At 72.6% G+C, this 113769-nt stretch carries 111 protein-coding genes, 1 pseudogene and 1 riboswitch (2 of these 113 running past the window's edge); of the genes and pseudogenes, 47 read left to right on the plus strand and 65 right to left on the minus strand.

What is annotated here, in order from left to right; genetic code table 11:
- The 3 genes in view from CFP66_RS14605 to CFP66_RS14615 are tightly spaced (at most 1 nt apart) and all read right to left on the minus strand, a layout consistent with a single transcriptional unit that may run on beyond the window.
- Positions 1-586, minus strand: partial view of an ABC transporter permease gene (locus CFP66_RS14605; protein ID WP_233159433.1) — the 5' portion only. Its footprint begins 239 nt before the window's first position; the window shows 586 of its 825 coding nt (coding positions 1-586); its start codon is at positions 584-586; the stop codon falls past the left edge of the window.
- Positions 583-1350: an ABC transporter permease gene (locus CFP66_RS14610; protein ID WP_094924152.1), complete on the minus strand. Its 768-nt coding sequence runs from the start codon at positions 1348-1350 to the stop codon at positions 583-585. Before CFP66_RS14610 ends, CFP66_RS14605 begins: the two co-directional genes overlap by 4 nt.
- A 1-nt stretch (position 1351) precedes the next feature.
- Positions 1352-2335, minus strand: a complete 984-nt coding sequence (locus CFP66_RS14615) for an ABC transporter substrate-binding protein (protein ID WP_094924154.1) — start codon at positions 2333-2335, stop codon at positions 1352-1354.
- A gap of 194 nt (positions 2336-2529) precedes the next feature.
- Positions 2530-2606, plus strand: a riboswitch (S-adenosyl-L-homocysteine riboswitch).
- 20 nt (positions 2607-2626) lie between these two features.
- Between CFP66_RS14615 and metH the strand changes: the two genes are divergently transcribed.
- Positions 2627-6232, plus strand: coding sequence for a methionine synthase (gene metH, locus CFP66_RS14620; RefSeq protein ID WP_094924157.1), 3606 nt, complete (start codon positions 2627-2629; stop codon positions 6230-6232).
- A gap of 19 nt (positions 6233-6251) precedes the next feature.
- Here the strand turns inward: metH and CFP66_RS14625 are convergent, their stop codons facing one another.
- The gene (locus CFP66_RS14625) at positions 6252-6497 is read right to left on the minus strand and encodes a hypothetical protein (RefSeq protein WP_143517264.1); all 246 of its coding nucleotides are present in this window, start codon (positions 6495-6497) and stop codon (positions 6252-6254) included.
- A 173-nt stretch (positions 6498-6670) separates the two neighbouring features.
- Here CFP66_RS14625 and CFP66_RS14630 point away from each other — a divergent pair, with 173 nt between their 5' ends.
- Genes CFP66_RS14630 through yjfF form a run of 4 tightly spaced genes read left to right on the plus strand, consistent with a single transcriptional unit; the run spans position 6671 to position 11271 of the window.
- Positions 6671-7672 carry an ABC transporter substrate-binding protein gene (locus tag CFP66_RS14630; protein WP_233159434.1) on the plus strand — a complete coding sequence of 334 codons (1002 nt, stop codon included), beginning with the start codon at positions 6671-6673 and terminating at the stop codon, positions 7670-7672.
- A complete protein-coding gene (locus CFP66_RS14635; protein ID WP_233159435.1) occupies positions 7672-9192 on the plus strand; it encodes a sugar ABC transporter ATP-binding protein in 1521 nt (506 codons plus the stop codon). Before CFP66_RS14630 ends, CFP66_RS14635 begins: the two co-directional genes overlap by 1 nt.
- Positions 9185-10273: an ABC transporter permease gene (locus CFP66_RS14640; RefSeq protein WP_094924162.1), complete on the plus strand. Its 1089-nt coding sequence runs from the start codon at positions 9185-9187 to the stop codon at positions 10271-10273. The genes CFP66_RS14635 and CFP66_RS14640 overlap by 8 nt, the downstream gene beginning before the upstream one ends.
- Positions 10270-11271: a galactofuranose ABC transporter, permease protein YjfF gene (yjfF, locus tag CFP66_RS14645; protein ID WP_233159436.1), complete on the plus strand. Its 1002-nt coding sequence runs from the start codon at positions 10270-10272 to the stop codon at positions 11269-11271. Before CFP66_RS14640 ends, yjfF begins: the two co-directional genes overlap by 4 nt.
- 9 nt (positions 11272-11280) lie before the next feature.
- Here yjfF and CFP66_RS14650 read toward each other — a convergent pair whose 3' ends face one another.
- Genes CFP66_RS14650 through CFP66_RS14660 form a run of 3 tightly spaced genes read right to left on the minus strand, consistent with a single transcriptional unit; the run spans position 11281 to position 13130 of the window.
- A complete protein-coding gene (locus tag CFP66_RS14650) occupies positions 11281-11733 on the minus strand; it encodes a nuclear transport factor 2 family protein (RefSeq protein ID WP_094924165.1) in 453 nt (150 codons plus the stop codon).
- The gene (locus CFP66_RS14655) at positions 11730-12659 is read right to left on the minus strand and encodes a pyridoxamine 5'-phosphate oxidase family protein (RefSeq protein WP_094924167.1); all 930 of its coding nucleotides are present in this window, start codon (positions 12657-12659) and stop codon (positions 11730-11732) included. Before CFP66_RS14655 ends, CFP66_RS14650 begins: the two co-directional genes overlap by 4 nt.
- A 27-nt stretch (positions 12660-12686) precedes the next feature.
- Entirely contained in the window at positions 12687-13130 is a 444-nt protein-coding gene (locus CFP66_RS14660) for a VOC family protein (RefSeq protein ID WP_094924170.1), read from the minus strand.
- A 107-nt stretch (positions 13131-13237) separates the two neighbouring features.
- Between CFP66_RS14660 and CFP66_RS14665 the strand changes: the two genes are divergently transcribed.
- Together CFP66_RS14665 and CFP66_RS14670 are read left to right on the plus strand one after the other, a co-directional pair.
- Positions 13238-13849: an ABATE domain-containing protein gene (locus CFP66_RS14665; RefSeq protein ID WP_233159437.1), complete on the plus strand. Its 612-nt coding sequence runs from the start codon at positions 13238-13240 to the stop codon at positions 13847-13849.
- Positions 13850-13892: 43 nt separating this feature from the next.
- Complete coding sequence (locus CFP66_RS14670; protein ID WP_094924172.1) at positions 13893-15290, plus strand: MFS transporter; 1398 nt, start codon at positions 13893-13895, stop codon at positions 15288-15290.
- A gap of 21 nt (positions 15291-15311) precedes the next feature.
- Here the strand turns inward: CFP66_RS14670 and CFP66_RS14675 are convergent, their stop codons facing one another.
- Complete coding sequence (locus tag CFP66_RS14675; RefSeq protein WP_094924174.1) at positions 15312-16307, minus strand: inorganic phosphate transporter; 996 nt, start codon at positions 16305-16307, stop codon at positions 15312-15314.
- A gap of 3 nt (positions 16308-16310) precedes the next feature.
- Positions 16311-16946: a DUF47 domain-containing protein gene (locus CFP66_RS14680; RefSeq protein WP_094924176.1), complete on the minus strand. Its 636-nt coding sequence runs from the start codon at positions 16944-16946 to the stop codon at positions 16311-16313.
- Between the two features lie 245 nt (positions 16947-17191).
- Here CFP66_RS14680 and CFP66_RS14685 point away from each other — a divergent pair, with 245 nt between their 5' ends.
- The 3 genes from CFP66_RS14685 (at position 17192) to CFP66_RS14695 (ending at position 19886) form a co-directional block, all read left to right on the plus strand.
- On the plus strand, positions 17192-17644 hold the full coding sequence (locus CFP66_RS14685) for a hypothetical protein (RefSeq protein ID WP_094924178.1): 453 nt from the start codon (positions 17192-17194) through the stop codon (positions 17642-17644).
- 135 nt (positions 17645-17779) lie between these two features.
- The gene (locus CFP66_RS14690) at positions 17780-19255 is read left to right on the plus strand and encodes a DHA2 family efflux MFS transporter permease subunit (protein WP_094924180.1); all 1476 of its coding nucleotides are present in this window, start codon (positions 17780-17782) and stop codon (positions 19253-19255) included.
- Positions 19256-19292: 37 nt separating this feature from the next.
- Positions 19293-19886 (plus strand): gamma carbonic anhydrase family protein, encoded by a 594-nt coding sequence (locus CFP66_RS14695; RefSeq protein ID WP_094924182.1) that lies wholly within the window; start codon positions 19293-19295, stop codon positions 19884-19886.
- Positions 19887-19890: 4 nt separating this feature from the next.
- Here the strand turns inward: CFP66_RS14695 and CFP66_RS14700 are convergent, their stop codons facing one another.
- The 4 genes from CFP66_RS14700 to CFP66_RS14715 form a co-directional block, all read right to left on the minus strand.
- The gene (locus CFP66_RS14700; protein ID WP_198961452.1) at positions 19891-21114 is read right to left on the minus strand and encodes an MFS transporter; all 1224 of its coding nucleotides are present in this window, start codon (positions 21112-21114) and stop codon (positions 19891-19893) included.
- A gap of 115 nt (positions 21115-21229) precedes the next feature.
- Complete coding sequence (locus CFP66_RS14705) at positions 21230-21895, minus strand: thioredoxin domain-containing protein (protein WP_094924186.1); 666 nt, start codon at positions 21893-21895, stop codon at positions 21230-21232.
- Positions 21895-22407: a MauE/DoxX family redox-associated membrane protein gene (locus CFP66_RS14710; protein WP_094924748.1), complete on the minus strand. Its 513-nt coding sequence runs from the start codon at positions 22405-22407 to the stop codon at positions 21895-21897. The genes CFP66_RS14705 and CFP66_RS14710 overlap by 1 nt, the downstream gene beginning before the upstream one ends.
- Before the next feature lie 52 nt (positions 22408-22459).
- Positions 22460-23221 carry a zf-HC2 domain-containing protein gene (locus tag CFP66_RS14715; RefSeq protein WP_094924188.1) on the minus strand — a complete coding sequence of 254 codons (762 nt, stop codon included), beginning with the start codon at positions 23219-23221 and terminating at the stop codon, positions 22460-22462.
- 63 nt (positions 23222-23284) lie between these two features.
- Between CFP66_RS14715 and CFP66_RS14720 the strand changes: the two genes are divergently transcribed.
- From CFP66_RS14720 to CFP66_RS14730, 3 genes are all read left to right on the plus strand, one after another.
- Positions 23285-23854 (plus strand): sigma-70 family RNA polymerase sigma factor, encoded by a 570-nt coding sequence (locus CFP66_RS14720; RefSeq protein WP_304528770.1) that lies wholly within the window; start codon positions 23285-23287, stop codon positions 23852-23854.
- 67 nt (positions 23855-23921) lie between these two features.
- Positions 23922-24743, plus strand: coding sequence for an isocitrate lyase/phosphoenolpyruvate mutase family protein (locus tag CFP66_RS14725; RefSeq protein ID WP_233159439.1), 822 nt, complete (start codon positions 23922-23924; stop codon positions 24741-24743).
- A 166-nt stretch (positions 24744-24909) separates the two neighbouring features.
- A complete protein-coding gene (locus tag CFP66_RS14730) occupies positions 24910-25932 on the plus strand; it encodes an arabinan endo-1,5-alpha-L-arabinosidase (protein ID WP_198961453.1) in 1023 nt (340 codons plus the stop codon).
- A 21-nt stretch (positions 25933-25953) separates the two neighbouring features.
- Here the strand turns inward: CFP66_RS14730 and CFP66_RS14735 are convergent, their stop codons facing one another.
- The 3 genes from CFP66_RS14735 to CFP66_RS14745 all read right to left on the minus strand — a co-directional run bounded on the left by CFP66_RS14735 (position 25954) and on the right by CFP66_RS14745 (position 28378).
- The gene (locus tag CFP66_RS14735; protein ID WP_198961454.1) at positions 25954-27060 is read right to left on the minus strand and encodes a PIN domain-containing protein; all 1107 of its coding nucleotides are present in this window, start codon (positions 27058-27060) and stop codon (positions 25954-25956) included.
- Between the two features lie 31 nt (positions 27061-27091).
- A complete protein-coding gene (locus CFP66_RS14740) occupies positions 27092-28066 on the minus strand; it encodes a diacylglycerol kinase family protein (protein WP_233159440.1) in 975 nt (324 codons plus the stop codon).
- A gap of 108 nt (positions 28067-28174) precedes the next feature.
- Positions 28175-28378, minus strand: coding sequence for a cold-shock protein (locus CFP66_RS14745; RefSeq protein WP_094924195.1), 204 nt, complete (start codon positions 28376-28378; stop codon positions 28175-28177).
- 396 nt (positions 28379-28774) lie between these two features.
- Here CFP66_RS14745 and CFP66_RS14750 point away from each other — a divergent pair, with 396 nt between their 5' ends.
- Positions 28775-29647 carry a MurR/RpiR family transcriptional regulator gene (locus CFP66_RS14750; RefSeq protein WP_094924201.1) on the plus strand — a complete coding sequence of 291 codons (873 nt, stop codon included), beginning with the start codon at positions 28775-28777 and terminating at the stop codon, positions 29645-29647.
- 9 nt (positions 29648-29656) lie between these two features.
- Here CFP66_RS14750 and CFP66_RS14755 read toward each other — a convergent pair whose 3' ends face one another.
- Positions 29657-30310 (minus strand): universal stress protein, encoded by a 654-nt coding sequence (locus CFP66_RS14755; protein WP_094924205.1) that lies wholly within the window; start codon positions 30308-30310, stop codon positions 29657-29659.
- Positions 30311-30500: 190 nt separating this feature from the next.
- A complete protein-coding gene (locus tag CFP66_RS14760) occupies positions 30501-31343 on the minus strand; it encodes a sugar phosphate isomerase/epimerase (RefSeq protein ID WP_094924756.1) in 843 nt (280 codons plus the stop codon).
- Between the two features lie 362 nt (positions 31344-31705).
- Between CFP66_RS14760 and CFP66_RS14765 the strand changes: the two genes are divergently transcribed.
- Complete coding sequence (locus CFP66_RS14765) at positions 31706-31885, plus strand: hypothetical protein (RefSeq protein WP_094924207.1); 180 nt, start codon at positions 31706-31708, stop codon at positions 31883-31885.
- Positions 31886-31893: 8 nt separating this feature from the next.
- Here CFP66_RS14765 and CFP66_RS14770 read toward each other — a convergent pair whose 3' ends face one another.
- Complete coding sequence (locus CFP66_RS14770) at positions 31894-32097, minus strand: hypothetical protein (protein ID WP_094924209.1); 204 nt, start codon at positions 32095-32097, stop codon at positions 31894-31896.
- Between the two features lie 344 nt (positions 32098-32441).
- On the opposite strand from CFP66_RS14770, the gene CFP66_RS14775 reads away from it, so the two are divergent.
- The 3 genes from CFP66_RS14775 (at position 32442) to CFP66_RS14785 (ending at position 36777) form a co-directional block, all read left to right on the plus strand.
- On the plus strand, positions 32442-34148 hold the full coding sequence (locus tag CFP66_RS14775) for a choline dehydrogenase (protein WP_094924758.1): 1707 nt from the start codon (positions 32442-32444) through the stop codon (positions 34146-34148).
- Between the two features lie 113 nt (positions 34149-34261).
- On the plus strand, positions 34262-35299 hold the full coding sequence (locus tag CFP66_RS14780) for a LacI family DNA-binding transcriptional regulator (RefSeq protein ID WP_094924212.1): 1038 nt from the start codon (positions 34262-34264) through the stop codon (positions 35297-35299).
- Between the two features lie 5 nt (positions 35300-35304).
- On the plus strand, positions 35305-36777 hold the full coding sequence (locus CFP66_RS14785; protein ID WP_094924760.1) for a mannitol dehydrogenase family protein: 1473 nt from the start codon (positions 35305-35307) through the stop codon (positions 36775-36777).
- Between the two features lie 78 nt (positions 36778-36855).
- On the opposite strand, the gene CFP66_RS14790 is transcribed toward CFP66_RS14785, so the two are convergent.
- The 3 genes from CFP66_RS14790 to CFP66_RS14800 all read right to left on the minus strand — a co-directional run bounded on the left by CFP66_RS14790 (position 36856) and on the right by CFP66_RS14800 (position 40703).
- Positions 36856-37776 (minus strand): type IV toxin-antitoxin system AbiEi family antitoxin domain-containing protein, encoded by a 921-nt coding sequence (locus CFP66_RS14790; protein WP_158228107.1) that lies wholly within the window; start codon positions 37774-37776, stop codon positions 36856-36858.
- 133 nt (positions 37777-37909) lie between these two features.
- Positions 37910-39337, minus strand: coding sequence for a glucuronate isomerase (uxaC, locus tag CFP66_RS14795; RefSeq protein WP_094924216.1), 1428 nt, complete (start codon positions 39335-39337; stop codon positions 37910-37912).
- A gap of 1 nt (position 39338) precedes the next feature.
- On the minus strand, positions 39339-40703 hold the full coding sequence (locus tag CFP66_RS14800) for a Gfo/Idh/MocA family oxidoreductase (RefSeq protein ID WP_094924218.1): 1365 nt from the start codon (positions 40701-40703) through the stop codon (positions 39339-39341).
- 246 nt (positions 40704-40949) lie between these two features.
- Here CFP66_RS14800 and CFP66_RS14805 point away from each other — a divergent pair, with 246 nt between their 5' ends.
- Genes CFP66_RS14805 through CFP66_RS14820 form a run of 4 tightly spaced genes read left to right on the plus strand, consistent with a single transcriptional unit; the run spans position 40950 to position 44768 of the window.
- Positions 40950-42284, plus strand: a complete 1335-nt coding sequence (locus tag CFP66_RS14805) for an ABC transporter substrate-binding protein (RefSeq protein ID WP_094924220.1) — start codon at positions 40950-40952, stop codon at positions 42282-42284.
- 32 nt (positions 42285-42316) lie between these two features.
- Positions 42317-43279 (plus strand): carbohydrate ABC transporter permease, encoded by a 963-nt coding sequence (locus tag CFP66_RS14810; RefSeq protein WP_094924222.1) that lies wholly within the window; start codon positions 42317-42319, stop codon positions 43277-43279.
- Positions 43279-44181, plus strand: a complete 903-nt coding sequence (locus CFP66_RS14815) for a carbohydrate ABC transporter permease (RefSeq protein WP_094924224.1) — start codon at positions 43279-43281, stop codon at positions 44179-44181. The genes CFP66_RS14810 and CFP66_RS14815 overlap by 1 nt, the downstream gene beginning before the upstream one ends.
- Positions 44178-44768, plus strand: coding sequence for a hypothetical protein (locus tag CFP66_RS14820; RefSeq protein WP_094924225.1), 591 nt, complete (start codon positions 44178-44180; stop codon positions 44766-44768). The genes CFP66_RS14815 and CFP66_RS14820 overlap by 4 nt, the downstream gene beginning before the upstream one ends.
- A gap of 73 nt (positions 44769-44841) precedes the next feature.
- On the opposite strand, the gene CFP66_RS14825 is transcribed toward CFP66_RS14820, so the two are convergent.
- Entirely contained in the window at positions 44842-46923 is a 2082-nt protein-coding gene (locus tag CFP66_RS14825) for an ATP-dependent Clp protease ATP-binding subunit (protein ID WP_233159441.1), read from the minus strand.
- Between the two features lie 118 nt (positions 46924-47041).
- Here CFP66_RS14825 and CFP66_RS14830 point away from each other — a divergent pair, with 118 nt between their 5' ends.
- Positions 47042-47791 (plus strand): enoyl-CoA hydratase, encoded by a 750-nt coding sequence (locus CFP66_RS14830; RefSeq protein WP_233159442.1) that lies wholly within the window; start codon positions 47042-47044, stop codon positions 47789-47791.
- A 71-nt stretch (positions 47792-47862) separates the two neighbouring features.
- Here CFP66_RS14830 and CFP66_RS14835 read toward each other — a convergent pair whose 3' ends face one another.
- From CFP66_RS14835 to CFP66_RS14845, 3 genes are all read right to left on the minus strand, one after another.
- Entirely contained in the window at positions 47863-48381 is a 519-nt protein-coding gene (locus CFP66_RS14835) for a flavin reductase family protein (protein ID WP_094924227.1), read from the minus strand.
- Positions 48382-48386: 5 nt separating this feature from the next.
- Positions 48387-48986: a superoxide dismutase gene (locus tag CFP66_RS14840; RefSeq protein WP_094924229.1), complete on the minus strand. Its 600-nt coding sequence runs from the start codon at positions 48984-48986 to the stop codon at positions 48387-48389.
- 61 nt (positions 48987-49047) lie between these two features.
- Complete coding sequence (locus CFP66_RS14845) at positions 49048-49920, minus strand: LysR family transcriptional regulator (protein WP_094924231.1); 873 nt, start codon at positions 49918-49920, stop codon at positions 49048-49050.
- Between the two features lie 135 nt (positions 49921-50055).
- Here CFP66_RS14845 and CFP66_RS14850 point away from each other — a divergent pair, with 135 nt between their 5' ends.
- Positions 50056-51339 carry an MFS transporter gene (locus CFP66_RS14850; protein ID WP_198961455.1) on the plus strand — a complete coding sequence of 428 codons (1284 nt, stop codon included), beginning with the start codon at positions 50056-50058 and terminating at the stop codon, positions 51337-51339.
- Between the two features lie 42 nt (positions 51340-51381).
- Here the strand turns inward: CFP66_RS14850 and CFP66_RS14855 are convergent, their stop codons facing one another.
- From CFP66_RS14855 to tcuA, 4 genes and pseudogenes are all read right to left on the minus strand, one after another.
- Positions 51382-52365 carry an acetylxylan esterase gene (locus CFP66_RS14855; protein WP_094924233.1) on the minus strand — a complete coding sequence of 328 codons (984 nt, stop codon included), beginning with the start codon at positions 52363-52365 and terminating at the stop codon, positions 51382-51384.
- 115 nt (positions 52366-52480) lie between these two features.
- Complete coding sequence (locus CFP66_RS14860) at positions 52481-52915, minus strand: STAS domain-containing protein (protein WP_094924236.1); 435 nt, start codon at positions 52913-52915, stop codon at positions 52481-52483.
- A gap of 404 nt (positions 52916-53319) precedes the next feature.
- Positions 53320-53748, minus strand: a pseudogene (locus CFP66_RS14865) (hypothetical protein); the annotation flags it as partial.
- 80 nt (positions 53749-53828) lie between these two features.
- Entirely contained in the window at positions 53829-55286 is a 1458-nt protein-coding gene (gene tcuA, locus CFP66_RS14870) for an FAD-dependent tricarballylate dehydrogenase TcuA (protein WP_094924238.1), read from the minus strand.
- Positions 55287-55371: 85 nt separating this feature from the next.
- Between tcuA and CFP66_RS14875 the strand changes: the two genes are divergently transcribed.
- Genes CFP66_RS14875 through CFP66_RS14885 form a run of 3 tightly spaced genes read left to right on the plus strand, consistent with a single transcriptional unit; the run spans position 55372 to position 58422 of the window.
- Complete coding sequence (locus CFP66_RS14875) at positions 55372-56409, plus strand: tripartite tricarboxylate transporter substrate binding protein (protein WP_094924240.1); 1038 nt, start codon at positions 55372-55374, stop codon at positions 56407-56409.
- 4 nt (positions 56410-56413) lie between these two features.
- Positions 56414-56920 carry a tripartite tricarboxylate transporter TctB family protein gene (locus CFP66_RS14880; RefSeq protein ID WP_094924243.1) on the plus strand — a complete coding sequence of 169 codons (507 nt, stop codon included), beginning with the start codon at positions 56414-56416 and terminating at the stop codon, positions 56918-56920.
- Entirely contained in the window at positions 56920-58422 is a 1503-nt protein-coding gene (locus tag CFP66_RS14885) for a tripartite tricarboxylate transporter permease (protein WP_094924244.1), read from the plus strand. The genes CFP66_RS14880 and CFP66_RS14885 overlap by 1 nt, the downstream gene beginning before the upstream one ends.
- Before the next feature lie 122 nt (positions 58423-58544).
- Here the strand turns inward: CFP66_RS14885 and CFP66_RS14890 are convergent, their stop codons facing one another.
- Positions 58545-59675: an MFS transporter gene (locus CFP66_RS14890; protein WP_233159443.1), complete on the minus strand. Its 1131-nt coding sequence runs from the start codon at positions 59673-59675 to the stop codon at positions 58545-58547.
- A 241-nt stretch (positions 59676-59916) separates the two neighbouring features.
- On the opposite strand from CFP66_RS14890, the gene CFP66_RS14895 reads away from it, so the two are divergent.
- Positions 59917-60807 carry a LysR family transcriptional regulator gene (locus CFP66_RS14895; RefSeq protein WP_094924246.1) on the plus strand — a complete coding sequence of 297 codons (891 nt, stop codon included), beginning with the start codon at positions 59917-59919 and terminating at the stop codon, positions 60805-60807.
- 130 nt (positions 60808-60937) lie between these two features.
- Here the strand turns inward: CFP66_RS14895 and CFP66_RS14900 are convergent, their stop codons facing one another.
- The 19 genes from CFP66_RS14900 to nikB all read right to left on the minus strand — a co-directional run bounded on the left by CFP66_RS14900 (position 60938) and on the right by nikB (position 80685).
- On the minus strand, positions 60938-61576 hold the full coding sequence (locus CFP66_RS14900) for a DUF1707 domain-containing protein (RefSeq protein WP_233159444.1): 639 nt from the start codon (positions 61574-61576) through the stop codon (positions 60938-60940).
- A 41-nt stretch (positions 61577-61617) separates the two neighbouring features.
- Positions 61618-62604, minus strand: a complete 987-nt coding sequence (locus CFP66_RS14905; protein ID WP_094924248.1) for a patatin-like phospholipase family protein — start codon at positions 62602-62604, stop codon at positions 61618-61620.
- Between the two features lie 41 nt (positions 62605-62645).
- Positions 62646-63683: an iron chelate uptake ABC transporter family permease subunit gene (locus tag CFP66_RS14910; protein WP_094924251.1), complete on the minus strand. Its 1038-nt coding sequence runs from the start codon at positions 63681-63683 to the stop codon at positions 62646-62648.
- Positions 63680-64747, minus strand: coding sequence for an iron ABC transporter permease (locus CFP66_RS14915; protein WP_094924254.1), 1068 nt, complete (start codon positions 64745-64747; stop codon positions 63680-63682). Before CFP66_RS14915 ends, CFP66_RS14910 begins: the two co-directional genes overlap by 4 nt.
- Positions 64744-65769, minus strand: a complete 1026-nt coding sequence (locus tag CFP66_RS14920; RefSeq protein ID WP_233159445.1) for an ABC transporter substrate-binding protein — start codon at positions 65767-65769, stop codon at positions 64744-64746. Before CFP66_RS14920 ends, CFP66_RS14915 begins: the two co-directional genes overlap by 4 nt.
- Before the next feature lie 18 nt (positions 65770-65787).
- Complete coding sequence (locus CFP66_RS14925) at positions 65788-66597, minus strand: methyltransferase domain-containing protein (protein ID WP_094924257.1); 810 nt, start codon at positions 66595-66597, stop codon at positions 65788-65790.
- A gap of 233 nt (positions 66598-66830) precedes the next feature.
- Positions 66831-67394 carry an isochorismatase family protein gene (locus tag CFP66_RS14930; protein ID WP_094924260.1) on the minus strand — a complete coding sequence of 188 codons (564 nt, stop codon included), beginning with the start codon at positions 67392-67394 and terminating at the stop codon, positions 66831-66833.
- Complete coding sequence (locus CFP66_RS14935) at positions 67391-68572, minus strand: M20 family metallopeptidase (protein WP_094924263.1); 1182 nt, start codon at positions 68570-68572, stop codon at positions 67391-67393. Before CFP66_RS14935 ends, CFP66_RS14930 begins: the two co-directional genes overlap by 4 nt.
- Positions 68569-70482, minus strand: coding sequence for an ABC transporter ATP-binding protein (locus CFP66_RS14940; RefSeq protein WP_198961456.1), 1914 nt, complete (start codon positions 70480-70482; stop codon positions 68569-68571). Before CFP66_RS14940 ends, CFP66_RS14935 begins: the two co-directional genes overlap by 4 nt.
- Positions 70479-71294, minus strand: a complete 816-nt coding sequence (locus tag CFP66_RS14945) for an ABC transporter permease (protein ID WP_094924266.1) — start codon at positions 71292-71294, stop codon at positions 70479-70481. The genes CFP66_RS14940 and CFP66_RS14945 overlap by 4 nt, the downstream gene beginning before the upstream one ends.
- Entirely contained in the window at positions 71291-72235 is a 945-nt protein-coding gene (locus tag CFP66_RS14950) for an ABC transporter permease (protein ID WP_369805070.1), read from the minus strand. Before CFP66_RS14950 ends, CFP66_RS14945 begins: the two co-directional genes overlap by 4 nt.
- Before the next feature lie 5 nt (positions 72236-72240).
- On the minus strand, positions 72241-73761 hold the full coding sequence (locus CFP66_RS14955) for an ABC transporter substrate-binding protein (RefSeq protein WP_233159446.1): 1521 nt from the start codon (positions 73759-73761) through the stop codon (positions 72241-72243).
- A gap of 64 nt (positions 73762-73825) precedes the next feature.
- Complete coding sequence (locus CFP66_RS14960; RefSeq protein WP_094924272.1) at positions 73826-75352, minus strand: ABC transporter substrate-binding protein; 1527 nt, start codon at positions 75350-75352, stop codon at positions 73826-73828.
- Positions 75349-76134 carry an endonuclease/exonuclease/phosphatase family protein gene (locus CFP66_RS14965; RefSeq protein WP_094924275.1) on the minus strand — a complete coding sequence of 262 codons (786 nt, stop codon included), beginning with the start codon at positions 76132-76134 and terminating at the stop codon, positions 75349-75351. Before CFP66_RS14965 ends, CFP66_RS14960 begins: the two co-directional genes overlap by 4 nt.
- Positions 76113-76838 (minus strand): histidine phosphatase family protein, encoded by a 726-nt coding sequence (locus CFP66_RS14970; RefSeq protein WP_158228108.1) that lies wholly within the window; start codon positions 76836-76838, stop codon positions 76113-76115. Before CFP66_RS14970 ends, CFP66_RS14965 begins: the two co-directional genes overlap by 22 nt.
- Entirely contained in the window at positions 76835-77830 is a 996-nt protein-coding gene (locus CFP66_RS14975; protein WP_094924281.1) for an ABC transporter ATP-binding protein, read from the minus strand. The genes CFP66_RS14970 and CFP66_RS14975 overlap by 4 nt, the downstream gene beginning before the upstream one ends.
- Entirely contained in the window at positions 77823-78860 is a 1038-nt protein-coding gene (locus tag CFP66_RS14980; protein WP_094924284.1) for an ABC transporter ATP-binding protein, read from the minus strand. The genes CFP66_RS14975 and CFP66_RS14980 overlap by 8 nt, the downstream gene beginning before the upstream one ends.
- The gene (locus CFP66_RS14985) at positions 78857-79759 is read right to left on the minus strand and encodes an ABC transporter permease (RefSeq protein WP_094924287.1); all 903 of its coding nucleotides are present in this window, start codon (positions 79757-79759) and stop codon (positions 78857-78859) included. Before CFP66_RS14985 ends, CFP66_RS14980 begins: the two co-directional genes overlap by 4 nt.
- Positions 79756-80685: a nickel ABC transporter permease gene (nikB, locus tag CFP66_RS14990; RefSeq protein WP_094924290.1), complete on the minus strand. Its 930-nt coding sequence runs from the start codon at positions 80683-80685 to the stop codon at positions 79756-79758. The genes CFP66_RS14985 and nikB overlap by 4 nt, the downstream gene beginning before the upstream one ends.
- A 195-nt stretch (positions 80686-80880) precedes the next feature.
- Between nikB and CFP66_RS14995 the strand changes: the two genes are divergently transcribed.
- The 3 genes from CFP66_RS14995 to CFP66_RS15005 are packed head-to-tail and all read left to right on the plus strand — an operon-like array spanning position 80881 to position 83277.
- The gene (locus CFP66_RS14995) at positions 80881-81861 is read left to right on the plus strand and encodes a DUF6772 family protein (protein ID WP_198961457.1); all 981 of its coding nucleotides are present in this window, start codon (positions 80881-80883) and stop codon (positions 81859-81861) included.
- A 17-nt stretch (positions 81862-81878) separates the two neighbouring features.
- Positions 81879-82214, plus strand: coding sequence for a DUF6385 domain-containing protein (locus tag CFP66_RS15000; protein ID WP_094924775.1), 336 nt, complete (start codon positions 81879-81881; stop codon positions 82212-82214).
- 4 nt (positions 82215-82218) lie between these two features.
- Positions 82219-83277 carry a LacI family DNA-binding transcriptional regulator gene (locus tag CFP66_RS15005; protein ID WP_094924293.1) on the plus strand — a complete coding sequence of 353 codons (1059 nt, stop codon included), beginning with the start codon at positions 82219-82221 and terminating at the stop codon, positions 83275-83277.
- On the opposite strand, the gene CFP66_RS15010 is transcribed toward CFP66_RS15005, so the two are convergent.
- The 5 genes from CFP66_RS15010 to CFP66_RS15025 all read right to left on the minus strand — a co-directional run bounded on the left by CFP66_RS15010 (position 83274) and on the right by CFP66_RS15025 (position 86240).
- On the minus strand, positions 83274-83687 hold the full coding sequence (locus tag CFP66_RS15010) for a hypothetical protein (RefSeq protein WP_094924296.1): 414 nt from the start codon (positions 83685-83687) through the stop codon (positions 83274-83276). The two genes, CFP66_RS15005 and CFP66_RS15010, sit on opposite strands and share 4 nt — an antisense overlap.
- 79 nt (positions 83688-83766) lie before the next feature.
- A complete protein-coding gene (locus CFP66_RS15015; protein ID WP_094924299.1) occupies positions 83767-84690 on the minus strand; it encodes an LLM class F420-dependent oxidoreductase in 924 nt (307 codons plus the stop codon).
- An 80-nt stretch (positions 84691-84770) separates the two neighbouring features.
- The gene (locus tag CFP66_RS15020; RefSeq protein WP_094924301.1) at positions 84771-85436 is read right to left on the minus strand and encodes a spermidine synthase; all 666 of its coding nucleotides are present in this window, start codon (positions 85434-85436) and stop codon (positions 84771-84773) included.
- The gene (locus tag CFP66_RS49930) at positions 85433-85561 is read right to left on the minus strand and encodes a hypothetical protein (RefSeq protein ID WP_255413865.1); all 129 of its coding nucleotides are present in this window, start codon (positions 85559-85561) and stop codon (positions 85433-85435) included. Before CFP66_RS49930 ends, CFP66_RS15020 begins: the two co-directional genes overlap by 4 nt.
- 58 nt (positions 85562-85619) lie before the next feature.
- A complete protein-coding gene (locus CFP66_RS15025; RefSeq protein ID WP_094924304.1) occupies positions 85620-86240 on the minus strand; it encodes a GyrI-like domain-containing protein in 621 nt (206 codons plus the stop codon).
- Positions 86241-86372: 132 nt separating this feature from the next.
- On the opposite strand from CFP66_RS15025, the gene CFP66_RS15030 reads away from it, so the two are divergent.
- From CFP66_RS15030 to CFP66_RS15060, 7 genes are all read left to right on the plus strand, one after another.
- Positions 86373-86978 (plus strand): dihydrofolate reductase family protein, encoded by a 606-nt coding sequence (locus tag CFP66_RS15030; protein ID WP_094924305.1) that lies wholly within the window; start codon positions 86373-86375, stop codon positions 86976-86978.
- A gap of 77 nt (positions 86979-87055) precedes the next feature.
- The gene (locus CFP66_RS15035; protein WP_094924307.1) at positions 87056-88315 is read left to right on the plus strand and encodes an ABC transporter substrate-binding protein; all 1260 of its coding nucleotides are present in this window, start codon (positions 87056-87058) and stop codon (positions 88313-88315) included.
- Positions 88312-89262 carry a carbohydrate ABC transporter permease gene (locus CFP66_RS15040; protein WP_094924309.1) on the plus strand — a complete coding sequence of 317 codons (951 nt, stop codon included), beginning with the start codon at positions 88312-88314 and terminating at the stop codon, positions 89260-89262. Before CFP66_RS15035 ends, CFP66_RS15040 begins: the two co-directional genes overlap by 4 nt.
- The gene (locus tag CFP66_RS15045) at positions 89259-90110 is read left to right on the plus strand and encodes a carbohydrate ABC transporter permease (protein WP_094924311.1); all 852 of its coding nucleotides are present in this window, start codon (positions 89259-89261) and stop codon (positions 90108-90110) included. The genes CFP66_RS15040 and CFP66_RS15045 overlap by 4 nt, the downstream gene beginning before the upstream one ends.
- Before the next feature lie 16 nt (positions 90111-90126).
- Complete coding sequence (locus CFP66_RS15050) at positions 90127-91026, plus strand: dihydrodipicolinate synthase family protein (RefSeq protein WP_094924313.1); 900 nt, start codon at positions 90127-90129, stop codon at positions 91024-91026.
- On the plus strand, positions 91019-91744 hold the full coding sequence (locus CFP66_RS15055; protein ID WP_094924315.1) for a FadR/GntR family transcriptional regulator: 726 nt from the start codon (positions 91019-91021) through the stop codon (positions 91742-91744). Before CFP66_RS15050 ends, CFP66_RS15055 begins: the two co-directional genes overlap by 8 nt.
- A complete protein-coding gene (locus CFP66_RS15060) occupies positions 91741-92673 on the plus strand; it encodes a dihydrodipicolinate synthase family protein (protein ID WP_094924317.1) in 933 nt (310 codons plus the stop codon). Before CFP66_RS15055 ends, CFP66_RS15060 begins: the two co-directional genes overlap by 4 nt.
- 1221 nt (positions 92674-93894) lie before the next feature.
- Here the strand turns inward: CFP66_RS15060 and CFP66_RS15065 are convergent.
- Complete coding sequence (locus CFP66_RS15065; protein WP_198961458.1) at positions 93895-94374, minus strand: hypothetical protein; 480 nt, start codon at positions 94372-94374, stop codon at positions 93895-93897.
- 2 nt (positions 94375-94376) lie between these two features.
- Positions 94377-95789 (minus strand): hypothetical protein, encoded by a 1413-nt coding sequence (locus tag CFP66_RS15070; protein WP_143517265.1) that lies wholly within the window; start codon positions 95787-95789, stop codon positions 94377-94379.
- A 429-nt stretch (positions 95790-96218) separates the two neighbouring features.
- Between CFP66_RS15070 and tgmA the strand changes: the two genes are divergently transcribed.
- The 3 genes from tgmA to CFP66_RS15080 are packed head-to-tail and all read left to right on the plus strand — an operon-like array spanning position 96219 to position 98660.
- Positions 96219-96539, plus strand: coding sequence for a putative ATP-grasp-modified RiPP (gene tgmA / locus CFP66_RS47220; RefSeq protein ID WP_143517266.1), 321 nt, complete (start codon positions 96219-96221; stop codon positions 96537-96539).
- A 2-nt stretch (positions 96540-96541) separates the two neighbouring features.
- On the plus strand, positions 96542-97558 hold the full coding sequence (tgmB, locus tag CFP66_RS15075) for an ATP-grasp ribosomal peptide maturase (RefSeq protein WP_094924325.1): 1017 nt from the start codon (positions 96542-96544) through the stop codon (positions 97556-97558).
- 7 nt (positions 97559-97565) lie between these two features.
- Complete coding sequence (locus CFP66_RS15080; protein ID WP_233159447.1) at positions 97566-98660, plus strand: methyltransferase domain-containing protein; 1095 nt, start codon at positions 97566-97568, stop codon at positions 98658-98660.
- A gap of 270 nt (positions 98661-98930) precedes the next feature.
- On the opposite strand, the gene CFP66_RS15085 is transcribed toward CFP66_RS15080, so the two are convergent.
- A complete protein-coding gene (locus CFP66_RS15085; protein ID WP_094924331.1) occupies positions 98931-99488 on the minus strand; it encodes a CGNR zinc finger domain-containing protein in 558 nt (185 codons plus the stop codon).
- 30 nt (positions 99489-99518) lie between these two features.
- Between CFP66_RS15085 and CFP66_RS15090 the strand changes: the two genes are divergently transcribed.
- Complete coding sequence (locus CFP66_RS15090) at positions 99519-100694, plus strand: MFS transporter (protein WP_094924333.1); 1176 nt, start codon at positions 99519-99521, stop codon at positions 100692-100694.
- A 1630-nt stretch (positions 100695-102324) separates the two neighbouring features.
- On the opposite strand, the gene CFP66_RS15095 is transcribed toward CFP66_RS15090, so the two are convergent.
- Entirely contained in the window at positions 102325-102894 is a 570-nt protein-coding gene (locus tag CFP66_RS15095; protein ID WP_094924336.1) for a dTDP-4-dehydrorhamnose 3,5-epimerase family protein, read from the minus strand.
- Between the two features lie 128 nt (positions 102895-103022).
- Between CFP66_RS15095 and CFP66_RS15100 the strand changes: the two genes are divergently transcribed.
- A complete protein-coding gene (locus tag CFP66_RS15100) occupies positions 103023-104162 on the plus strand; it encodes a methyltransferase domain-containing protein (RefSeq protein ID WP_094924339.1) in 1140 nt (379 codons plus the stop codon).
- Between the two features lie 15 nt (positions 104163-104177).
- On the opposite strand, the gene CFP66_RS15105 is transcribed toward CFP66_RS15100, so the two are convergent.
- Together CFP66_RS15105 and CFP66_RS15110 are read right to left on the minus strand one after the other, a co-directional pair.
- Positions 104178-105254 carry an acyltransferase gene (locus tag CFP66_RS15105; protein WP_094924342.1) on the minus strand — a complete coding sequence of 359 codons (1077 nt, stop codon included), beginning with the start codon at positions 105252-105254 and terminating at the stop codon, positions 104178-104180.
- 224 nt (positions 105255-105478) lie between these two features.
- Complete coding sequence (locus CFP66_RS15110) at positions 105479-106921, minus strand: Nramp family divalent metal transporter (RefSeq protein ID WP_094924345.1); 1443 nt, start codon at positions 106919-106921, stop codon at positions 105479-105481.
- A 171-nt stretch (positions 106922-107092) separates the two neighbouring features.
- Between CFP66_RS15110 and CFP66_RS15115 the strand changes: the two genes are divergently transcribed.
- Positions 107093-107881 carry an alpha/beta hydrolase family protein gene (locus CFP66_RS15115; protein WP_094924348.1) on the plus strand — a complete coding sequence of 263 codons (789 nt, stop codon included), beginning with the start codon at positions 107093-107095 and terminating at the stop codon, positions 107879-107881.
- Here the strand turns inward: CFP66_RS15115 and CFP66_RS15120 are convergent.
- Genes CFP66_RS15120 through CFP66_RS15130 form a run of 3 tightly spaced genes read right to left on the minus strand, consistent with a single transcriptional unit; the run spans position 107870 to position 110057 of the window.
- Entirely contained in the window at positions 107870-108820 is a 951-nt protein-coding gene (locus CFP66_RS15120; protein ID WP_094924350.1) for a PDR/VanB family oxidoreductase, read from the minus strand. The genes CFP66_RS15115 and CFP66_RS15120 overlap by 12 nt on opposite strands.
- Positions 108817-109008 carry a hypothetical protein gene (locus CFP66_RS15125; protein ID WP_094924353.1) on the minus strand — a complete coding sequence of 64 codons (192 nt, stop codon included), beginning with the start codon at positions 109006-109008 and terminating at the stop codon, positions 108817-108819. Before CFP66_RS15125 ends, CFP66_RS15120 begins: the two co-directional genes overlap by 4 nt.
- Positions 109005-110057: an aromatic ring-hydroxylating dioxygenase subunit alpha gene (locus CFP66_RS15130; protein WP_094924356.1), complete on the minus strand. Its 1053-nt coding sequence runs from the start codon at positions 110055-110057 to the stop codon at positions 109005-109007. The genes CFP66_RS15125 and CFP66_RS15130 overlap by 4 nt, the downstream gene beginning before the upstream one ends.
- A 158-nt stretch (positions 110058-110215) precedes the next feature.
- On the opposite strand from CFP66_RS15130, the gene mftD reads away from it, so the two are divergent.
- Positions 110216-111391, plus strand: a complete 1176-nt coding sequence (gene mftD, locus CFP66_RS15135) for a pre-mycofactocin synthase MftD (protein WP_094924359.1) — start codon at positions 110216-110218, stop codon at positions 111389-111391.
- Positions 111392-111518: 127 nt separating this feature from the next.
- Positions 111519-111905, plus strand: a complete 387-nt coding sequence (locus CFP66_RS15140) for a MerR family transcriptional regulator (protein WP_094924362.1) — start codon at positions 111519-111521, stop codon at positions 111903-111905.
- 14 nt (positions 111906-111919) lie between these two features.
- Here the strand turns inward: CFP66_RS15140 and CFP66_RS15145 are convergent, their stop codons facing one another.
- Complete coding sequence (locus tag CFP66_RS15145; RefSeq protein WP_233159448.1) at positions 111920-113050, minus strand: DegT/DnrJ/EryC1/StrS aminotransferase family protein; 1131 nt, start codon at positions 113048-113050, stop codon at positions 111920-111922.
- Between the two features lie 63 nt (positions 113051-113113).
- Between CFP66_RS15145 and CFP66_RS15150 the strand changes: the two genes are divergently transcribed.
- Positions 113114-113769: the 5' end (the start) of a GMC oxidoreductase gene (locus CFP66_RS15150; protein ID WP_094924366.1), read on the plus strand. The gene runs 1006 nt beyond the window's last position; 656 of the gene's 1662 nt are visible here — the first part of the coding sequence; the start codon lies at positions 113114-113116; the stop codon falls past the right edge of the window.

Below are 113769 nucleotides of genomic sequence, written 5' to 3' on the forward strand. Positions count from 1 at the left end.
CCATGAGGATCACGGCGAGCGACAGGCTCAGCCGCAGCCCGGCGAAGATCTTCGGTAGTGCGGCGGGCAGCACGACCATGCCGAGCCACCACGCGCGCGGCGTCCGCAGCGACCGTGCCGTGTCCACCTGGACGCGGTCGAGCGAGCGCACCCCGTCGACGGTGTTGAGCAGGATCGGCCAGACGGTGGCGAAGACGATCGTGGCCAGCTGCATGCGCGTGCCGATGCCGAACAGCACCAGGAAGACCGGGATCAGCGTCGGCGGCGGGATCGCGCGGGCGAACGCGAACAACGGTCCGACGTAGTCCAGCGCGGTGCGGGAGCGGCCGAGCAGGACGCCGCACGCCACGCCGAGCACGGCGGCGATCCCCCAACCTCCGAGCGCCCGCGCCAGGCTCGGGAGCACGTCGTCGAACACCGGGTCGGCGAGGAAGGCGCGGGTCGGCGGACCGGTCAGCCAGAGCTGCGCGGCGGTCCCGAGCACGGTGCTCGGCGGCGGGAAGAACGGGTGAGCGGCCACGCGCGTGCCGAGCTCGCCCAGTACGAGCGCGGCCACCACCACCGGCCAGCCGTGCAGCGGCCTCACACCGCATCCGTTCCGACGGTGCTCCAGCCGAACAGCCGCTCGCCGAGCCGCTCCAGCGCCTGGTTGATCAGGATGCCGACGGTGCCGGCGACGAGCGTGGCCGCGAGGACGAGGTCGACGCGGCCGGCGCCGCTGCTGGTGGTGAGCACGACGTTGCCGATACCGCGGCTCGCCCCGGCGAGGAACTCGGTGCTCACCACCACGATCAACGCGATCGCGGCGGCCATCCGCACGCCGGTGAAGACGAACGGCGCCGCGTGCGGCAGCGCCACGCCCAGCATCGTGGCGACCGGGCCCGCGCCGCACGTGCGGGCGGTGTCGCGCAGGACGGGGTCCATCGCGCCCACGGCGTAGATCGTGTTGTAGAGGATCGGCCACGCGGCGGCGTAGACAGCCAAGGTGATCTTGGCTTCGGGGCCGCCACCGACCAGCAGCACGACCAGCGGGATCAGGGCGACCGACGGGATGGGGCGCAGGAACTCGACGAGGACGCGGCTCGCCGCCCGCACTCCCGGGAGGGTGCCCAGCACCAGCCCCGCGGGCACCGCAACGGCGACGGCCAGCCCCAACGCGATCGCCCACGCCAGCACCGTGGCGACGACGTCACGGAGGAACGCCTCGCGGGTGAACAGCTCCACGACCCCGGCAAGCACGACGCTCGGCGGGGGGAGGAACCGCGCCGGCAGCAGCCCGACGGCCACCGCGACCTCCCAGATCAGCCCGAACGCCAGCAGCCCGAGAAGGCCGCGGACCGCCCGCGGCACGTCAGGACGGCGCCGGCGCGACCATCGCGGCGACGTCCACCCGCTGCGTGGTCACGCCGTTGTCGGCCAGCAGGTCCGCCACCCGCTGCAGCTGCGCGGGGTCGATCGCGGAGTGGAAGGTGAGCAGTGCCGTGGTCGACGCGACCTCGGCGTCGATGCCCGAGTGCTGCACGAGCAGCGGCTCCACCAGGCTGCGGTCGCGTGCCTCGGCCGTGGCCCGCTCCAGGGCGCGCTGGAACGATGCGACCGTCTCCGGGTTCGTGGTCGTGAACTCCTCGAGCGCGGCGTACCCGGCGGTGGGCAGGTCCGCGGCGACGCCGGTGGCCGTGTCGACGATCGGCACCGCGCCCACGTCGCGCGCCGCCAGCGTGATGAACGGTTCGGTGAGGAACGCGGCGTCCACGTCGCCGCGCTCCAGGGCGGCCGCCGTGTCCGGGAACGGGATGCTGATCCACTCGACCCCGCCCGGGTCGACGCCGTTCTGCCGCATGGCCGTCTTGACGAGCACGTCGGAGATCGTGTTCGTGGCGGTCACCGCGATCCGCTTGCCCGCGAGATCGGCCACGCCGCGCACCGCGGAGCCCGGCATCGCCACGATCATCGTGGTCTGCGGGGCGGCGGACGATGCCGCGGCGACGAACCGCAGATCGGCGGCCTTCTTGTCCTGCGCCACGAAGAACGGGGTGTAGCTGCTGTAGGCGATGTCGACGTCCCCGCCGATCAGCGTGGACAGCGAGGCCTGCCCGCTCGGGGCGGTGACCGTCTCGACCTGCAGCCCCTCGGCCGCGAAGTAGCCGTTCTGCACCGCCAGGTGGAACGGGGCGAGATCGGTGGTCGGCATGATCGAGACGGTGATGGCTGCCGGCGCGGGCGCCCCGTCCGCGCCCGGTTCCGGCGCCTGCTCGCCCCCCAGCGCTCCGCAACCGGCGATGACGACCAGGGCGGTGGGAACGGCGGCCGCACGCAGCCACGAACGAATGGTCATTTCCGGCACCCGCCGGAATCGGCGGCCCCTGGGCAACCACACAGAATTGCGGACATCAGCAGCCTTCCCCCACGTCGACACTGCTGGCCGTGGCGCAGACCGTACACGAGAAGGCCGCTCGACGTGAACCCGGTCACACCGACGCCCCAGCGGCGTGTGTCCCGTCCTCATCGCCACCCGGTACGCTCCGGGGGCGGGTCGAGAGGCGCTGCGACGGACGATGTCCGCCACGCTCGACCCGGCTGATCTGCACCAAGGGCGCCTCCGATTCCGGAGGGCGGGTGCAGAGATATGTCAGGACATCGTGCGGAGGCGCTTGCGCAGCTGTTCGACCAGCGCATCGCCGTGCTCGACGGCGCGTGGGGCACGATGCTGCAGGACGCCGGGCTCACACCCGCCGACTACCGGAGCGAGCGGTTCGCCGACCACTCCCACGACCTCACCGGCGACCCGGACCTGCTCAACCTGACCCGCCCCGACATCGTGCTCGACGGGCACCGGCGCTACTTCGCCGCCGGCGCGGACATCACCACCACGAACACCTTCACGGCCACCTCGATCGGCCAGGCCGACTACGGCATGCAGGCCGCGGTGCGCGAGATGAACGTGCGAGGCGCGCAGCTGGCCCGCCAAGCCGCCGACGAGGCCGGCGGCCGGTTCGTGGCTGGGTCGGTCGGGCCGCTCAACGTCACGCTCTCGCTCTCGCCGCAGGTGAACGACCCGGCCTACCGGGCCGTGTCCTTCGACGACGTGCGCGCGAGCTACGCCGAGCAGATCGCCGGGCTCGCCGAGGGCGGTGTCGACCTGCTGCTCATCGAGACGATCTTCGACACGCTCAACGCGAAGGCCGCCGTCGCGGCGGCCCAGGAGGTCGCGCCGCACCTGCCGCTGTGGATCTCGGTGACCATCGTCGACCTGTCCGGCCGCACGTTGTCCGGGCAGACCGTCGAAGCGTTCTGGAGCTCCGTCCGCCACGCCGCGCCGCTCGTCGTCGGCGTGAACTGCTCCCTCGGTGCTGCGGAGATGCGCCCCCACGTCGCGGAGCTGGCCCGTTTCGCCGACACCTACGTGGCCTGCCACCCCAACGCCGGCCTGCCCAACGCGTTCGGCGGCTACGACCAGACCCCCGAGCAGACCGCGGAGCTGCTTCGCGAGTTCGCCGACTCCGGCCTGGTCAACGTCGTGGGCGGGTGCTGCGGCACCGGTCCCGACCACATCGCGCGGCTCGCCTCCGCGGTCTCCGGGCTGGCCCCGCGCGAGGTCGCGGCGCCGCCCAGGACGTCCCGGTTCAGCGGCCTCGAGCCGTTGACCCTCGGCGCGGACACCGGGTTCCTGATGATCGGCGAGCGCACCAACGTCACCGGCTCCAAGCGGTTCCGACGGCTCATCGAGTCGGGCGACCACCAGGCCGCCGTGGACGTCGCGCTGGAGCAGGTCCGCGGTGGGGCCAACGTCATCGACGTCAACATGGACGCCGACCTGCTCGAGAGCGAGCAGGAGATGACCACGTTCCTCAACCTGATCGCCACCGAGCCGGAGGTCGCCCGGGTACCGATCATGATCGACAGCTCGCGGTGGAGTGTGCTCCAGGCCGGGCTGAAGTGCGTGCAGGGCAAGGGGATCGTCAACTCGATCAGCCTCAAGGAGGGCGAACAGCCCTTCCTCGACCAGGCCCGGCACATCCGCGGCTACGGGGCAGGCGTCGTCGTCATGGCGTTCGACGAGAAGGGGCAGGCCGACACCGCCGAGCGCAAGGTCGCGATCTGCACCCGCGCGTACCGCCTGCTCACCGAAGAGATCGGGTTCCCGCCCGAGGACATCGTCTTCGACCCCAACGTGCTCGCGGTCGCCACCGGCATGTCCGAGCACAACGGCTACGCGAAAGCCTTCCTCGACGCGCTGCCGCTGATCAAGCAGAACTGCCCGGGCGTGCACGTCTCGGGTGGCATCTCCAACCTGTCGTTCGCCTTCCGCGGCAACGACGTCGTGCGCGAAGCGATCCACTCGGCGTTCCTGTTCCACGCCATCAAGGTCGGCCTGGACATGGGCATCGTCAACGCGGGGCAGCTCGCCGTCTACGAGGACATCCCCGCCGAGCTGCTGGAACTCGTCGAGGACGTGCTCTTCGACCGGCGCGAGGACGCCACCGACCGGCTGGTCACGTTCGCAGGCACGGTGTCCGGTTCCGGGACGCAGCGCGTCGTCGACCTGTCCTGGCGCGACGCGCCGGTCGAGCAGCGGTTGTCGCACGCGCTGGTGCACGGCATCGTCGACTTCGTCGAGGCCGACACCGAGGAGGCGCGCGCGCAGGCAGCCCGGCCGCTCGACGTGATCGAGGGTCCCCTGATGGACGGGATGAAGGTGGTCGGCGACCTGTTCGGCGCCGGCAAGATGTTCCTTCCGCAGGTGGTGAAGAGCGCGCGGGTGATGAAGCGCTCGGTGGCCTACCTGGAGCCGTACATGGAGGCGGAGAAGGAGCAGGCCCGGCTCGAGGGGCGCGTGGAGGAGGACCGCGGCCAGGGCAAGGTCGTGCTGGCCACCGTCAAGGGCGACGTGCACGACATCGGCAAGAACATCGTCGGGGTCGTGCTCGCCTGCAACAACTACGAGGTGGTCGACCTCGGGGTGATGGTGCCGGCCAACGTCGTGCTGGACACCGCCGTGGCCGAGGGCGCCGACGTCGTCGGGCTCTCCGGGCTGATCACCCCGTCGCTCGACGAGATGGTGGCGGTGGCGCAGGAGATGCAGCGCCGCGGGCTGAAGCTGCCGCTGCTGATCGGCGGGGCCACCACGTCGCGCCAGCACACCGCGGTCCGGATCGCGCCCGCCTACGACGCCTCCACCGTGCACGTGCTGGACGCGTCCCGGGTCACCGGGGTGGTCGCACAGCTGCTGGACCCCGAACGCGCCGAGTTGCTGGACGTCGGCAACCGCGAGGAGCAGGAGCGGCTGCGCGTGCAGCACGCCGGCCGCCAGCAGCGCCCGTTGCTGTCGCTCGCCGCGGCCCGCGCCAACCGCGAGCCGGTGGCGTTCGACGACCTGCCGGTGCCCGCGTTCACCGGCACCCGCACCGTCGCGCCGAGCCTCGACGAGCTGCGGCCGCTCATCGACTGGCAGTTCTTCTTCCTGGCGTGGGAGCTCAAGGGCAAGTACCCGGCGATCCTCGACCAGCCGGTGGCCCGTGAGCTGTTCGACGACGGGAACCGGCTGCTCGACGAGATCGTGGCCGCCGGCTCGCTCACCGCCCGCGGGACCTACGGGTTCTGGCCCGCGCACAGCGACGGCGAGGACATCATCCTCGCGACCGGTGACGGGGTTCGCTTCCCCATGCTGCGCCAGCAGACCGTCAAGCCGGAGGGCCGGGCCAACCGCAGCCTCGCCGACTACGTCGCGCCCGCAGGCGATCACCTGGGCGGGTTCGCGGTGTCGGTGCACGGGGCCGACGAGCTCGCCGCGCGGTACGAGGCCGAGCACGACGACTACCGGGCGATCATGGTGAAGGCGCTCGCGGACCGGCTCGCCGAGGCGTTCGCCGAGTACATCCACCTGGAGGCCCGGCGTGCCTGGTTCGAGCCGGGTGCCGAGCCGGCGCTCGAGGACCTGCACGCCGAGCGGTTCCGGGGGATCCGGCCCGCGCTCGGCTACCCGGCGAGCCCGGACCACAGCCTCAAGCGCGAGCTGTTCGAACTGCTCGACGCCGAGAGCATCGGCATGGGCCTGACGTCGTCCTACGCCATGACGCCGCCCGCCAGTGTCAGCGGCGTGATCTTCGCCAACCCGGCGTCGCGCTACTTCACGGTCGGGCGGATCGGCGATGACCAGGCGCGGGACTACGCGGAGCGCAGGGGCCTCCCGCTCGCCGAGGTCGAGAACTGGCTCCGGCCCAACCTGAGCTAGCTCGTAGCCGCGTCCGACGTCAGTCGAGCAGCTGCCGGTGCAGTGGGCAGTCCGGGGCGATGAGCAGGCCCAGGCCTGCGCGGGGGTCGTTGGGCAGCATCGGGCACAGGCACCCGCGGTCGGCGGCCGAGGCGCTCCCGGGGCCGCCGGAGTCCCAGAGACCGGGCTCGAGGTCGTCCAGTGGCGCGGGCGCCGCTGTCCAGCCCTCGGTACCGACCGGGAGTCGACCGGTCGGCTCGTCGTCCTCGGCGGGGTTATGCCGCACGAGTGCATTCAACCGGATGGCGTACACGCTCTGCCATCGAGCCGCCCTCCGCGTGCCGGCGAGCGTTATCGGCTTGATGCCGAAGTCCCTTGACGCCGGGCCATGTTAGCGCTCACAGTGTCCGCCGGTGGGACGTGCATCACATCGTCCCGCAATCGAACACGGGAGGCGCTGTGCGCACAACGAAGACGTTGCCCGCACTCCGGAAGCTGATCGCCGCGGGCGCGGTGGCGCTCGTGCTGGCCGCCTGTGGCGGCGGGGGCGGCGACGGCGGCGAGGCACCCGCCGGGGGCGGGGAGCCGCTCACGATGGGCTTCGCCCAGGTCGGGGCGGAGAGCGGCTGGCGGACGGCGAACACGACCTCCGTGCAGGAGTCCGCGGCGGCCGCCGGCGTCGAACTGCAGTTCTCCGACGCCCAGCAGAAGCAGGAGAACCAGATCAAGGCGATCCGGTCCTTCATCCAGCAGCGCGTCGACGTGATCGCGTTCAGCCCGGTGGTCGAGTCCGGCTGGGACACCGTGCTGATGGAGGCCAAACGCGCGAACATCCCGGTGATCCTCACCGACCGGGCCGTCGACTCGACCGACACGACGCTGTACAAGACCTTCCTCGGGTCGGACTTCATCGAGGAGGGCCGCAAGGCCGGCCAGTGGCTGCTCGAGGAGTCCGCGGGCGCCACCGAGCCGGTCAACATCGTCGAGCTGCAGGGCACCACCGGCTCCGCGCCGGCCATCGACCGTCAGGAGGGCTTCGCGGAGACGATCGCGCAGGACCCGAACCTGACGGTGATCGCATCGCAGACTGGCGACTTCACCCGCTCCGGCGGCCGCCAGGTGATGGAGGCCTTCCTGAAGTCCCACCCGGACATCGACGTCCTGTACGCCCACAACGACGACATGGGTCTGGGTGCCATCGAGGCGATCGAGGCGGCCGGCAAGGTGCCCGGCACGGACATCAAGATCATCACGGTCGACGCCGTCAAGGACGGAATGCAGGCGCTGGCCGACGGGAAGATCAACTTCATCGTGGAGTGCAACCCGCTGCTCGGCCCGCAGCTGATGGACCTCGCGAAGAAGGTCGCCGCGGGCGAGGAGGTGCCGGCGCGGGTCGTCACCGAGGAGACGACGTTCGACGGCGAGTCGGCCAAGGCCGCACTCCCGACCCGCCAGTACTGATGGACCGCACACCCCTGGTGGAGATGTCCGGGATCTCCGTGGCGTTCGGGCCGGTGCAGGCCCTGGCGTCGGTGGACCTGCGGTTGCACCCCGGCGAGGTGCACGCCCTGATGGGCGAGAACGGCGCCGGCAAGTCCACGCTGATCAAGGCACTCACGGGGGTGCACACCGTCGACGCGGGGGAGATCCGGGTGCACGGCGAGCCCGCCGCCTTCGGCGGGCCCGCCGCCGCGCAGGCGGCCGGCATCAGCACCGTCTACCAGGAGGTCAACCTCTGCCCCAACCTCACCGTGGCGGAGAACCTGCTCCTGGGCCGGGAGCCGCGCCGGATGGGCCGCATCGACTGGCGCGGCATGCGCAGGCGGGCGGTCGAGGTGCTGGGCACGTTGCACCTCGACCTCGACCCGTCCTCGGCACTGGGTGCGCACCCGATCGCCATGCAGCAGCTGGTGGCGATCGCCAGGGCCGTCGAGGTGGACGCGCGGGTGCTGGTGCTCGACGAGCCGACGTCCAGCCTGGACGCGGACGAGGTGGCGGAGCTGTTCCGGGTGATCCGCCGGCTGCGCGACTCGGGCGTCGCGATCCTGTTCGTCTCGCACTTCATCGAGCAGGTCTTCGAGATCTCCGACCGGATGACGGTGCTGCGCAACGGTCGGCTGGTCGGGGAGTACCGCACGGCGGAGCTGTCGCGGATGCAGCTGGTGTCGGCGATGGTCGGGCGCGAGCTGGAGGTGCTCGAGCGGCTGGACCGCGCGCCTGCCGAACCCGCCGCCGACGACCAGCCCGCGGTGCTCGCGGCGTCCGGGCTCGGCCGTCGCGGCGCCGTGGAGCCGGTGGACCTCGCGGTGCGGGCGGGCGAGGTCGTCGGTCTGGCCGGGCTGCTCGGCTCCGGGCGCACCGAGCTCGCCCGGCTGCTGTTCGGGGCCGACCACGCCGACAGCGGGGAGATCACCGTGGCCGGCCGGAGCGTGCGGATCCGGAGCCCGCGGGCGGCGATCGACGCGGGCATCGCGTTCAGTTCCGAGGACCGCAAGGCCGAAGGGGTGGTCGGGGACCTGTCGGTGCGGGCCAACATCGTGCTGGCGATGCAGGCGTCGCGGGGCTGGATGCGCCGGATCCCCCGGCGGCGCCAGTACGAGCTCGCCCGGCGCTGGATCGAGCTGCTCGACATCCGCCCCGCCGACCCGGACGCCCTGCTGGGCAACCTCTCGGGCGGCAACCAGCAGAAGGTGCTGCTGGCCCGCTGGCTGATCATGCAGCCACGCCTGCTGATCCTCGACGAGCCCACCCGCGGCATCGACGTCGGCGCCAAGGCGCAGATCCAGTCCCTGGTGGCCGAGCAGGCGCGCCAGGGTACGGCGGTCGTCTTCATCTCCGCCGAGCTGGACGAGGTGGTGCGCCTGTCGGACCGCGTCCTGGTGCTGCGCGACCGCAGGGCGGTGGCCGAGCTCGCCGGGGAGGACGTGGCGGTGGACCGGGTCATGGAGCTGATCGCGACCGGCGGGGGCACCCGTGCGTGAACTCCTGCGCAAGCCGATCTGGCCGCTCGTCGCCCTGCTGCTGCTCAACCTGGCCGTCACGCCGAGCTTCTTCGCCGTGCGACTGCAGGACGGCAGGCTCTACGGCAGCGTGATCGACATCCTGCACAACGGCGCCCCGCTGGCGCTGGTGGCGCTCGGCATGACCCTGGTGATCGCCACCCGCGGCATCGACCTGTCCGTCGGGGCGGTCGTGGCCATCTCCGGGGCGGTGACCTGCACGTGGATCGCGAGCAGCGCCGACCCGGCGAGCCCGGCGACCGCGCTCACCGGGATCGGCCTCGCCCTCGGGCTGGCCGTGGCGCTCGGGGCGTGGAACGGGTTCCTCGTCGCGCACCTGGGCATCCAGCCGATCATCGCGACGCTCGTGCTGATGACGGCGGGCCGCGGGCTCGGCCAGCTCGTCACGGACGGGCAGATCATCACCGTCAACAACGCGTTCTTCTCCGGCATCAGCGGCAGCTCCCTGCTCGCGGTGCCGCTGACCGTGATCATGGCGGCCGCGGTGTACGCGCTGGTGGCGCTCGTGACCCGGCGCACCGCGCTGGGCACGCTCGTCGAGGCGGTGGGCATCAACCCCGAGGCCGGCAGGCTCGCCGGGATCCGGTCGCGCAGCATCGTGTGGACGGTCTACGTGTTCGCCGCGCTCTGCGCCGCCGTGGCCGGGCTGATGATCAGCTCGAACGTGAACGCCGCCGACGCCAACAACGCGGGGCTCTGGCTGGAACTGGACGCGATCCTCGCCGTCGTCATCGGCGGCACGTCGCTGGCCGGCGGGCGCTACTCGATCGCCGGCACCCTGCTCGGCGCGCTCACCATCCAGACGCTGACCACCACCATCTACTCGGTCGGCATCCCGCCGGAGGTCTCGCTGGTGTTCAAGGCGGCGGTCGTGATCCTCGTGTTCCTGGCGCAGGCCCCGAAGGTGCAGGCGCTGCTGCAGCGGCGGCGCCGCCGTCCCGGGGACGTCGGGCCGCCCGCCGTGCCCGCCGACCCGGCCCGGACAGCCGACCCGGCTGCCGACCCGCCCCATACCTCCCAGACAACCGGGAGTGGCCGGTGACCGCGCTCGTCGAACGCGTCCGCTCCGCGGCCGCCGGGAGCCGCGTGCCGACGCGGTTCCTGCCGGTGGTCGTGACGTTCGCGCTGTTCGTGCTGATGTTCGCCGGGGGAGGGCTGCGCTACGAGTCCTTCGCCTCCGGGCAGGTGCTGCTCAACCTGCTGATCGACAACTCCTTCCTGGTGGTGCTGGCCGTCGGGATGACGTTCGTGATCCTGACCGGCGGCATCGACCTGTCCGTCGGCTCGGTCGTGGCGTTGTCGACGATGGTGGCCGCGGCGCTGCTGCGCGCCGGCTTGGGCCCGTTCGTCGTGATGCTGCTGGTGCTGGCTGGCGGTGCGGTCTTCGGCCTCGCGATGGGCGCGGTGATCCACTACCTCGAGATCCAGCCGTTCATCGTCACGCTCGCCGGGATGTTCCTGGCCCGCGGCCTGTGCTACGTGATCGACCTCGAGTCGATCCCGATCGACGACCCGCTGTTCCGCACGGTCGCGCAGACCGCCATACCGCTGGGCGACGAGCTGTTCGTGAGCCCGAGCGTCCTCGTCGCGCTGGCCGTGGTGGCGGCAGCGGTGTACGTCCTGCACCTGACCCGGTTCGGGCGCACGGTGTACGCCGTCGGCGGCAGCGCGGGGTCGGCGATGCTGATGGGGCTGCGGGTGGCGCAGGCCAGGGTGGGCGTCTACGTGATCAGCGGAGCGTGCTCGGCGCTCGCCGGGCTGCTGTTCACCTTCTACATGCTCTCGGGCTACAGCCTGCACGCCGTGGGCATGGAGCTCGACGCCATCGCCGCCGTCGTCATCGGGGGCACCCTGCTCACCGGCGGCTCCGGGTTCGTGCTCGGCTCCGTGCTCGGCGTGCTCGTCCTCGGCACGATCCAGACGATCCTGTCGTTCGAGGGCACGCTCAGCTCGTGGTGGTCGAGGATCGTGATCGGCCTGCTGCTGCTGGTGTTCGTGGTGCTGCAGCGGGTGCTGGCACGACGAGGGCCGGCCGCCTGAGCGCGCGGATCATGCGAGGGGGAGCGCCGCGTCCTCGCCCGGTGCGCGCGCCCCGTGGATGCGCCGTTCGGTGACCTCGATCGGCACGTCGTTGATGCTCGCCTCCCGGCGGCGCATGAGCCCGTCGGGGGCGAACTCCCACTGCTCGTTGCCGTAGCTGCGCCACCACCGGCCCCCGGCGTCGTGCCACTCGTACTGGAAGCGCACCGCGATGCGGTCCTCGGTGAACGCCCAGAGGTCCTTGCGCAGCGCGTACTCCAGCTCCCGTGCCCACTTGCGCTCGAGGAAGGCGACGACCTCGGCGCGGCCGGTGAGGAAGACGTCGCGGTTGCGCCACTGCGTATCGGGTGTGTAGGCGAGCGCCACGCGCTGTGGGTCGCGGGTGTTCCAGGCGTCCTCGGCGGCGCGGACCTTGCGCAGCGCGGTCTCGGCGGTGAACGGCGGGACGGGTGGGCGGGTCATGCGGATTCCTCCTGCTGGTCGTTCGGGCCGGGGTTGAACCGGGAGTATTCGGGTGGCGTCCAGCGCAGCGGCACGGCGCCGTCGATCTGCACGACCCGGTCGACCTCGAAGTCGACGAGGCGCTGCGCGCCGGGCACGCCTGCGGCGCGCTGCGGGTCCCAGTCGACGGACGCGCGGCCGGTGAGCTGCAGGGACCGGCCGCGCTGCCAGTCGAGGAACAGCAGCCCGGCGTGCGGGTCGAGCTCGAGGTTGCCGAGTGTCATGTACATGGAGTTGCCGAGGTAGTCGGGCCAGGTGAGGCGCCCCTCGCCGGTGACGGTCACGAACCCGGGGCTCCCGCCACGGTGCGAGGCGTCGGCGCCCATGCCCGGAGCACGGGTGGCGACGAAGAACGTGTCCGCCGCGGCGATCCAGGCGCGCTGGTCGGGCGAGAGTGCGCCGGACTCCGCGGCCGCGCCGGCGCCCCCGCCGGCCGGGTCGGGCTCGACGTCGCGCGCCTGGATGTACCGCGCCTGGATGTACTTCGGGCAGTTGGCGTACACCTGCTCGGTGCGTACGACCAGCCGGTCGGCCACCTGGCGCGCGCGCCCGTTGATCCGCATCCGGCGCCGGCTCGCAGGCTCGATCGCGATCATGCCGATGTCGTGCTCGTCCTCGAACACCCCCGCCAGCGGGTCGCCGGGCCTCGGGGACCACCGCACCGCGACCGTCCGCTCGTCGAGGACGGTGGCGAACCCCTGGTCGCCGGTCACCGGTCCGGCCCAGACCGCCCCGTCCGGGGTCGCGGCGCCGATCACGACCAGCCGCTGCCGGTCCAGGAAGTCGGCGGCGACCCGAGGCACGGTGGCGTCGACGCGGGCCGATCCCCACGGCCGGTCCGGGAAACCGGTCCGCCGCTGCACGGACCGTTCACCTTGGTGCTCCATGACGTCCTCCTCGTCCTCGTCGGCTGATCAGAAGAATCCGCAGGTCGGAGCACCCGGAGTGGGTGCGGGCGCGACGTCGGCGCCGGTCGGCGCGTAGATCTCGAGCCGGATGCCGTCGGGGTCGGCGAAGAACACGCCGCCGGAGGAGGCGCCCTCGCCGTGCGGGACGATCCCGTCGTAGGCGAACTCCACGTCCAGGCCGCGCAGGATCGTCTCCGCGCGGCGCACGGCGTCGATGTCGGCCACCTCGAACGACAGGTGGTGCAGGCCGGGGAGGTCGGCGGCGAAGCTGCCCGCGCTCTGCTCCCAGAGGGCGACCACGAGAACGCCGTCCCGGCCGAGCAGCGCGAACCGGCGGTCCCCGTCCGCGCGTTCGGCGAGGACGTCGAACGCGAAGACCGTGCGGTAGAAGGCGGTCGAGCGGGACAGATCGGTGACGTTGAGGGCGACGTGTCCGGTCTTCAGGGTCATGGCTGCCTCCGTGCTGCATCTAATGTTTGAACGGCGCCTTGCCGTTAGATGCATGTGATCACGGCGTGCCTAATGCTGTCAAGTTCTCTTCGCATTAGACTGGTGCGGTGTCCGACGAGATCGCCGACCTGGTGCCGGCCGAACCGCTGCCGGTCCGGCTCATGAACACGGTCTGGGCCGACCGGCACGGCGTCCACGACGACCTGACGAGCGTGGACCGGCTGCGGCAGTGGCTCGAACGGACCGGGCTCGACCGGACCGGGCTCGAACGGACCGGGCTCGACGGGGCGTCCCAGCTCGGGCCACAGGACCTCGCCGCGTTCCGGCGGCTGCGCGCCGCGGCGCGGCGCATCGCGGCACACGTCACGGCCGACGACCGGCCGGCCGCGACGGCAGGCGGTGCCGACCTCGCCGCCGCTATGGCCGACCTGAACGCGGACACGACGGCGTGCGCACCGACGCTCGTGCTCGACGGCGGCGACCTCGCGCTCCGGTGGCGCCCCGGCGCCCGGCCCGCCGACCGGGCCCGCTCGGAGCTCGCCCTCGAGACGGCCCAGCTGCTGACCGGGGAGCCGGGAGGGCTGCTACGGGCGTGCCACGCGCCCGGGTGCGTGCTCTACTTCGTGAAGGACCACCCTCGACGCGAGTGGTGCTCGGCGGGTTGCGGCAACCGGGCCCGGGTCGCACGCCACTACGAGAAGCACCGGCCCCGGGACTGATCGGGCACCGATGAGTTCTCCGGCCACGGGCGGTCTCATCGGCATGACCAGCGCCCCGACGGCACTTCAGCCTCCCGCACCCCGGCGCGTCTTCCACCTCGTGCTCGCCAACAGCCTCGTGGCGTCGGTCGTGAACTTCACGGTGTGGTTCGCGGTGACGTTCTTCGTCTACCTCGAGACGCACTCGGTGTTCGCCACCGGCATCATCGGCGGTATCTTCCTCGCGCTCACCGCGGGCTCGGGGATCTGGTTCGGCAGCCTCGTCGACCACCACCGCAAGCGTGACATCATGCTGGCCTCCAGCGCCGCGTCACTGACGCTGTACGGCGCGAGCCTCGCGGTCTACCTCGCCGCCGGGCGGGAGACATTCCGCGATCCCACGAGCCCTGTGCTGTGGGCGTTCGTGCTGTTGCTGATGAGCGGCGTGATCGTCGGCAACATCCGCGGGATCGCGATGTCCACCGTTGTCACGCTGCTGGTTCCGGCGGCCGACCGGGACCGGGCCAACGGCCTCGTCGGCTCCGCGTCCGGCGTGTCCTTCCTCGTGACGTCGGTGATCAGCGGCTTGCTGATCGGGCTGTCCGGGATGCTCGCCGTGCTGTTGCTGGCCGTCGTGGCCACCGCGGGCGCGATCGTGCACCTGGCGAGCCTGTCGATCCCCGAGGAGCGGGCCGAGCGCACCGGTGACGAGCCGAACCGGGTCGACCTGCGCGGCACGATCGCCCTGGTCACGGCCATGCCGGGCCTGCTGGCGCTGATCGTGTTCTCGACGATCAACAACTTCCTCGGCGGCGTGTTCATGGCCCTGATGGACCCCTACGGGCTGTCGCTGGTGTCGGTCGAGACGTGGGGTCTGCTGTGGGGCGTGCTGAGCACCGGCTTCATCGTGGGCGGGCTCGTCATCAGCAAGCGCGGCCTGGGCCGCAACCCGCTGCGGGCCCTGCTGCTGGCGAACGTCGCGATGTGGGCGATCTGCAGCGTCTTCGCCGTGCGCTCGTCGGTCGTCCTGCTCGCCGTCGGGATGCTCGTCTACATGTGCCTCATCCCCGTCGCCGAGGCCTCCGAGCAGACCGTCCTGCAGAAGGTGGTGCCGTTCGAGCGGCAGGGCCGCGTGTTCGGCTTCGCGCAGAGCATGGAGCAGGCCGCGTCGCCGCTCACCGCGTTCCTCATCAGCCCGGTCGCCCAGTTCGTGTTCATCCCGTTCATGACCACCGGCTCGGGCGCCGAGCTGCTCGGTCCCTGGTTCGGCACCGGGCCCGAACGGGGCCTCGCCCTGCTGTTCACCATCGCGGGTGTGCTCGGCCTGCTGCTCACGCTCGCGGCGTTCGGCACCCGCCACTACCGGCGGCTCTCGCGGCACTACCGGGACGCCGGCGTCGCCGTGCCTGCCGACTCCACCACCGGATCCACCGGCGAGCCCGAGCCGGCGATGGCGGCGTGACCGCGCCGGCACAGGTCGAGCTCAGGCGACCAGCGGGTGCAGTGCCCAGAACGCGAGTGCCGCGGCGAGGGCCGCCATCGGGATGGTGAGCACCCAGGCCACCAGGATGTTGCCCGCCACACCCCAGCGCACCGCGGAGAGCCGTTTGGTGGCCCCGACGCCGAGGATCGAGGAAGTGATCGTCTGCGTCGTCGAGATCGGGGCGGCGAACGCGAACGCGGTGGTGTAGAGCACCGCCGAGGCGGTGACCTCGGCGGCGAAGCCGTGCGGCGGGTCCAGATCGATGATCCGCCGGCCTAGCGTGCGCATGATCCGCCAACCTCCGGCGTAGGTTCCGGCCGAGAGCGCGCCGGCCGAGATCAGCACGACCCACCAGGGTATGTCGAAGCCCTCGTGGTACCCACCGACGACGAGCGCCAGCACGATCACGCCCATCGTCTTCTGGGCGTCCTGCAGGCCGTGTCCGAGCGCCATGGCCGCGGCCGAGACCGTCTGCGCGTGCCGGAACCCGGCGGTGAGCCGGCGCGGCCGACCGTTGCGGAAGATCCACAGCAACGCCAGCATCACGAGCGCGGCCAGCGTGAACCCGACGATGGGGGAGAGCACCATCGGGATGACGACCTTCGCCACCACGCCGTTCCACTGCACACCGCCGGACGCGGCGAGCGCGGCGCCGACGAGGCCGCCGATGAGCGCGTGCGACGACGACGAGGGCAGGCCGAACCACCACGTGATCAGGTTCCAGACGATGGCGCCGATGAGGGCGGAGAGCACGACGATCAGCCCGGGCATGCCCTGCGGGGCGTCGATGATGCCGCTGCCGACCGTGGAGGCGACCTCGGTGCCGAGGAACGCGCCGATCAGGTTCATGACCGCGGCCATGGCGAGCGCGGTGCGCGGGGAGAGGGCGCGGGTCGCGACGGAGGTGGCGATCGCGTTGGCGGCATCGTGGAAGCCGTTGGTGTAGTCGAAGACGAGCGCGACCGCGATCACCACGACGATCGTGGTCAACAGCACCGGTCAGGACTCCTTCACGGCGATGCTCTCGACCGTGTTCGCCACGTGTTCGAAGGCGTCGGCGGCCTCCTCGAGCACCTCGACCACCTCCTTGAGCTTGAGGATGGTGAGGACGTCGAGCGCGGGTGCGTCCTCCGCGGGGGCGAGCAGGTCGCCCAGCAGCGCGCGGTAGGCCACGTCGCCCTCGTCCTCCAGCGAGTTGACGTGCACCCAGTACTCGCGCAGCTCCGCCATCGTGGCCAGGCGCGGCATCGCCTCGGCGGTGGCGGCGGCCGCCCGGCGCAGCACGTCGACCTGCGTGGTCATCCCGGGCGGGAGCTCCTGGAGGCGGTAGAGCACGATCCGGTCGGCGGCCTCCTCCATCGCGTCGACCACGTCGTCGAGCGAGGAGGTGAGCCGGTAGATGTCCTCGCGGTCGAACGGCGTCACGAACGTCTGGTTGAGCTTCACGAGGATCTCGTGGGTCACCTCGTCGCCCGCGTTCTCCGCGTCCTTGACGCGTTCCGCGAGCGGGCCCCGGTCCTCGGGTGCCGCGGCGATCAGCAGCGCGAGGTCGTCCGCAGCCCGGACGATGTTCTCCGCCGCCCGCGTGAACAGCGGGTAGAAGCCGCGTTCGTGTGGCGTCAACCTGAAGGCCATCCGCAGGTTGTACCGCAACCTTCCGCAGCGACCCCGCAGCCGACCCGGGGTGTCGGCCGGCCCTTCACGGGCACAGTGATCATCTCCGGCCGGTGCGTCGGCGGGGTCGGCCGGATCGCCTGATCCTGCGCACACGGCCGCTCGAGCGCGGGCACGGACTTCGTGGAACGGCCCCGCGCCGGGTGCGGCGGGGCTAGCGTTCGTGTCCGGACGCCGTTGCGCCCCACGTCGAGGAGCTGGGCACCATGGCCGCTGCGCTGGTCACCGTCATCGCGGGTCTCGCCGTCGGGTCCGCCGTGCTCGGCGGCCCCGCCCCGGTGCCGGTCGCGCCGCCCGAGACGTGCGAGCAGGCCGCGCGGTGGGAGGGCGACGCGCAGGCCCTCGCCGACGAGCTCGCCGGCGTCGCGGGCACCGACGAGGAGGCTCTGCAGCAGGAGCTGGCGGACGCGGGTTTCGTGCCGGGCGGCACGCCCGAGGCGGCCGCACCCGAGGCGGCCGCACCCGAGGCGGCCGCACCCGGCGTGCCCGGGCCAGGGGCGGACCTGGTGGCCGCGCTGGTCGCCGCGCTCGTCGCCGCGCTGGACACCGACGGCGACGGCGAGGTCGGGGTCACCGTCCTCGGCCCGGACCCGGCCGTGCCCGACGAGGGCGGAACCGACCGCTCAGCGCCGGATCGGACGTGCACCGGCCCCCGGTGAGGCGCCGCGGGCGTGACGGGCGACTCATCGCGGCGAGGGATTAATCCTGCGCGTTCTGTCGGTCCTAGTCCCTAGATTCGCCATCTGTGGTCGAGGCCCACCGGCCGACCACGACCGAAGATCCCTGGGGGACCCGTGAACGACCAGTCCGACGTGCTCGACCGCGCGTCGCGCAGGCCCGATGCCTCCGGGCAGCTCAGCGCCCGCGATCGCCTGGTGATCGCGGTCCTGCTGGTGTCCTCGTTCGTCGTCATCCTGAACGAGACGATCATGAGTGTCGCACTGCCGGTCCTCATGGTCGACCTGCAGGTGGACGCCGCCGTCGGCCAGTGGCTCACCGCGGGCTTCCTGCTCACGATGTCGGTGGTCATCCCGATCACCGGCTTCCTGATCCGCCGGGTCCCCACACGCACCCTGTTCGGGGCGGCGATGACGCTGTTCAGCGCGGGCACGTTGGTCGCCGCGGTCGCGCCCGGCTTCCCCGTCCTGCTCGCCGGCCGCGTCATCCAGGCCGGCGGCACGGCGATCATGCTGCCGCTGCTGATGACCACCGTCATGACGCTCGTGCCCCCCGCCCGCCGCGGTGCGGTGATGGGCAACATCTCGATCGTCATCTCGGTCGCGCCCGCGATCGGGCCCACCGTGTCCGGCGTCGTGCTGAGCATGTTCGGGTGGCGGTACATGTTCTGGCTGGTCCTGCCGATCGCGCTGGCGGCGCTGCTGCTGGGCATGCGGCGGATCTCGAACGTCGGCGATTCCACCTCCGCCCGGATCGACGTCCCGTCGGTCGTGCTCGCGGCGCTGGGCTTCGGCGGGCTGGTGTACGGCCTGAGCAGCGTGGGCCACTCGGCGGAGGGGGCGTCCCCCGTCGTGCTGTGGGCCGCGTTCGTCATCGGGATCGCCGGGCTGGTGGCGTTCGTCGCCCGGCAGCTGGTGCTGCAGCGCACCGACCGGGCGCTTCTCGACCTGCGCACGTTCCGGGCCCGGACGTTCACCGTGGCCAGCGCGATGATGATGCTGATGATGGCCACGCTGCTGGGCACCGTGGTGCTGCTCCCGATCTACCTGCAGAACGTGCTGATGCTCCCGCCGCTCACCACCGGCCTGCTGCTCCTGCCGGGTGGCCTGCTCATGGGGGTGCTCGGCCCGGTCGTCGGGCGCCTGTACGACCGGTTCGGCGCGCGGGCGTTGCTGGTGCCCGGCACGATCGCCACGAGCGCGGCGCTGTGGTCCACCACGCTGTTCACCTCGGGCAGCTCGATGCTGCAGGTCCTGGGCTTCCACCTGCTGCTGAGCACCGGGCTGGCCTTCGTCTTCACCCCGCTGTTCACCGCGGGGCTCGGCGCGGTGCCGCCGCACCTGTACTCCTACGGCAGCGCGATCTTCGGCACCACGCAGCAGCTGGCCGGGGCGGCCGGGGTGGCGCTGCTGGTGAGCATCCTGAGCGTCCGCTCGTCGGCGCTCGCCGCCGAGGGCCTGCCCCTGGTCGAGCAGACCGCGGGCGGCGTCCACGCCGCGTTCCTGGTGGCCGCGTCGCTGTCGATGCTCGCGATCGTGGGCGCGTTCCTGATCCGCGGCTCGGCCTCCTCGGACGAGCCCGCGGTGCACTGACCGCTCGCGCAGCCGTTCGCCGTTACCCTCCACCCCCATGTTGCTCGAACACCGCGGCCGGCGCCCGGTCGTGCCGGAGTCGGCCTACGTCGCGCCGTCGGCCGTGGTGTGCGGCGCGGTGGCGCTGGGCGAGCGGGCGCGCGTGCTGCACGGCGCCGTGCTCACGGCCGAGGACGGAGAGGTCCGCGTCGGCGAGGACGTCGTCGTGATGGAGAACGCCCTCGTCCGCGGACGCGCCGCACACCCCGCCGTGCTCGGCGACGCGGTGCTGGTGGGCCCGCACGCCCACGTGAACGGCGCCACCGTCGAGGACGAGGTGTTCGTCGCCACCGGTGCGGCGCTGTTCCCCGGCGCCCTGGCCGGGGCGGGCAGCGAGCTGCGGATCCACAGCGTCCTGCACGTCCGGTCCCGGCTCGCGCCCGGCACCGTCGTGCCGATCGGGTGGATCGCCGCGGGCGACCCGGCGCAGCTGTTCCCGCCGGACCGGCACGACGAGCTGTGGGAGGTGCAGCGGGAGCTCGACTTCCCGGGCACCGTCTACGGGGTGCGCCGTGGCACCGGCATGCGCACCGTGATGGCCGGGCAGACCGCGTTCTACGGCGCGCACCGCGACGACCGGGAGGTCACTTGAACGCTCACCGCACCGAGCGGATCCGGTAGACCAGCAGCGCACCGGTCACCTCGATGCCTGCTGCCACCAGGTAGAGCGCGGTGTACCCGCCGAGCCCGGTGACGATCGGTGCGGCGATCGCGGGGGCGAGCACCTGGGGCAGCGAGCTGGCGACGTTGAGCACCCCGAGGTCCTTGCCCCGGTCCCGCGCGGAGGGCAGCAGCTGGGTGAGCAGGGCGAAGTCCACCGAGCTGTACGTGCCGAACCCGACGCCCAGCACCACCGCGGCCACCAGGGCACCCGCCCAGGTCGCCCAGACCGCGATCAGCACGGCCGCCGCCGCCATGAGCACCCCTCCCGCGGAGACGAAGACCCGTCGCCGTCCCACGCGGTCCGACAGGACGCCCACCACGACGACGGAGGCGAGCACCGCCACCGAGTAGACGGCGGTGAGGACCAGCACGCCGGCGGCGGGATCGGCCACGCCGACGACGTCGGAGAGGAAGAAGAACAGGTAGAGCAGCACCACGGCGTTGCCGAGGTTGATCAGGAACCGGGTGAGCCACCCCCACCCGAAGTCGGGATGGCGGACCGGGTCGATCCAGAAGCCGCGCAGGAAGACGCCCCACCGCCACGGCTCGGCGGCGGGCACCTGGTCGGAGCGTCCTCCCAGGAGATAGGGCAGGCAGCTGACCAGGGCGAACCCTGCGCACAGGAGATATCCCGCGGTGGTGGCCCCGCCGAGCACCGCGAGGCCCGCGCCGCAGCCGACGCCCATGACGAAGGCGAGCCCGAGGTAGCCCGCGGCGGTGCCCCGTTGGGCGGCGGGCACCTGGTCGGGCACCGCGGCGGACAGGGCGGCGAACGGCGCGTTGAGCAGGGTCTGCACGCCGCACCACCCCAGCACGACCAGCGCGATGGTAGGTGCCGCGGAGAGCAACGCGATCGCCGTGGCGCCGCCCGCGAAACCGATCGCGATCCAGGGCCTGCGACGGCCCCAGCGCGAGCGCGTGCGGTCCGACAGCGCACCGAACAGCGGGTTCGCCACCAGCGAGCACGCGGCGCCGGCCGCGAGGACCAGCGCGAGCGCGGCCTCCTTGGCCTCGGGTGCGAGCGCCTCGACCTGCTGGGGCAGCAGGATCTGCAGCGGGCCGAACAGGCCCGCGTACAACCCGATCCAGGCCAGCGCGAAGCGGGCGATCCACCCGCGCGAGACGCGCCGCGTCGGTTCGACGAGCCCGCCGGTCACCGCCCCGCCCCGTTGCGGCACCTCGTCGACATGCCGCCTCCCACACCGGCCGGGAGCGTCCCGGCGGGCCCAGGATAGGCGCGGGCCCGCGACGAGGAGGGGCCAGGACGAGGGGTCAGCCGACCGCGGTGCGCAGCGCCTCGACCGAGCGGTCGATCTCCTGCCCGTCGACCAGCACGGTGGGCGTCTGGTTGATGCCGGCGCGGGACGCGGCCTCGGTGAGCGAACGGGTCCAGCCCGCGTAGCGCGCCTCCTGGACGCACGGCGCGAAGTCCGCGCCCGCACCGGCTTCTTGTCCCAGGGCCACGAGCTGGTCGTCGGGGAGGCCGTCGCCGCCTTCGGGGGGCTGGTGGGCGTAGAGCAGCTCAGCGAACCGCGGCAGCACGCCGGCGTCGGCCGCGCACCCGGCGGCGGCCGAGGAACGGCTGGAGTAGCGGGTGCTGGAGAAGCGGTCGAGGTAGGCCACCGGGTGGTAGACCACGCGCGCTCGCCCGGACGCGACCAGCTCGTCGAGCGTGGCGCCCGTGGCCTGCTCGTACTGAGCGCAGGCAGGGCACTGGAAGTCGAGGTACAGGTCGATCGTGACGGGCGCGTCCGCCCGCCCGACCACCGCACCGGCCGCGTCCGCTCCGGCGGGGAGGCCGGCGTCGTCTGCGTCGGACTGCGCGCGGTAGACGCCGAACCCGACGGCGGCGGCGAAGAGCACCAGCACCAGGACCGCGACGACGGTTCCGGTCGCGGGCCCGCGCCTGCGCGTGAGGGTGGAGCGACGAGAGGGCATCAGAGGATCTCCTTCCGGCGGGTGTCCAGCAGCCGGTCGATCGCGAGCCGTCCGGTGGGCCACCGGACGAGGACGAGGGCGAGCACGGTGAGCGCGGCGTCGCGGGCGAGCTCGAGCCCGTAGGTGGGGTCCTGCCCGGCGGGCAGCTCACCGCCGCTGCCGAAGCATCCGCAGTCGATGCGCAGCCCGCGGGCCCACGCCGCGGCGATGCCGACCACGAACGCCAGCATGAGCACCGCCGAGACCGCGGCCGCCGCACGGACACCCGCGCCCGCCACCAGCAGGACGGCGAGCAGGATCTCCACGACGGGCAGCCCGGCGCCGACGACCTGGGCCGCCGTCTCGGGCAGGAGCCGGTAGGCGCGCACCGCCCGCACGGAGGCGTCGAGGTCGGTGATCTTCGCGGCCCCGGCGACGAGCCAGACCGCGCCCAGCACGAGGCGGGCGGCGGTGCCCAGCCAGGGCAGGACCCGGGCGCGGACGGCGGGTGGGGGAGAGGCGGTGTGCGGCATCACCGGAGTGGTCGTCGCGCACGGGGCTCCGGTTCCCGCCGGAGCCGACGCGTCAGGCGGCGCGGTGGCGTGCGGTCGGCTCGAGGCCGCCGTCGGCGTGCCCGGCGCCGGGCCGGTCGTCGTGCCGGTCGTCGTCGGCGACGGTCGGTGCCGGCGTGTCGGACGTGCTCGTGGTGCCGCCGCCACCGCGGCCGAGCCGGGCGTGCACCAGCAGCAGGATCAGGCCCGCGACCACCGGCGCGTGTCCTGCCAGCCGGCCCGGTTCGACGTGGCCCGCCACCAGGTCGAGCACGCTGAGCGTCACCAGGAGCCCGACGAACGCGCCGATCACCGGGACGAGCCCGCTCACGCGCCGCGCCGCGCCGCTCGCGGCCCAGAGGAAGGCCACACCGAGCGCGAGGTTCCAGGCGGCGCTCTCGTGGGAGAAGTGGGTGATGCTCGCGCCGGCGAGGCGGTGCGCGCCGCCGGACGTGCCCGCGGCGGCGATCACGCCGGAGAGCGCGAGGGCCAGCTGGCCGACCCCGAGGACGGCCAGCGCGACCCGGACCCCGTCCCGGACGACGCAGCGCCACCCGCGCGGCGGGGTTGGTCGTGCGGCGCCCGCGTCGAGCGCGACGAGCAGGCCTGGCAGGACGTCGTGATCGGGCTCGGCCGGGCGGATCCGGGTGAGCCGCGTGACGCGCGCCGCCCGGTCGGCGAACCCGCGGCACCGCGCGCACCCGGCGAGGTGCCGCTCGATCGCATCGCCGTCGACGCCGGCGTCCTCGCCGTCCATCCGGGCGGAGATCGCGTCCCGGCACTCCTCACACCGCATGTGCCTATGGTCGCAACGAGGGCCGTCCGAGTTCCCGGCCCGGGGAACCGTAGGGTTCCGCACGTGGCCGAGCGACCGGACGACGAGCGGATCACGGCCTGGGCGCTGGCGGCCGGCCGCGGTGACCGGGACGCGCTCGCGGCGTTCGTCCGCGCCACCCAGCGCGACGTGCTGCGCTTCGTCACCCATCTCGCCGACCCGGGCCACGCCGAGGACCTCGCGCAGGAGACGTACCTGCGGGCGGTCGGGGCCCTCCCGCGGTTCGAGGGTGCGTCGTCGGCGCGCACCTGGCTGCTGTCGATCGCCCGGCGGGCCGCGGCCGACGCCGTGCGCACGGCCGCGCGCCGACCCCGCACCAGCGCGGTCGAGGACTGGGACGTCGTCGCGGCCCGCAGTGGCGTGGTGCGCGGGGCCGCGGACGAGGCCGTCCTGCTCGGGGAGCTCGTCGGGGCGCTCGACCCGGACCGGCGCGAAGCGTTCGTGCTCACCCAGGTGCTCGACCTCAGCTACGCCGACACCGCGCGGGTGTGCGGGTGTCCCGTCGGCACGATCCGGTCCCGGGTCGCCCGGGCCCGCGAGGACCTGGTGGCCGCCCTGGACGGGGCGCCCCGGGCACGCCGCCGGGAGGCGTGAGAACCCCCGCGGCGCGCAGCGCAAAACCCAGCGGCGCGCGGCGCGGTTGCCGGTAGCGTCCCCGGGCGTGACGTACGCCCCCGCCGACATGACCGCCCGGTTCCGCGCGCTGCACGTCCCCGGCACGCCGCTGGTGATGCCCAACCCCTACGACGAGGGCACGGCGAAGGTGTTCGCCACGCTCGGGTTCGCGGCGCTGGCCACCACCAGCAGCGGTTTCGCGGCCACCCTCGGCGCCGCCGACGGAGGGGTGCACGCCGCGGACGCCCTCCAGCACGCGGCGGCGATCGCGGGGTGCGTCGACGTCCCCGTCTCGGCCGACCTCGAGGACGGCTACGGCGACGATCCCGAGAGGGTGGCGGCCACGGTGTCCGACGCCCTGGCGGCCGGGTTGGCGGGCTGCTCGATCGAGGACTACAGCGCAGGCCTCGACCCGGAGATCCACCCCATCGGCCCGGCGGCGGAGCGGGTGGCGGCCGCGGCCGAGGCCGCGCAGGAGGGGCGCGGCCTGGTGCTCACCGCGCGGGCCGAGAACTTCATCCGCGGCAACCCCGACCTCGCCGACACGATCACGCGGCTGCAGGCCTACCAGGAGGCGGGTGCGGAGGTCCTCTACGCCCCGGGCCTGATCGACATCGCCGACATCCGCAGCGTGGTGTCGTCGGTGGATCGTCCGGTCAACGTGCTCCTGCTCCCCGGAATGGCACCGGTGGCGGAGCTGGCGGAGGCCGGCGTCGCCCGGGTCTCGGTGGGCGGGGCGTTCAGCGGGATCGCGTTCGGGGCGGTCAGCCGCGCGGCCCGCGAGCTGCTCGAGCACGGCACGACCGGATTCCTCGATCATGCGGGGGAGGCGCGCGAGCTCACGACCAGGGCTTTCCGGCTGCACTGAGTGGATCAGTGGCACGCGGTCGAGTGATGCGGATCACTCTCGGGTGGTTGATCGTTGCCAGACCGTTGCCGATCTCGGCGGCGCGCCTACGCTGATCACCGTCTGGACGATCATCCCCAGCGGATCGTCCCGGTGTCCGGCCCCTCTCCCAGATCGGATGACGCCCGTGCGACTCGCACCGCTCCTGGCCACCGTCGCCGCCGTGCTGGTCGGGACCGCGGTGCTCGCGGCGCCTCCGGCCGCCGCCACCGTGCCCGCGCAGGCCGAGGAGCCGTGGCGGCTGACCGGCGACCTCGCCGCCCACGACCCCGCGCTCGTCGCAGGCGGGAGCGGGGAGGACTGGTACGTCTTCGCCACCGGGGAGGCCAGCATGGGCGGTGGCACGATCCAGATCCGCTCCTCGCCCGACGGCAAGGACTGGACCTACGAGGGCACGATCTGGGACACGATCCCCGCGTGGCTCGGCGAGGCGGTGCCGGGCGTGCACAACCTGTGGGCGCCCGAGGTCTTCGAGTACGACGGCACCTACTACATGTATTACGCGGCCTCGACCTTCGGTCACAACACCTCGGTCATCGGGCTCGCGACCAACACCACGCTCGACCCCTCCGATCCCGACTACGAGTGGGTGGACGAGGGCGAGGTCGTCAGCTCGACGTCGGACGACAACTACAACGCGATCGACCCGGGCATCGTCGAGGACTCCGACGGCACGCCGTGGATGGCCTTCGGCTCGTACTGGAGCGGGATCCGCATGGTGGAGCTGGACTGGCCGTCCGGGAAGCCCGCGGATCCCGGCGAGGAGTCGCTGCACATCGCGGACCGGAAAGCGGCGCCCAACGCCATCGAGGCGCCCTACATCGTCGAGAACGACGGCTGGTACTACCTGTTCACGTCATGGGGCCAGTGCTGCGCCGGCGTCGACAGCGACTACAAGATCATGGTGGGCCGCTCGCAGGACGTCACCGGGCCCTACGTCGACCGCGACGGGCGTTCCCTGCTCGACGGCGGCGGCACCACGCTGCTCGAGGCTGCGGGCAACCGGGTCGGGCCGGGCGGCCAGTCGGTCTCCGAGGAGATCATCGCCTACCACTACTACGACGCCTCGGCCGACGGGGCGCCGCGGCTCGCGCTGCAGCCGGTGGTCTGGGGCGACGACGGCTGGCCGGTGCTGCGCAACAGCGCCTGACCGGGCGCTCCCGGGGTCGCGTCAGTCGGGGATGTGGAGCAGGTAGTCGCTCTCGTCCTCGTCCCAGTCCATCGCGACGACGTTGCGGGCACGGGCGGCCTTGGCGAAGGACAGGAACGTGTTGAAGCCGTAGCGCTTCTCGCTGAAGTCCGGCCGCCGCTTGCGCAGCTGGTCCTTCAAGCCGCTGAGCTGGGGCCGGGACCCGGTGGCCTGCAGCTCGAGCACGACTTCGGCGAGCAGCCGGAAGGCGGTGCCGTCCGCCGACTCGTCCTCGGGGAAGGTCACCTCGGGGTCACCCTGGGCGGATCCGCTGCGCAGCGCGACGACGTGCTGCTGCTCGAGGTGGCGCAGCAGCTCGCCGAACCCCCGGAACCCGTGGTCTGCCTCGTCGAAGGTGGGGTCCTTGCGCAGCATCGCGCGCTTGAGGCGGGACGCGAGCACCGGGCCGTCCGCGTGGCGCTGCAGCCCCGCGAGGGTGCGGGCCACCAGCGGCCCGACGTCGCGGTCCTCGGTGGTGGCCGCCGCCTCGTCGGCGCGCGGCGGGTCCTCGACCGGTTCGGCCGGGTCGGGGGCAACCGGGGCGGGCTCGGGAGCGGCCGCCGGGTAGGGGCGCGGGCGGCGCCTGCCACCGCGCGGCTGCTGGGTCGGCTCCACACCGGGCAGGCGGTCGTAGAAGAGGAACTCGTCGCAGGCCGGCGGCAGCAGCGCCGAGGTCGAGGACTGGACACCGATACCGATCACGCGCTTGTCGAGCTCGCGCAGCTTGTGCACCAGCGGGGTGAAGTCGGAGTCGCCGGTGCCGATGGCGAAGGTGGTGATGAAGCCCCGCTCGAACGCGAGCTGGATGGCGTCGACGGCCATCTTGATGTCGGCGGCGTTCTTGCGCGAGGCGCCCAGCCGCTGCGGGATCTCGATCAGCTCGACCTGGGCCCTGGCGAGCAGCCTGCGGTCGTCGTCGAACGCGGACCAGTCGGCGTAGGCCCGCCGGGCCACGACCCGGCCGCGTTCGGCGAGCGCGTCGGCGACGGGTCCGAAGTCGAAGGGCACGACCCCCAGCCCGTCACGCGCGCCGATCGCCAGGTTCTCGTAGTCGAGGAACAGGGCGATGCGTTCGTCGTCGTTGATCACAGAGGCTCCAGGATCGGGAGGTCGCGGGCATTCAGCCCACGGTCGCCAGGGCGTGTGGGGCGATGTCGACGCGCACGGGCACGCCGGCGTCGAGCGTCACCAGCTCGCCGTCCAGCTGCAGGGGGAGGGGCTTCAGCGTGCGGAACGCGTAGTGCGCCGCGGTGGGTTGCGGCCCCAGGCCGCGCGTCGCCGCCCGGATCGCGACGCCGAGGATCCGCCACTTCGCCGTGTGCGGCAGGGTGATCACCTCGAACCGCCCGTCGTCGGGACGTCCGGACTCGCTGAGGGTGGCGTACTTGGCCATCTCGGAGATGTTGGCGAACAGCAGGCTGTCGAAGCGGTTCCGGCTCCCGTCCTCGAGCGTGATCGTGAACGGCCGGAACCGGGCGAAGGTCCGCACGACCGAGACGATCTCGCGGAGCGACCCCTTGCCGCCCTTCTCGAGATCGATGGCGACCACCGGGGTCAGCCCCATCCCGATGTAGGAGTGGGCGTAGCGGCTGTGCGCCTCGTCGCCCTCGCCGACCGTGAGCCGGAGCAGGTCGATGCGGCGGACCTCGCCGGCGACGATGGCGTCGACGAGCGGGCGCTCGGCCGTCACCCGGCGGTGGTCGTTGGCGTTGCCCGCGGCCTTCACCGCGCAGACCGCGTTCTCGCTGCCCGACTGCGCGACCCCGTCGACGACCTCGTTGTAGCCGCCGTCCCCGCTCACCGACACGATGAGCGGACTTCCGTGGCGCGCCGCGTCCGCCGCCAGCTCGCGTGCGTGCCCGGCGTGTTCGGTGGGCCGCATCTGCACGGGGACCTCAGGGAGTCGTTGCGCCAGCTCGTCGCGCAGCTCCTCGGCCGCACGGGGCGCATCTCCGGTGCTCTGCGGGTTGAAGATCACCACAACCCGGTCGAACGGACTTTCCCGCGCCGCTGCTCCCGACACCGCGCCCCCCTGCTCTCGACCCGGTCGTGCTGCCTGCACGTCACGCACCGGGATGGTCATGCGGTTGGTCATGGCATCTACTACCCCGGTGCACCACGCGTGATACCGCGTGGATCATCACACACGAACGCCAGGAGCCCGCCCCGCAGTGCGGGACGGGCTCCTGATCGGGCAGTTCGCTCAGATGATGCGAACGCCGGTGGCCTGGGGACCCTTGGCGCCCTGGCCGATGGTGAAGTCCACGCGCTGGCCCTCGTCGAGGCTCCGGAAGCCGGAGGCGTCGATCTCGGAGTAGTGCACGAAGACGTCAGCGCCGCCGTCGTCCTGGCTGATGAAGCCGAAGCCCTTCTCGCCGTTGAACCACTTGACGGTTCCCTGTGCCATGAATCTGCTCCTCGCAGGTCTTGAAGCCCCGCACCGTGCGGGACCGGTCGGCCACGGTGGGCCTCCGCGAGCGTCGAACTGACGCCCGCGGAGGTGACCACCTACTGTTCCTGCGGGCGTGCAAAACACGAGCACCGAAACTGTACGACCTGATAGCTACAACTCCCCAGGTGGCGGATGTGTTCCGGTCTCGGCGAGATTTTCTCGATCGAGTCCGTCGATCGGGTCCCAGCCTGGTCTCCAGGTCGCCACCGCGGCGAGCGCGAGGCGCATCGCCGCAGGTGAGAGGGTCGGAAGTCGGGAGGTTCACCGTGCTCCTGCTCGAGTGTGATCGCGCTCACAACGCCGCCGTCGAGCGCGCAACGGCGTGCCACGGCCGGTCGATACGCTGCGGCGGTGAGCTCCGATCCGGCCCGCGGCGTCCTGGTGCGGATCCGTGCCGTGCTGCCGTCGCTGCGGCCGGCGCAGCGCCGGGTCGCCGAGGCCGTGCTGCACGACCCGGCCGGATCCGCGCAGCTGCCGATCGGCCGGCTCGCGCAGCAGTGCGCGACCTCCGCGGCCACGGTGATGAGGTTCTGCCGGTCGGCCGGCTTCCGCGGCTACCCGGAGCTGCGGCTCGCGCTCGCCCGGGAGACCGGGCGTGAGGACGCGGGCGACGGCGCCGCGCTGTCGCCGGACATCGACCCCGGCGACTCGCTCGCCGAGATCGTCGCCAAGATCGCGTTCACCGACGCCGCCGCGGTGCAGGACACCGCCGCCACGCTGGACCTCGATGCGCTCGCCGCCGCGGTGTCCGCGGTCGGCGCCGCCCGGCGGGTGGACGTCTACGGGCTCGGCGCGAGCGGGTTCGTCGGGCAGGACCTGCAGCAGAAGCTGCACCGCATCGGCCTGCTCGCGTTCGCGTGGCCCGATCCGCACGCCGCGCTGACCTCCGCGGCCCTGCTGGACGCCGAGTCGGTGGCCATCGCGATCTCGCACACCGGCACCACCACCGACACCGTCGACGCGCTGCGCGTCGCTCGCGAGTCGGGCGCCACGACGATCGCCGTCACGAACTTCGCGCCCTCGCCGCTGACCGCCTGCGCCGACCTGGTGCTGGCCACCGCTGCGCGCGAGACGACCTTCCGGTCCGGCGCGATGGCCAGCCGGATCGCCCAGCTCGCGGTGATCGACTGCCTGTTCGTCGGGGTCGCCCAGCGCTCCTACGACCGCACGATCGACCGGCTCACCCGCACGCACCGCGCGGTGCAGTCCCGCAGGGGAGGTTGACCGGCGGCGTCAGCCGGGCCGGGCGGCGAGCAGGACCGGGCACGGGGCGTGCTGGACGGCACTGCAGCCGACCAGCCCGACACGGGCCGGGATACCTGGGCGCGGCCCGCCGAGGACGAGCAGGTCGGCGTCGAGCTCCTCGCCGACCAGCTCGTGCGGGCGCGCGCGGAGCAGGCGGGGAAGGACGGTGACGCCCGGGACGTCGGCGCCGAGCCGTTCCGCAGCCGCGTCCAGCACGCGGTGCCCGCGGGCGAGCGCCTCGGTCAACCCGACGCTGCGCTCGCCGAAGGAGAGCGGAACGCCGTGCAGCGGCACGATCACGGCGTCGAGCGCGACCGCCGCGGCGGCGGCCTCCGCGAGCACCGTGGCGTCGGAGGGGAGGTCGCGGACCGCGGCCACCACCCGTGCCGTGCCCGTCCGGGGTCGCGCGTCGTGGTGGCTCGCGACGAGGACGCTGCGGCCGGCCAGCGACGCGACGAGGCCGATGCGGTCCTCGACCGGACCGGGGACCGGCTCGATCCGGACGCCCCGCCCGGAGTGCTCGCACGTCCGGACCACCCACGAGGGGACGTCCGGGTCCTGCGCGACCACGATCATCGTGTCGTCGTCGCGAGGTCGGCGGGGGGTGGGGAACGGGGCGAGCGCGGTGCTGCGCTGGCTCATCCAGGCACTCCCTCTCAGCGGCGGGTTCGCTCGCGAAGCGACGGTGCTCCTCGGGTTCCCGCTGGAGAAGGGTACTGGCCGGTCATCACCCGGAAAGGGCAGGCGGTACGATCTCGGGGCCACCCTCGTCGCGCAGCGTCAACGGGTTGGTGGTGCCCCGTTCGGCCGTTGCGGCGCCCGGCCGGGGTCACTACGAGCTCCTGGCCGCCAGGTCGCGAACGTAGGCGAGGTCGTCGCGCATCCGCTCGCGCAGCGGCACCGCCGTGGAGAAGTCCTCCAGCGACAGCCAGCCGTCGTAACCCGCCCCGGCGAGGGCGTCGACGAGCCGGTCGAGCGCGGCGGCGCCCGTACGCATCGGCGCCCACTCCCAGGTCCAGGGCGGGGACGCACCCGGCGCGGGCCGCAGCACGACGTTCTTCACGTGCACGTGCGCGAGGTACTCGCCGAGGATGTCCAGGCACCACGGGTCGTGCTCGTAACCCTCGCGCAGCATGTTGCCGACATCGTGGATCACTCCGACGGCCCGCGGGTCGAGGCCGTCGAGGAACCGCACAGCGGCCGAGGCGCTCGCGACCAGGCTCTGGTGGTGCAGCTCGAGCAGCGCCTGCACCCCGTGGCGAAGCGCCAGCTCGGCGACCGCCCGGTACTCCTCGCGGCGCCGGGCGAACGTCTCGCGGTACCCCTGCGGCCCGGGCGCCCCGACCTGCACCCGCATCCGCGGTACGCCGAGCGCGGCGGCCCCGCGCATCAGCCGGTCCACGGCCTCGAGGTCGTCGCAACGCGCGTAGGGGCCGATCGCGGGCATCTCGAGACCGGCGGCCCGGGTGAGCTCGGCGATCCGCGGGACGTCGCGCTCGAAGCTCGCCGCGGGCCAGGTGCACCGGTTGCCGCGCCAGAACCCCGGGGGGTCCTCGGTGGGCGGGTCATCGGCCACGCGCCACTCGATCCCGTCGAACCCGAGGGCCGCGAGTTCGGTGACGGCCTGCTCGGGCGTCCACTCGGGCAGGCTCACCGTGCAGACGGAGACCTTCACCGCGCTGTCCTCCCGGCCCCGTCGCATCCCACGATCACGCACCGCACGCGCGTGATCCTGCCATCGGGAACGCCCCGCCGGGCATCGTCGAGAGATCGATCTCACCCGGTCGGATCGCGATCTTCACCAGCGCGGACACGCCTCTCGTCCGGCCGGGTGGCGCAGCGTCGGCTCCCTTGCGGCCGCCACACCTGGGAGCGATCATCGGGAGCACCGATCGGAGGCAGGTGGTCGCACAGCGTCATGAGGGAGACGTCATCGGCAAGACGACGTCAAGTGCCGGTCAGCAGCGTCCCGGGCCGACGAGGCCGGGTAGTCACGTCTGGTGGGCCGTGTAGCGGCCCGCCGAAGGGGGAGGCGTCATGTCGATCGACCAGGAGTACTCCGGCGACTACGGGTACGACCTCGCGCACGAGGTATCCGCCGGTGCCGACGGTCCGTCCGTCCGGCCGCGGTGCCTCTCCGTCGTCGCGCTGAGCGGTACGCCGTTCGAGGTGGATCCGCACGGCGACCTCGGCTACGACTGCGCTCACGGCGGCTGAGCCGCTGACTACCCCGAACCCGCGCGGCCCCAGCCGTCGGCGGCCAGCTGGTAGCGCAGCTGCTGCTCGCTGGAGTCCTCGAACTCCTGGGGCGTGAGGTAGATCGAGCGCGTGCCGTCGCTGACCCGGACGATGTCGCCCGGCGCACCGTCGGGCGCGGGATGGCCGAGCGGGTTCTGCAGGAGCCGGGTCACCGTGAGCCGCGCGCTCACCGTCGGACCGCACGAGGTTGCGGGTCAGTGAACACCACATGGACATTCTGCACCGCACCGGCGAACGACGGGTCGATGCCCGCCTTCCGTGTGCCGTGACGGGAACGGTGCCGACCGGACATGTCCCGGCGCTGAGGCGAATTGTCCGCATTCGTCCGTTGTGGGGACCGCCGGTGACCGCGGGGTGGCGCGCCTCCCCCCGCTGCGCTCCGTTCTGCACCGATCCGGCTAACGTCGATCAGGTCGTGGTCGATAGCCGGATGCACGCGTTCACCGTCCGTGTCGGCGGGCGGGCGAGTCCGAACGTGCCGGTGGGGTGCGCCGGCGAGGGGGAGAGAGTCGAGATGTCTGAGACCGGGTTCGACGTCGTCATCGTGGGCGGGGGCCCTGCCGGGTGCATCCTGGCCAACCGTTTGAGCGCCGATTCCTCGGTGCGCGTGCTGGTGCTCGAGGCCGGCGGCCCCGACCACTGGTGGGATCTGCGCATCCAGCTGCCGCTCGCGATGGGGTTCCCGGTGGGCCACCGCACCTTCGACTGGCGCTACGAGTCGGAGCCGGAGGGCGGCCTCGAATCGCGGCGGCTGCACCATCCTCGCGGCAAGGTTCTGGGCGGCTCGAGCAGCATCAACGGGATGATCTACCAGCGCGGGCACCGGGCGGACTACGACCGGTGGGGCGCGGAGTCCGGGTCCGACGCCTGGGACTACGCGCACTGCGAGCCCTACTTCCGCCGGCTGGAAGGCAGCGTGGGCGAGCCCCGCGGCACCGGCCGTGGCCGCAGCGGGCCGCAGGCCCTGCAGCGTGGCCCGGCGGAGGGCCCGATCTTCGACGCCTTCTTCGAGGCGGCGGAGCAGGCGGGGTACGCGGTCGTGCCCGACATCAACGACAACGCCCAGGAGGGCTTCTCGCCCCTGGACCAGGCGGTTCGCAACGGGAAGCGCAACTCGGCGGCCGCCGCCTACCTCCACCCGGTGCAGGACCGGCCCAACCTCGAGGTCCGCTGCCACGCCTCGGTGAGCAAGGTCCTGTTCAACGGCACACGCGCGGTGGGCGTGCGCTACCGCGACAAGAACGGCGAGGCCCACGACGTCCACAGCGGCGAGGTCATCCTCAGCGGCGGGGCGATCGGCACGCCGCAGTTGCTGCAGCTCTCGGGCGTCGGCAACGCCGAACACCTGCGAAGCCTCGGCGTCCCGGTGGTGCACGACCTGCCGGGTGTGGGGGAGTCGCTGCAGGACCACCTCGCGGTGCACGTGCAGCACACGTGCATCCAGCCGGTCTCGATGTCCAACATCCGCAACAAGGCCAGGTGGCCGGGAGTCGTCCTGGACGCGCTGGTCTTCGGCAAGGGGCCCGGAACGCGCAACCCGATGCAGGCGGGCGGCTTCGTGCGCAGCGACTTCGCCGACGGCGAGCCGGACCTGATGTTCCTGCTGGCGCCGCTCGCGATGCACAGCGCCGACGACTCGGTCGAGGTCTCGGCGCACGGCTACCAGATGCACGTCGGCGTCATGCAGTCCGCGGCACGGGGCTCGGTCAGGATCGCGTCGCCCATCCCCGCGGTGCACCCGAAGATCGTGCTCAACTTCCTGTCCGACCAGACCGACCAGGACCGTTGGGTCAACGGCATCCAGCGGGCGCGCGACCTGCTCGGCCAGCCCGCGTTCCGGAGCCTGGACGGCGGCGAGACGCTGCCCGGCCCGGGTGTGGCCACCGACGAGCAGATCCTCGCCTGGGTGCGTCGCACCGCGCGCGCCGGCCTGCACGTCGCGTGCAGCGCGCCGATGGGACGGGGTGAGCTCGCGGTGGTGGATCCCGACACGATGCGGGTCCACGGCGTCGAGGGGCTGCGCGTCGTCGACGCGTCGGTCATGCCGTCGCTGACGAACGCCAACACGCTCGCGCCCACGATGATGATCGCTGAGAAGGCGGCCGACATCATCACCGGCAAGGCTCCGCTCGCTCCGAAGGGGCCCGCGCGGCCGCAGGTCGTGCCGGCGCCGGTCGCGTCCACGCCACAGGTCACGTCCCTGTTCGCCGAGACCAGGTGAGAGGTCGCGGCCTGCTGCTCCCCGTGTGGTGATCGCCTCGAGACGTAAGCGCTTCCGTTCTTGACACTTGCTGCAATGGTTTGCAGAGTGAGGTCAGCGGCGACGGGAGCAATATGGCGGTCACGATCCACGACGTGGCGAAGGGCGCCGACGTGTCGGTGTCCACGGTGTCCCGGGCGTTCACGATGCCCGAGATGGTGAACGCGGCGACACGGCGGAAGGTGCTGCAGGTCGCCGAGGAGCTCGGCTATCAACCCAACCGCGCGGCCCGCGGCCTCGTCACGGGCAAGACCGGCAACATCGGCGTCGTCGTGCCCGACGTCGCCAACCCGTTCTTCTCCGCGATGCTCAAGGGGTGCACGGCGCGCGCCCGCGAGGTCCGCCACGTCGTCTTCCTCGCCGACGCCGCGGAGGACCCGCGCGTGGAGGCCGAGGTCGTGGGCGCCATGGCCAAACAGGTCGACGGGGTCGTGCTCTGCTCGCCCCGGATGCAGCCCGCGCAGCTGGAGCGACTGGTCGGCACCACGCCGATCGTGCTGGTCAACCGCGACGAAGCGGGCCTGCCCGCCGTGCTGATGGACTCCGGCGACGGCGCGCGGCAGGCGCTGGAGCACCTCGCCGCGCTGGGTCACCGGCGCATCGCGCACCTGGCGGGCCCGCCCGCCTCGTGGGCGGGGGAGGAGCGGCTGCGCGGTGTGCGCGCGGCCGCCACCGCCTCCGACGTCGAGACCGTCGAGCTCGGGCCGTTCCCGCCGACCTTCCAGGGCGGCGTCCAGGCCGCCGACCTCGCTCTGGCCCGCGGAGTCACCGCGGTGCTGGCCTTCAACGACCTCATGGCGGTGGGAGTGCTCAACCGACTGGCCGCGCGCGGCGTCGCCGTGCCCGGAGACATCAGCGTCACCGGGTTCGACGACATCGAGATGTCCGCGATGACCACCGAACCGCTCACGACGGTGCGGATGCCGATGGAAGCCGCCGGGCGGGCCGCCGTCGACCTGCTGCTCGACGGGCTCGACGCGCCCGAGCCGTCGGAGGGCGCCCCGACGCACCGCTGGCTGGGCACCCAGCTCATCGTGCGGTCGACCACAGCGCCACCGCGCGAGGACACGGCCGGTGGCAGCGGCGTCCCCCGCGCCCTGGTCGGGCGGTGAGCGCCGTGGCACGCTTGGATCTGCACGCGCTCCCCGGTCTCGACGCCGCGCAGCGCCCGCTGGTCGACCCGCGGTCGCTCGGCACCGGCATCGTGCACCTCGGCATCGGCGCCTTCCACCGCGCCCACCAGGCCGTCTTCACCGAGGAGGCCATCGCGGCCGCCGGCGGTGACTGGGGCATCTGCGGGGTCAGCCAGCGCAGCAGGGGAGTGGTCGACCAGCTGCGTCCGCAGGACGGGCTCTACTCCGTGCTCGAGCGGGGGGAGCGCAGCTCGGTGCGGGTGGCCGGCGCGGTGCGCGACCTGCTGTTCGCCGCCGAGGAGGGGGAGCGGCTGCAGGCCCTGCTCGCCGCGCCCGGCACCCGGCTGGTCACGCTCACCGTCACGGAGAAGGGCTACCGGCACGACCCGGCCACCGGACGGCTGCGCCGCTCCGACCCGGAGGTGGCCGCCGACCTGTCCGGCAACGGTCTCCCGCGCACCGTCGTGGGCCAGCTGGTGCGGGGGCTCGCCGCCCGCCGCGCCGCCGACGCGGGCCCCATCACGCTGCTGTCGTGTGACAACCTGCCCGCCAACGGCGAGGTGCTGCGCGGGCTCGTCGGCGACTTCTGCGCCGCGCTCCCGGCGGCCGAGGGCGAGGCGCTGGCCGCGTGGATCACGGAGTCGGTGCGCTTCCCCTCCTCCATGGTCGACCGGATCGTCCCGGCCACCACCGACGAGGACCGCGCGCAGGTCGCGCGCCTGCTCGGGTACGACGACCACGGCGTCGTCGTCACCGAACCGTTCCGGCAGTGGGTGGTGGAGGACGACTTCGCCGCAGGGCGCCCCGCCTGGGAACGCGCGGGCGCCGTGCTCACCGCGGACGTAGCGCCGTACGAGGCGATGAAGTTGCGGCTGCTCAACGGCAGCCACTCCACCCTGGCCTACCTCGGCGCGCTGGCCGGGCACGCGCACGTCGCCGAGGCGATCCGCGACCCCGGCATCGCGGGTGTGGTCGCGGCCCTGATGGCGCAGGACGTCGAGCCCACCCTGGCCGTCCCCGACGGCTTCGACGTGGCCGCCTACCAGCGGCAGCTCATCGAGCGCTTCCACAACCCGGCGCTGCGCCACCGCACCGTCCAGATCGCGATGGACGGCACGCAGAAGCTGCCGCAGCGCCTGCTGGGCACGATCACCGAGCGGCTGGCCGCCGGGGCCGAGCCGCGGTTCGCCTGCCTGGGCGTGGCGGCCTGGATGCGCTACGTCTGGGTGCGGCAGGCCGAGGACGGCACCCCCCTCCCGGTGGACGACCCCCTGGCCGACCGCCTCGGAGAGCTCACGGCCCAGGCCGCCACACCCCAGGCGGTGGCCGATGCGCTCCTCTCCCTGGAGGAGGTCTTCGGCGAGGACCTGCCGGCGAACGAGCGGTTCCGAGCCCTGGTCACAGAAGGCCTGGCGGCGCTGACGAAGGGCGGGGTAGCCGCAGCCACGACCCCCTGACCCCCACTCCACACACCTGGTGTCCACTTCACACAGGGCCCGCCTTGTGCGAAGTGACCGCTGGGTGTGTGGAGTCGCTCAGTTCGGCCTGAAGCGTGAGCGCAGTCGTCTTGCGGTCGGGGCGAAGTCGGTGAGGTCCGCCCAGATCCAGCGGACCACGCCGAGGTCCTCGTCGCGCAGGGCGTCCTCCCGGAGCTTCTCCGCGACCAGCACCTCGGTGATGTCCTGGCCCGGACGCAGCGTGCGCCCGTACTTGACGAGGCCGTCGAACTCGCCCACGGTGCGCAGGCCCGGCCAGCCGGCGTCCACCCGCCCGATGAACGCGCCGGTCGCCGCGGCGCGCACCTCCCACTGCAGCACGGGCGGTGGGAGGCCCGCTTCGGCGATCGCCACCCGGCTGCGGGACTCGCCGACGCTCTCGCTGAGTCCGTTCGAGAACGCGATCGCGCGGCGGGCCGCTCGGGTGCCGGGACGGCGAGGCTCCGCATCGAGCGCGGACAGGAGGTCGGCCTTCGACGCGCGGTCCGCGCGCTCGTGGAACATCGCGGCGTCGCCGAGCACCACGGCCTGCTCGAACGGCAGCATCCGGGCGAGGTCGGCGACCGTGCGTGCCAGCGAGGTGACCGCCACGCCCGCGATCACGACGATCTCGCGGGGATCCACCGCTGCCGTGTGCACGTGGACCAGGGACCCGCGCCGCCCACCGCTGCGCCGCGGCCGCGTGACGTGCACGCGGTCGAGCCGGAGGCCCCAGATGCGCAGCCCGTGCAGCACCGCGGCGGAGACGTGGCTGACGACGGCGTCGGGGGCCAGCTCGCCGATCGCGGCCTCGACCGCGAGCGCGTGCCGCGCGAGGACGTCGTCCGGCACGGAGCCGAGGACGTAGGCACCCCGACGCACCGGCGTGAGCCGCCCGGCCCGCACCAGCCGCCGCAGCTCCGGATCGGAGAAGCCTGCAGCGAGCAACTCCGGCCGCAGCGTGAGCTCGGGGAGGTCCACGGCGAGCAGCATCACAGCTGAAGCGCGGCGAGGGACCCGAACGGGAATTTCGCGCCACTCCGCACACCGGCTGGTCGCTTCACACAAGGCCCGCCTTGTGTGAAGCGACTGCTGGGTGTGTGCAGTGGTGCTGTCAGGTCGCTCGGGGGGCGTAGGCCTGCCGCGGGATCGTTGCCGTCAGGTCTACCGCTGTCTCTATCGCCTCTTCTTTGCCTAGCTGGCCGTTCGCCACCAGTTGGGCCAGGTAGCCGCTGTCCACCCGTCTCGCCAGTTCGTGGCGGGCGGGGATCGAGGCGAAGGCGCGCGTGTCGTCGACGAAGCCCGCGGTGTTGTAGAAGCCCGCCGTCTCCGTCACGGCTTCGCGGAAGCGGCGCATGGCCAGTGGGCTGTCCAGGAACCACCACGGCACGCCCAGCCGCATCGCCGGGTAGACGCCGGCCAGCGGGGCGAGCTCGCGGGAGTAGGAGTCCTCGTCGATGGTGAACACGACGCAGCGGAAGCCCGGGTCGGTGCCGAACGCGGAGAGCATCGGGCGCAGGCCGCGGACGAAGTCGACCGGCAGCGGGATGTCGAAGCCCTTGTCCGGCCCGAACCGCTCGTGCACCGCCGGGTCGTGGTTGCGCAGCACGCCCGGGTGGATCTGCATGACGAGGCCGTCGTCGCGGCTCATCCGCGCCATCTCGAACAGCATGTGCGCGGCGAACGCGTCCGCCTGCACCGGATCGACCGTGCCGGCCAGCGCGGCGGCGTATATGCGTTCGGCGTCGGCGCGCTCCAGCGGCGTGGTGTCGGCGCAGATGTGGCCGTGGTCGGTGGCCAGTGCGCCGTGGCGGCGGAAGTGCTCGCGGCGCTGCTCGAGCGCCTGCAGGTAGCCGGCGTAGGTGGCGACGTCGGTGCCGGCCACCTCGCCGAGCTCCTCGACGTCCTGCTTCCACCGGGGCTGGCGCAGGTGCACCAGGGCGTCCGGGCGGAAGGTCGGCACGACGCGCCCGTCCCAGTCGCTCGCGGCGATCGCGGCGTGCGCCTCGAGGCTGCTGCTCGGCGCGTCGGTGGTCGCGAGGATCTCGAGGCCGAACCGGTCGAACAGCGCCCGCGGTCGGAACTGCGGCTGCGCGATGCACTCGGCGATCCGGTCGTAGATCGCGTCCGCCGTCTCGACCGAGGGGTGCACCTGCACGCCGAAGACGTCGTGCAGCTCCTGCTCGAGCCAGAACCGGCTGGGCGTGCCGCGGAAGAGGCGCCAGCCCGCGCAGAATCGGCGCCAGATCTCCCGCCCGTCGGTCTCGACGGGGCCGCCGTCGCGGCGCGGGACGCCGAGGTCCTCCAACCGCGTGCCCTGCGAGACGAACATGCGGGTGACGTAGTGGTCGGGCACGACGAGCAGCTGCGCCGGGTCTCCGAAGGGCGCGTCGTCGGCCAGCACGGACGCCTCGACGTGACCGTGCATGCTGATCAGCGGCAGGTCGCGGATGGCGGCGAAGATCTCGCGGGCGATCGCGCGCACCGCCGGTTCGGTGGGCAGGATGCGGTTGTCGTCGAGTTCGAGCGGGCGTGCGGGCATCTCAGAGCTCCAGGATCTCGTCGGCGCGGACCGGCAGGCCGGTCTCGAAGGAACGGTTGGCCGCGAGACCGGTGAGCAGCGACTGGGCGCCGTCTCGGTGGGTGGAAGCGCGGCCCAGCGGGTCGTCCACGGGCTGCCCGCCGAAGATGTCGGCCAGCATCCGTTCGTCGCCGCCGCCGTGTCCGCCGCTGAAGATGTCGGGCACGTCCAGCTCCTGCGGCTTCTCCCAGTGCTTGCGCAGGGTGAGCCGGGCGCCGCGGTCGGGCCCCTGTCCGTTCTCAGCCCGGACCTCGGTGCCGGGCCGGCCGTGCAGCGCCTCGCCCTTGACCGTCCCGGCGGAGCTCGGCTCGACGAACGAGTTCTCCATGACGTCGAGCTCGAGACGCCCGGCGCTGCCGTTGAACGCGACGCGGTAGCCCTCCCAGGGGGAGTAGGCCGTGAGGTGGTAGCTCATCGTGGCGCCGCTGCGGTAGCGCACCGACACGGCCATGTCGTCCTCGATCGTGACGCCGGGACCGAACACGTTCTGGTCGCGGTGGTAGCCGTCCTCGTGCTCGGCGTCGAGGTAGAGCGCGGTCATCTTCTCGTTGCCGGCCAGGTGCAGCGCGAACGGGTCGTCGGCCGCCTCCGGGGCGCCGTGCGCGCGGTCGTACGGGCGGGCCAGCCCGCGACGACGGCCGTTCTCGTCGCCGTAGAAGAACAGCCGCCCGAGCCCGAACACGACCTCGGGGGAGGAGTCCACCCACCAGTTGACCAGGTCGAAGTGGTGGGTGGCCTTGTGCACCATGAGGCCGCCGGAGTTGGCCTTGTCCCGGTGCCAGCGCCGGAAGTAGTCGGCGCCGTGGCGGGTGTCGAGCAACCACTCGAAGTGCACGGACCCGATCTCGCCGATCGCGCCCGAGGCGATCACCTCGCGCACCCGCGCGTGCAGCGGGTTGTAGCGGTAGTTGAAGGTGACGGTGACCGAGCGGCCGCTCTCGGCCTGCGCGTCCAGGATGCGGCGGCACCGCTGCGCGTCGGTGGTCATCGGCTTCTCGGTGATGACGTCGCGGCCAGCGCGCAGGGCCGCGACGATGTACTCGTCGTGGGTGCGGTCGATGCTGGCGACGATCACGGTGTCGACCCGCTCGGCCTCCAGCATCCGCCCGAAGTCCTGCGCGCGGTAGGTCGGGACGGCCGGCAGCCCGCTCTCGACGACGGTGCGGTTGTGCACGTCCATCCGGGTCTGGTTGACGTCGCAGAAGGCGACGAGCTCGGCGGTGGCGACGTGTGGGCCGGTCAGGGCACCGACGAACATCTGCGCGCGGCCCCCGAGGCCGACGATGGCGTAGCGGGTGCGCGGCGAGCTCCCGGCGCTGGCGGGCATGACACTCCCGGTTGTAGAGCCGGCTGCAAAGGGTTGCAAGCTGGCAGTTCGGGTGAGCTGGGCAGCTCATGGTGTTGTGGAAGCCGCCGTCCGACGCGGTGGCGGCCTCCAATGATGCAAACGGCTGAAAGAAACCGCAAGAGTTGTTGACGCCGCGCTCGTGCTCTGAACTAATGACCCGCAGCCAGGCCTGTGGCCGCCGCCACGTGGTGTCCGAACCGGGCCAGTGTGATCGAAGGAGCTCCTATGGCCATCCTCGGCAGGCGCCGTTCCGTGCGCACGGTGCTGGCGGGCGTCGCCACGCTGACCGTCCTGTTCACCGCCGCGTGCGGTGGCGGCGGCTCGCGCGCGGGAGACCAGGAGGCCGGCGGGCCGCCGGTCTTCGACGAGCCGGTGGAGCTCGAAGTGACCTGGTGGGGCGGGCCCGCGCGGGCCGAGCTCACGCAGAAGGTGCTGGACCTCTACACGCAGAAGCACCCCAACGTCACCTTCACCACGCAGTGGCAGGGCTACTCCGGCTACTACGACAAGGTCAACACCACCGCGGCGGGCCGCAACGCCGCCGACATCATCCAGATCGACAACAGGGTGCTGCGCGAGTACGCGGACAAGGGCCTGATCGCGGAGCTCGACCCCTGGGTCGGTGGCACGCTGAAGACCGACGGCATCGACGACAAGCTGCTGGGCACGGGCAAGGTCGACGACAAGCTCTTCGCCGTGCCGCTCGCGGCCAACACGCAGGCGCTCGTCGTGGACAAGACCGTGGTCGAGCCGCTCGGGCTGCTCCCGCCGGAAACCGGCTGGGCCACCTGGGACGAGTTCGGTACCTGGGCCCAGCAGGTCACCCAGGCCACCGGCGGCACGGTGTGGGGCATCCGCGACGAGAGCGCCAACATGAGCCTGTTCGAGCCGTGGCTGCGCCAGAACGGCAAGGAGCTCTACAACGGCCAGGCGCCGGGCTTCACCGCCGAGGACGTCACCACCTGGTTCGAGATGTGGGCCGCGCTGCGCGACAGCGGGGCCGCCTCGCCCCAGGCGGTCGCCCAGCCCGCCAACGCCGGCGACATCTCGAAGAACACCGTGCTGACCAAGCAGACCGCGGCGACCTTCACCTACGACAACCAGCTCACCGAGCTGGCGAAGGCCACCGACCACGAGCTGGTGCTGGTGCCGCTGCCCGGCTCGCCGACCGGCAACTACGCCCGGCCCTCGCAGTTCTTCACCGCCTACGCGCAGGGCGACAACGTCGCCACCGCCGTCGACGTCATCAACTTCTTTGTCAGCGACCCGGAGGCCGGGGCGATCCTCGGCACCGAGCGCGGCCTGCCCCCCAACAAGCAGGTCCGGGACGCGATCTCCCCGTCGTTCGACGACCAGCTGAAGTACGTCCTCGCCTACGACGAGCGGGTCGTCCCCCAGGCCGGTCCCACCCCGCCCGTCCCGGCTCAGGGCGACAACCAGATGGGCCGGTTGCTCACCGCGTCGGCGGAGAACGTGGGCTTCGGCCGCCAGCCGGCTGCCGCAGGCGCGCAGGAGTTCCTCACGCAGGCCACCGCCGAGCTCGAGCGCGCGGCCGGCTGACCGAGCGCCCGCACACGACAGGGAGCACGTCCATGGTGGACACGGCAGTACGACAGGCGCCGCCGGGCGGGCGGCCGGCGGCGTCCGGCACCCACACGCGGCCCGGACGCCGGAAGGAGGCGATCGCGGGCTACGTCTTCCTCAGCCCGTGGTTGCTCGGCCTCTTCGGCATCACGCTGCTGCCGATGCTCTACTCGCTCTACCTCAGCTTCACCGACTACGACCTGTTGCAGGACCCGGAGTGGGTGGGTCTGGAGAACTACGAGCGGATGTTCACCGGGGATCCGCAGTTCTGGAACTCGGTGGGCGCCACCTTCTTGTTCGCGGTGACGTCGGTGCCGCTCAAGCTCGCGGTGGCACTCGGCGTGGCGCTGCTGCTCTACCGCAACCGGCGAGGCGTCGGGCTCTACCGCTCGCTGTACTACGTGCCGTCACTGCTCGGTGGCAGCGTCGCGATCGCCATCGTGTGGCAGACGTTGTTCGGCGGCCAGGGCGCGATCAACGGGGTGCTCGCGATCTTCGGCATCGGGGGTCGCGCGTGGATCAGCGACCCGGCCACCGCGCTCGGCACCCTGGTGATCCTGGCCGCGTGGCAGTTCGGTGCGCCGATGGTCATCTTCCTGGCCGGGCTCAAGCAGATCCCGGTCGAGATGTTCGAGGCGGCGGCACTCGACGGCGCCGGACGGTTCAAGCAGTTCTTCCACGTCACGCTGCCCCTGCTGTCGCCGGTGCTGTTCTTCAACCTGGTGCTGGAGACGATCGCCGGGTTCCAGGGCTTCACGGCGGCGTTCGTGATCAGCGGCGGCACCGGCGGCCCGGCCGACTCCACCCTGCTCTACACGCTCTACCTCTACCTGCGCGGCTTCGGCGACTTCCAGATGGGCTACGCCTCGGCGATGGCCTGGGTCTTCCTGCTCGTGCTCGGGATCATCACGGCGTTCGTCTTCCGCAGCGGCTCGCTGTGGGTCCACTACGCCGACGAGGGGGATCGCTGATGGCCACCCCGACCGCCGTCGCTCCTGTCGATACCTCTGCGGCCGCGCCCGGGCCGGCCAAGCGCAGCGGCCGCTGGTACGAGGGCGGTGCGGCGCACGTCGTGCTCATCGTGTTGCTGGTCGTGGCCCTGTACCCGATCGCCTACATGTTCGGCACGTCGTTCAAGTCGCCCGAGGAGATCCTCAACAACGTCAACGTGCTGCCGCGGCAGTTCACCCCAGGCAACTATCCCGAGGGCTGGAGCGGGATCCCGGGCATCACGTTCGGCCGGTTCTTCCTCAACAGCGCCGTGATCGCGATCGGGGTGGTCGTCGGCAACGTCGTGGCCTGCGCGCTCGCCGCGTTCGCGTTCGCGCGGCTGCGCTTCCCGCTGCGCGGGCTGTGGTTCGCCCTGATGATCGGCACCCTGCTGCTGCCGCACCACGTGCTGATCGTGCCGCAGTACGTGCTGTTCAACAGCCTCGAGTGGATCAATACGCCGCTTCCGCTGATCGTGCCGAAGTTCCTGGCCACCGACGCGTTTTTCGTCTTCCTGATGGTGCAGTTCATGCGGGGCATCCCGCGCAGCCTCGACGAGGCCGCCGAGATCGACGGCTGCGGTCCCTACCGGCGGTTCTTCCACATCGTGCTGCCGCTCACGAAGCCCGCGCTCGTCACGACGGCGGTCTTCTCGTTCATCCAGACCTGGAACGACTTCTTCTCCCAGCTCGTGTACCTCAACGACCTGGAGGCCTACACCGTGCCGATCGGGCTGCGGCTGTTCCTGGACTCGAGCGGGCAGAACGCGGTGGCGCCGATGTTCGCGATGTCGGTGCTGTCGCTGGTGCCGGTCTTCCTGTTCTTCCTGGTGTTCCAGCGGCTCATCGTCGACGGCATCAACACCAGCGGGATCAAGGGATGACCGCCGCGGCGCCCGCGCCGGCGCGGGGCTGGAAGGAACAGCTGCGCCGGGTCGGGGAGCTGTGCCTGCTCGGCATCGTCGCGCTGCTGGCGAGCATGCCGGTCGTGACGATCGGGGCGGTCGTGGCCACCCTGTCCACCGCCGTCGGGCACTGGGCCGACCACGACGACCTGCCGGCGTGGCGGGCGATGGGCGCGGAGTTCCGGCGCCGGTTGCTGCCCGGGGTGCCGGTCGGGCTGGTCGGGCTGCTCGCCACGCTCGTCGTCGTGCAGCAGGTGGCCTGGCTGCGCGACGGCGTGGTGCCCGGCGGCGGGGTGGCGCTGGCCGCGTTCGGCCTGGCCACCGGGTGCCTGCTCGCCGTGGTGCTGCTCGCGGTGCCTCGGCTCGCGGACGGCGCGTCGTGGCGTGCCGCGCTCGCGGGGGGCTGGACGGCGCTGCTGCGGGCGCCTGCAGCAGCGCTCGCGGCGCTGGCCGTCACCGGCGTCGCGATCCTGCTGGCGGTGACGTTGCCCGGCGTGGCCCTGCTCCTGCCGGCGCTGCTGGTGCTGGCCCTGCACGCGGTGCACCGGCGGCTGGTGCGGTCGTGATCGCGAGTTCAGTGCGCTCAGTGTCGTCGGCGCTGTCGTCGGCGCTGCAGCCGGCGCACTGAACCGGCGATCTTCAGGCCGGCCGCAGCACCAGCAGCCCGTCCCGCACGTCGACCAGTACCCGCCCGCCGGGGCCGAGCTCGCCGCTGATGATCAGGCGGGACAGGGCTCGGTCCACCTCGCGGGCGATCGTGCGGCGCAGCGGCCGGGCGCCCAGTTCCGGCTCGTGGCCGCGCTCGGCGAGCCGGTCGACGGCGGCAGGGGTGACCTCCAGTGCGATGCCCTGCGCCCGCAGCCGGTCGGCCGTGCCGGTGAGCAGGAGCTCGGTGATCTGCCGGAGCTCGTCGCGGTCGAGCGCGGAGAACAGCACGATGTCGTCGATCCTGTTGAGGAACTCCGGGCGGAAGTGCAGGCGTGTCACCGCGAGCACACCCTCGCGCACCTCCTCGACCGGCCGGCCGGCCGCGCCGGCGGCGAGCACGCGCTCCGCGCCGAGGTTGCTCGTCATGATCACCACGGTGTGCGTGAAGTCGATCGAGCGCCCGTGGGCGTCGGTGAGCCGGCCGGCGTCGAGGACCTGCAGCAAGGTGCCGATGACGTCGGGATGCGCCTTCTCGATCTCGTCGAGCAGGAGCACCGAGTAGCGGGTGCGGCGCACGGCTTCGGTGAGCTGGCCGGCGTCGTCGTAGCCGATGTGCCCCGGCGGGGCTCCGACGAGCCGCATCGCGCTGCTGCGGTCGGTGTACTCGCTCATGTCGAACCGCAGGAGCGCGTCGTCGCTGCCGAACAGCGCCTCGGCGAGCGCCCGCGCCAGCTCGGTCTTGCCCACCCCGGTCGGGCCGAGGAAGAGGAACGAGCCGACCGGCCGGTCCGGGTGGGCGAGGCCGGCCCGCCCGGCCCGCACCGCGTCGGCCACCGCCTCGACCGCGGCGTGCTGCCCGACGACGCGGTGGTGCAGCAGCGCCTCCAGATCGAGCAGCCGGCGCCGCTCGGCGCCGGTGAGCTGCGCGATCGGGATCCCGGTGCTGTCGGAGACCACGCGCGCCACGTCGTCCGGCCCGATCTCGACGGTGCCGGCGCCCTTGCGCAGGTCGGGGCCGGCTGCCGGTCCGGCATCGCCCAGGGCGGCCTCGGCTGCCTCGATCTCGCGGGTGAGCAGGTGGGCGCGTTCGAAATCGTCGGCGTCCACGGCCACCTCCCGGGCCCGCCGCAGCTGCTCCAGCTCGTCCCGGCCTGCGCGGGTCTCCGCGCCGGAGGATGAACCGGTGTCCGGTGCACCCGCGCGGATCCGGGCCCGCGAGCTCGCGCGGTCCAGCAGGTCGATCGCCTTGTCGGGCAGGAACCGATCGGGCACGTACCGGTCGGAGAGTTCGGCCGCGGCTCTCAGCGCCGCGTCCGTGATCCGCACGCCGTGGTGCTGCTCGTAGCGCGACCGCAGGCCCCCCAGGATCGCGACCGTGGCCTCGACGCCCGGCTCGGCGATCCGCACGGGCTCGAACCGGCGCTCCAGCGCGGCGTCCTTCTCGATGTGGCGCCGGTACTCCTGCACGGTCGTGGCGCCGATCAGCTGCAGCTCACCGCGGGCGAGCGCGGGCTTGAGCAGCGTGGCGGCGTCCATCGCCCCGCCCTCGGCGGACCCGGCGCCGACCACGGCGTGCAACTCGTCGACGAAAAGCACGATCCCGCGCTCCGCCGCGACCACCTCGTCGATCACGCCGGTGAGCCGTTGCTCGAAGTCGCCGCGGTAGCGCGTGCCCGCCACCATCCCGGCCAGGTCGAGCGCCACCACGCGGACGTCGCGCAGCGCCGCCGGCACGGCGCCGTCGGCCACCCGCTGGGCGATGCCCTCCGCGATCGCCGTCTTGCCCACGCCGGGGTCGCCGACGAGCACGGGGTTGTTCTTCGTCCGTCGGGCCAGCACCTCGAGCACCTGGTCCACCTCGGCCTCGCGGCCGATCACGGGATCCAGCGCCCCGCGCGCGGCGTCCGCGGTGAGGTCGCGGCCGAAGCGGTCGAGCCGAGGCGTGCGGCCACCGCTCGCGGGGCGGCGGCCCGCGGTGCCACCCATCGAGTCGCCCAGCGTGCTCTCGAGGTTGCCGATGAGCCGCTCGAACAGGTCGTCGAAGGGCCCCGGTCCCGGTCGATCCTGCGGCACGTCCACCTCCTCTGCGCCCGGCCGCCCGCGGCGGCGCGACGGGCGCTGCCTCCGATGGTCCTCCGTCTCGGGCGGTGGCGCCGCTCCCAGTAGCGTCCGGGGCGGGAAGGAGGCCTCGATGACCGACGGGATGATCGACAAGATGATCGACGCGATGATCGACCTGGCGTGGCACGAGCGGGTCGCGGTGGTCACGTTGGAGCGTCGCGAGAAGCGCAACGCGCTCAACATCGAGCTGTGCGACCGGCTGCGCAACGCGGTGGGGTCCGCGATCGAGGGCGGGGCCCGGGTGCTCGTGCTCACCGGCGGCGGCACCAGCTTTTGCGCCGGCGCGGACCTCGACGTGGTCGCCGCCCCGGAGTTCCACGCCGCCCACGCGGCGGCGCTGCGCGCCGTGGCCGACGCGCCCATCCCGGTGATCGCTGCGGTCAACGGCCCCGCGATCGGCGCCGGCACCCAACTCGCGATCGCCGCGGACCTGCGCGTGGCCGGTCCGGAGGCGGTCTTCGCGCTGCCGACCGCGCGGCTCGGGATCGCCGTCGATCCCTGGACGATCCGCCGGTTCGCCCAGCTGGCCGGCGGCGGCGCGGCGCGGGCGGTGCTGTTGGGCTGCGCCCGTCTCGACGTCGAGGAGGCGCGCCGGTGCGGGCTGGTCGACCGCCTCGGCGGCCTGGACGTCGCACTCGCCTGGGCCGCGGAGATGGCGGATCTCGCCCCGCGGACCCTCGCCTACTCCAAGCTGGTGCTCGACGGTGCGCCGTCCGACGCCGAGCACGACGCCTACGCGGCTTGCTGGTCCAGCGCGGACGCCGAGGAGGGCCTGCGCGCCCGCTCCGAGCGTCGCCCGCCCCGGTACACCGGACAATGAGCCCCGCACCGTGGAGCCGTACTGCAGATATTCGGGCGAAGAACTGCAGTAGGGCTCCAAGGTGCGGTGGTTCACGGCAGCGGTCCGAGTGCGTGGTAGCCGCGGTCGTGGTGCAGCAGGGGGGTGCCCCTGCGTCCCGACGAGCGGATCCCGACGACCTCGGCGGTCACGACCGTCGCGTCACCGACCGGCGTCCGGGCCAGCGGGCGGCAGCGCAGAGCAGTAGGTGCCTCCGGGAACCACGGCTCGCCCGTGGCGAGCGGTGTCCAGCCGGTTCCCGGGCCGAACCGGTCCGCGCCCGAGGTCGCGAAGCGCCGGGCCAGGTCCACGTTGCGGGCCTCCAGCAGGTGTACGAGGAACGAGTCCGCGGCGAGCACCCCGCCTGCGGCGCTGCTGCGGTGCGACACCGATAGGACGAGGGCGGGCGGCGCCAGTGACACCGACGCCACCGACGACGCGGTGAAACCCACCGGGACACCGGCGCCGTCGCGGGCGGTGACCACGGCGACGCCGGTGGGGTGGTGGCGGAAGGCGTCCCGGAACGCGCTCCCGAGCAGCCCTGCCTCGGCTGCGGTCCGGGTGGCGGTCATTCCGGTCAGGCGCGGGCGGCGTCGAAGCGCGCTGCGGCGTCGGCCCAGTTGACGACGTTCCACCAGGCCTTGACGTAGTCCGGCTTGACGTTGCGGTACTGCAGGTAGAAGGCGTGCTCCCACATGTCGAGCATGACCAGGGGGATCTGGCCGGCGGGGAGGTTGGCCTGCTGGTCGTAGAGCTGGTGGATCAGCAGCTGCTCGCCGAGGGTGTCCCAGCCCAGGATCGCCCAGCCGCTGCCCTGGATGGTGGTGGCGACGGCGGTGAAGTGGGCCTGGAAGGCGTCGAAGGAGCCGAAGTGCTCGTCGACGGCTGCGGCGAGCTCGCCCTGGGGCTTCCCTCCGCCGTCGGGGGAGAGGTTGTTCCAGAAGATCGAGTGGTTGACGTGGCCGCCGAGGTTGAAGGCGAGGGTCTTCTCCAGGCCGACGATCGCGGCGAAGTCGCCGGACTCGCGGGCGGCGGCGAGCTTGTCGAGGGTCTGGTTCGCGGCGGTGACGTAGGTCTGGTGGTGCTTGGAGTGGTGCAGCTGCATGATCTCGCCGGCGATGTGCGGGGCGAGGGCGCCGTAGTCGTAGGGCAGGTCGGGCAGCGTGTACTGGGCCATGGACCGATCCTCGAACCTCGACCCGTGTTCAGCTCAAGCCGGCCATGGCGCAGATCACCGTTCAGCTGGGGGTCGACAGGCTCGCCGGGCCGCTCGCGAGCACCGCCGCCGCGAGCGCCTTCGTGGCCGGGCGATCCTCCGTACGCGGGTTGGTGAGCAGGACGAGGTCGATGTAGCCCAGCTCGGGGAGGCGGTGCTGCGGCCCGAGCGGGGTGAGCTGCACCGGGACGAGGCTGCTCGCCAGCGCGGAGATCCCGATGCCCGCGGCCACCGCGCCGATCATCCCGTTGACGCCGCGGCAGATGCAGGCGCTGCGGTACGCGGTGTTCGCGCGCTGCAGGGCGTTCTCCATCGCGCTGCGGCTCAGGCTCGGAGCGGGGTAGACCACGAGGGGGAGCGGCTTGCTCACGTCCAGCCGCGTCGTGGCGGTGCCCACCCATACCAGCCGGTCACGCTTGACGAGCTGCCCGCGCGGCTCCCCGCGCGGGCGCTTGCCCACGAACAGGTCGAGGCGGTCGTTCTCCAGCCTGCGGTGCAGCGAGCCGCTCTGGTCGATCGCCAGGTCGAGGTCGACGAGCGGGTGGTCGCGGCGGAAGTCGCGCAGGATCTGGGGGAGTCGCGTGAGCGCCAGGTCGTCCGACATCCCGATCCGGAGCCGGCCGTGCGGGCGCACACCGCTGAAGTAGTTCGCCGCCTGCTCGTGGGCGGCCAGGATCGTCCGGGCGAACCCGATCATCGCCTCGCCGTCGGGGGTCATGGACACGTGGTGGGTGTCGCGGTGCACCAGCACCCGTCCGGTGGCCTCCTCCAGCTTGCGCACGTGCTGGCTCACGGTGGGCTGGCGGATGCCCAGGCGCACCGCGGCCTGCGTGAAGCTGTCGGTCTGGGCCACCGCCAGGAACGTCTGGAGCTGGACCGGGTCGTACGCCGTCATTTCGCTCCGCAATAACAGTTAGTCGGTTGATCGACGTTCACAATACGCTACGTCACGGGGATACTGGGCTGCGGACATTTTTGTGCTCCGAGCTACGAAAGGTTTTCCGTGACAACGGCTCCGGCCGACATACCCGTGAGCGGGACCACTTCCACCACCGATCTCACCCCTGCCGGACGCCGCACCCGCACCTTCGGCGCGCTGCGCGTCCGCAACTTCCGCATCTACCTCAGCGCGCACGCCGTGGCCAGCACGGGCACCTGGATGCAGAACATCGCGCTGGAGTGGCTGGTCCTCGAGCTCTCGGGGAGCCCCGTCGCCGTGGGGATCACCATGGCGTGCCAGTTCCTCCCGATGCTGCTGATCGGGATGTACGGCGGCATGATCGCCGACCGCTACCCCAAGCGCATGATCCTGATGGTCACCCAGACCGTCAACGGCCTGCTCGCCGCCTCCCTCGCCGTCCTGACGATCAGCGGGAACGTCCGCGTCGAGCACGTCTACGGGTTCGCGCTCGTCGTCGGCCTGGTGTTCGTCGTCGACAACCCCACGCGCCAGGTGTTCGTCAACGAGGTGGTCTCGGCGCGCTACGTGCGCAACGCGATCGCGCTCAACGCGGCGGTCTTCCAGACCACGCGGCTGGTGGGGCCGGCCGTGGCCGCCGTTCTGATCAGCACGGTGGGCACCGGCTGGGCGTTCGCGGCGAACGCGGTGTCCTACCTCGCCCCGCTGGTCGGGCTGATGATCATCCGCACCGCCGAGTTGCTGCCGAGCCCGCCACTGGCGCGAGCGCCGGGCCAGCTGCGTTCGGCATTGCGCTACGTGGCCGACCGCCCGCACGTGGCCTGGACGATCGTGCTGGTGGGTGTCGTCGGCACCTTCGGCCTGAAGTTCCCGGTGGTGCTCACGGCGATGGCGTCGGAGACCTTCGGGGGGACGACCGACGGCGGCGCCCAGTTGTACGGCCTGTTCAACGTCGCGCTCGCCGTCGGCTCGATCGCCGGTGCCCTGTTCGCGGGGGCGCGCACCCACACCCGGCTGCGCACGATCGTGCTGGCCGGGGCCGCGTTCGGCGTGGCGCAGGTGGCGGCGGCGCTGGCGCCGGGGCTCGGGACGTTCCTCGCGGCGCTGGTCGCGATGGGCGCGGTGAACCTGGCCTTCCAGGCCATGGCGAACTCGTCGGTGCAGTCGTGGGTGGACCCGGAGGTCCGCGGCCGGGTCATGGGCCTCTACATGCTGGCGTTCGTCGGGGGCACGCCGCTGGGCGGCCCGATGATCGGGTGGATCACCGGCGCGTTCGGCGCCCGCGTCGGCATGGCCGTGTGCGGGCTGCTCCCGCTGCTGGCGGCGGTGGTCGTGGCGGTGGTGCTCGCCCGGCAGGCGCGAATGCTGCAGCCCGCCGCCGCTGCCACCCGCTGAGCGGCCGTGAGTGGATACGAGTGCCCCAGCACCCGTATCCACTCACGGCCGGGTGCGTCCCAGTAGCTCGTCGAGCCAGCGGATCTGGGCCTGGCGCTGGTAGGACTCGCCGCCCTCGTGGTCGTTGAAGCGGTAGACCTCGACGTTTTTGCGCGTCGCGGCGTAGTGGTTGAACGCGGCGTACACGGTGGACGGGGGGCAGACCAGGTCCATCAGCGCCACCGAGAACAGGGCCGGGGCGGTGGCGCGCTTGGCGAAATTGACGGCGTCGACATAGGAGAGCGTGTGCAGCACGTCGTCGGCGCGGGGCCGGTGCACCGCCAGGTAGCGGGTGATCTCGACGAACGGGTCCTTGTCGCAGATGTCCAGCGCGCGGGCGAAGTGGCAGAGGAACGGCACGTCCGGCATGACCGCGACGAGGTCGGGCACCAGCCCGGCCACGGCGAGGGTGATCCCGCCGCCCTGGCTGACCCCTTGCACCGCCACCTGCGCGGGATCGACGCCGGGCAGCGTGCGCACCGCCTCGACCGCGCGCACGGCGTCGGTGAAGACGCGGCGGTAGAAGTAGGTCTCGGGGTGCTCGATGCCCCGGGTCATGAAGCCCGGGGCGCTCGGGCCGGAGCCGTGCGGGTCGCCCGTGCGACCACCGGCGCCCCAGCGCGCGCCCTGGCCGCGGGTGTCGACGAGCAGGTGTGCGTAGCCCGCGCTCGCCCATCGCAGCGACTCGCCGGGCAGGTCCCGGCCGCCGTTGTAGCCGATGAACTCGACGACGGCGGGGAGCGGGGCCACCGCGGTGCGGGGCACGGTGAACCAGGCCCCGATGCGGTCGCCGCCGAACCCGCGGAAGCTCACGTCCCGCACGGCGACGGTGCGGTAGGGCGTGTCCACCTCCCGGGCCTCGACGTCCAGGTCGTGCGTGCGGGCCTCGGCGAGCGTCCGGCTCCAGAAGTCGTCGAAGTCCACGGGCTCGCGGACCGAGGGCCGATAGCGGACGAGCTCATCGAGGGACAGATCGGAGAGGGCCACGGTTCTCCTGCGATTGGGGGGAACAGGACAAACCGCACTTTGGCGCCTTACTGCTGTTTTGAGCGCCCGAGAACAGCAGTAAGGCTCCAAGGTGCGGGGGGTCGGGAGGCGCGTTTCAGAGGTCGTTCAGGGCCGTCGTCAGGTCGGGGTGCAGCGGGAGGATCTGTTGCAGGTTCATCGTCTCCCACGGGCGGATCACCGCGGTGTTGTCCGGCGGGGCCACCAGGCGCAGCGGCGGCAGCGGCTGCGGTGCCTCGGTGCGGTAGCCCTCGGAACCCCCGGGTGCGGCGGTGCGCGTGGCGAGCTCTGCGAGGGTTCCCAGTCCCGACGAGCCGAGGAAGCTCACGCCCGTCAGGTCCACGACCACGCCGGCGAGGTCCGGCCACCGCAGCGTGTCGTCGACGGCCGTCATCAGCTCGCGAGCGGTGTGCAGGTCCAGCTCGCCGGTCACCGTCACCACCGCCGCCGAGCCGACGCGCGTGGTCGCCAGCGCCATGAGGTCGCCCGGCTCGTCCGGTGTCGCCGGCCTGCCGCGCTCGTCGTCGCTCATCGCAGCACCGTAACCGCCGCGGCACGCCTGTCGCGACGCAGTCTGCGGCGGACGCCCGACTACTGCCGGTGAGCGGCGCGCCCGCCGGTAACCCGTCCGGGCGGCCTCTGTCCCGAGCCGTGTACTGCAGGGGTCGATCGGGGTAGCCGATCACGTGTGGATCTCGCTCGCCGTACCCCTCGCGGTCCTGTTGGCCGCGGTGCTCCTGCAGAGGCTGGAGGCCGCGCTGTTCAATACGCCCGAGGCCGACGAGCATCCGAGCGAGACTCCCGTCCCGCCGCTGGCTCTGGTGTCCCCGCACCCTGAACGGCCTGCGCCGCGACCGTCGCCGCGCCCACCGCCTCACTCGTCGACGGCGCGCGCCACGGCCTGAACCCGGGCTGATCACCTCCGGCGCGCCGCGTGCGCGCGTGGTGCGCCACGACGGCGACCGTCGCGGCGAGGAACACCAGTTGCATGGCGGTGCGCGGTAGCAGCGGTGTGCTCGTGCCCGCGAGCGCGGCATGCACGTTCGCCGGGAACATCGCGACGAGCAGCGCGGCGAGCCCGCCTGCCGCCCACGGTGCCGTGCGGTGCCACAGCAGGCCGATCGCGCCGGCGAGTTCCAGCACACCGGTGATCGTCACCAGCAGGGCGGGTGCCGGCAGCGCCGGCGGCACCATCGCGATGAGCTCCTCCCGCTTCGCGACGAAGTGCACGACGCCGGTGAGCGTGAACATCGCCGCGAGCCCGCCCCGGACGGCCACGGGCCACGGGCGCAGGCGTTGCGCGCCCGCGGCCCCGGCGGCGAGGAGAACGGCGGTGACGGCGACGAGGGTGATGAGCGGTTCCATGGGGACCCCTTTCCAGTCTTGGCAATGGCAAGATGCCCGATCCGGGTACATCTTGTCAATGGAAAGACTGAGGGGGTCGCTCAGGCCAGCGAGCCTGCCCGCCGCCCGAACACGGACCCCGCGGTCAGGCCGCTGCCACCGGGGTAGTTGCCGCTGAACAGGCCGCCCAGCATCTCGCCGCAGACGAACAGCCCCGGCAGCGGCGCGCCGTCGGCGTCGAGCACCCGGCCGGAGGTGTCGGCCCGCAGCCCGCCGAAGGTGAACGTGATGCCGCAGGTCACCGGGAAGGCGTAGTACGGCGCGGTCTCGAGCGGGATCGCCCAGTTGGACTTCGGCGGGTCGACGTCGGCGGCCCGCCCGTCCTTGACGGCCAGGTCGAGCGGGACGTCGCGCCGGACGGCCGCGTTGAACTCCTCCACGGTGCGGGTGAGTGCCCCCGCGTCCACGCCGATGCCGGCTGCCACCTCGGCGAGCGTCGCGCCGGTGACGACCGACGCGCCGGGCATGTCGTACTCCTCGACGCGCAGCTGCGGGCGGGTGGTGGCATCGAAGAGCTGGAAGGCGACGCCGTCGGGCTGGGCGAGGATGCGGGCGCCGTACTTGGCGTAGGTGTAGTTGCGGAAGTCCGAGCCCTCGTCGAGGAACCGCTCCCCGCGGCTGTTGACCACGATGCCGAGCGGGTAGCCGCTGCGCGTCAGCTGGTTGGTCAGCTCGCGGTCACCCTCGTTTCCGGGGAACCAGGCGTCCCAGGCCACGCTGTGGCACGTGCTCCAGTCGCCGTGCGGCACGGCGCCCGCGGCGAGGGCGGCGGTGAGCATGTCGCCGGTGTTGAGCGGGGTTCCGCGGACCTTCGCGCGCTGCCACCCCTCGCCGAGGTGGCGGCGGCGCAGGTCGGCGTCGGCCTCGAAGCCGCCGGCCGCGAGCACCACCGACTCGGCGCGGACCGTGCCCGTCCGGCCTGCGGAGTCCTCCCAGGTGACGCCCGGCCCGTCGGGCAGCAGGTCGAGCGCCCGCGTGCTGTAGCGGATCTCGACGCCGGCCTTCTGCGCGGCCTCGGTGTGCTGCTCGACCAGCCCTTTGCCGCCGCCGGTGCTGCCGACGGCGAGCCCGCCCCAGAACACCTGCCGGCCCTGCGCGTCGGGGTAGGCCTGGCGCTCGTACATGAGCCGGTAGCGCAGCCCCTTGCCGTGCAGCCAGCGCAGCGTGTCCTGGCTCTGCGCCACCAGCACCTCGGTGAGCTCCGGGTCGTTGCGCCCCTCGGTCACCTTCGCCATGTCGGCGAGGAACGCCGCGCGGGGGTAGGGCGGCAGTACGGTGACCGCATGCCGGTCGTCGGGGTCCAGCAGGTCGGCCACATCGTCGAGCCCGTCGTGCGCGATCCGCACCGCGCCCGCGGTGAAATAGCTGTTGCCGCCCGCCAGCTCAGGGTCGCCCTTCTCCAGCAGCAGCACCCGCCGTCCGCGTTCGGCCGCCGCGTGGGCAGCGCTGAACCCGGCGTTGCCGCCGCCGATGACGACGACGTCGGTCTCTTCGTGCATCCCAGGTCCCTCCGCTTGTCTCCAACTGCACATCACTGTATACAACCGTCGACAATGCGGTCGGCGTGGCAGAGGAGGGCGGGCGATGCAACCACCCGGCACGGCTGAGGAGCGCGGGCCCACGCCACGCGGCAGCCGGCGCAGTGGCGTCGTCGCGCTGGTGGCCGCGATCGCCGCCACGGCGGCGGTCGTGCTCACCGCACCGGCCGACGAGCAGGGGTCCGCCGCGCAGGACGTGCTCGGGGAGGAGCAGCTGCGGATCATGGCGCCCGCCTCGCCCGGCGGCGGCTGGGACCAGACCTCCCGTGAGATGCAGGCCGCGCTGCGCGAGCTGGTCGGACGCACCGAGGTCTACAACGTCTCCGGCGCAGGCGGCACGATCGGCCTGAGCCAGTTCGTGCGGCGCACGGGCGACCCGTCGGAGCTGATGACAACCGGACTGATCATGATCGGGGCGGTCACCGCGAACGGCTCGCCGCACTCGCTCGACGAGACCACCCCGCTGGTCCGGCTCACCACGGACTACCAGGTGGTGGTCGTGGCGGCCGACTCGCCGCTCACCGACGTGCCCGGTCTGGTCGCGGCGATGCAGGCCGACATTGCAGGCGTCTCGATCGCCGGCGGTTCGGCAGGCGGCGCGGAGCAGATCATGGCCGGGTTGCTCGCGCAGGCGGTCGGCGCCGATCCGGCCCAGGTCAGCTACGTCGCGCACTCCGGCGGCGGCGAAGCGCTCACCACCGTGTTGTCCGGCCGCTCGACCATCGGGATCTTCGGGCTCTCGGAGATCCAGCCGCAGATCGAGGCCGGCACCGTGCGGGCGATCGCGGTCTCGAGCGCGGAGCGGCTGCCCGCGCTGCCGGACGTGCCCACGCTGCCCGAGGCGGGCCTGGACGTGGTGGTGGAGAACTGGCGCGGCGTCGTCGCCCCGGCCGGCATCTCCGACGCGCAGGAGCAGGCGCTCGAGGACCTGCTCGTCCAGATGGCGCGCACCGAGTCCTGGCGCGACGCGCTCGCGCGCCGCGGCTGGGGTGACGCGCTGCTGGCCGGGCCGGAGTTCGAGGAGTTCGTGCGGTCCGAGCAGGACCGCGTGTCGCGGGTGCTCGCCGAGATCGGACTGGGGTGACCGGATGACCGTCCAGGAACCGGTGCAGGAACCGGTACCGCCCGCCGTCGACCGCCACACGGTGCTCGCGACGGCCGCGTTCGGCGCGCTCCTGCTGCTGGCGGCCGTTCTCGTGATCGTCGACGCCGCGCGGTTGCCGGAGACCTCGGCGGTGGTCGGGCCCGCTGCCGTGCCGCTGCCGGTCGGGGTCGCCCTCGGTGTGGTCGGTGCCGGGCTGCTGGTCGACTCCCGCCGCAAGCTGGGCCGCGCCGAGGCGGGCCAGGCGTGGCAGCCCCGCGCCGCGCTGCGGGTGCTCGGGCTGGTCGCGGCGCTGGTCGCGTTCGCGCTGCTGCTGCCGGTGCTCGGGTACGTCGTCACCGCCACCGCGCTGTTCGTGGCGGCCGCCCTGCTGCTGGACGCGCCGCGCGACTGGCGGGTGCTCGCCTGGGGCTGGGCGCTCGCGGCGGTGGTGTTCCTGGTCTTCGACCGGCTCATCGGGCTCACGCTCCCGACCGGTCCGTGGGGGTTCTGATGGAACAGCTCGGACTGCTCATGGAGGGTTTCGCCTCGGCGCTGACGCCGGGGCACCTGCTGTGGGCGCTGGTCGGGGTCACGATCGGCACCGCGGTCGGCGTGCTGCCCGGCATCGGGCCCGCGCTCACGGTGGCGCTGCTGCTGCCGATCACGTTCCGGCTGGAGCCCTCGAGCGCGCTGATCCTGTTCGCCGGCATCTACTACGGCGGCATGTACGGCGGTTCGACCACGTCGATCCTGCTCAACACGCCGGGCGAGAGCGCCTCGATGATCTCGGCGCTGGAGGGCAACAAGATGGCCCGCGCGGGCCGAGCCGCCGCGGCGCTCGCCACCGCGGCCCTGGGCAGCTTCGTCGCCGGCACGATCGGCACGATCGCGCTCACGTTCCTCGCGCCCCTCGTCGCCGACTTCGCCACCGGGTTCGGCCCGCCGGAGTACGTCGCGCTGATGGCCGTGGCGTTCGTGACGGTGAGCGCACTGCTCGGACCGAACCTGCTGAAGGGGCTCGCGAGCCTGCTCGTCGGCGTGACGATCGGGTTGATCGGCATCGACGACCAGACCGGCCAGCCCCGGCTGACCTACGGCATCGACGCCCTGCTCGACGGCATCGACGTCGTCATCGTGGTGGTTGCCCTCTTCGCGCTCTCCGAGGCGTTCGGGCATCTGCTCACCGGCACCGGGCACGCGACCGTGCAGCCGCTGCGCGGACCCGCGGTGCTCTCCCGCGCGGACTTCCGCCGCTCGTGGCCTGCGTGGTTGCGCGGCACCGCGCTCGGCTTCCCGATCGGCAGCCTGCCCGCCGGCGGGGCCGAGGTGCCCACGTTCCTGTCCTACGCGGCGGAGAAGAAGCTCACGAAGCACCCCGAGGAGTTCGGGCACGGAGCGATCGAGGGCGTCGCCGGGCCCGAGTCGGCGAACAACGCGGCCGCCGCGGGCGTGCTGGTGCCGCTGCTGACGATCGGGCTGCCCACCTCGGCGACGGCGGCGGTGATCCTCACGGCGTTCCAGTCCTACGGGCTGCAGCCGGGCCCGCAGCTGTTCACCGAGTCCGGCCCGCTGGTCTGGACGCTCATCGCGAGCCTGTACGTCGGCAACGTGATGCTGCTGGTGCTCAACCTGCCGCTCGTGCGTGTCTGGGCGCGGTTGCTGCAGATCCCGGCCTACGGCATCTATGCGGGTGTGCTCGTGTTCGCCACGCTCGGCGCGTTCGCTGCAGGCGGCACGACGGTCGACCTGCTGGTGCTGTGCGGGCTGGGCCTGCTGGGCCTGCTGATGCGCACGGCTGCGGTGCCGGTGGCCCCGGCCGTGGTCGGGCTGATCCTCGGCCCGCTCGCCGAGCAGCAGTTGCGCCGCGCCCTCACCTTGTCCGAGGGCGACCCGGCGATCCTGGTGTCCTCGCCGATCACGGTGTTCCTGTGGCTCGTCGTGGCGCTGTCGTTGCTGATCCCGCTGCTGCTGCCGGTGGCCAAGCGCCGCCGGAGGGCTCTCACCCGGCCGTGAGCGAGCGCAGCGAGCGAACCATGGACACAGCGTGGTCCGCGAAGCGGTCGACCGAGCGCAGCGAGGGAGGACGGTGAGTGGATACGGGTGCGTCCAGCACTCGTATCCACTCACGGCCGGCGTCAGCCGCCCGCGCGCGCCGGGGCGCGGCCGGCGGCCAGTGCGGCGAGGGCCGCGAGTGCCAGCACCGCGCCCCACACCAGGACGGCCGGCGGACCGAAGCCGTCGACCACCAGGCCGCCGCCGAGGGCGCCGAGCGCGATGGCTGCGTTGAAGACGCCCGCGAAGAGCGAGGAGACCGACTCGCGCGCCTGCGGGGCGGCCGCCATCATCCAGTTCTGCGCCGTGACCGACACCCCTCCGTACGCGAGCCCCCAGACGACGAGCGCGACGGCGGCGCCGGGCACGGAGGGCGCGAGCGCGAGCAGGACCACCGCGGCCGCCAGCAGCCCGGCGAGCCCTGCGAGGGTGCGGCGCGCGGAGCGGGCCGCCGCCGCGCCCGCCACGAAGTTGCCCAGCACGCCGGCGACGCCGTAGACCAGCAACAACGTGCCGATCAGCGGTGCGCCCATCCCGCCGACCTGCTCCAGCACCGGCCGGACGTAGGTGTAGGCGCCGAAGTGGCCGACGACGAGCAGCGCCACCACCAGCAGCCCGGTGGCGACCCGCGGGTCGCCGAGCAGCGCCAGCACCCCGCGCAGCGGCACCGCCCGCTCGGCCGGCAGTGCCGGGAGCGCCGCGGCCGTCGCGATCGCCACCACGGCCGCCAGCACCCCGACCACGACGAAGGCCGCGCGCCACCCGGCGAGCTCCCCGAGGAACGTTCCCGCAGGCACCCCCAGCACCGACGCCACCGCGATACCACTGAAGATCGTCGCGGTGGCCCGTCCGGCCGCGGCGGCAGGCACCAGCCGCACCGCGAGGCCGGCGGCGAGCGACCACACCCCGCCCATCGCGACGCCCACCAGCACCCGGGCGAGGGTCATGACCGCGAACCCCGGCGACCATGCCGCCAGCAGGTTCGCCGCGGCGAGCAGCGCCATCAGCGCCACCAGCGCCCGCCGCCGGTCCAGCCGCCCGAGGGCGGGCACGACCAGCGGTGCCGCGACCGCCGCCACCAGCCCGGTCGTGGTCAGCGTCTGCCCGGCGGTGCCCTCGCTGACCCCCAGCGCCGCGGCCATCGGCGTCAACAGACCGACCGGCAGCATCTCCGAGGTGACGACCGTGAAGATCCCGGCCGTCACCACGACCACGGCCGCCCGGACCCTGCCGAATTGCCTCCGCTCCGCTCCGGCGGCTCGCGGGCCCTCCAGGCGCCGTCCTGCTCCTCCCGTGCTCGGTCGCTCGTTCCTCGCTCCCTGCGCGCGTCCCCCACAGGACGGCGCCGGCCCACTCGCAGTCATGCCCTCACCTCACAGACCGGGAGGCTCCGGGAACAACGGCCGATCACTCACGCTTCCATGAGTCAGGCTCATCGATCGCGGGGGAGGCGGTGTGGGCGGGCTGGAGGTCCGGGAGCTGGAGTGCTTCCTCGTGCTGGCGCAGGAGCTGCACTTCGGGCGGACGGGGGAGCGGCTCTACGTGTCCCAGAGCCGGGTCAGCCAGCTCCTGAGCTCCCTCGAGCGGCGCGTCGGCGCCCGGCTGGTGAGTCGCACCAGCCGCAGCGTGCGCCTCACCCCGCTCGGCGCGCGGTTCCGCGACGCGCTCGGGCCGGCCTACGGTGCGCTGCGCGAAGTCGTCGACGACGCCCGCAACGCTGCGCGCGAGGTGGCGGGCCGCCTGCGGATCGGGTTCCAGGGCACCGCCGACGACCGCCTGCTGGGCGCCGTCACGGCCTACCAGGACCGGCACCCCGGCAGCAGCGTCGAGATCACCGAGGTCGCGCTGTCGGATCCGTTCGGGCCGGTGCACCGCGGCGAGGTCGACGCCGCCGTGGTGCTGCTGCCGGTGCAGGAGGAGGAGCTGGTGCTCGGGCCGGTGTTCTCCCGGCAGCCGCAACGGCTCACGATCTCGGCGCGGCATCCGTTGGCGGCCCGGTACGAGGTGTCGGCCGAGGATCTGGGGGACGTCGCGCTGATCTCCGCCGCGGCTCCCGCGGGGGAGTACTGGCGCCGCGCGCACGCCCCGCTCGTCACGCCCGGCGGACGCCCGATCCCGGAAGGGCCCGCGGTCACCACCCTGCAGGAGGGGGTGTGGCTGATCGCGGCCGGGCGCGGCGCGATGCTGCTGTGCGAGCCGACCGCCGTCTACCACCGCCGTGCCGACGTCGTCGACATCCCGGTGACCGGCCTCCCCGAGACCGCCCTGGGCCTGGTGTGGCACCGCGACCACGAGAACGCGCGGATCCGCGCGTTGTCCTCGGTGGTGGCCGAGATCGTGCCGTAGCAGTGGGCGTACCGCATCGGACCACCCATACCGAATGGTGATCCCTGCGAGGAGTACCTCACGTCGTCGCGGCAGCACTCATGCACTGCTCGGGTTGATCGTCGGGTCGTGATCGTTGCGAGGGTCGCTGTCACGTCGTGCGCCACCAGCGCGCCCGGCGCGGCGGACGGATCTCCACCGACCCCGCCCGCACCGAGCCGGTGAGGCGGAACAACACAGTCGACGGGGTGTCGGTGCGCCCCCGTGATCGGTGCTCGACGCTGCTGAGGGTGACCTGCAGCGCGCTGTGGTCGACGCGGGCGCCCGCCGGGAGGCGCAGCTCCACCGATGCCGCCACCACCTCCAGCTCGATCTCCACGACCTCGTGCGGGATGCGGGCCTCGGTGAAGTCCAGCTCCGCCGAGCCCAGCGTGGTGCGCACCACGAGGTGCGCGGGCACGTCCCACACACCGCGGCGGGTGACGGCGCCGAGCGTGCTCCGAACCTCGTGGCCGGTGTCGGTGCTGGTGGGGACCGGGCGGGCGGTGGTGGGCCGCGCCGGCATCGGGACCTGGGCAGGCCGCTCCGGGTGCGTCAGGCCGGGCAGGTCCAGCAGCACGACGTTCAGCTCGCCGCGGGTGCGGGCGCTCACCACCGTGTCGACGCGGCGGGTGAACTCGTCGAGGTCGAGCAGGCCCGTGCCGGTGGCCCGCTGCAGCAACCCGATGACGTGCTCGCGTTCGGCGTCGGACACGCGCAGGGACCGGGCGGCGGTCGGATCGTCGGGCACGCCCTGCACGGTATCTGCGCGGGGCGCCCGGGTGCAGGCGGTCACTCCGGTCGCGTGACCGCGTCCCGCCTCCGGCCCATCCGTTCGAGGAACGTCTCGGCGGCGCGGGTGCCCCGGCGGAACAGCTCGTCCTGGTCGGCCTCGGTGAGGGAGAAGTCCAGTGCGGGGATCTCGTCGGTGTCCACGAAGATGGTGCGCCGGTTCACCCCCTCCTCCTCGAGGTGGTAGCGGTTCGCCTCGTCGTTCATCAGCGTGCGCAGGGAGGCGACCGCGATCCCGAGTGGGGTGCGCACCGCCTCGTCCGGCCGGTCGACGGGCGCTCCGGAGAGCTTGATCCCCCACGTCGGCCAGCGCGGCCCGCGGTCGTCGGTGCGGTCGAACACCGTGATCGGGAAGTTCGACAGCAGCCCGCCGTCGACCCACGTCGCCACACCGCGGCCGGTGCGCTGCTGCACCGGGCGGAAGAAGAACGGCGTGGCGGCCGACGCGCAGACGGCGTCGGCCACCCGCTGGTCGTCGGCAACCAGGTCGTAGCGGTCGTAGTCCCACGGCAGCCGTGCGAGCACCCGCCGGGTCAGATCGCTGGTGTGCACGACGAGGGCGTAGCGCTGGTAGGGCTCGAGGCTGGTGTCGGGGTCGGGCGGCAGGCGCAGGTCGGCGAACGTGTGGACGCCGACGGCCGCCAGTTCGCTCGCCAGCCAGCCGGTGAGCCGTGCGGTGTCGTGCATGCCGTTCTGCAGCAGCAGCGCGACGCCGTCGCCGATGGGGCCGGCCGCGCGCTGCAGGGCCGGCTCGTCGACGAGCTCGGCCAGCGGGGCGCGGCGCAGCACCTCTTCGAGCCCGTGCAGATCGCGGCCGGCGCGCTGGTGGGCGGCCACGAACGCCGCGACGATCGCGCCGGCGCTCGTGCCGGCGATCCGCGGGAACCGGTAGCCCTCGTCGGACAGGCGCAGCACCGCCCCGAGCAGGGCGATGCCTCGTACACCGCCGCCCTCGAGCACGAGGTCCACGTTTTGCTCGTCGGTCATTCCTGCCCCTCACCCGTCGCGGTTGCCGGGCACATCGTGGCTCAACCGCCCGTGCCGGCTCGCCCGGCCCGCACCAACAGGTACAGCAGCACGGGCGCGCCGACGGCGGCGGTGAGCACGCCGACGGGTAGCTCGTACGGGCTGACCAGGCGTCGGGCCGCCAGGTCGGCCGCGACGACGACGAGCGCCCCGACCCCGGAGGCGGGCAGGAGCCCGGCGGAGCGGGCGTCGAGCACGCGGCGCACGATCTGCGGAGCGACGAGGGCGACGAACGCCACCGGGCCGGCCGCGGCCGTCGCGAGCGCGGCCAGGACCACCGCGGCGGCAAGCAGGGCGGGTCGCGCGAGCCCGACGCGCCCGCCCAGCCCGCGGGCGAGCTCGTCGCCCAGTTCGAGCAGCCGCAGCTGGCGGGCCAGCAGGAGCACCGCCGGCCCGCCGACGGCCAGCGCCACGGCCACGGCGAGCACGTCCGGCCACGAGCGTCCGGCGACGCTGCCGACCAGCCAGACGGCGGCGCGGAACGCCTCGTTCCGGTCGGAGCGGGTGAGCAGGTACGACGCGGCCGCGTTCATGAATGCGCTGACCCCGATGCCGACCAGCACCAGCAGGTAACCGCTGAACCCGCCCCGGTACGCCACGGCGTAGACGAGGACGGCGGCCAGCGCGGCGCCGGTCAGCGCCCCGGCGACGATCGCCACCGACCCCGCGCCCACCACGACGATCATGACGACGGCGCCGGCGGAGGCCCCCGCGTTGATGCCGATGACGTCCGGGCTGACGAGCGGGTTGCGCGCCAGCCGCTGGAAGACCGTGCCCGAGAGGCCGAGCGCCGCGCCGACGCCCACGGCCACGAGCGCGCGCGGCAGCCGGTGGCGGACCACGATGTCGTAGGTGATCAGGGTGCCGTCCCCGGCGAGTGTCGCGACCACGTCGGCCAGGGGCATCGGGTAGTCGCCGACCGTCACCCCGTACAGCGCCACGGCGCACGCGAGGATCCAGGCCAGGGCCCCGAGCAGCACCGACGCCGGTGCCAGCCGGACGGACAGCCCGCCGCGCCGCACCACCTGAAGGCTTCTCACAGCTGCGCGCTCCGCCGCCTGCGGACCAGGTAGAGGAACACGGGGGCACCCAGGACGGCCGCGGTCACGCCGACCTGGACCTCTTCAGGGCGCAGCAGCACCCGACCGGCCACGTCGGCGAGCAACAGCACGAGCGCGCCGAGGAGTGCGGCCAGCGGCAGCACGCGCGCGTGGCCGGAACCGGCGACGAGGCGGGCGACGTGCGGCACGACGAGCCCGACGAAGCCGATCGGCCCGGCGACCGCCGTGGCGGTACCGGCGAGGACGACCACCGCGGTGAGCCCCAGCCCGCGCACGAGCCCGAGCCGGGTGCCGAGGCTGCGCGCGGTGTCGTCGCCGAGGGTGAGCGCGTCGAGGGGCCGGGCGAGCGCGAGCGCCAGCACGGTGCCCGCGACGACGAACGGGACGGCCTGGCCGAGCGTCGCGAGGTCGGCGCGGGTGAGCGAGCCGACCAGCCAGAAGCGGTAGCGGACGAACAGGTCTTCGTCGAGCAGCACGATCGCCGAGGTGAGCGAGTGCAGCAGCGCGGAGACCGCGGCGCCGGCCAGCGCCAGCTTCACGGGCGTCGCACCGCCGCGGCCGGCCGAGCCGATCGCGAAGACGGCCGCCATGGCCACCGCGGCCCCGGCGAAGCAGAACCACACGAAGCCGCCCAGCGACCCGAGCCCGACCAGGGCGAGCGCGACCACCGCGGCCAGCGAGGCGCCGGCGTTCACGCCGAGGACGCCCGGGCCGGCCAGCGGGTTGCGGGTGAGGCCCTGCAGCACCGCGCCCGCGGTGCCCAGTGCCGCCCCGGCCAGCAGTCCCGCGAGCGTGCGGGGCAACCGGACGTGCCGGACGATCAGGTCGGAGTCGCGCCCGGCGAAGTCGGTGAGCCCGCTGAGCACCTGCGCGGGTGTGAGCGGCTCGTTGCCGACGAGCAACGACAGCACCCCGGCACCGCAGACCGCGACGGCGGCGAGCCCGAGCGCGGAGACCGCGGCGCCCGTCCGGCGGCGCGGGGCGTCCCGGCTCGCCGCCGGGCCGGCGCGGGTGGCGCGGGCCGCGGCGAGGGGCGCGGTCATCGCCGGTCGGGATGCGCGAGGTCGGCCACCATCTCGGCAGCACGGGGCACGCGCACCCCGGCCGCGCGGTCGGCGAACAGGAACCCGTGCACCCGGCCCTCCCGCACCGCGGACACCCCGGCCAGCGCGGGGTGGGTGCGGATGCGCTCGGCGTCGGGCTCCGCGTCCGCGACTTTGTAGGAGCCGTCGCAGCAGGTGCTGGTCAGGATCACGTCCGGGTCGCGGGCGATGATCTCCTCGGCGCCCACGGGGACGTTGCGGCGGGTCGTCAGGTCGGCGAAGACGTTCTCCGCCCCGGCGATCTCCAGGATCCGGGTCGCGAAGTCCCGCCCGCCCGCCACGCGGAACGTGCCGTCGTCCTGCGGGGCCACCACGGCCACCCGGACCCGAGGAGCGCCGGCCACCCGCTGCTGCACCGCGGCGATGCGCGCCTGCATCTCGGCCACGAGGGCGCCCGCCCGCTCGTCGACCCCGAACAGCCTGCCCAGCTCCCGCACATCGGTGTAGACGTTCTCCATCGTGACCGAGGCCGGGTCGATGGCCTCGTCGGACAGGCCGTCCGCGCTCGGGCACAGCGGCCCGAAGATCCAGCTCTGGACACCGAGCTCGCGCAGGCTCGCCCGGGTGCCGATGGTCTCGGCGCCGCTCTCGGCGAACAGCCCGTTGTAGCCCGAGACGACGAAGTCGGGACTCGTCGCCAGCAACGCTTCTCGGCTGGGCAGCTGGGGGAGGTACTCGACGCCGGCCTGGGCGTCGGCGTACTCGGGCAGGACCTGCGCGTCGAGGAAGGCGGTGCCGACGACGCGATCACCGACGCCGAGGGCGTGCACCATCTCGATCGCCGGCTGGAAGGCGGCGTAGATGCGCTGCGGTGGGCCGGGGACCGAGACCTCGATCCCGCAGTTCGTGGCGGTGACCGCGCCGCCCGCCGCCGGTTGCGCGGCCTGTGGTGGTCCACCGCACCCGGTGAGCACCGCCGCCACCACCATGATCATCCCGATGCGCCGCACGGCGAGCGACACTACAGCTCATCTGAACAACTACTCAATTGTTGGCTCGACCGCACGGGCGTCGAGGAGGAAGCGCTGCGCGTGGGCGACGAACGGGCCGTGGCGCTCGATGGAGGCGTGCAGCTCCGCGAGCCGTTCGCGGTAGGCCTCCACGGTGAAGCCGGGTACGGTCCAGATCACCTTGCGCAGGAAGACGACCACGGCGGCGACGTCGCAGAACTCCATGCGCAGCGCTTCCCGGCGCAGGTCGAGGACCTCGAGCCCGGCGGCCTCCGCGGCGGCCGCGGCCGCCGCGGGCGCGGCCCCGGCGAACGCCGTGAACGGACCCGGCGACGGGTGGGCCGAAGTGGGATTCGGACCCATCATGAACTCGGTCAGCTCCCGCACCGAGCCTGCGCCGACGTGCTGGGCGAGGTAGGACCCGCCCGGGCGCAGCACCCGGCGCACCTCGTCGAAGCGGACCGCCACCGGGTGGCGGCCGACGACGAGGTCGAACCGCCCGGGAGGGAACGGCAGATCACCCAGCACGTCGGCCTCGGCGACGTCGGCGCCGAACGGCGCGAGGGTGCGCCGCGCGATCTCCACGTTCGGCGGCCACGCCTCGGTGGCCGCGAGCGTGGACGGGGGCGCGGGGAGCGCCCCCAGCGCCTCGGCGAGTACCTCGCCGCCGCCGGTCTGCAGGTCGAGCGCGGCCTCGGCGGCGGGCAGGCGGCCCGCGAGCAGGCGCGCGTAGCCCCAGGACGGGCGCTGCTCGGTGGCCCGGCCTGCGAACCAGGAGAAGTCCCAGCCCTCGGTGGGCACCGCGGCGCCCTCGGCGAGGAGATCGTCGAATCGTGCCATGCGGGCGAGGCTGGCAGACGGTCCCCGGACCCGCACCGCGTTTAGGCGCCGACCGCCTAGACGGTGCCCCCCGGGGGGAGGTTCAGGAAAGCCACATTCATGAACCTGCAGGGCATGAATGTGGCTTTCCTGAACCTCGGGAGGGGTGGGCGACGGGCCGACCCGGCGACCAAGATCCGCGGTATCGGTTGCTCATGGTCGTGGTGACAGCGATGAGCAACCGATACTCGAGATCATGGGCGGCTGAACGCCACGCCCGCGGCCGCGGCCACGATCTCTATCTGGTCGCCCAGTGCCCATTCCGCGGCGCGCGACGCCAGCTCCGCGGGCACGCCCGGACCTCCCGGGCCCGGCGGCACGTCGTACGTGGCGTGCGCGTCGTGGGGCAGGACCACCTCGAGCTTGCGCTCCAGGGCGCCGGCGGCGGTCGCGCTCACGCAGAACTCCGAGAGCACCCCGCAGACCGCGAGCCGGGTGACGCCGTGCGCGGTGATCAGCTCGGCGAGGCGGGTCTCCTCGAACGGGTCGTCGACCGTCTTGCGCAGCACCGGCTCCTCGTCCTGCGCGGCGAGCGCCAGCTCCCAGCCGGCGGTGTGCGGCTCATCGGGCTCGCCGGGCGGGCCGTCGTTCTGCAGGTGGACCACCAGCACCCCGGCGGCCCGGGCCGCGGCGAGGAGCACCCCGATGCTGTGCAGGACCGCCGGTGCGGCAGGGACTGCGCCCGGCCCGGACAGGAACCCGCGTTGCACGTCGACGACGATGAGCGCCTGCACCGGTCGGCGCGCGGAGGGGGTCACTGTCGCAGGAAGCGGGCGGCGGCCTCGGCGTAGACGTGGGCGCAACCGACGATGTCGGCCACCTCCACGAACTCGTCCACCTGGTGGGCGATCCACTTGCCGCCTGGCCCGTAGACGACCGTGGGGATACCGGCGTCGCGGGTGAGGATCGTGCCGTCGGTGGCGCCGGGTACCCCGCCGTAGCGGGCGGGCTCCCCGAGCACGGCCTCGTGGGCGCCGGCGAGCGCGGTCACCAGCGGGTGGTCCTGCGGGATGTCGACGCAGGGGCGGTCGTCGACGACGGACACCTCGGACGTCACCCCGTCCGGCGCGCCGGCCTCGGTCGCCAGCTCGTGGACCCGCGCCACGAGCGCGGCGTGGTCGACTCCCGGAACCGTGCGGACGTCGACCGCGACGGTGGCCCGCGCGGGGATGACGTTGATCTGTTCGAGCGAGCCGGCGTCGCTCACGGTGGGTGTCACGTACACCGCGCCGAGGTGCTCGTGCGCCGGGTGCGCCGCCTGCAGCCGTTCCTGCAGGTCGGCGAGCGCCACGAGCAGCCGCCCGAGCGCCGGCAGCGGGTTGCGGCCGTGCTGGGGCATCGCGCCGTGCGCCATCGCGCCGTGGAGGTCGACGCGGATCCGCACGGCGCCCTTGGCCGACGTGCAGATTTCGCCCTCCTCGGGCTCGCAGATGATCGCGCCGTGGACGCCGCGGGCGAGCTCGGTGCCGGCGAAGTGCTTGGCGCCGAGCATCATCCCCTCCTCGTCGACGAGCGCGCACACGAGCACCCGGCCCGGGAACGGGCCGGCCACCTGCAGCGCGCGCACGCCGTGCAGCATCGCCGCGACGCCGGACTTCATGTCCGCCGCGCCGCGCCCGTACAGCCGTCCGCCGCGGATCTCGCCGCCGTAGGGCTCGACGCTCCAGCGATCGGGATCGCCTTCGGTGACGACGTCGGTGTGGCCCTCGAACGCCAGCGTGCGCCCCGGCCCGCCGCCGCCCTCCACCACGGCGACGACGTTCGGCCGCCCCGGCGCCACCTCGGTGACCTGCGGGTCCCAGCCGAACGACCGCATCGTCTGGGCCACCAGCGCCGCGGCGGGCGCCTCCCGGGCCCCGTCCTCGTTCACCGTGCGCAGCCGCACCAGGTCGCGGGTCAGCGCGACGACGGCCTCCTCGTCGACGGGGTACGTCACGCGGGTTCCTCCCGAACGCCGTGGGCCAGGTCGAAGGTGGTGCGGCCGTCGAGAGCCCCGCGGATCGTGGGGACGGCGGCGACGAGCCGCTGCGTGTAGGGGTGCTCGGGGGCGTCCGCGACCCGCGCCGACGGCCCGAGCTCGACCAGCTCGCCACCGTGCAGCACCGCGATCGTGTCGCAGACGTGGCGCACCACCGACAGGTCGTGCGAGACGAACACGAGCGTGAGGCGGAACCGTTCGACGAGGTCGGCGAGCAGGTTGAGGATCTGCGCGCGCACCGACACGTCCAGGGCGCTCACCGGTTCGTCGGCCACCAGCACCGACGGTCGCGGCGCCAGCGCCCGGGCGATCGAGATGCGCTGGCGCTGCCCGCCGGAGAACTGGTGCGGGTAGCGGTCGCCCGCGTCAGCGGGCAGACCCACGGCGTCGAGGAGCTCCGACACCCGCCCGCGCACGTCCGGCTCCCGGCGTCCGGCCAGCGGCTCGGCGACGATGTCGCGCACCCGCATCCGCGGGTCGAGCGAGCCCATCGGGTCCTGGAACACCACCTGCAACTGCTCACGCAGGAACCCGAGGCGCCGCTCCGGCTGCCCGCCGACGTCGCGGCCGTCGAACGTGATCGTGCCGGAGCTGGGGGAGTCCAGCCCCGCGAGCAGCCGGATCAGCGTGGACTTGCCCGACCCGGACTCGCCGACCAGCCCGAACCGCTGCCCCGCCGCGACGTCGAACGACACCCCGCGCAGCGCGTGCACCGGCGGCGCGGCCTGCGTGAGCGAGGTGCGCGGCCGGCGGTAGGACCGCTGCAGATCGCGAACGGCGATGAGCGGCTCGCCCGGGCGCTCGCCCGGCTCCCCGAGTTCAGGAAAGCCACCTTCATGAACCTGCAGGGCAGGAATGTGGCTTTCCTGAACCGGGGCGGGTGGGGGCGCGGACGCCACCGGGTGGTGGCACGCGTAGCCGCCTTCCGCTTCCGCGCTCCACCCTGGGAGCACCGCGCAGTCCGCCGCCGCGTTCGGGCAGCGGGTGCGGAACACGCAGCCGTCGGGGAAGCGGCCCGCCGCCGGCACCGCGCCGGGGATCGTGCGCAGCCGCCCGTCGCTGCCGGAACCGGCCAGGTCGGACGCGGCGAGCAGCCCCTGCGTGTAGGGGTGGCGCGGTCGCGTGAACACCTCGCGAACCGGCCCGGACTCCACGATCCGCCCGCCGTACATCACCAGGACGCGCTCGCACACCGTGGCGACGACCGCGAGGTCGTGGGTGATGAACAGCAGGGCGGCGTCGCGCGCGGCCACCCCGGCGAGGACGAGGTCCAGCACCTGGGCCTGCACCGTGACGTCCAGCGCGGTGGTGGGCTCGTCGGCGAGCAGCACCGACGGGCCGTTGGCCAGCGCGATCGCGATCATGACGCGCTGGCGCTGGCCGCCGGAGAGCTGGTGCGGGTAAGCGCGCGCGAGCCGTTCCGGTTCGGGGAGCTGGACGCTCTCGAGCAGTGTCACGGCGGCGGCCCGTGCGCGGCGGCGGTCGGGCTGGGTACCGTGCAGCAGCATCACCTCGGCGACCTGGTCGCCCACCCGCATCGACGGGTTGAGCGCCGACATCGGCTCCTGGAAGACCATCGTCATCGCGGCGCCGCGGACGGTGGCCAGCCGTGCCTCGGGCGCGGCCACCAGGTCGTCGTCGATCCCCGCCAGCCGCACCGAGCCGGTGGCGCGCACGCCCTCGGGCAGCAGGCCCATCAGCGCGAGCGCGGTGAGCGACTTGCCCGAGCCGGACTCGCCGATCAGGCCCACCCGCTCGCCGCGGGCGAGGGTGAACGACACGTCGGATACCAGGCGCAGGTCGGCCGTGCCGATGTGGAGGTCCTCGACCCGCAGCACCTCGGCCGCCTTCGTCAACGCCCGGGTCACCGCTGGTCCACCAGCCTCGGGTCGAACCGGTCGCGCAGGCCGTCGCCGAGCAGGGTGAAGCCGAGCACGGCGAGCGCGATGGCCAGGCCGGGCCAGAGCGCGAGCTCCGGGGTCGTGTAGAGCAGCTGTTGGGACTCCTGCAGCATTCGCCCCCACGACGGCGTGGGCGGGCGGGTGCCGAAGCCGAGGAACGACAGCGCGGCCTCGGCGAGCACGGCGATGGCGAACGACACCGACGACTGCACCAGCAGCAACCCGGCGATGTTGGGCAGGACGTGCCGGGCGGCGATCGCGGCGGGCGGGCGGCCCGCGGCCCGCGCGGCGAGCACGTACTCGGTGGTGAGCACCTGCAGCGCCGCGCCGCGGGCCAGCCGGGCGAACGACGGCGCGGTCGCGATCCCGATCGCGACCATCGCCGTGAGCGTGCTCGGCCCGTAAACGGCCCCGAACATGATCGCGAGCAGCAGTGCGGGGAATGCGAGCACCAGGTCGCTGGTGCGCATCAACAGCTCGCCCAGCCACCGCGGGCCCATCGCGGCGAGGACCCCGAGCGGGGTGCCGACGACCCCGGCCAGCCCGACCGCGACCACCCCCACGAACAGCGTGGTGCGCGCCCCGACCAGCAGCTGGCTCACCACGTCGCGGCCGAACACGTCGGTGCCCAGCCAGTGCGCGAGGCTCGGCGGGGCGATCCGCGTGGTCGGGTCGACCTGCACGGCGTCGTACGGCGTCCAGACGAACGACACCAGCGCCGCGGCCACCACCACGCCCACGAGCACCGCGCCCGCCGTCAGGCTCGCCGGGCGCTTCATGCGGCTCTCCGCAGGCGCGGGTCGAGCACCGTGTAGGCCACGTCGACCAGGAAGTTGACCACCAGCACGGCCAGCACCAGCACGATCACCACGCCCTGCACGAGCAGCAGGTCGCGGTTGGCCACGCCGTCGAGCAGCAGGCTGCCCAGCCCGGGGATCACGAACACCCGCTCGACGACCACCGCGCCGATCAGCAGCGTGGCCAGCTGCAGGCCCAGCACCGTGACGACCGGGATCGCCGCGTTGCGCAGCCCGTGGCGCACCAGGGCCCGGCCCGGGGTGAGCCCCTTCGAGCGCGCGGTGCGCAGGTAGTCCTCGCGCAGCACGTCGAGCACCGCGGAGCGGACGTAGCGGGTGAGCACGGCGCCCTGCACCAGCCCGAGCGCGAGCGCCGGCAGGACCAGCTTGCTCAGGAACGCGGCCGGGTCCTGCGCGGGCGGTGTCCACCCGCCGGAGGGGAACCAGCCCAGCTGCACCGCGAACACCGTGACCAGCAGGATGCCGGCCAGGAAGCTCGGCACGGCCACGCCGACCTGGCTGAACGCCGAGATCACGGTGCCGCTCACGCGCCTGTGCCGGACGGCGGCGAGCACCCCCATCGGCAGCGCCACCACCAGCGCGACGGCCATGCCCGACAGCACCAGCCAGGCCGTCACCAGCAGGCGGTCGAGGACCTGCGGGCCGATGTCGAGCTGGGTGACGTAGGAGCGCCCGAAATCGCCCACCGGGAGCCCGCTCACCCAGTCCAGGTACTGGACGACGAGCGGGCGGTCCGTGCCGAACGCCGCGCGGGTGGCCGCCACGGCCTCCTCGGTGGCGTTCAGGCCCAGCGCCACCCGGGCCGGGTCGCCGGGCAGCACCGTCATGAACGCGAACACGACCACTGAGGCCACCACGAGGCCGGCGACGAACACGGCCGCGCGACGGAGGAGCTGCAGCAGCACGGCTACGCGCGGGAGAGCGCGGTGAGGTCGAGCGACTCGCCGATGCGGTTCTCCGGCAGCCCTCGCACGTCCGCGTCGGCGACGATCAGGTTCGGCAGCAGGAACAGCCAGTCGGCGGCCGCGTCCTCGGCGATCAGCCGCCCCACCGACTGCAGGGCGCTGACCTGCTGTTCCTGGGTGCCCTGCTCGGACTCCGCGAGCAGGCGCTGCACCTCCGGGTTGTCGTAGCGCCAGTAGTACCCGGGGTTGCCGAAGGTGCGGATGTCGCGGGGCTCGACGTGGCTGACGATCGACAGGTCGTAGTCGGCGTTCGTCAGCACCTCCTCGAGCCAGCGGGCGGGGAACTCCAACGGCTCGATCTGCGTGGTGATCCCGACCGCGGAGAGCTGGCTCTGCACCACCTGCGCGGCCGCGACGGCGTAGGGCAGGTTCGCGATCCGGAAGCGCAGCGTCGGGTTCGGGGTGCCGGCCTCGGCGAGCAGCGCGCGGGCGGCGTCCGGGTCGAAGGGGGTGACGTCGGGCAGCGGCTGGTACCACGGGTCGGTGGGCGGGACCATCGTGTCGATCAACGTTCCGCGCCCGGCCCACGCGGTGTCGAGCACGGCCTGGTGGTCGATCGCCATCGCGATGGCGCGGCGCACCCGGGGGTCGCCGGTCGGGCCGGCCGCGTTGTTCATCGCGAGGGTGACCTCGCCGTTCGTGGTGCCCTCGATCACCTGGAACCGGTCGTCACCCTCGAACTGGGCGAGCGACTCCGGTGCCTGGACGGTGCCGATCACGTCGATCCCGTCGGTGAGCAGGGCGTTCGTGGCGGCCGTGGCGTCGTCGAAGTACTGCAGGACGACCTGCTCGATCGCGGGCGCCTCGCCCCAGTAGTCGTCGCGGCGGGCGAGCACCAGCGCATCACCCCGGCGGAACTCGGCGACCGTGTACGGGCCGGTGCCCACGGGGGCGTTCGCGAGATCGCCGACGCCGGAGGGGTCGAACATCGCCCCGATGCGGGTGGTCATGCGGAACAACCAGCTGTTGCTCGGCTGCGCGAGCGTCACGCGCGCCTGCGTCGGGGACACCACCTCGACGCCCGAGACCACGCTCATGCCGTCCTTGAGCGAGATCGTCCACTCGTCGGACTGCACGCGCTCGATGCTGAACTTGACGTCGTCGGCGGTGAACGCCTCCCCGTTGGAGAAGGTGGCGCCCTCGCGGAGGGCGAAGTCGTAGACGAGCCCGTCGGGGCTCATGGTCCAGGACTCCGCGAGCGCCGGCACGATCTCGCCGGTCTCCTGGTCCAGCGCCACGAGGCCCTCATACACGTTGACCAGCAGCGCCTCCGGGATGGCGGCGCCGTCGGTGCGCGTGAAGTCGAGGTTCGCGGGCTCCGCCGTCAGCCCGATCCGCAGCGGGGCGTCCGGCCCGCTGCCCGCACCGCCGCCCGGGGAGGCGGTGGAACCCGCGGAGCACCCGGCGGCGAGCAGCGCACCGGCCAGGACGACGACGGCCGGGCGGAGGAACGATCGCGACACCGAGAGATCCTCTCAGAGCGCATGACGCAGGTCGAGGAGCGCGGGTGGCGCGCCCCGAGCGGGCTCACGAGCCGGTCGCGTCGCCGATCGAGACCGTCCGGAACTCGGGGCGGCCGTTGACCGGGAGCTCGAAGCCCTGCACCTGGTTGCGCACGGCGAAGTTGTTGCGCAGGTCGGCGGGGAAGATCCCGACGGCCTCGTCCCAGATCAGCTGCGCTGCCTGCGCGTAGAGCTGCTCGCGCTCGCCCTGGTCCAGCGAGGCGCGCGCGGCGAGCAGCAGCCGGTCGAGCTCCGGGTTGCAGTAGCCGTTGCGGTCGGCCGAGCAGACGTAGAGCCGGGCGAGGGTGAAGTCGGCGTCGCCGGTGCCGGTGGTGTTGGTCTGCAGGTTCAGGTCGAAGTTCTTGGTGTTGAGGTCCTGCAGCCATTGCGGGCGTTCCTTCTCCAGCGGATCGACGGTGACGCCGACCGTGGCCCACGCCGAGACCATGGCCTGCGCGAGCGCCCGGATGTTCGGCCCGCCGTCGCGTGGCCACTGCATCGAGACCTGCAGGCCGTCTGCGTGCCCGGCCTCGGCGAGCAGCGCCCTCGCCCGGTCGGGGTCGTGGGGGTAGGGCTGCAGCGCAGTGGCGCCGAAGACGTCCTGCGTGATCGGGGCCCGTGCCACGCTCGCGCTGTCGCCGAACAGGTCGCCGATGATCGCCTCGAGGTCGAGGGCGTGCCACAGCGCCTGCCGCACGCGCACGTCGTCGAACGGCGGGCGGGAGGAGTTGAACCAGGTGAAGTAGTAGGTGAAGCTCGGCCCGCTGCCGTAGGTGATGTCGGGCTGCCCGTCCACCTCCGAGACCTGGTCCGGCGGGATCGACTGCAGCACGTCCACCTCGCCGGTGCGCAGCGCGGTGATGCGCGCCGCGGTCTCCGGGATGCTGACGATCTCCACGCGGTCCAGGGTGGCCTTCTCGCCCCAGTGGGAGTCGTTGCGGCGCAGCACCACGCGGTCGTCGGGCGTGAAGCTCTCGAAGACGAAGGGCCCGGTCCCGACCGGCAGCTCCCAGTACGCCGGGTCGTTCACGCGGTCGGCCGGGCCGATGAACACCAGCGAGAGGGTGCTCGGCAGCGTGCCGAGCGGTTCGGTGGTGCGGAAGGTGACGGTGCGGTCGTCGGTGGCCTCGACCGCCTCCACGGCCGCGAACAGCGGGGCGAGCGACCACTCGAGCGCCTGACCCCGTTCCACCGAGGCCGTGACGTCGCGGGCGGTGAGCGGCGTCCCGTCGCTGAAGGTGACGCCGTCGCGCAGGTGGAAGACCCACGTGTGGTCGTCGACCGGCTCGAACGACTCGGCCAGGAGCCCGACCGGCTCCCCGTCCTCCATCGTCACGAGGGTCTCCAGCACCTGCTGCACCGCGGTCTGCGTGGGTTCCTCCGCGGGGTACTGGTGCGCGTCGAGCGACACCGGGAACAGCGCGGGGGAGTAGCGCAGGACCTGCTCCCCGCCCGCATCGCCGCCGCCCGAGGTGGTGGTGCAGGCCGACAGCGCCATGGCACCGGCGAGGACCGCCGCGACGAGCACGGCGCGCAGCCTCCGTCCGTTCACGGGTTCGCTCCTTCTCCGACGGTCGTGCTGAACGCCGCGACCACGGGCTTGTGGTCCGACGGAGCGGAGCCGTCGTGGAAGAACTCGACGACCTCGCTGGTGCGGGGGCGCAACGCGCCGCGGAAGAACAGCCAGTCGATGGCCTTCGCCGGCGACTGCACCGGCGACAGGCGCGTGCCCCGCCCGGTGCTGAACGGCATCGGGACGACCGGGTGCGTCGGCGGCGACGGCGAGCCCAGCGCGGTGAACGAGTCGAGGAAGCCGGCGTTGCCCAGCTCCCACAGCGGGCCGCCGATGTCGTTGACGTCGCCGGTGAGCAGGCACGGCCCGTCGCCCGCCAGCTCGTCGAGAGCGGCGATGACCGCGCGGACCTGCGGGACGCGTCGGTTGACGCCGTCGGCCCGCTCCTGCGGGTGGCCCGGCCAGGTGAGGTGGACGGTCGCGAGGAGGAGCTCGGTGCCGTCGCCGGCGCGCAGCCGCACCCAGAACAGCCCGGCCGTGGGGTCGAGGATGCCGACGTCGCGGACGCCGTGCTCGATGCGGGTGAACAGGTCGCGCCGCCACCACAGGTTGCTCTGCTTCTCCCAGCCCGGGTGCGTGTCCACGACCCGGTCGTGGCCCGTCAGCTCGGCGTCGACGAGGTCGCGCGAGCCCGCCCGCAGCTCCTGGGTGGCCAGCAGGTCCGGCGGCCGGGTCCGGAAGAGCGCGCGCAGTGCCGGTTCGCGCTCGACCAGGTGCGCGTCACCCCACAGGTTGCAGGTCATGGCGACGAAGGTGAACACGTGGCCTCCTCGGGCAGCGTGGGCGCGGGCGTGTTGTAGGCGACGAGGCGCGTGGTGCGGCTCCCGTCGCCGGCCAGGACGAACTCCAGCTCGGTGGCCGAGCAGTTCGTCGGCGCGTCGAGCCCGCGGTGCCCGCCCGCGGGCAGGGCCATGGCCTCGGCGGTGGCGACCCGGACCGGGCCGCCGTGGGTGAAGACCACGACCGCGTGCCGGCTCCCGACCGGCGTACCGGCGAAGGGTGCGAGTGCGTCGTCGAGCGCGGCGGCGACGCGCACCCGTACCTCGGCGAACGTCTCGCCGCCGCCGCGCCGCACGTCCTCGCCGCGCCGCAGCGCGCGGATGGCGTCGGGGAACTCGGCAGCGATCTCGCGGATGCCGCGTCCGCTCCACGTCCCGACCGCCGCCTCCCGCCACCGCGGGTCGACGCGCGCGGCGAGTCCGGTGCGTGCGAGGTGGGGCGCCGCCGACTCGGAGACCCGGACGAGGTCGCTGGCCAGCACGAGGTCGGGCGCGCCGTGGCGGCCGACGAGCCCGTCGGCGATCGCGCGGGCCTGGGCGTGGCCGCGCGGCGTGAGTCCGGGGCCGGTCTGGCCCTCGAACCGGGCGGCCGCGTTGCCCTGGGACTCGCCGTGGCGCACCAGGACGACCCGCACCGCGCGCCAGTCGGCGAGGTCGGGGTCGTCGAGGACGCTGTGCGTGTTCACGGGGCCACGCCCGTCAGCGGCTCGGCGAAGTGGCAGGCGCTCGGGTGCCCGTGGCGTTCCACGAGCGCGGGTGCCTCCTGCGCGCAGCGGGTCACGGCTTTGGGGCAACGGGTCCGGAACCGGCACCCCGACGGCGGATCCGTGGGCGAGGGCAGGTCGCCCTGCAGCAGGATGCGCGCGCGTCCGGGCTGGTCCCACGGCCGCGGCACCGGCGCCGCGGAGAGCAGGGCCTGCGTGTAGGGGTGGGTCGGGCGGGCGAACAGCTCGTGACGCGGTGCCTGCTCCACGACCCTCCCCAGGTACATGACGGCGATCTCGTCGCTGATGTGCCGCACGACCGACAGGTCGTGGGCGATGAACAGGTAGGTCAGACCGAGGTCGCGCTGCAGGTCCTGCAGCAGGTTGAGCACCTGCGCCTGCACCGAGACGTCGAGCGCGGAGACCGCCTCGTCGCAGATCACGAGCTTGGGCCGCAGGGCCAGGGCCCGTGCGATCCCGATCCGCTGGCGCTGGCCGCCGGAGAACTGGTGCGGGTAGCGACCCGCGTGCGAGGGGTCGAGCCCCACCCGTTCCAGCAGCTCGCGCACCTCGCCCGCCCACCGCGCCCTGGGCACGACGTCGGGGTGGATCTCCCACGCCTCGCGGACGATCTGCTCGACGGTGCGGCGCGGGTTCAGCGACGCGTACGGGTCCTGGAAGATCATCTGGATGTCGCGGCGCAAGTGGCGCATCTCGCGGGCCCCCACCTCGGCGAGGTCACGGCCCTGGAACAGCACCTGCCCCGACGTGGGCCGCTCCAGCCCGATGACGGTGCGGGCCAGGGTCGACTTCCCGGACCCGGACTCCCCGACCAGCCCCAGGGTGCGCCCGGGGTGCAGGTCGAACGAGACCCCGGCCACCGCCTGCACGGCCCCGACGCGTCGGCGCAGCAGGGCCGAGCGCAGCGGGAAGGTCGTGTGCAGGTCGCGGACCGACAGCAGGGGGTCACCCACCGTCGAGCACCTCCTCGGCGCGGTGGCACGCGGCGGCCCGGCCCGCCCCGGACACGGCGCGCAGCGGCGGGCGTTCGGCGCGGCAGCGGTCGACCGCGTACGGGCAGCGGGGGTGGAACGGGCATCCCGACGGCAGCGCGGCGAGGTTCGGGGGCGCCCCGGGGATGGGGGTGAGGCGCTCCTGGTCGCCGGCGACACCGGGTAGCGACGCCATCAACCCGGCGGCGTACGGGTGGGCCGGGCGCTCGTAGACCTCGCGGATCCGGCCGGTCTCGGCCGCCCGACCGGCGTACACGAGCAGCATGCGATCGGCGACGTCGGCCACCACCCCGAGATCGTGCGTGATCAGCACCATGGCCATCCCGTACTCCTGCTGCAGGCCCGCCAGCAGGTTCATGATCTGCGCCTGCACCGTGACGTCCAGCGCCGTGGTGGGCTCGTCGGCGATGAGCAGCCGCGGGTCGAGCGCGATCGCCATCGCGATCACCACCCGCTGCCGCATGCCGCCGGAGAACTGGTGGGGGTAGTCGTCCACCCGCTTCGCCGCGTCCGGGATGCCGACTCGCTTCATGAGGTCCACGGCCGCGGCCTTCGCCTGCCGCCGCGAGGCCCCGCGGTGCCGGCGGAACATCTCGCCGATCTGCGCACCCACCCGGAACACCGGGTTGAGCGAGCAGAGCGGGTCCTGGAACACCATCGCCATCTCCGGGCCGCGCAGTCGCCGCACCTGCGCCGCGGGCCGGGTGAGCAGGTCGACTCCGTCGTAGACGATCCGGCCGCCGGTCACCCGGCCCGCCGGGCGGGGCAGCAGCCCCATCACGGCCTGCGCGGTGACGCTCTTGCCGCTGCCGGACTCGCCGAGCACCGCGAGCGTCTCGCCCGGCGCGACCGTGAAGCTCAGCCCGTCCACCGGCGTGATCGGGCCGGCCGCCGTGGCGAACTGCACGCGCAGGTCGGTGACCTCCAGCAGGGCGGACGACGGGTCGGCGGCGGACGCGCCGGGGCCCTGGGGAGCGGGAAGCGTGGTCACAGGCTCTCCAGGCGCGGGTCGTAGCGGTCGCGCAGCGCGTCACCGAGGACGCCGAACGCCACCACGAGCAGGGCGAGTGCGATGCCGGGGATCGTCGCGATCCACCAGGCCTCTGCCAGGTAGTTGCGGCCGTTGGCGATCGTGACGCCCCAGCTGGGCGTGCTGGTCGGGGTGCCGAGCCCCAGGAAGCTCAGCGAGGCCTCGGCGAGGATCACGTGCCCGAGCTCCACCGTGGCCACCACCAGCACGGGGGCCACACAGGCCGGCAGGATGCAGCGGCGCACCACGTGCCAGGTGCGCGCCCCGAGGGTGCGCGTGGCGTCGACGTACTCGCGGCCGCGCACGGTGAGCACCTGGCTGCGCACCACGCGGGCGAACGTGACCCAGTTGGACACGGCCAGCACGATCACCACGTTCACGACGCTCGGGCCGAGCAGCGCGGCGATGAAGATCGCCAGCAGGATCGAGGGGAACGTGAGCTGCACGTCGGCCAGGCGCATGAGGACGCTGTCGAGCCAGCCCCCGAAATAGCCGGCCACGACGCCGGCCGTCACGCCGATCAGGCCCGCGAGCAGCAGCGTCGCCACGCCGACCGCGATGGAGACGCGCGCGCCCTGCAGCATCTGGGCGAGCAGGTCCTGCCCCACCTGGTCCGTGCCGAACACGGCCAACCCGCCGTCGCTGGTGGGCGAGCCGGGCGGGAGCAGCCGGTCCGCGGTGCGGGTGACGACGGAGTCGTAGGCCAGCAGCACCGGGCCGAGGACCGCGGCCACCACGTAGACGGCCACGACGGCCAGCGCGCACCGGATCCGCACGGTCCCGGGACGGCGCCGCCGCCCGGAGGCCGGTTCCGGCGCGGCGGCAGGGCGGGTCGTGGGTCGGTCGGTCACGTCCGTCATGCCCTGCCTGCCAGTCGCACCCGGGGATCGAGGTAGCCGTACAGAACGTCGACGACCAGGTTGACCAGCACGAACCCGGTGGCGATCACGAGCACCGCGGCCTGTACGACGCCGTAGTCGCGGTGCGAGATGGAGTCGACGAGCAGCCGCCCGACCCCCGGCCAGGAGAAGACGGTCTCCACGATCACGGTCCCCCCGAGCAGCGAGCCGAGCTGCAGGCCGACGACCGTGATGATCGGGATCAGGGCGTTGCGGATCGCGTGCGGGAAGATCACGACCCGCTCGGGGAGGCCCTTGGCCCGCGCGGTCTGCACGTAACCCTCGTGGATCACCTCGAGCAGCCCGCTGCGGGTCAGCCGTACCAGGATCGCGAGGAAGGGCAGCGCCAGCGTGCACGCGGGCAGCACCATGTGCGCGGGCGATCCGGTGCCGGCGCTCGGCAGCAGACCGAAGGTGCGCGAGAGCACCAGGATGAGCACGATGCCCAGCCAGAACGACGGCATGGACTGGCTGACCAGCGAGAAGACCGAGACGATCCGGTCGATCGCGGTGTTGACGCGCAGGGCAGCGACGATGCCGAGCGGGATGCCGACCAGCAATGACAGGCTCAGCGCCACCACGGCCAGCTCCGCGGTCGCGGGAAGGCGATCGACGACGAGGCCGAGCGCGTCGCCCGACAGCCGGTAGGACGGGCCGAAGTCCAGCCGCACGACGTCGGCGAGGTAGGTGCCGTACTGCACGAGCAGCGGCCGGTCCAGGCCGAGCTGGGCGCGCAGCGCGGCCACCTGCTCCGCTGTGGCGTCCGAGCCGAGGATGAGCAGCGCGGGATCGCCGGGTACCAGCCGCAGCACCAGGAAGATGATCGTGACGGCGCCCCAGAGGACGAACACCGAGAAGGCGAGCCGCCGGACGAGGTAGGCCGCCATCAGCGGCTCCGACGTGTCACGGAATGCATCATTGCTCCCCGGTCCATTAACGTTAATGGCGTCAGCCGGAGGCAGGTTATGGGGCTGTGTCCGGCGGTGTCAAGAGTACCTGCGGTCCTTCCGAACCGCGCTTGACCGAGTTGTTCCATTAACGTTAATGTCACCGAACCACGATCCTCGTCGCCTGGAGTCCGCATGTCCTCAGCTCGCTCCGCGCCTTCGGAGCAGGCCGCTCCCGACGCCGCGCTGCGGTCGGCCCTGCTGTCGGTCGACCCGCAGCTGTCCAAGTTCCGGCCGCTGCCCCGCATCCTCGCCCACGACACCTTCGACTCCGGCGTGCACGGCTGGACCGAGCTGCTCGGCAACTACGACGGCCGCGGCGACCTCGACACGGTCGACGACCACATGCGCGACTTCCGGCCGCCGCAGCTGTCATCGTGCACGTTCTTCGACATCGGCACCCACGGGGCGATGAGCGGCACCTACGCGCTGAAGCTCGCGACCCGGCCGATCCCCGGCCACACCGCTACCGCGATCCGCCGGTTGACCATGAGCGGACGCGGGCTGCTGCAGATCGAGGCCTACTTCACCTACAAGTCCGAGGCCACCCTGGGCGGCGGGCCGGAGAGCGACCGGTTCGGCGACGTCGTCTGGGACGGCAACCTGCACCCGTCGGAGGCGCAGTTCGGGGCGTTCACCGTGGCCACCGACCTGTGTGGCGACGGCGGCCTGCGCTACCACACGGTGGCCCGCTACCTGAACACCGATCTGGACAACCGGCTGACCCGGCAGTGGGTCTACCCCACGGTGCCCGAGCCGACCCCGCGCGAGCACCTCGAGGGCAAGGTCAAGCTCGGATACGCTGCGGACTTCACGGCACCGAACCCCGAGGACTGGGAGCCGTTCGGCGACCCGCAGGAGCTCTGCTACAACGAGGTGCCCACGAAGGTCAACTGGCACTACCTGCGGTGGCAGATCGACACCGAGGCGCGACGCAACGTGGAACTGCAGGTCAACGACCGCGTGCTCGACATGCGCGACGTTCCGGTGCCGCCCTACGAGGACCGCTACGACTCGCTGGAGAACCTGCTGAACTTCTACTTCTCCGTACGCACGCACTCGGCCTCGCGGAACTTCCTGTTCCTCGACTCCGTCGTCATCTCCGTCGATTGGTGACCGTGATGAGCCCCGTGATGAGGCAGTCCCAGACCGCGGTCCTGGAGCGCAACACGACGCTCACGGGCGAGTTCGCCACCGAGCCGTACGAGGCCGCGTGGGCGGGGGAGGCGCGCTGGTTCGTCCAGGTGCTGGAGCGTTCCGCGTCCGACGCCGCGCTGACCCTGACCGCGCAGGTCTCGCCGGACGGCCTGACCTGGTGCGACCACGACGACGCCGCACGCTCCACCGAGGGGCGCGAGCTCACGACGTGGACGGTGCGCGAGTTCGGGCAGTGGCTGCGCCTGCGCGGCGAGGTCACGCCTGCGGGGGCGCAGGTCAAGGTCCGCATCTACCTGGCCGTCAAGGGCTGATCCGATGACCGGGGCCCGCCGCCCGACGCTGCGCCACATCGCCGAGTCGCTCGGCCTCTCGGTCAACACCGTGTCCCGGGCGCTCGCCGGCAAGGGCGACATCAGCGCCCGGACCCGGCGGCTGGTCGAGGTCGAGGCGCAGCGGATCGGCTACGTGCCGAACTCGCTGGCCCGCTCGCTGGTGCTGGGTTCGGCGAGCACGCTGGGCCTGGTCATCACCACGCCGTCGAACCCGTTCTACGCCCAGCTCATCCACGGGATCGAGGTGCAGGGGCGCAAGCACGGCTACTCGGTGCTGCTGCTGGTCACCGACGAGTCCGAGGCGATCGAGCAGCGGGCGGTGGAGTCGCTCCTGCGGGCCGCCGTGGACGGCGCCCTCGTGGTGCCGGTGCAGGGCGGCGCCGACCCGTGGCACCGGCTGGCCGGCGCGGGCATCCCGCTCGTCCTCGTCAACCGGGACCTGCCGGGTGGGCGGCACGACTTCGTGGGCATCGACTACGAGCAGGGTGCCTACGAGGCCACCGCGCACGCCGTGGCGTCCGGCGCCCGGCGCATCTGGATGCTCGAGGAGGACCTGCCGATCACGACGATCGCCGGTCGTGTCTCCGGATTCCGACGTGCGATGGCGGAGGCGGGCCTCCCGGTCCCGGACGGTGCCGTGCTGTCGGTGCCCACCCGGCGCCACGAGTCCGCGGCGCTGCCGTGGCAGCCGCAGGAGTCCTACGTGGTGGCGCAGGAGATCGTGCAGCGGCCCGACCGTCCGGACGCCGTGCTGGTCGGCAACGACTACTTCGCGCTCGGCCTCTACCGTGCGCTCGCCGAGCGCGGGCTGCGGGTGCCCGAGGACATGAGGGTGCTCGGCTACGGAGACTTCCCGTTCTCCGGGTTCCTGACCCCGCCGCTCACCAGCGTGCGACTGCCCGCCTACGAGGTGGGCGCCTCGGCCGTCGACCTGCTCGTGGAGCGGGTGCGCGACCGGTCCGCGGCCCCGGCGCAGAAGCGGCTGCTGCGCCCCGACCTCGTCGTGCGCCCGTCGTCGACGCTGGTGGCGTCGGAGGGCTAGCGGTACCGAGCGAGGATCTCGTCCATCTCGTCGAGGCCGCGCCACTTCTCGAGGAGGAACTCGCAGACCTGCGCCTCGGACATCTCGGGGAACTCCTCACCCATGGTGGCCATCAGGCGGGTCGCTTCGTCCCTGTTCAGGCCACGTGCCAGAGCCTCGGTCAGGTAGGTCTGACGCGCGGTGGACGGGCGGCCGCCCCCTGTGCCGCGTCCCGGAAGGCCGTCACGCCACTGCACCATCTCGTCCAATCGCTGCGCCGCCCAGCCCGGTGCCCCGTCGATCTCGACGTCGGGCTCCGGGAAGGGGTGGGTGGAGTCGGTCGGGTAGCGGGAGCGCCACTTGTGCACCGCGTGCCGGCTCACCCCGAGCGCCTCGGCGACGCCGAGGACGCCGAGGTAGTGCTCCGTCATCCCGAACCTTGTCTCTTGCGTGGACAGAGTATCCGCAGGCTGTCGACCTCGTCAACGACCGAGACGAGGTTACCGGCCCTCAGCTGCGCAGGAGCTCCACCACCGGCTCGAACGCCTCGTAGTACGGCTCGTGCACGGTGACGTAGGAGAAGCCGTAGCGCTCGCGGGTGGCCCGCAGCTGCTCGGCCATCTGCGCGGGTGTGCCGATCAGGACGAACGGCGTCTCCAGGGCCTCGTCCACGGTCATGGCAGCACCGGACCGGCTGATCAGCTCCGCGGCGGCGGCGCGCCGGTCGTCGGTGGGCACGACGGCCTGGACGAGCAGGTGCCACTCGACCTGCGCGGCGCGCTCGCCCGCCGCCTCCCGGGCGAACCGCACGCGCTCGTCGGTCTCCGCGGCGGTGCCGATGCGCAGCGTTCCCGGGGGCTCGCCCTTCACCTGGTACACGCCGGCGACGCCGATGACGTCGGCGTACCGCCCCGCGATCGTGAGCACCCGGTCCCCGGTGCCGCCGACGATCAGGGGCGGCCCGGACCCGTCGAAGCCGGTGCGCTGCACGGGTAGGGGTGCGCGCCCGCCCGGGAGTGCCGCCATGTCGGAGGAGAAGAACCGGCGCAGCTCGGTGATCGTCTCCTCGAGCCGCCGCGCGCGGGCCGCGAAGCCCTCCCACTCGATCCCGGCGGCGTCGAACTCCCACTTCATGTGCCCGGAGCCCAGCCCCAGTTCGAATCGGCCGTCGGTGAGGATGTCCAGCGACGCGGCCTCGCGCGCCAGCAGCGCCGGGTTCCAGAACGGAGCGTTGAGCACGAGCGTGCCCACCCGCAGGTGCTCGGTGGCGTCCGCGGCCGCCTGCAGCACCGGGAACGGCGCAGGCGCGCCGAGGTGGTCGGGGGCGAACACCGTGTGGAACCCGGCGCTCTCGGCGCGGCGGCAGCGCTCCTGCAGTGCCGCGCGGGAGGGGATGCCGAAGACGTTGACGGAGAAGCGGAAGTCGCGCGCCACGCGACCACCTTGGCGAGGCGGGGGCGCGGGGGCAACCGGAGTTCACCGGCGGCGGACGGCGTGCGACCGGGCGGGACGGCTCAGCGCTGCCGAGCGGCCAGGACCACGACGTCGGGCTCGCCGCGCTCGACGGGCACCACCAGCGTCTCGACCTCGCGGAACAGCGCCCTGAGACGGGCGGCGAGCGCGGGGGCCGGCGCGGCGCACCAGATCGCGAGCACTCCGGCGGGGGAGAGCGCGCGGGCCGCGGCGCCCAGTCCGGTGTCGGTGTAGAGGCGGGCGTTCGCGGGGGAGACCAGCCAGTCGGGGCCGTTGTCGGTGTCGAGGCAGACCGCGTCGAAGGACGCGGGGGCGGCCTCGGCGAGCCGGTCGGCGACGTCGGCCTCGTGCACGGTGACGCGGGGGTCGGCGAGCGCGTCCCCGTGGCGCGCGGCGAGCGGTCCGCGGTTCCAGCGGATGACGGCGGGTTCGAACTCGACCACCTCGACGGCGGTGACGGCCGCGGTCGTGAGCGCGGCGGCCAGCGAGAAGCCGACGCCGAGCCCGCCGATCAACATCCGGCCGGGTGGCGGCATCCGGCCGGCGGCCGCGGTGACGAGCAGCCGCTCGGACGCGCCGCCGCGGGTGTCCATCAGGAACACGCCGTTCGCGACGATCTCGTGGTGCTCCCCGGAGCGCCGCAGCACGAGCTCGCCGTTGCGGCCTGCAGTGCGCTCGAGGACCTCGGCGCTCGCCTCGGCCGTCACGACGCGGCCGCCTCGAACGGGCCGGTGCGGAAGGCGACGTCGATCATCATCGAGATCATGGCGCCGGGGGGCGCGGCGAGCAGGTCATCGCCGAAGGCGGGGGCGCGTTCCGGGTCGGGGTGCACCCGGCCGAGTCTTCCAGCTGCGCGCCCCGCGGACCGCTCGAGTGGCCCGGGCGGTCGATCAGCGCGTCCGGGCGACGGGTTGGCGCAGTATGGTCCTGAGCTTCGCCGGCGCGACCCTGCGGGCGTCGCCGAGGTAGATCTCGTGGTGCGTGCCGACCATCGTGAGGCCGTGTCCGGGAACGAACTCGTGGTGCATCCGGCGCAGCAGCTCGGCTTCGTCGTCGTAGGAGCCGACGTGCAGGGCCTGCACGCAGAGCCCTTCGGCGAGGGGCTCCAGCCGGAGGTCGTCGAGTCGGGCAGGGCGGTTCTTCGCCCCCACCTGCTCGACCGCAGCGGTGACCATCTCCTCCGTGATCCAGTCCGGGGTCATGATCATGAGGGTCCAGTCCCACTGCGCCTTGTCGCGGGCGGCGGTGAAGGACTCCATGTCCTCGGCCCACCACAGCCCCTCCAGGGGCATCACCACGTAGTCCCGGCCGAGGTCGGTCCGGCTGCCGAACTTCAGCTTGTAGGCGACCGGGTACAGCGTCGCGGTGGCTTCCGCGAACGCCGGGGTGTTCGGGTCGCCGTGCCCGTCCAGCATGAGGTACCGGAGCTCGGGCACCTGCACGAGCCGCGGCGTGTCCCGTTGCGCCTCGTAGCAGTCGAGGTCACGCTTGAAGTCGATCTTCCTGGTCACCGGTCTCCTCACGGGCGGCGGACGGGGCCCGTCCCCAGTGTCCCGGTGCGCTGCTGACCTGCGGCGCACGGCCGATGAGTTCGTGGCTCCCGGCTGGTCCAAGCTCGTGACACCCGAGGAAAGGACACCGCCGTGTCAGAGCTTCTCGTCGACTTCATCACCTCCCTCGACGGCTACGCATCGGGGGAGGGCTGGCCCGGGTTCTGGGGCCTCGAGGGCCCGGAGTACCTCGCCTGGCTCGGTGAGCAGCCCGAGGTCACCTACCTCATGGGAGCGAACACCTACCGCCAGATGTCGGGCTTCGCCGCCGGCGAGGTCCCGAGTGGCCAAGACGAGTTCAGGACCGAGGAACAGGCGTCCGTCGACGAGCTCACGCAGGCGTCCAAAGTGGTGTTCTCCTCCTCGCTCGAAGAGCCGCTGACGTGGGCCAACTCCACGCTCGTCCGCGGCGACGCCGTCGAGGCGGTCCGTGCCATGAAGGAGAACGGCTCGGGGCTCCTCAGCACGATCGGCAGCCTCAGCCTGTGCCGGGCCCTGCTGCGAGCCGGACTCGTCGACCGCTTCCGGGTCGTGATGTTCCCGGTGATCACCGGGGCCACGGGCGCAGAGCGCATCTACGACGGCTACCCGGACGTCGCCCTCGAGATGATCGAGCACCGCACCTTCGACGGCTGCATCCAGCTGGTCGAGTACGAGCCCCGCGTGCTCGAGCACCCGCCGCTCGGCGCCCCTGCGTGACGTTGCCCCCGCCGCGTGTTGACAGAGGTTAGATATCTAACCTATTTTCCTCCGCATCCAGGACGAGGAGGTCGGACATGCGCGCAGTCGTGGGATCCAGCCGGCGGTCGGCGCCGTACCGGCTCGGGCTGGTCGTGGCCGCGGCGGCTCTCGCCGCGGCGGGGTGCGCCGGCGGCGGGGACGCCGGCGGTGAGGCAGCGGGGGAGCCGCTGTCGGTGTGGCAGTTCTACGGCGACGAGTCGATGGCGACCGGCAAGCCGTTCTACGACTTCGTGGGCCGCTTCGAGCAGCAACGGGGCGTGGACGTCGACATCCGGTTCATCCCCTACGACGACTTCAACCGCACCCTGACCCAGGCCGCGGCCTCGGGTGACGGGCCGGACATCGCGCTGATCAGCGCGTTCGACACCGCGGCGATGGCCGATGCCGGGGTCGTGCAGGACCTGTCGGAGCACGTGCAGGAGTGGGGCCAGCAGGACGCCTACTTCCCGACCAGCTGGGCGTCCACGCAGGTGGAGGGCCAGACCTTCGGGGTCCCGCACCTCGCCGACGCCTACGCCGTCTACTACAACACGGCGATGTTCGAGCAGGCCGGCCTGACGCCGCCGACGACGTGGGCGGAGATGGAGTCGACGGCAGGCGCGCTGGCCGCCGACGGGCGGGCAGGCCTGGCTGTCAGCGGCATCGAGGGTGCCGAGGGCGCGACCGGCCTGCAGATCCGGATGCTGGCCGGGGGCGCCGAGCCCACCGAGATCGACAGCCCGGCCGGGCACGCGGCACTCGAGTCGTTCCAGCGCCTGGTCGCGAGCGGCGGGATGTCGGAGGGCTTCCTCACCTGGAACGAGGAGGACGCCAAGAACCAGTTCGCCACGGGCCAGGCGGCCATGATGATCAACTCGGCCACCTACGTGAGCATCCTGCGTGAGGAGAACCCCGAGCTCCAGTGGAGCGTCGCGGTGCTCCCGAGCGACGCGTCGGGGCAGACCGTCCTCGCCGCGGAGAATCTCACCATCGGCGCGACGAGCGACCAGCCCGACCAGGCCTGGGATCTCATCGAGTTCATGCAGCAGCCCCAGGAGCTGGCCACCTACCTGCCCGAGCGCAACAAGCTCCCGGCGCGCGACGACGTGCCCGGCACCGCCGAGGACCCCGTGCGCGCGGTCTTCGCCGAGCAGCTCCAGCAGGCGTGGGCCCCGGACGCCGCGCTGGCCCCGCACAACAACGAGGTGCTGACGGCCCTGCAGTCCGCGCTCCAGTCGACGATCAGCGGGACCCCCGTCCCGGACGCCGCGCGCAGCGCCCAGGCCACCATCGACGAGGCCCTCGCCACCTCATGACCACCGTCACCACTGGAGTGCGCGCACGCTCCCGCACCCCCGCGCCGGCCGGGCGATCCCCGCGCCGGCGCGGGGGGTTCGGGGCCAACTACCTGTTCCTGGTGCCGGCGGTGCTCTTCGTCGGCGTCACGGTGGTCTACCCGCTGATCTACAACGTCGTGCAGAGCTTCCAGGACGTCGGCCTCAAGGAGGTCATCAACGGCGGGGCGGACTGGGTCGGGTTCGCCAACTTCGCCGACCAGTTCGGCCGTGCGGAGTTCTGGCAGGCGTTGTGGCTCTCGCTCGCCTACACGGTGGGCACGGTGGCGCTGAGCTACGCGGGCGGCCTCGGCCTCGCGCTGCTGTTCCTGCACCGCTTCGCCGGGCGCAACGTGATGCGAGCGCTGCTGATGCTGGCCTGGATCCTGCCGACGGTGGTCGGCGCCAACGTCTGGCGCTGGCTGCTCGACGGCTCCTACGGACTGCTCAACGCCGTCCTGCGCGGCCTCGGCCTCATCGACGGCGACGTCTTCTGGCTGGGGCAGCCCGGGCCTGCGCTCGTCTCGGTCGTGGTGGCCACCGCGTGGAGCTTCGCGCCGTTCGCGATGATCCTGCTGGTCGCAGGTCTGCAGAGCGTGCCCGGCGTGCTGTACGAGGCGGCGCGCATCGACGGGGCGAGCGCCTGGCAACAGTTCCGCCACGTCACGCTGCCGGTGCTGCGCCCGGTGAGCGTCACCGTGATGCTGCTGATCTTCATCTTCGCGTTCAAGACCTTCGACACGATCTACCTGATGACCGGTGGCGGGCCGGGCGGGGCCACGCTCACGCTGCCGCTGTACGCCTTCCAGGAGGCCTTCGAGTTCCGGCGCTACGACACCGCGGCGGTGGCCACCACGGTCATGCTCCTGGTGCCGCTGGTGCTGTCGGTCTTCTACTTCCGCTCGTTGCGCCGGGAGGAATCGGCATGAGCACCCTGACCACCGGCCGGCGCCGGTCGCGCGGCGAGAACGTCCGCCTGACCGTCGCCGTCGTCATCACCGCCGTGTACCTGCTGCCCGTCTACTGGATGCTCAACACGTCGTTCAAGGCGCAGGCCGACGTGTTCGAGCGGCCCCCCGCGCTGGTGCCGCTTCCGCCGACGCTCGCGGCCTACCAGAGCGCGGTGTTCGGCGACCCGGACATCGCGCGCGGCCTCGCCAACACGGCGATCATCGCCACCGGCACCACCGTGCTCACGCTGGTGGTCGCCGTGCCGGCCGCCTTCGCGCTGGCCCGGCTGCGGCTGCGGTTCGTCACCCCCGCGCTGCTGCTGTTCCTCGCGGTGCAGATGATCCCCGCGGTCAACCTCGCGCTGCCGATGTTCGTGCTGTTCGGACGCGTCGGGCTGGTCAACACCTATGCCGGGCTGATCATCGCCAACTGCTCGTTGTCGATCCCGCTGGCGATCACCATCATGCGGCCCTACTTCCTGTCGGTGCCCGGCGAGGTGCTCGAGGCCGCGCGGGTCGACGGGTGCACGACGTTCGGAGCGTTCGTCCGGGTCGCGCTGCCGGTCAGCATCCCGGGCGTGATCACGATGGCCGTCGTCAGCTTCCTCGGCGCCTGGGGGGAGTTCGTCTTCGGGTTGGCACTGGCCACCGGTGACGAGCTGCAGCCCGTGAGCGTCGTGATCGCGAAGCTCACCAACGCGTTCGGCACCCGCTGGAACGAGCTGATGGCCGTCTCGGCGGTCGTCGCGGTGCCGGTGATCGTGCTGTTCGTGCTGCTCCAGCGCTACATCGTCGCCGGTCTCACCGACGGCGCCACCAAGGGTTAAGGAAAGGGCTTCCTCCATGCTCGAGATCTGGGCCGCCGCGCCGACGCCGTTCACGTCCGACGGGAAGCTCGCGCTCGACGTCGTCGCCGAGCAGGCCGCGCACCTGCACGCCGCGGGTGTCACGGGCGCATTCGTGGGGGGAACGACCGGTGAGTTCCCCGCGATGGACGTCGCGGAGCGGGTGTCGCTGGCGGAGGCGTGGCAGGCCGCGCGCCCCTCCGGCCTGCGCCTGGGGGTGCACGTCGGGCACTCGGACCTCGCGCAGGCGCAGCAGCTCGCCGCGCACGCGCAGTCGTGCGGCGTCGACCTCGTGGCCGCGGTCGGCCCCTACTACGGCGACGCGGCCACGCTGGACGCGCTGGTCGGGCACCTCGCCGACATTGCCGCGGCGGCACCCTCCACGCCGTTCGGCTTCTACCACATCCCGAGCATGACGGGCTCGGCGTACCGGCCCTCCGAGGTCGTCGCCGCGCTCGCGGCGGCCGCCCCCACGATGTCGGCGGTCAAGTTCACCGACGGGAACCTGCTGGAGTTCGACCGCACCCGCGCCGCGGCCCCCGGCCTGACCGCGTTCTTCGGACGCGACGAGCTGCTGCCCGCCGGTCTCGCGTGCGGGGTCGACCGGGTGATCGGCACCCTCTACAACGGCATGGCGCCGCTCGCGCTCGCCGTCGCCGCGGCGTTCGACCGGGGGGACACGGCGCAGGCCTACCGCCTGCACGCCCCGTTCCGGCAGGTGGCCACGGCGGCCGACGCGAACGGCGGGGTCGGCTTCCTGAAGGCGCTGATGAACGAGCTCGGTCCCGACGCGGGCCCGGCCCGGTCGCCGTGGGGGCGGCTCTCCGACCCGGCGCGCGCGAAGGTGCGCGAGCTGGCGGGGGTCGTGCGCACAGCGCTGGAGGAAGCCGGTGGCTGAGCGGACGGGCCGGAGCCCGATCTACCTGGAGGCACAGGCCCGCCTGCGGGACTTCATCCAGGAGACCGGGCTCGGGCCCGGCGACCGCCTGCCTGCCGAGTCGGCCCTCGCCGAACAGCTCGGCGTGAGCCGACTGTCGTTGCGGGAGGCCACGCGCAGCCTGCAGACCCTCGGCGTCATCGAGGCCCGCCACGGCAACGGTCTGTTCGTCTCCGCGTTCTCCTTCCGCCCGCTGATCGAGCAGCTGCCCTACGGGCTGGCGGCGTCGGGCACCGCCCTGGAGGAGATCCTCACCGCGCGCGAGGCGATGGAGGTGGGCCTGATGCCCGCCGTGGCCCGGCTGAACCCGCGGGCCGAGCTGGCCGAGTGCGCACGGCTCGCCGAGGAGATGAGCGCGCTGGAAGCGCGCGGCGAGTCGTTCGCCGAGGTCGACAAGCGGTTCCACCTGTCGCTGTACCGCACGCTCGGCAATCCCCTCGTCGACAACCTGATCGAGGTGTTCTGGGAGCTGTTCACCCGGCTCGGCGACGCCATCCCGGTGCCGCCCGAGGGCGGGCGTGGCGTCGTGCACCTGCAGATCATCCGCGCCCTGCAGGCCGGCGACGCCGAGGCGGGAATCGCCGCGATGCAGCAGCACTTCGACGACATCCGGGTGCGGGCCGCGCTGGTCGCAGGCCCTGCGCGGCCGTCCGAGGACGCAGGGGTGATCAGCGGGTGACCAGGTTGACGACACCCGAGCTGCGAGGCGTCTGGGCCACGGTGCTGCTGCCGATCCGGCCCGACGAGAGCATCGACACCGACCGGCTCGCCGTGGCGCTGGACCACGTGCTCGGCGCCGGCGTGCACGGCGTCTACACCAACGGCACGGCCGGGGAGTTCCACACGCTCACCGAGGCGGAGTACGACGAGCTGCACGAGCTCGTCGCGCGGCGCTGCACCGAGGCGGGCGTGCCGTTCCAGCTCGGCGCGAGCCACCCCGGCGGGCAGGTGTCGCTGGACCGGATCGGCCGCGCCGCCGCGCTCGCCCCCGGGGCGATCCAGGTGGTGCTGCCCGACTGGCTGCCGCTGGCCCCCGACGAGGTCGTGGCGGCCGTCGAGCGGATGGCCGGCGCGGCCGGTGGGGTGCCGCTGGTGCTCTACAACCCGCCGTACGCGAAGACCCAGGTCACGCCCGAGCTGTTCGGCAGGCTGGCCGACGAGGTGCCCGCGCTGATCGGGGTGAAGGTGCCCGGCGGGGACGACGCCTGGTACGCGCGCATGGCCGACGCCGTGGGCGGGCGGCTGGCGGTGTTCGTGGCCGGGCACACGCTCGCGTCCGGCGTCGCGCGGGGCGCCGCGGGCGCGTACTCCAACGTGGCCTGCCTGAGCCCTGCCGGCGCCGTCCGCTGGTACGCGCAGATCCGCAGCGATCCCCCCGCGGCGCTCGCGTTCGAGGAGCGGCTGCGCGGGTTCCTGGACACCCACATCGGCCCGCTGGCCCGCGCCGGCTACTGCGACCCGGCCCTGGACAAGACGCTGGCCGCGATCGGCGGCTGGGCGCCCACCGGCACGCGGATCCGCTGGCCCCACCGCTCGGTGCCCGAGGACGCGGTCCCCGCCCTGCGCGCGGCAGCCGAGGCAGCAGTGCCGGAGCTGTTCGCCAAGTAGTGACCCGCCCGCCGCCCCGGCCCGCCCGCTCCCAAGACCGCACCTTGGAGCCGACAATGATGTGCGCGGCCTCGCCGACGCCGTCATCCGGGAACCTCTTTTCGGTGCTGCTCCTCGCGACTATCCCGGAGCCTCGACGAAGGACGGCCGCCCCGTTCGCGTGTCCGGCAAGACGTAAAGCATCCCGCCGACCGGCCCGATCCCGTACTAGAATCCGGTCGAATGCGCTCGGCACGGTGCAGGTGAAAGGGAAAGTGGCCATGGCCCGCACGCCTTAGTCGTACCGACCCGCATTCCTGGACAATTTGCCGGTAAGTGAACCGCGAGCACCCGCCGCAAATGCGCCCAGTGACCCCCGTCTTCGACCCCCTGTTCAATGGCGCAGGGAATCGAGAGCGGGGGCCTTTCTAAATAGCTGTTACGCACCGCGACAAGGCCAGTTGCGGAACGCCGGAGAACACCACCGATCGAATGCACGGCGATGGCAGCTATGACGTGCCGGTGGGGGCCGCGCTCGGCGCGGGGCATACCCCAGGGGGTCCCGGCTTCCTTGTGACGGTGCGTCACTGGCCGATGGTCGGAGGCTTCCGAGTGATCGGTCATCTCTCCTCGCGAATTCGGGCAGAAATGTGCGCGGTCGCGGGACTCGCATTATGTTCGTGAGGTCCGTCGACGCAAGTGCGGGTGCAACGCCTGCGTGCCCTCAGCTAGGGGAGAGGCCCGAGGACGGGGTCATCTACGAGAAAATCACGGGCGATCCGAGCCGTGCCGAGAACACGTTGATCCGCCACGTGGCTCAGGTAGAACGCGAACCCAGTCTCACTGAATCGTTCGCCTTTCGATTCCGCGTCCGGGAACAAGGCGCGCATTTCTACTTGTCCGATCCACGAGAGGTCTCGACGTGGATAGAAGGGGGGATACAAGTTTCCTGGCCACCGACTGGCGCGACTGGGCGTGTGATTCGATGCGTGAGCAGCCCCCGAAGAAAGATTATGCCTTCGGTCACTTTCCCGGCCGTCGCCGATTTTGCGCGGCCCTTGTAGGGCGTCGCCGATCCCTCTTGCTCGTGCCTGTATTCCTGGAGTCGATACAGCTCGTTCACGACCGCCTTGACGGCGCGTCGCTGGCGCGGCTGATCGCCAAGTGCATGTGCGAGTTCAGAAATTGCGTGGTCTAGATCTTCCACGCATTCTTTGACGAACTCGGTACGGGGATCTGCCATTACTGCGAGCGCCGGGCGCCATCGGGCCACACAACGGCGACCGGCACGCCGCGCGTGCGGGCCTCCTGCACCGTGTCGCCAGTGCCGCCTTTGCCGTCTGGCGGGGCGCCGTCCCACACCGCAAGAAGCACGTCCACGGTGCTGAGCACATCCGCGTTGGCGGCGGCATAGGCATCGCGGTTCGAGGTGCCGAACGGCAGCACCCTCACTGTGGTGGCCTGCCCGAAGAGGGTTTCGAAGTCCTCGCGGTTGTCCGGCTTGACCTTGCGTTCCCGGTAGTCGGCGGCTGGAAGAACCACTTCTAGATCGCCGCCGAGTTCGAGAGTGACGCGGGCGAACACCTGGTCTGCGCCCCGGGCGAGGCAGCTGACACCGACTAGCGGGGACCCGTACTCGGAGAGCGCCTTGCGCAGCTCGGCGGCGACGAGCGGCACCGAGTCGGGTGTGAGGTTGGAGTGTCCGGTGATTCCGATCCTCACGTTCAACTGCTCCCGATGGTCGATTGTACGTCGCGGGTCTGCTCCCGCACTTCGGCGACGGCCGCGACGGCGGCGAAGGGTGCGGCCTCGCTGTGCCAGTCAGCGAGTTTCTGGGCGAGCCGTCCGGGCCGGTGCAGATCTAGGTACGGAAGGGCGGCGCGCACAGTGTCGGCAGCCTGGTCGGCTTCATCGACAAGGAGGTGTGCGCGGCCGAGGGAAACAAGGTCGAATGCGCGGTTGCGGATACGGGTTGCGTCTCGTAGTTGAAGGGCGCGGCCGAGGTAGTGAACCGCCTGCCGGGCATGCCGCCGGTCGTGGCAGGCGAGATCCCGGTAGCGGGCGCCGATGGTGCCGACCAGTTCGGCGGTGTCGAGTCCGCGCAGCCACCGGGGTTCGGTGTGCGGGCCGCTGGCGGCGTGGGCGTCCTCTGCGATGTCGACGGCGGCGCGGAAGTGCCGGGCATCGCCGAGTTGCGCGTGTGCCCAGGCCTCACGGGTGGCGAGCATCGCCGTCAGGCGCGGTGTCGTGGCGGCACGAGTGCCGCGCTGCGCGAGTTGCACCACGGCGAGCCCATCTTCGGGCGCGCCGAGGTCGAACGACTGCCGGGCCAGCGCAGCCAGCGCGACAGCCCCGAATGACAGGTTGCCGCCCGCTTTCGCCAACCGTGCCGACGTCACATAGTGCTGCTGCGCGACCCGGTGCGACCCGGCGTCGAACGCCATGGAGGCCGCGATCTTGCTGAGTTCGGCGGCGACGAGGAACACGCGGTCGGTGTGTGCACCGGCGGGGGCGCCGCGCAACCGCTCGGCCACATCGGCGAGCTGCCCGACAACAGCAGTGCGACCGAGTCCCGCACCGGCGGAACGCCACTCCCGGAAGGTCGCGACGAGGTGTTCGAGCGCTTCCACCTCGGCCAGCGCGAACGCACCCGACCGGGACGACAACTGGGCGTCGGCGAGGGGTTCGAGCCATCCGACGAGCGGGCCGACGAGCCCGGCACCGACGATCGTTGCTGCGCCCTTCAGGGTGTCTCGCCGGTTGATCAAATCCCACTCCGCCGCCGTCGTTGCGTCGGCCACGATGGTGCCTCGCGCCCACCGACCGAGCGCGGGCAGGGCCGCGGGCCCGGGGTCGGCAACTCGGCGGACGGATGGCCGGAACCCCAACTCGCTGTCGGTGGCAACGCCGAGCACGGCCCGTAGCGCGGACCGGTAGTCACGGATGGGGTAGCGGACAACGCCGCGCTCCCATTTTCCGAGCAAATGATCATCTAGTTCGTAGCGGCGGCCAGTGGTCTTCCATATCCACGCGTTCACGGCTTCCGCGAGTTCAGCGCGGGTCATGTGCTCGTCGGGAGCGGCCGGTGAGGGCGTGCGTTCCCGGGCGGCGCGGAGCGCGCGGTTGTGCTCGGCCACGCGCGTCCCCTTCCCCGCCTCCGACCGGCCGAGTCTAGGCGCTCAGCGGCCTTGTCAGGGCCTCGTGGGCGGGGCTGCCCCCGCCTGCCCCCAACATGGGGCGTGTGAGCCTGCCCCCCGCTGCCCCCGCATGCCCACCGCGCTGCCCTCCACACCCCGTGTGGCCGAGTCGATGCTCCGTGGTGTGGACCGCACCGGCTCTGGCGGAGCAGACGCCCCGTCGCTACTCGTCGAGCTTCTCGCCACCCGCTGGCCCGACCTTCGGGCCCGTCTGCTTGCCGAGCACGCCGACGACGGCAACGGACGCTGCACGGGCTGCCGGGTGCCCGGCTACGGCACGCCGGGCGGCCATTGGCCGTGCCTGCTCGCAACCCTCGCACAGAGGGCTGAGCAGCGGGCCGAAACCAACAACAACGGGAAGGCGCACAGATGACTGTGATCGTGGAACGCTTCGCGGGTGACTCTTTCGCCCCGACGAGCGCACAGTTCGCGTTGTCGGGGTCAACCTTCACCGACCGGCGCAACGATCAGGCGTCCCCGGTGGGGTTGCGGCCGTGGGGCCTACGTAGGGCATGCCCTGCCGGTCCGGGCCGCGAAATTCCGGTGTGCCGGTACGACGAGCACGAGCAGATGGCAATCGACATGGAATCCGGGTTGCCGGTGATCGTCGCCGGTGATCCCACCGCCGACACGACGTCGAGGACCGACGGTGAGGACCCACCGTCGTCCGAGGACTGGAACAACGACTAGAGATGACGGTCCTCATCCTGGCGGCGGAGCGCGACTTCACCGCCGATCGCATGGTTGCCGCTCTCAAGGAACGTGGCGTGCCGACCGCGCGCATGGACACTGCCTGGCTTCCGCTGAAGGCCACCGTGGCGGCGAAGTTTCACGCTGGCCAGTGGGAAGGGACGCTCCGCGCCGGAGGACGGAGAATCGAGTTGGAAGGGCTGCGATCGGTCTGGTATCGCAGCCCGTCCGCTTTCCAGTTTCCGCCGGAGTTGACGGAGACGGAACGGCGTTGGGCGATGGCAGAGGCGAAACTCGGTGTCGGCGGGGTGTTGGCAGCGTTGCCGGTGCGGTGGATCAACCACCCGAGCCGCAACGCGGACGCCGCGTACAAGCCCTTGCAGCTCACGACGGCGGCCCGGTGCGGGTTGAACGTGCCGGACACCCTGATCGGCAACGTTGCGGACGCGGTGCGCGGGTTCGCCGCGCACGGTGAGACGGTCGCCAAGGCGCTCGGGGCACCGGCGATCGTGGAGGACGGCGGGCGCAAAACCACGTTCACGCACCGGCTCGGCCCCGCCGACCTGGCCGACCTGCGCGGAGTCGAGCACACCGCGCACCAGTTCCAGCGGTGGGTGCCGAAAGCGTTTGAGGCGCGGCTCATCGTGGTCGGTGAGCGGGTGTTCGCCGCCGCAATCCGCGCAGGCAGTGCCGCGAGCTATGTGGACTGGCGCAACGACTACGCCGCACTCCGATACGAAGTGGTCGAACCTCCCACGGCCGTCACCGCCGGGGTGCTTGCGTACTGCGCCGCGCTGGGGTTGACCTACGGCGCGTTCGACTTCGTGATTCGCCCGGACGGCGGGTGGGTGTTCCTGGAATGCAACCCGGGTGGCCAGTACGGGTGGATCGAAGACGCGATCGATGCACCGATCACCGAGACGATCGCCGACCTACTTTGTGAGGGGAACAGTGCACATGACATCAACCTCGGTGAACTGGCAGATCCGTGCACGGCGGCTGGCGCAACAGCTCGCTGATACCGGGGTGTTGGACGATCCCGCGTGGCGTGCTGCCGTCGAGTCGGTGCCCCGCCATGTGTTCGTGCCTCGGTTCTACGTGCAACAACCGGACGGGGAGTGGTCGGAAACGGCTGCCGACTCCGACGCTTGGTTGGATGCCGTGTATGAGGATGTGCCGTTGGTGACCGCACTCGCCGAAACTGACAACGGCGCACGAGTCACCGTGTCGTCCTCCACGAAACCGGCGCTCATGCTGCGGATGCTGCGCGCGTTGCAGGTGCGCGCCGGGCACCGGGTCCTGGAGATCGGCTCCGGCACCGGGTACAACGCCGCGCTGCTGGCGCACCGGTTTGGGGACGAGAACGTGTTCACCGTCGACATCGGCGCCGCGCTCGTCGACACCGCCCGCGAACGCCTGGCCGAACTCGGCTACACCCCCACCCTCGCGGTCGGTGACGGCCGGAACGGGCTGCCCGAGCACGCCCCGTACGACCGGGTCATCGCCACCTGCTCCGTCCCCACGGTGCCGTGGGCGTGGGCCGAACAGGTGCGGCACGGCGGACTCGTCCTGGTCGACGTGAAGCGCGGCGCGCACGCCGGGAACCTGGTGCTGCTCCGCCGGGAGGAGGACCGGTTGGAGGGTCGGTTCCTGCCGAAGTGGGCGGGGTTCATGGCGATTCGCGACCATGACGCCGCGCCGCCGTCCAAGTCGAGCGTGGGTCGCGTGCACCCCGAAGATGGGGAGCGCACCTCCACGCCGCTCGACCCGGCCCCGTGGTCGGCACCGGTGCCGTGGTTGCTGGCCAGCGCCGGTCTTCCCCGGCATCTCGGATTCGGCCACCTCGGCTTCACCGGCGACGGCCCGGAGTGGGCCGTGTTCACCGGCGACGACGGATCATGGTGCGCCATCCGGATGCAACCGGACGGGCACGGAGAGCGCGAGGTGCGCCAGGGCGGCCCGGTGGCCATATGGGGTGAGTTCGAGACCGTGCACGGCGAGTGGGAGGCGCTCGGGCGGCCCGGGTGGGATCGACTCGGGCTGACGGTCACCGCCGACGGGCAGCACCGTGTGTGGCTCGATGAGCCGGACGGCGCGCACGGGTGGAGCCTGCCCACCTGACGCGAGCGATGCTCCCGGGCGCTTCCCACGATCACCGCGACCCGCCGACCCCGTGGGAACGGCGTGGGAATTCCGTGTCCCACGGTGCCCCTCGGGTATCACACCACGCCCCGCCATGACCCCTCTTGTCACACGTTGTCGCAGGTAGATAGCCTGTACCAGCAAATCAGCACGTCAGGCGGGGGTCCCTCGCATTACGGAGCCGTACTGCTGTTTCACGGGCGATAGAACGGCAGTAAGGCTCCAAGGTGCGGGGGGTGCGCGGGTGGGCTAGTGGGGGGTGCGGCGGCGGGCTCTGTGGGCCGCGACGTTGACCCTGTTGCCGCACACCTCGGGCAGGCAGTAGCGGCGACGGCCCGCACGGCTGGTGTCGACGAACAGGCCGGCGCAGTCCGGGGCCGCGCAGGCGCGGAAGCGGTCGGCGCCCAGCGTGCGAAGCACGGACAGCAGCGCGGTGCCGGTGACGAGGGCGAGCTCGTCGACGAGCGGGGCGCCCGGTCGGGAGGCGACCTGCCACTGCCAGCGGCCGTCGCCGTCGCGGCGCAACCCCGGACCCGTGCCCGCCGGCACGGTGAGCGCGGCCGTGGCCGCCGCGTCGGGCCGCTCCAGCAACCCGCGCAGCTCGCGGCGCAGCCCGTGCACGGCGCGAACGTCGGCAGGAGTGGGGTCGCCTGCGTCGGGGACGAGGCCGTGCCCGGCCAGGAAGCGGGCGAGCGCGGTGGTGTCCGGGAGCCGGTCGCCGGTGCTGACCATGACCTCGGCGGCGGTGTTGACGAGATCGCTCGCCACCGCGGCGCCGAGCCGGTAGTCGTCGAGCTGGATTTGCACCCCGCACGCCCCCGCCCTAGTGTGTAATGGGTGAAACTACCGTACACCTCTGTACGGGTTCGTCCGGTCGTCGTGCTTCTCGGCCTGCTGGTGCTGGCGCTGAACCTGCGCAGCGCGCTGGCCGGCTACCCGCCGCTGATCGAGACCGTGCGCGTCGATCTCGGGCTCACGGCCGGCGCGGCGGGGCTCGTGCAGACCGGCGCGGTGCTGATGATGGCGGCCGGTTCGCTCGCGGGCTCCGCCACCGCACGTCGGGCGGGCCCGGAGCGGGCACTGGTCGGCGCCGTCGGGCTGGTCGCGATCGGCAGCCTCGCCCGCGGGATCCCGGCAGCGGTGCCGCTGGTCGCGGGCAGCCTGGTCGCCGGGTTCGGCATCGGCGTGGCGGGGGTGCTGCTCACCGGCGTGGTGAAGGAGCACCTGGCCTCCCGGGCGGGTGTCGTCACCGGGGGCTACGTCGTCGCGATGATGGTCGGCGCCACGGTCGCCAGCGCCGTGGCCGTGCCGATCTCCGTCGGGGTGGGCGGCTGGTCGCTCGCCCTGGCGGTCTGGGCCGTGCCCGCAGTGCTCGCGGTGGCGGTCTGGGCGCCGGTCGCCCGCCGCCTCGCCAGGCCGGCCGCGACGGCGCCCCACCTCCGGCTGCCCTGGCGCAACGGGTTCGCCCGCCTCGCCGCGGCCCACCAGTCCGCCACGTCGCTCCTGGTCTACGGCTGGATGACCTGGCTCGCGCCCTACGTCACGAGCGAGGGGTGGAGCCCGCGGGACGCGGGGCTGCTGCTGGCGGTGTGGTCGGCGGCCCAGATCCCCGGTGCGCTCGTGCTCCCGGCGCTCGCCGAACGGAGCGGGCGGTGGCGACTCTGGTCCGCGGTCGGGCTGACCGGTACCGCGGTGGGAACGCTCGGGCTGCTGTTCGCTCCGCTGCCGCCGGTCGTCGGGCCCTGGCCGTGGGTGGTGCTGCTGGGCGTCGGGCTCGGCGCCGGCTTCCCGCTCGGCATCGCGATGGTCACCTGGCGCACGCCCGACGGCGCGGCGAGCGCGGCCACGAGCGGCATGGCTCTCGGTGTGGGCTACACGGTCGCCGGGATCGGGCCGTTCCTGATGGGCCTGCTGATCGACCTGACCGGTGGCTATCCGGCCGCGATCATCGTGCTGGTCGCGGCCGTGGTGCTGCAGGGGTACGCGATCGTCCGGATCGGCGATGCGCGCTAGTGCGTCGACCCGTGCATCGCCCGGCTTGTGCGGCCGTTCCGGGCCATGATCAGCGTGTCGGCGCGAAAACGGGCGGATTGAGGCTGTTGCCGAATCGGTCACGGCCCGCACCGCGGACGCTGCGTCGATCACGGCGCACGGTGGTCGGTCGATCTCCGACCACGACCATCCGCCCGTGATCGACGCTGCCGGTCGGGACGCGGTGCGCGGTGATCGATCCGATCAGTACCTGGGTGCGGAGGCGGCGACAGTGGCGTACTCGTCGGAGCGATCACGGCCGGGTGATCGGTCCGATCAGTACCTGGGGGCGGTCGCTGCGACGGTGGCGTACTTGTCGGGGTGTTCGGGGCCGGTTGATCGGTCTGAGCAGTGCGTGGGGGCGGTCGCTGCGACGGTGGCGTACTTGTCGGGGTGTTCGGGGCCGGTTGATCGGTCTGAGCAGTGCGTGGGGGCGGTCGCTGCGACGGTGGCGTACTTGTCGGGGTGTTCGGGGCCGAGTGATCGGTCTGAGCAGTGCGTGGGTGCTGTCGCGGCGACGTCAGGTGCTTGTCGCAGCGATCACCATCGGGCATCCGAGGTCCGAGTCGGCCGCACGCTGGATGTGTCGACCTCGCACCGTTTTCGCTGATCACGGCCACCTCGGGGTTCGGAACGCGACCGTTGCATGATCAATGAGACGTGAGCGGGGTCTGCTGGAGATCAAACCCCGCTGAGGTCTCGCTCGTGGCGCATCCTGCGGTCGTGGCCGTCCAGGTTCCGTGTCCGTTGCATGACCAGGTAGACGTGAGAGGGGTTGGGGGAAGATCCAACCCCGCTCAGGTCTACGTCGTCGTGGGATCTCCTGTGGGCGGGCCGTTCCCGGCTCGCGGCCTTTGCCTCACGCCCTGGTCCTGGTCTTCGGCGTAGTCGGCCGGGTTTCGGCTGCTGCTGTCTGTCGGTGGGGTGGTCGGGTTGGCGGAACTGCCGAATATCGGGGTTGGGTGGGCGGCCGTTCCCGGCGCGGGCCCAGGCCTGTTGGGGACGAGTCCGTCGCTGCTGGGTGCTCGCGCGCCTTGCGGTGGTCCCGATCCACCGCCTCACGATGATCATCGGTCCGGTTCGAGGCGCGTTCACCTCTCATGATCGGCGGGATCGGGACATGGGCTGCAGGGGGAGTTTGTTGCCGGATGGGTCGGGCCCGTACCGCGGGCGCTGCGTCGATCACGGGCAGATGGTGGTCGGTCGATCTTCGGCCACGACCCTCCGCCCTTGATCGACGCTGCCGCTCGGGACGCGGTGCGCGGTGATCGATCTGATCAGTACCTGGGGGCGGGTGCTGCGACGGTCGCGTACGTGTCGGAGTGATCACCGCCGGGTGATCGGTGCGAGCAGCGCGTGGGTGCTGTTGCGGCGCCGTCTGGTGCTTCTCGCTGCGATCACCGCCGGGTGATCGGTCCGAGCAGTGCGTGGGTGCTGTCGCGGCGACGGTGGCGTACTTGTCGGAGCGATCAGGGCCGGGTGATCGGTGTGAGGAGTGCGTGGGTGTTGTTGCGGCGATGTCTGGTGCTTCTCGCAGCGATCACCATCGCGCATCCGCGGGCCCCGATTGGCAACACGCTCGATTCCGCCCGGGAACGCGCCGACACGGCGATCATGAGGGCGGGAACGCTGAGGCCGTGGTGCCCAGCAACTGCCCGAGCTCGCTCCACGTCCGCCCGGCACGGTCCTTGGCGCTCATCACCGCCACCGGCAACGGCCAGTCGATCGCGAGGTCCGGGTCGTCGTACCGGACCGTGACGTCCTCGCTCGGGTCGTGCTCGGCGTCGATCCGGTAGCAGGTGTCGGCCTCGGCGAGGGCCTGGAAGCCGTGCAGGCACCCGCGCGGGATGTACAGGCTCGCCATGTTCTCGTCGTCCAGGCGGAACGATTCGACGCGGCCCATGGTGGGCGAGTCGGGCCGCGCATCCACGATGACGTCGAAGATCGCGCCGCGCGCGCAGCGCACCAGCTTCGCCTCGCCGCGCCCGACCCGCCCGTGCATCCCCCGCAGCCCGCCGACTACGGTTCGCGACTGGGAGTCCTGCAGGAACGCGTGCGGATCCACGCCTGCCCTGCGCGCCACGTCGGCGTCGAAGGTGCGGCTGAACCACCCGCGTTCGTCGCGGTGCGGCGACGGCTCGAACACCAGGAGGCCGGCGATCGCGGTCTCGCGGACGTGCATGCTGCCTCCGGGTCGGTTCGTCCGAACCTCGTTCGATGTCCCCGGGTGACGTCCCGGGCGGGTCGCGCGACCTTACCGCCGTCCGCCATCACCACCCGCCACACCACCGGAACGAGCCGGGAGAGTAGATGGAGACCGTCCGCCCCACCTGCCGTGCCTGCCACCACACCGAGGGCGACATCGTCCTGGACCTCGGCGCCCAACCGTCGTCGGAGCTGTTCCCGAAGGTGGTCGACCCCGGCCCGGACGAGCTGTTCCCGCTGCGCATGTGGCTGTGCACCCGCTGCGGCCTCGCTCAGCTGGCCGACGACGCCGACGTCCCGGAGGAGGTGGTCGGGGCCGAGCCCGGCGCCCTGACGGCCCAGCGCGCCGACGCCGTCCGCGACCTGGTCGCCGCCGGCGCGCTGCCCCCCGGCGGCACCGTCACCGAGTTCCCGAGCCCGCACGGCGGAAGCTGGCTCGAGCTGCTCGCCGCGCACGGCTTCGCCTCGGCGCCCCCTGGCGGCGGCGATCCCGTCGCCGATCTCGTCGCCGATCTCGTTGTCGACGGCTGCTTCGGCATCATGCACGCGGCCGACCAGGAGGCGGCGGTGGCGGAGCGCGCCGCGGCCGTGCGCCCCGGCGGGCGGCTGGTGGTGCAGTTCCACTCGCTGCACGCGATCATGTCCGGCACCCAGTGGAACGCGCTGCGCCTGGGGCACTACGCCTACTACTCCACGCCCGCGATGATCGGCCTGCTGGCCCGTGCCGGGCTCACCGTCACGACCGCCCGCCGGTACCCGCTCTACGGCGGCACCGTCGTGCTGGTGGCGGGGCGCGCCGACGAGGATCCGGCGGTGGACGCCGCCGCGCTCGACGCCGTCGTCGCGCCGGAGCTCACCGCGGGCGTCCTGCGGCCCGCGGCCGTCGGCACCTTGCAGCACTCGGTGCAGCGCACGGCGGGATCCCTGCGCGAGATGCTCGCCGCGCAGCGCGCCGCCGGGCGTCGCGTGTACGGGTACGCCGCGGCGTCGCGCGCGGTGTCGCTGCTGCGCCTCGCCGAGCTGGACGCCTCGCTGTTGCTCGGGGTGGCGGACGCCTCGCCCGGCAAGCAGGACCGGCGCATGCCGGGCACCGACATCCCGATCATCACCCCCGAAGAGCTGGTGGCCGCCGAGCCGGACGTCGTGCTCGTGTTCGTCTCCGAGCTCGTGGGCGAAGCCAAGGCGGCGTTGCCGCAGATCGAGCGCCGGGGCGGCACCTGGGTGGATGCCGGGGCCGGACGGTAGGCGCCATGAGGCCACTCACGGCCGCCGGAGGCGGGTGGCGGCGAGGCGCGCGGCGATCCGGTCGGGCAGCGAGCTGTTCTTGTGGCGCAGAGCCGGTCGCTCCACGAGGTACCACGACGCGGCGGCGGGCAGCACGGTCAGCGCGATCGTCACCGGCACGAAGACGCCCGTCGGCGCGTCGCCCAGCGCCGTGAGGACCAGGACCTGCTGCAGCGGCCAGTGGTAGACGTAGACGCCGTAGGACAGGTCGGTGCGCATCGACCACGGCCACGGGAAGCACGTGCCCGCCCACAGGATCAGGTAGGCCAGCGGCACGGCGCCCAGCACGCGGAAGTCGTCGAACAGCGCGAGGCTCACCAGGAACAGGCCGGCAGCGGCCGCGGCGAGGTCACGCCGCAACGGGATCCGGGACGCGTACAGGTACGCGGTGGCGCCGAGCAGGAAGACCAGCACCAGGCGGATCACCCGCTCGTCGAGCAGCACCGGGACTCCGGCCTCCTGCAGCGCGGTGAGCACCAGGAGCACGGCGGCGGCCGCGGGTACCAGCACCGGGCGCGAGCGCAGGAGCCCGAGCGCGCCGAGCACGCCGACCACCGCGTAGCAGAACGCCTCGAGCGCGAGCGTCCAGAGCGCCCCGTTGAAGCTCACCCCGTGGGGCGTCGCCGCGAGGATGCCGGCGATGTCGTACTGCAGGATCAGCAGGCCCGCGTTCTCGAGCACGTACCGCCACGCCGAGGGGGTGCCGGTGACCGCCTGCAGCGGCGACATCCCCTGCAGGAGCGCGGCCACCGGTGCCGCCACGAACGCGACCACGAGCAGGCAGACCCAGAACCCCGGCATGATCCGCAGGAAGCGGTGCCACGCGAACCGCGGGAACGAGGTGAGGGTGCACCAGCTGCGGGTGACGAGGAAACCGCTGAGGACGAAGAACCCGTCGAGACCGAAGTCGCCGATGGTCGAGAGGCCGATCCGCGGCTGGTCGCCGGTGTGGTTGGCGATTCCATGACCGACCGCCACGAGCAGCGCGAACGACAACCGCAAGAGGTCGAACGCATTGCGCCGGGGGTCGAAGCGCTCCTGGAGGGCGGCCATGGATCCTTCCGGTCACGGGAGGCTGTGTGCCTCGCCGTGGCCAGCATGCGACCTGGTCGCTTAACCCATGCTGAGAGAGCACCCTCCCGTGGTGGGAGAGTGCTCTCTCAGTTCGCTCCTCGTGCGATCAGGCGATGATCCCGGTCGCCCACATCAGGGCGAGCAGCACCATCCAGATCGCCAGCGCGACGAGCACGCGCAGCCACAACCGTTTGAGCAACAGATCATCCGCCACTGAGGTTGTCGAGGACGAGCATGACCGACAGGAAGCCGAAGAAGAGGAACGAGACGGCCAGCACGGCCAGTCGCACCCCGCTGACCTGGATCTCCTTCGGCAGCGCCTTCCTGTTCAGCCACGCCAGCAGGCCGGAGTAGAAGAACATCTGCACGCCCGCGATCGACGACGCGATGACCACGAGCAGGAACGGCTGGTCGACGCCCGCGAGGAGGATCAGCGAGCCCACGAGGATCATGATCCAGACGGTGATGACGTAGATCCGGCTCTCGGTCCAGGTCGTGCTGTCCTTGAGCGCGTTGACCTTGAACTGGTCGGCGATCAGCCGGCTGGTGTAGTCGAGGATCCCGAGGTTGGTCGAGAAGAGCGCGACCGTCGCGGCGATCCAGAAGGCGGTGCCGAACCACGGGGCCACGGTCTGCTGGAGGGTCTGCCCCTCGAGGAACAGGAACTCGAGGTCCTGCGCCTGCACCCCGCGCGGCAGCGTGGAGTACGCGAGCACCGACAGGACGATGAGCGACAGGACGCCGACGAGGAAGAAGGTGATGAACTGTTCCCAGTTCGCGACCTTCCACCACCCGCGCCAGCGCCGCATGTTCTCGTCGTTGACCGGGAACATGTACCCGAGTGAGGGCCGCGCCTCCTCGTGTCCCGTGATCGGCGAGACGATCTTGGGCATGTGGGCGCCCATGCCCATGCCCTTGTCCCGGATGTAGTTGCTCTGCACCAGGTTGTTCGCGCCGCCCGCGCCGGCGAAGGCGAGCGCACCCAGGAGCAGCGGGATGCTGAGATCCGGGTGTCCGAGCGGGAAGGTGGCCTGGCCGATGCCCTCGCTGACGAGTGCACCCCAGGCCTCGCCCGTGGTCGCCACGGGGATCGCGACGACGATGATGATCATGATGATCGCCACCAGCACGAACTGGATCTTCTCGACGGCCTGGTAGACGACCGGCGACAGCGTGAGGGTGATGCCGATCGCGATCAGTGCCGCGATCGTGATCGGGACGATCGGCGCGTTCTCGCCCAGGTCGAGGACGAACGTCGCGGTCGTGGCCGCGCCGGTGGCCCAGCCGGGCCAGAAGTTCTGGCAGAGCGCGAAGATGATGAACAGCCACCACCACGGCTTCCAGAGCCGGGTGAAGCCCGTGATCGCGGACTCCCCGGTGGCGAGCGTGTAGCGCTCGATCTCCATGTTGAGGAAGAACTGGATGCCGAACCCGACGAGCGCGGCCCAGATGAAGACGAAACCGATCTGGGACGTGATGTAGGGCCAGAGGATCGTCTCCCCGGACCCGATGGCCGTGGCGAGGATGATGACGCTCGCCCCGGAGATCTTGCGCAGCGACACCGGTTCCGGGAGATCCCGGAAATCGACCGGCGGCAGGTACTTGCTCGGGAGCGTGATCTGGTTCTGTGCGGGCTCGGGGCCCATCGGCGCCTCCTTGCGCGTCAAGGTGGCCGATGTCCGCACCACCGTGTACAGGACCGCCCGCACTCACCCGGGTGGGTGAGCGGTCGCTAGATCGCAACAGTGGGCGTGGGCGCTGTCAAGCTCTGACACCGTTCCGGTATCCACCTGTGCCCACCGTGCAGGATTCGACGTGTGGCCCACCTGCGATGCGACTTCTTCTCCGACGTCCTCGGCCTGAGCACCTCGATGACCGTGCTCCTGCCCCAGCGCACCAGCACCCAGATCGGGATGGCGGGCGGCGGCGACGGCCCACCTCCCGTGTTGTACCTGCTGCACGGGCTCAGCGACGACGACACGACCTGGCTGCGGCGCACCTCGATCGAGCGCTACGCCGCCGCGCTCGGGCTCGCGGTGGTGATGCCGCAGGTGCACCGCAGCTTCTACGCCGACCAGGCCGCGGGCGGGCGGTACTGGACCTTCCTGTCCGAGGAGCTGCCCGAGATCGTCGGCGCCTTCTTCCGGGTGTCCGACCGGCGCGAGGACACCTTCGTGGCCGGCCTGTCGATGGGCGGGTACGGCGCCCTGCGCTGGGCGTTGCGGGCGCCGGAGCGCTTCGCCGCGGCGGCGAGCCTCTCCGGAGCGCTCGACGTGACCGCGCGCCTTCGCCCTCGCCCGGAGGACCCGCACCTGTTCGCGCGCGTGTTCGGCGACGAGGAGGTCGCCGGGAGCCCGCACGACCTGCACGCGCTGCTCGAGCACTCCGACGCCGGGGTGCTGCCGGGCCTGTACCTGTGCTGCGGCACGGAGGACCCGCTGCTCGGGGAGAACGAGGCGTTCCGCGACGCGTGCCGGGCCGCGGGAGTGCCGCTGCGCGCCGAGTTCTCGCCCGGCGAGCACGAGTGGGGCTACTGGGACGCCCGCATCCAGGACGTGCTCGCCTGGCTCCCGCTGCGCCCGGGGGCGGGGCCCTCAGAGGTCTAGCACCAGTTTGGGGCCGGCTGCGCGGGAGACGCAGGGGAACATCGTGTCGTGCGCCGCGCGCTCCTCCTCGGTGAGCAGCGAGTCGCGGTGGTCCACCACGCCGGAGAGCACGGCGGTCTCGCAGGTGCCGCAGGTGCCCTCCCGGCACGACGACAGCAGCGCGACGCCGGACTCCTCCAGGACGTCGAGGACCGCGCGGTCCGGCGGCACGGTCACCGTCGCGCCCGACTGCGCCAGCTCGACCTCGAACGCCCCTGCCAGTACCGGCGCGCCCACCTCCTTCGGCGCGAACCGCTCGACGTGCAGGGTGCCCGGCGGCCACCCGGCGCACCGCTGCTCCACGGCGTCCAGCAGCGGCGTCGGCCCGCAGCAGTAGACGAGGGTGCCCGGAGCCGCCGCGGCGAGCATCGCGTCGAGGTCGAGCAGGCCGTGCTCGTCCTGCGGGCGCAGCTGGACCCGCTCGCCGTGCGCGGCGCGCAGCTCGGCGGCGAAGGCCATGGTCGCGGCGCTGCGCCCGCCGTACACCAGCTGCCAGTCCGCCCCGGCGTCGGTGGCGGCGGCGAGCATCGTCGCGATCGGGGTGATCCCGACGCCGCCGGCCACGAACAGGTAGCGCGGGGCCGGGACCAGGGCGAAGTGGTTGCGCGGACCGCGGACGGGCACGGTCGTGCCGGGCAGCAGCTTCTCGTGCACGAACTCCGAGCCGCCGCGTCCGTCCGGCTCGCGCAGCACGGCGATCCGCCACGCGCCGCGGTCGGCGGGGTCGCCGCAGAGCGAGTACTGGCGGGTCAGCTCGGGGGTGAGCACGAGGTCGACGTGCGCACCGGGCTCCCACGGCGGCAGCGCCGCGCCGGCCGGATCGCGCAGCACGAGAGTCACCACGCCCTCGGCGGCGTCGGTGCGTCCGGCGACGACGAGCTCGCGCAGCTCCTCGGTCATCGCGACGCCCCGGCCATGGCCGGCTCCGGATGCGGGGCCGGAACGGGCGCGCCGTGCCCGACGGGGTGCGCCAGCAGCCACTCCCACATCTCGACGGGTCCGTCGGCGACGTGCGCGGCGCCGCAGTGGCAGGTGCCGCGCAGGCGGTCGCTGCCGGGCACCCAGTCCACCCGCAGGACGCCGGTCACGTGCCCGCCCCGGCCGGCGCGGCCGCGACGAGTGCCGCGAGCATCCGGCGGGCCGCGAGCCCACCGGTGTCGATGTTGATCGAGAGCTCCTGGTAGCCCGCGGGCTCGGTGGCGATCACCTGTTCCAGCACGTCGAGCGCCTCGACGTCCTGCAGGACGACGGTGCGGTTCTGCTCGGCCAGGAAGTCCGAGACCTCCTGGTCGTCGCGGGCGAAGTCGCGGGCGACGGCCCAGAAGTCGTGCGTGGAGTGCTCGGTCTCGGGGGTGATCGCGTAGACGACCTCGACGTGGAAGGCGTCCGGGTCGCCGCCGTCGGGGTGCGGCACGCTCCCGACCGGCGCGATCCGCGAGTGGAGCGTGTAGAGGCACGGCGGCGTGTACTCGATGTCCTGCCACCGGGAGATCCGCCCCGTGAGACCGGTGGACCGGGCGTAGAACGGCGGGCACTCCGCGTCGTCCATGTGCCGGCTGACGGTGACGACACCGGCCGCCTCGTCCACCTCGGTGCGGATCGGGGTGGAGGCCACCTCCGGCGTGCCGATGTAACCGCCGTGCAGGTAGGTCTCGTGCGAGAGGTCGAGCAGGTTGTCCACGAGCAGTTCGTAGCGCGCGGCGAGGGGCTCCATCCCACTGACGGTCGTGTAGCCGGGGGAGTCCAGCCACGGCGCCCGGGGGATGCGCGCCGCGTCGGCGCGGTCCGGATCGCCGATGAAGATCCAGACGAACGAGTCCTGCTCGACGACGGGGTAGGAGCGCAGGCGGGCGGTGCGCGGCACGCGGGTCTGGCCCGGCACCGCGACGCAACGGCCGTCTGCGGCGTAGGTGAAGCCGTGGTACCCACAGACCACCTGGTCCTCGACGAGGCGGGTGGGGGCCTGGGAGAGCGGGAACCGGCGGTGCACGCAGCGGTCCGACATGGCCGTCACCTCGCCGGCGGCGGTGCGCCAGAACAGGACGGACTCGCCGCAGATGGTGCGCGAGAACAGCTCGTGGGAGATCTCGCGGCCGTAGGCGGCCACGTACCACTGGTTCCGGGGAATGGTGGTCACCAGGGGCTCCTTCCGTGCGTCAGGTTTCCTGACATCGTCCGCACGGAGGTGCCGTGACCGAACAGCGTTCCCGGGCGGTGGAAAGAAACCTCACCGCGCGACCGCCACGAGGCGCGCGTCACGTGGTCGGGCGGGTCGCGCTGGTTAGTGTGTCGCCCATGGCCAGCACGAGGGAGTGGTTCGAGTCGGTCGCCGAGGCGCAGCGGCGAGCGCGCAGGCGGCTGCCGAAGTCGGTGTACATGGCGCTGGTGGCGGGTCAGGAGCGCGGGCTCACCCTCACCGACAACGTCGAGGCGTTCGACGAGATCGGTTTCCGCCCGCACATCGCGGACCTGCCCGCGCAGCGCCTGCAGGCCACCTCTGTGCTCGGGCAGGACATCGCGTTCCCGGTGGTCATCTCACCGACCGGTGTGCAGGCCGTCCACCCGGAAGGCGAGGTGGCCGTGGCCCGCGCCGCCGCCGCAGCGGGCACGGCCATCGGCCTGAGCTCGTTCGCGAGCAAGCCCGTGGAACAGGTCGTGGCGGCCAACCCGGCCACGTTCTTCCAGATGTACTGGGTCGGCACGCGTGAGCGCATCCTCGCCCGGGCCGAGCGGGCCCGGACCGCTGGGGCGAAGGCGCTCATCGTCACGCTCGACTGGACCTTCGCGTCCCGGCGCGACTGGGGCAGCCCGATGATCCCCGAGCGGCTCGACCTCAAGGCGATGCTGCGGTTCGCGCCCGAAGCCGTCGTGCGCCCGCGCTACCTGCTCGACTGGGCCCGCAGCGGCGCGCTGCCCGACCTGACCACGCCGAACCTCGCCGCCGCGGGCGAGCAGGCACCCACGTTCTTCGGCGCGTACGGCGAGTGGATGCAGACCCCGCTGCCCACCTGGGAGGACATCGCCTGGCTGCGCGAGCAGTGGGGTGGCCCGTTCGCGGTGAAGGGGATCATGCACCCGGACGACGCGCGCCGCGCCGTCGACGCCGGGGCCACCGCGATCTCGGTGTCCAACCACGGCGGCAACAACCTCGACGGCACACCCGCTTCGATCCGCGCCCTGCCCGCCGTCGTCGACGCCGTCGGAGATCAGGTGGAGGTGCTGCTCGACGGCGGCGTGCGCCGCGGCAGCGACGTCGTCAAGGCGCTCGCCCTGGGCGCGCGGGCCGTGCTGATCGGCCGGGCCTACCTGTGGGGCATGGCCGCGAACGGCGAGGCCGGCGTCACGAACGTGCTGCAGATCCTGCGCAGCGGGATCGACGAGGCCCTGCTGGGCCTGGGCCGAGGATCGATCGGCGACCTGACGCCGGAAGACCTGATCGTCCCGGAAGGCTTCACGCGCGCGCAGAAATAACCGAACCCCACCTTGGAGCCATGCTGCTGATTTTTCGCGCTCAGAACAGCAGTACGGCTCCAAGGTGCGGGTGGGGGGTGCGCTTAAGCTCGCAGCCGGGCGCGGCGCGGGGGAGGTGCGGTCGGTGATGCAGATCGGTGAGGTTGCGGCGCGGGTCGGGCTCTCGCTGCGCACGATCCGCCATTGGGACGAGATGGGCCTCGTCGTCCCGTCCGAGCGCTCCACCGGCGGTTTCCGGCTCTACACCGAGGCCGACATCGAGCGGCTCGCGCTGGTCAAGACGCTCAAGCCGCTCGACTTCAGCCTGGAGCAGATGCGCGACCTGCTGGACACGATCGACGGGCTGGAGTCCGACACCGGATCCGACGCCGAGCGCAGCAGCGAGCTGCACGGGCGGCTGGCGATGTACCGCGCCGCCACCGACAGCCGCATCGAGGCCCTGCGCGCTCACGTGCAGGGGCTGGAGATGCTCTCCCGCGAGCTGCGACGGCTCGCCAACGGACGCAGTCGCTGATCGGGGATGCCCGATCAGCGACCCATGGCCCGCGTCAGCACCTGGAAGGCCGGGGTCGGCACCTCCGGCGCGAGCTCGACGGCGCACGTGCGGGCCAGCACGTCGAGGGTGACCGGGCAGGAGCCGGGGCCGTAGTCGACCTCGCGGTGGGCCCACGCGTGCGGGTCGAGCCGGGGGTGGTGGGCGCGCTTGGCGAGCACCGGCTGCCAGTTCGCGTAGACGTGCCGGCCGCTGTCGAGCAGCCGCCGCGCCCCGCGCAGCGCGCCGAACGCCTGCGCCTGCGCCGGGTCCTCGAAGGTGAGCGCCAGCCCCACGGCGGAGGACGGGTCGTGGTGCGGGGCGACGGAGACGCCGGACCAGGAGCTGCCCGCGATCCGGTCCAGCACCCGGCGCCTGCGGTCGCGGCGGCGCGCGAGCTGGGCGTCGATGCGGGCGAGCTGGGGGCGCAGCACCGCGGCCGAGAGCTCCGGCATCCGGTGGTTGACGCCGGGGAACAGGGCCTCGGTCTCGATCCAGCCCGGCCGCTCGTAGCTGCCGACGTCGTGGTGCATCGCGGCGCGGGCGTGGATGCGCCGGTCGTTCGTCAGGACGGCGCCGCCCTCACCGGAGGTGATGTTCTTGTGCTGGTTGAAGCTGAACGCGCCGGCGTGCCCGATCGAGCCGACGCGGCGGCCGCGGTGCGTCACGCCGATGGCCTGGCAGGCGTCCTCGATGACGACCAGGTCGTGCTCGGCGGCCACCTTCATGATCGCGTCCATGTCGCAGACGAGGTTCAGCATGTGCACCGGGATCACGGCGCGCGTGTGCGGCGTGACCTTGCACGCGAGGTCGGCCGCGTCCATCGTCAGGCTCTCGTCGATCTCGACCAGCACCGGTACGGCACCGACCGCCAGCGGCGCCGCCGCGGTGGCCACCCAGGTGAACGCGGGCACCAGCACCTCGTCGCCCGGGCCGATCCCGGCGCCGACCAGCGCGCCGACGAGCGCGCTCGTGCCGCTGTTGACGGCGAGCGCGTGCTCGACGCCGATCCGCGCACGCAGGTCGCGTTCGAGCTGCGCCGTCTCCGACGTGCCGGAGCCGCCGTAGCGCGCCAGGTCGCCCTTGGCCAGCACCCGCACCGCCGCGGCCATCTCCCGGACTCGCATCTCCCCAGTGTGCAAGAGACGGGGGCCGACCGCGGGCTCCGGGCGTCACTACCCTCGGGCGACGTGCTGATCGATGCGCGTGACCTCGCGCCGGAAACCCGCATCTCGGCGGAGGTCTGCGTGATCGGGACCGGTCCGGCGGGTGCCACCGTGGCCGCGGAACTGGCCGTGCGCGGGGTCGACGTCGTGGTCCTCGAAGGCGGTGCGGATCGCTACACCGGCGATCACCTGGACACCTACCGCGCCGCAGCCGAATCCGAGGTCCACGACCCGGCCGAGGCCGTGCGGCAGAAGCGGCTGGGCGGCACGAGCCTGGTCTGGGGCGGGCGCTGCGCCCCGCTCGACCCGCTCGACCACGCGCCGCGGGAGTGGGCGGGCGTGCCCGGCTGGCCGGTGTCTCCCGACGAGCTCGCCCCGCACCTGCGGCGGGCGCAGCGGCACCTCCAGGCGGGCGAGTACGACTACAGGGCCACGGCCGCCGGGCTCCCGCGCGCGGCGGTGCCCCCGTCGGCGACGCTCGACGTGGAGCGGCTGTGGCGCTGGAGCCCGCCCACGGCGTTCGACGGGCGGATGCGCGCGCTGGCCCGCGCCCGCAACGTCCGGCTGCTGGTCGAGGCCACCGTGGTGCGTCTGGAGCGCGACCCGGTGGGTGGCGCCGTCACCGAGGCGGTGGTCGTGCCGCGAGCGGGTGCCGAGATCACCGTGACGGCCGGGACGTT

The sequence above is a fragment of the Pseudonocardia sp. MH-G8 genome, from assembly GCF_002262885.1.
GTDB lineage: Bacteria > Actinomycetota > Actinomycetes > Mycobacteriales > Pseudonocardiaceae > Pseudonocardia.

Excerpts from the sequence above, each read along its gene's own strand:
- CFP66_RS14615 (WP_094924154.1), bottom strand. The coding sequence starts at position 2,335 with ATGACCATTCGTTCGTGGCTGCGTGCGGCCGCCGTTCCCACCGCCCTG.
- metH (WP_094924157.1), top strand. The coding sequence starts at position 2,627 with ATGTCAGGACATCGTGCGGAGGCGCTTGCGCAGCTGTTCGACCAGCGC.
- CFP66_RS14635 (WP_233159435.1), top strand. The coding sequence starts at position 7,672 with ATGGACCGCACACCCCTGGTGGAGATGTCCGGGATCTCCGTGGCGTTC.
- CFP66_RS14650 (WP_094924165.1), bottom strand. The coding sequence starts at position 11,733 with ATGACCCGCCCACCCGTCCCGCCGTTCACCGCCGAGACCGCGCTGCGC.
- CFP66_RS14655 (WP_094924167.1), bottom strand. The coding sequence starts at position 12,659 with ATGGAGCACCAAGGTGAACGGTCCGTGCAGCGGCGGACCGGTTTCCCG.
- CFP66_RS14660 (WP_094924170.1), bottom strand. The coding sequence starts at position 13,130 with ATGACCCTGAAGACCGGACACGTCGCCCTCAACGTCACCGATCTGTCC.
- CFP66_RS14670 (WP_094924172.1), top strand. The coding sequence starts at position 13,893 with ATGACCAGCGCCCCGACGGCACTTCAGCCTCCCGCACCCCGGCGCGTC.
- CFP66_RS14680 (WP_094924176.1), bottom strand. The coding sequence starts at position 16,946 with ATGGCCTTCAGGTTGACGCCACACGAACGCGGCTTCTACCCGCTGTTC.
- CFP66_RS14685 (WP_094924178.1), top strand. The coding sequence starts at position 17,192 with ATGGCCGCTGCGCTGGTCACCGTCATCGCGGGTCTCGCCGTCGGGTCC.
- CFP66_RS14695 (WP_094924182.1), top strand. The coding sequence starts at position 19,293 with ATGTTGCTCGAACACCGCGGCCGGCGCCCGGTCGTGCCGGAGTCGGCC.
- CFP66_RS14705 (WP_094924186.1), bottom strand. The coding sequence starts at position 21,895 with ATGCCCTCTCGTCGCTCCACCCTCACGCGCAGGCGCGGGCCCGCGACC.
- CFP66_RS14710 (WP_094924748.1), bottom strand. The coding sequence starts at position 22,407 with ATGCCGCACACCGCCTCTCCCCCACCCGCCGTCCGCGCCCGGGTCCTG.
- CFP66_RS14715 (WP_094924188.1), bottom strand. The coding sequence starts at position 23,221 with ATGCGGTGTGAGGAGTGCCGGGACGCGATCTCCGCCCGGATGGACGGC.
- CFP66_RS14740 (WP_233159440.1), bottom strand. The coding sequence starts at position 28,066 with ATGACCAACCGCATGACCATCCCGGTGCGTGACGTGCAGGCAGCACGA.
- CFP66_RS14745 (WP_094924195.1), bottom strand. The coding sequence starts at position 28,378 with ATGGCACAGGGAACCGTCAAGTGGTTCAACGGCGAGAAGGGCTTCGGC.
- CFP66_RS14755 (WP_094924205.1), bottom strand. The coding sequence starts at position 30,310 with ATGAGCCAGCGCAGCACCGCGCTCGCCCCGTTCCCCACCCCCCGCCGA.
- CFP66_RS14765 (WP_094924207.1), top strand. The coding sequence starts at position 31,706 with ATGTCGATCGACCAGGAGTACTCCGGCGACTACGGGTACGACCTCGCG.
- CFP66_RS14775 (WP_094924758.1), top strand. The coding sequence starts at position 32,442 with ATGTCTGAGACCGGGTTCGACGTCGTCATCGTGGGCGGGGGCCCTGCC.
- CFP66_RS14780 (WP_094924212.1), top strand. The coding sequence starts at position 34,262 with ATGGCGGTCACGATCCACGACGTGGCGAAGGGCGCCGACGTGTCGGTG.
- uxaC (WP_094924216.1), bottom strand. The coding sequence starts at position 39,337 with ATGCCCGCACGCCCGCTCGAACTCGACGACAACCGCATCCTGCCCACC.
- CFP66_RS14800 (WP_094924218.1), bottom strand. The coding sequence starts at position 40,703 with ATGCCCGCCAGCGCCGGGAGCTCGCCGCGCACCCGCTACGCCATCGTC.
- CFP66_RS14805 (WP_094924220.1), top strand. The coding sequence starts at position 40,950 with ATGGCCATCCTCGGCAGGCGCCGTTCCGTGCGCACGGTGCTGGCGGGC.
- CFP66_RS14810 (WP_094924222.1), top strand. The coding sequence starts at position 42,317 with ATGGTGGACACGGCAGTACGACAGGCGCCGCCGGGCGGGCGGCCGGCG.
- CFP66_RS14815 (WP_094924224.1), top strand. The coding sequence starts at position 43,279 with ATGGCCACCCCGACCGCCGTCGCTCCTGTCGATACCTCTGCGGCCGCG.
- CFP66_RS14820 (WP_094924225.1), top strand. The coding sequence starts at position 44,178 with ATGACCGCCGCGGCGCCCGCGCCGGCGCGGGGCTGGAAGGAACAGCTG.
- CFP66_RS14830 (WP_233159442.1), top strand. The coding sequence starts at position 47,042 with ATGACCGACGGGATGATCGACAAGATGATCGACGCGATGATCGACCTG.
- CFP66_RS14835 (WP_094924227.1), bottom strand. The coding sequence starts at position 48,381 with ATGACCGCCACCCGGACCGCAGCCGAGGCAGGGCTGCTCGGGAGCGCG.
- CFP66_RS14840 (WP_094924229.1), bottom strand. The coding sequence starts at position 48,986 with ATGGCCCAGTACACGCTGCCCGACCTGCCCTACGACTACGGCGCCCTC.
- CFP66_RS14845 (WP_094924231.1), bottom strand. The coding sequence starts at position 49,920 with ATGACGGCGTACGACCCGGTCCAGCTCCAGACGTTCCTGGCGGTGGCC.
- CFP66_RS14860 (WP_094924236.1), bottom strand. The coding sequence starts at position 52,915 with ATGAGCGACGACGAGCGCGGCAGGCCGGCGACACCGGACGAGCCGGGC.
- tcuA (WP_094924238.1), bottom strand. The coding sequence starts at position 55,286 with ATGCACGAAGAGACCGACGTCGTCGTCATCGGCGGCGGCAACGCCGGG.
- CFP66_RS14875 (WP_094924240.1), top strand. The coding sequence starts at position 55,372 with ATGCAACCACCCGGCACGGCTGAGGAGCGCGGGCCCACGCCACGCGGC.
- CFP66_RS14880 (WP_094924243.1), top strand. The coding sequence starts at position 56,414 with ATGACCGTCCAGGAACCGGTGCAGGAACCGGTACCGCCCGCCGTCGAC.
- CFP66_RS14885 (WP_094924244.1), top strand. The coding sequence starts at position 56,920 with ATGGAACAGCTCGGACTGCTCATGGAGGGTTTCGCCTCGGCGCTGACG.
- CFP66_RS14905 (WP_094924248.1), bottom strand. The coding sequence starts at position 62,604 with ATGACCGACGAGCAAAACGTGGACCTCGTGCTCGAGGGCGGCGGTGTA.
- CFP66_RS14915 (WP_094924254.1), bottom strand. The coding sequence starts at position 64,747 with ATGACCGCGCCCCTCGCCGCGGCCCGCGCCACCCGCGCCGGCCCGGCG.
- CFP66_RS14925 (WP_094924257.1), bottom strand. The coding sequence starts at position 66,597 with ATGGCACGATTCGACGATCTCCTCGCCGAGGGCGCCGCGGTGCCCACC.
- CFP66_RS14945 (WP_094924266.1), bottom strand. The coding sequence starts at position 71,294 with ATGAAGCGCCCGGCGAGCCTGACGGCGGGCGCGGTGCTCGTGGGCGTG.
- CFP66_RS14985 (WP_094924287.1), bottom strand. The coding sequence starts at position 79,759 with ATGACGGACGTGACCGACCGACCCACGACCCGCCCTGCCGCCGCGCCG.
- nikB (WP_094924290.1), bottom strand. The coding sequence starts at position 80,685 with ATGGCGGCCTACCTCGTCCGGCGGCTCGCCTTCTCGGTGTTCGTCCTC.
- CFP66_RS14995 (WP_198961457.1), top strand. The coding sequence starts at position 80,881 with ATGTCCTCAGCTCGCTCCGCGCCTTCGGAGCAGGCCGCTCCCGACGCC.
- CFP66_RS15000 (WP_094924775.1), top strand. The coding sequence starts at position 81,879 with ATGAGGCAGTCCCAGACCGCGGTCCTGGAGCGCAACACGACGCTCACG.
- CFP66_RS15005 (WP_094924293.1), top strand. The coding sequence starts at position 82,219 with ATGACCGGGGCCCGCCGCCCGACGCTGCGCCACATCGCCGAGTCGCTC.
- CFP66_RS15010 (WP_094924296.1), bottom strand. The coding sequence starts at position 83,687 with ATGACGGAGCACTACCTCGGCGTCCTCGGCGTCGCCGAGGCGCTCGGG.
- CFP66_RS15035 (WP_094924307.1), top strand. The coding sequence starts at position 87,056 with ATGCGCGCAGTCGTGGGATCCAGCCGGCGGTCGGCGCCGTACCGGCTC.
- CFP66_RS15040 (WP_094924309.1), top strand. The coding sequence starts at position 88,312 with ATGACCACCGTCACCACTGGAGTGCGCGCACGCTCCCGCACCCCCGCG.
- CFP66_RS15045 (WP_094924311.1), top strand. The coding sequence starts at position 89,259 with ATGAGCACCCTGACCACCGGCCGGCGCCGGTCGCGCGGCGAGAACGTC.
- CFP66_RS15050 (WP_094924313.1), top strand. The coding sequence starts at position 90,127 with ATGCTCGAGATCTGGGCCGCCGCGCCGACGCCGTTCACGTCCGACGGG.
- tgmA (WP_143517266.1), top strand. The coding sequence starts at position 96,219 with ATGACTGTGATCGTGGAACGCTTCGCGGGTGACTCTTTCGCCCCGACG.
- tgmB (WP_094924325.1), top strand. The coding sequence starts at position 96,542 with ATGACGGTCCTCATCCTGGCGGCGGAGCGCGACTTCACCGCCGATCGC.
- CFP66_RS15095 (WP_094924336.1), bottom strand. The coding sequence starts at position 102,894 with ATGCACGTCCGCGAGACCGCGATCGCCGGCCTCCTGGTGTTCGAGCCG.
- CFP66_RS15100 (WP_094924339.1), top strand. The coding sequence starts at position 103,023 with ATGGAGACCGTCCGCCCCACCTGCCGTGCCTGCCACCACACCGAGGGC.
- CFP66_RS15105 (WP_094924342.1), bottom strand. The coding sequence starts at position 105,254 with ATGGCCGCCCTCCAGGAGCGCTTCGACCCCCGGCGCAATGCGTTCGAC.
- CFP66_RS15110 (WP_094924345.1), bottom strand. The coding sequence starts at position 106,921 with ATGGGCCCCGAGCCCGCACAGAACCAGATCACGCTCCCGAGCAAGTAC.
- CFP66_RS15120 (WP_094924350.1), bottom strand. The coding sequence starts at position 108,820 with ATGACCGAGGAGCTGCGCGAGCTCGTCGTCGCCGGACGCACCGACGCC.
- mftD (WP_094924359.1), top strand. The coding sequence starts at position 110,216 with ATGGCCAGCACGAGGGAGTGGTTCGAGTCGGTCGCCGAGGCGCAGCGG.
- CFP66_RS15140 (WP_094924362.1), top strand. The coding sequence starts at position 111,519 with ATGCAGATCGGTGAGGTTGCGGCGCGGGTCGGGCTCTCGCTGCGCACG.
- CFP66_RS15145 (WP_233159448.1), bottom strand. The coding sequence starts at position 113,050 with ATGCGAGTCCGGGAGATGGCCGCGGCGGTGCGGGTGCTGGCCAAGGGC.